The sequence below is a fragment of the Mesorhizobium sp. GW821-FHT04C10 genome, assembly GCF_059420305.1.
Map to the genome: position 1 here is coordinate 4,841,354 of NZ_JBWKTL010000001.1, position 110,972 is coordinate 4,952,325.

Genomic DNA, 110,972 nt, shown 5'->3' on the forward strand with positions numbered 1-110,972 from the left:
CCCGGCGGTAATAGGCAGCGAGGCTTTCGGCATCGCGCGCCTTCAGCCCGACGCGGGCAACGCTCACCGGCGTGGTGGCGGCAAATGGCAATTCACTCATCATTGTCTCCGTTTCGGCAACGCTTGATGAAGCTCCCAAAGCCAGAAGCCCGGCGCCGCCGATCATTGTACGTCGTGTCAGTGCCAAAATCCCGGTCCTCCACGGCTGTTTTTCTCCTCACCACAGATCGTCGATCGCCATCGTTCACACAAGACAGCGAAAAGCGAACATGGTGTTCACCATTTCAGCTCATGAGCTTGCCTGTCGACGGTTGCATGAGACAATCGCGCTCGCTATCTCAGCGCCATGAAAGTCAAAGACGCAGATATCCTGATCGTTCCGGGCTACACCAATTCCGGACCCGAGCATTGGCAGACCCGCTGGCAGTCGAAGCTGTCGACGGCGCGCCGCGTCGAGCAGGCGGAGTGGTCGAAGCCGGTGCGCGACGACTGGACCGCAAGTGTGGCCAAGGCGGTAAACGAGGCCGAGAGGCCTGTCGTCATCGTCGCGCATTCGCTGGGTGTGGCTGCGGCCGTGCAGGCCATACCGCAATTCGTCAAGCCGGTTGCCGGCGCCTTCTTCGTGGCGCCGCCCGATGTCGCCAACCCCATGATCAAGCCGAAGCACCTGATGACCTTCGGCCCCTATCCGCGCGAGCCGCTGCCTTTTCCTTCGATCCTGATTGCCAGCCGCAACGATCCGTTCTGCGCCTTCGATGTCGCAGAGGACATTGCCGGCGCCTGGGGTTCGCTGTTCATCGATGCCGGCGAGACCGGCCATCTCAACCAGGATTCAGGCTTCGGCCCCTGGCCCGAAGGCTCGATGACCTTTGCCAAGTTCCTGACGGATCTGTGATTCAGGCCCAAAGCCGGCGCAGAAAATACCCGAAGAAACCGTCGAGTCCCAATAAACAATAATTTAAGGCGGCTCGCGATACTTCTTACGCGGGGCGAACTCTGTTCGTCACGTGCAAATATGCAAGATTGCTAAATAAAACTCTTCACGCTCAAACGAAGGTAAGCGCTTGCGCAAGGACGCTTCACTCGAATTCTTGAGGGGTGCCGCAGCGCTTGTCGTCGTGAATGGGCATACTTTGCGCGCTTTTGCGCCGGTAGCGGAGGGCGAAGACAACGCCGCGCAATCCCTCAAGACAGGTCTGGCTTTCATCGCCTTCAATGGCGGCTCTGCCGTCTACTTGTTTTTCGTCCTCTCTTCTTATGTGCTTGTCAGGCGTTATTTCCAGTCCCGAAAGGCGCAAGACCTGTTGCTGGGTGCGATAAAGCGTTTGCCTCGTCTGGCCGGACCAGTGCTTGTTGCGGTTCTGTTATCCTGTGCCATCTTCAAGCTCGATCTGTATTTCTTCCAGGATGCGGCTGCGGTCACCCAATCCGAGTGGCTGGGCAGATTCGGCAATGCCTCGAAGGTGCTGTCGCCGGAGACAGCGAGCTTTTCGGACGCCTTCCTGCAGGGGGCCTGGCGGACATTTATCTACGGCGACAAATATTATGACACCAGCCTGTGGACCATGATGGTCGAGTTCTGGGGGAGCATGCTCACCTTCGCCCTCGCACCGATCGTCTTTTTCCTCCAAGGCCGCTGGACGCTGCTCTCCTTGTTCTGCATAGCGACAGGCGTCTTCCTGGCGCTGCAAGTCAGCTTCTTCTTCTGTGCCTTTCCGGCCAGCTTCATGCTCTATCCGCTTCTCGCCATGGGTTTGCGTCCGAATCGCTGGGTAAGAGGCGCCATGGTGATCGTTTCCCTTGCGCTGCTGGGCTATGCGGGGAGTGCTGTCGGCATATACCAGCCCTTCGTGCTGCTTGAGACCGCAGTTTCTGATGATGTCGGCCTACGGCAAGCCTGCGTGGCCATCCCGGCAAGCATCATGTTGGTCTACGCAGTGCTGAGTGTGGATGAGCCTCCATCATGGCTCTCGGGCAAGGGGGCACGTTTCCTGGGCGACCTGTCTTTCCCGCTCTACCTCGTGCATGTACCCGTTATCTGCTCGCTGGGTTCATGGGCCCTGCTGGTCAGCGGCTCCACCGCACTCGGTGCCGCCGCCGCCATACTGGGTTCCATCCTCGTGGCGTTGCCGCTGATGACCTTCAACAACTGGTGGGTCCAGGTGCTCGGCGCCCTGTTCAGGTTCAGGCGCGGCAGCCCTATCGCCGCGCCTGCTGCAGCGAGCGCCTGACCGCCCGACGCCGTGACGGCAGTTGGTCCGGCTTGGATTCAGGATCCGATCGAGTCCTGTATGCTCTTCAGCAGGGTCTTTGCCCCCAGCGAAATCAACGCATGCTCGGATCCCGTGGCGAGCAGACGATAGCCCATCGAGACGACACGGCCGGCAATTGCCGGTTCGACGACATAGATGGCGGCATGTTTTCCGGCCTTGCGGGTGCGCTCGGCAACCGACGCCACCGTCTCCATCATGCTCTCCAGCGTGGAATTGACCGTGGCGCCGTTGGTCCAGGCGATCGAGAAATCCGATGGTCCGAGGAAAATGCCGTCGATGCCCGGCGTGTCGAGAATGCCGTCGAGCGCGTCGAGTGCGGCGCGCGTCTCGACCATCGCAAACGCCATCGTGCGCTGGTTGGTATCGCGCAGCCATTCGGCATAGTCGCCCTTGCCGTGGCGTGGAAAGGCATAGGTCGGACCCCATGAGCGCTCGCCGAGCGGCGGATACTTCATCGCCGCGGCGAACAGCCTTGCATCGGCCACCGAATTCACCATCGGAGCGATGACCGCCTCGGCGCCGAAATCGAGCGCCCGGCTGGCCATGTCGAAACGGCCGACGGGAATACGCACCAGCCCGGGCTTGCCGGTGGCGAGCACCGGCGCCAGACCGCGCAGCACGCTGTCTTCATGATGGCCGCCATGCTGCATGTCGAGCGTGACGGCGTCGAAGCCCTGTTTGGCGAGGATCTCGACGGTCAGGGCATCCGGCACACCCGACCAGGCGGTGATCAGCGTTTCATCGGCGGCAAGGCGGGACTTAAGCGACATCTAATCTCTTTCCTCGTTAACGTCGCATCGGCCCGAAAATCGGTTCGATTTCGGAAAGCACGATGCGACAACGCTATCAGCGTCAGAGCGAACCTTGTTGGTCCAACAGGACGCACGTCGTTCTAATGCAGTTTCAGCCGGAAACCACGGCAAAGGCAAAGAAAAACCGCCCGGTTTGGCCGGGCGGTCGATTGGTCCAGTCATTCTTGTTTTGTCGCAGGTTCGGCCGCAAAACCGTGGGACACTTTTGCGGAACCTGCTTCCTTTTGCTTGTCGCAGGTTCGGCCGCAAAACCGTGGGACACTTTTGCGGAACCTGCTCAGCCCGGATCAGGTGTTTTTGATCTGCTCGATTGCCTGCGCCATCAGTTCGTCCATGGTGCGGCGGATCTGATGGTCCGACTGATCGATGCCGGCGGCATCGAAATCCTTGCGGATCTTGCGGAACACGTCGTGGTCGCCGGCTTCCTCGATATCGGAAACAACCACTTCCTTGGCGTAGGCGTCGGCGTCGGCACCCGACTTTCCGAGCTTTTCGGCGGCCCACAGGCCGAGCGCCTTGTTGCGGCGCGCCGAGGCCTTGAATCGAAGCTCCTCGTCGAATGCAAACTTGCGTTCGAAGCCCTCTTCGCGGTCTTTCATGCTGCTCATGGCGTCCCTCCGGGTTAAATCCGATTCGTTGGCAGGTGATATGTGTGTTGCCAAAGCACAAACCAAAAGGTCGCGAGCCGGTCAATACGCTTCGTCATATGCTGCGCTGCGGCATTTCAGTCCCGAAAGCGGTTGATTGGAAGGATTTGCCGATTGAGCAAACGATGTGATTGGGATAGACCCGGCATTGAACCCAACCGTCGCCGCACTAATTTAGGCAGACGGACAGGAACTGGTCGCTTGCCGCCTGCCCGCAAATCCAGAGAAAAATTCAGATGAAAAATCGCCGCCGCATTTATGAAGGCAAGGCCAAGATCCTCTATGAGGGACCCGAACCGGGCACGCTGATCCAGTTCTTCAAGGACGATGCAACCGCGTTCAACAAGAAGAAACACGAGGTTATCGACGGCAAGGGCGTGCTCAACAACCGCATTTCCGAGTATATCTTCAACCACTTGAACCGCATGGGCATTCCGACCCACTTCATCCGCCGGCTCAACATGCGCGAACAGCTGATCAAGGAAGTCGAGATCATTCCGCTCGAAGTGGTGGTGCGCAACGTCGCCGCCGGCTCGCTGTCGAAGCGCCTCGGCATCGAGGAAGGCACGGTCCTGCCGCGCTCGATCATCGAATTCTATTACAAGGCCGACGCGCTCGATGATCCGATGGTGTCGGAAGAGCATATCACCGCCTTCGGCTGGGCCAGCCCGCAGGAGATCGACGACGTCATGGCGCTCGCCATCCGCGTCAATGACTTCCTCTCTGGCCTGTTCATGGGCGTAGGGATCCAGCTCGTCGACTTCAAGATCGAGTGCGGCCGCCTGTTCGAAGGCGACATGATGCGCATTGTCGTCGCCGACGAGATTTCGCCGGATTCGTGCCGCCTGTGGGACGTGGCGACGCAGGACAAGCTCGACAAGGATCGTTTCCGCCGCGACATGGGCGGCCTTGTAGAGGCCTATCAGGAAGTCGCCCGCCGCCTCGGTATCATGAACGAGAACGAGCCACCCCGCCCCACCGGTCCGGTGCTTGTCGCCTCGACCGACGGCCTCAAGGGCAAGCCGCACTAAGAGCGGCTTGCGACCCAATACTCAGAACAGGAGCATGTCCAGCGTGATCAAGGCCCGCATTACCGTCACTCTCAAGAACGGCGTTCTCGACCCGCAAGGCAAGGCGATCGAACACGCGCTGTCGGGGCTTGGCTTTGATGGCGTCGGCGCGGTGCGGCAGGGCAAGGTGTTCGACGTCGAACTGGCGGAAAGCGACAAGGCCAAGGCCGAGGCCGATCTCAAGGCCATGTGCGACAAGCTGCTGGCGAACACGGTGATCGAGAACTATAGCGTAACGCTGAGCTGAAGCCGCCCTTCTCTAATGATTGGGAGTTGGCATCGCGGGGCTGGAAACACCGCCAGGCCCTGCCCATGAGCAATGATCTGCTTTAGACCGGGCGCGGGTTCTGTTGCCTGCGAACCCACAAAAAGTAGATCGCGGCGGCGCCAATGACGATCATGAGCAGCTTGTAGGCCATTCGTCTGATGTCACCGTTGTCGAATACCTTGTCGATCCCCTCCGGGCTGGCCGGATTGCGCAGCACCTCGATCTCGGTGCCGATTGATGTCGGGAAATTCACATAAAAATCTCCGACCACGTCGAACGAGTATTGGCCACCGTCCGGAGCACGATAGGCAAGCTTTGCGGTCGGGACTTTCGTGATGCGCCAGACACCCGTGCCCGGCGTCGGCGTTGAAGGGATCATTTCGGCGTAAGGAGAGCAATCGGCACGGGACCGCTCCACCCATTCGCGCCTGACTTTGACTTCGAGCACACATTGCATGCCGGTCTCGACCACATTCACTTTTTGCCGTTCCCAGGTGAATGTATGAATGAACCGGGCAATGGCGGGCTTCATGGACGACGCGCCGCCAAAAAACAGCGCCGCTGCCAGAATGGTCGCCGCGAGCTTGAACGTGATTCGTCCAACTGCCGTGCGGCGCTGAGACCATTTCAGCGTTCGCAGCTGGATTTCCCTCACTCGCGGATCGTCCGAAAGCTGGTTCGGATCGCGCCCGTCAATGATTGCGCGCCGCAGGCTGGTCAACACCATCATGTTGGCCCAACCCAGGATCACGACGATGAGAAGGTGCCAGTATAGCCTGTAGAAAGTGGTGTAGTGGCTGGCGACGCAGGCGTTCGCGAGATCGATCCGCGACATGCCGTGACGGCCGCCAGCGTACCACCCAGCGTCCTTCGAAAGAAGCGGCAGCAGCAACAATACCGTAAGGCCCGCCCCTGCCAGGAAAAGCCTGCGGTAAGGGCGAAAGTTTCTCTTGTAGCTGAAAACGTCAATCAGATCCGAGACGATCAGCCCTGCGGAAATGACACCCAGGCCGACTGAAATGATTGCGGTTGCCAGCAGTAAGCGTGTGAACGAGACGGCGCATGCTCCCAGGTCGGTATCGAGAGAAAGCCAGTTTGAAAAAAGCGTTCCGGTAGAAGGGTTGACGTCCCAGACCAGCATGAAGGTAAACGCACAGAGCGATGCTATGATCGTTGCCGATACCCACATGCAGCGTCGAACATTTTCGCGCTCTTTGATCTTGTCGCTGTCCACTCGAGCCTCAGTCCTTTGTATGCAACTTCATCTTGTGAGTAGAGGCGTTAACGACGGGATTCGTACTGTATAAAATCTTCGATATGGTCTCTCAAAGCCCACGGACGTGGGCGTAAACTTAATCAACAGTAACCGCCTGAAACCTTCGTGGGCGCTTTTCAGCAAGAAATCTTGGTATGAGCGGTTTGACCGGCGGGCTCCCACTCGTTAGACCGGCAAGCGATATCTCAAATGGACGGGCTGAAATAAAAGCCGCCCAATCACAGTGGCGCGACTGCTTCTTACAAATGCCAAACGACACGCAAATCTCGAAATTCATGAGCCTGGTCCTTAGGCACGCGCCGCACGAAGCGGGATTGTCGCTCGACGAAAACGGCTGGGCCGATCTTGGCGCGCTTTGCGCGGTCATCCAGACGAAATTCGGCGCATCAGGCGTCGATGTCTTGCGCATTGTCGAAGAGAATCCGAAAAAGCGCTTTGCTGTCGACGGCGATCGCATCCGTGCCGTGCAAGGCCACAGCGTCGATGTCGATCTCGGCCTGCCGCCGTCGGTTCCGCCGGATGTTCTCTACCACGGCACCAAGGAAGAGTTTCTCCCCGCCATTCTGCGCGAAGGCCTGACCAGCCAGTCACGCCAGCATGTTCACTTGTCAAAAGATGTCGAAACGGCTCTGATCGTCGTGCGTCGTCGCGCCGGAAAAAGTGTTATCCTGCGGGTCGACTCGGTAGCCATGACGACGGACGGAGCGTCATTCTTTCTCTCTGACAACGGTGTCTGGTTGACCAACCACGTTTCACCCCGGTATCTCACTCAGATGCTCGAACGGGAATTGTCATGAAATCTGCTGTCGTCCTTCTGCCTGGCCTCAATCGCGACCGCGACATGATCGCGGCGCTGACCAAGATTTCCGGCAAGGCGCCAGCCACCGTCTGGCAGACCGACACCGAGATCCCCGATGTCGACCTGATCGCCATTCCCGGCGGCTTTTCCTTCGGCGACTACCTGCGCTGTGGCGCCATTGCCGCACGCATGCCGGTCATGCGGGCAGTCGCTGAAAAGGCGGCCAAGGGCGTGATGGTCATCGGCGTCTGCAACGGTTTTCAGATCCTGGTCGAAGCTGGCCTGCTGCCGGGTGCCTTGATGCGCAACAGTTCGCTGAAATTCGTTTGCCGGCAGGTAAAACTGCAGATCACCAACGCCAACACCATGTTCACCCGCCGCTATCAGCCGGGCCAGATCATCCGCTCGCCGGTGGCGCACCATGACGGCAACTATTTTGCCGACACCGAGACGCTCGCCCGCGTCGAAGGCGAAGGCCAGGTAGTGTTCCGCTATGCGGAAGGCACCAATCCCAACGGTTCGATCAACGACATTGCCGGCATCATCAACGAGCAAGGCAATGTGCTCGGCCTGATGCCTCATCCCGAAAACCTGATCGAAGCCGCCCATGGCGGCAGCGACGGCCGTGCACTCTTCGAAGGTGCGCTCGGTATCGCCGCTTGACGCGTTCAGCCGCGAATGCGGTAAGAATTACAAGGACATCAAGTCCATTGCTCTGGGGAGAGAGACGGTCATGAAACTCTATTCGCGGCCGTTGTCGCCCTACTCATCTATCGTGCGCGCGCTGGCCTATATCAAGGACGTACCGCTCAAGATCATCGCGCCGCCGCCGGGTTTTCCGATCCCCGAAGAGTTTCGCGCCATCTCGCCGATGAATCGGATTCCGGTGCTGATCACCGGCTCGGGCGAAACCATCGTCGAATCGGTGGTCATCGCCGAATATCTGGAGGAACGGTTTCCGGAACCGGCGCTGCTGCCACCCGATTCCAAGGACCGCGCGCTGGTGCGCATGTTCGCCCGCATCACCGATCTCGACGTGCTGACGCCGACAATGAAGCTTTTCGAGCTGCATTCCGTGCCGAAGCGCAACAATGCCGAGATCGACGCCCAATTCGCACGCCTGCACCACGGGTTGGCGGCGATCGAGGCACGCATGGCGCAAGGCCCCTTCGCCCTCGGCAACGACATTAGCTTCGCCGATGCCTGGCTGACGCCGACCCGGTTCATCTTCAACAATTTCCGCGCCATGACGGGCCGCCACGACCTGCTCGACGCCTATCCCAAATTCGATGCCTATGAGCAGATCGCCTCGCAGCATCCGGCCTTGTCGCGCGTATGGGGCGAGATGACCGACGGCCTGAAAATCTTTCTGTCCGAACTCGAGATGGGTGCCGCTTGATCAAGAGCAAGACGATCGTCCTCGTCGCTGCCGCAGGCCTTGCCCTGGCATCTTGCCAATCGACCCCGAAAAGCACGCCTGTGCCCTCGGGCAAGAGTGCGTCGCTGTTGGCCATGGAACAGGTCGCAATCGCAGCCCACAAATGCTGGATCGCCAGCAAGGACCCGGCCTTCAAGCAATATCAGATGGCCAATGAGTTGAATTCCTTCAGCGGCACGCCGCGTTTCCTTTTGGTGCCGGCCAAGCACTATGGCGGAAAGCCATTGCTGGTCGTGCAGGCGCAAGGCAATTCGAGCCGCGTCGACGTGTTCGGACCGTTGATGAACGACCCGCTCGGCGCGCGCATCGGTTCGGATATAGCGCGCTGGCAAGCCGGTAATCCGGCCTGCGCCGCGACCGCCTGACGATGGGCCGCTTCCTGCAGGTAGCGGGTCTGGCCATCGGTCTGGCCGGCCTTGTCCTGCAATTCTGCATCACCATTCCGGCGTCGATGGAAGCCGGCCGCAGCCTGCTCGGCTCGATCGTGTTCTATTTCAGTTTCTTCACCATCCTGACCAATATCGGCGCCGTTCTGGTCTACACCTCGCTGCTGTCATCCAGCGGCTACGCGTGGCTGCCCGCTTTCGCCGGGCCCCGGATGCGCGCGGGAGTCGCCGTGTCGATCGCCCTGGTCTTCATCGTCTATGCCACCGTTTTGGCGCGTCTGTGGCAGCCGCAGGGCCTGTTCCTGATCTGCGATGTGCTGCTGCACTACGTGACGCCCGTTGTGTTCGTGCTGTGGTGGCTGATATCAGGCGCCGACGGCAGAACGAGATGGAGCGACATTTCCTGGTGGGTGCTCTATCCCATCGCCTACCTGGCCTATGCGCTGGCGAGGGCGCCGTTCGCCGGCGAGGTGCCCTACCCCTTCCTCGATGTCGCCAAGAACGGCGCAACCAGTGTCGCCATTGCGGCACTGGCCATCACCGCGCTGTTTCTGGTGATATGCTTCGTTGCCGTTCTGGCCGATCACGGCGTCGCGCGTCTCAGGACCAACAGCGTCCGGTAGGACCGGAGCTATTCCCAGAAACGCCTGATACCTTCACGGTGGGCGTCGCAGCGCGAGATGCCGATATCCTTGAGCTGATCATCGGTCATTTCCAGCAATGCCAGCCGGGTGCGCCGGCGTTCCAGCAAATGGTCTATCCATGTCGCCAGCGAGCCGACCACCCGCACCAGGCGGTTGACAAAGCCGCGACGACCCGACGGACGGAGCGCCTGGCCTGGAAATACGGCTCTTGAAGGACGGATTGTCGCGATTGTATCCATTTTCTTTCTGCCAAAATTATCAATTGCACCCCTTTTGGTGCGCGATTGATATGTATTGACTCACATTTCGGTGCAATATAGAAAATTGTCACCATGACAAATTGGCTTCCAGATCTCACCGCCAGCACCGGGCCGCTCTATCAACGCCTTGCGGACTCCATCGAAGCGGGCATCGACCAGGGCGTGATCGGTGCCGGAACAAAACTGCCGCCACAGCGCGACCTCGCCTACGACATCGGCGCCACCGTCGGCACGGTCGGCCGGGCCTACCAATTGCTGCGCGAGCGCGGGCTGGTGAGCGGCGAAGTGGGCCGTGGCACCTATGTGCTTGGCCAGCACGCCGACGGCGTGAAGCCGGATGCGCCCGACGTCAGCGTGGAAGGCACCCGCTACGTCGATGCGCCACAGGACAAGCTGCGTTTCGACAGCACGGCGGCACCCGATGTCGGCCAGGGCACCATCGTTGCCGATGTGCTGTCACGCACCGCGCAAGATCATCCTCACGAGATTTCAAGCTATACGCGCGATTTTCCAACCCGCTGGCACGAAGCCGGCGCCCGCTGGCTGTCGCGCAACTCCTTGCGCCCAGCCGTCGACAGCATCGTTCCGACGCTCGGCACTCACGCCGCGGTGATGGCGGCGATCGCCGCACTCACCACGCCCGGCGACTACGTCGCCTTCGAACACCTCACCTATTCGCAGATATCCCGCAGTGCCGGGTTGATCGGCCGGCGCACCGCGCTGGTGGCGTCGGACGACGAAGGTCTCGATCCCGAGGATTTCGAGCGCGTCTGCGCGCAAAAACATCCCAGGATGATCTTCCTGATGCCGACTGCCAAGAATCCGACGCTGGTGACGCTGTCGGCGGCGCGCCGCGAGGCAATTGCGGGGATAGCGCGCGAATACAATGTCGTCCTGGTCGAGGACGACCTCTACGGCAACCTCACCGACGACACGACACCGCTGCTTGCCGAATTCGCGCCCGAACGCACCATCGTCGCCAGCGGCCTGTCGAAATCGGTGGCGGCCGGCGTGCGCGGCGGCTGGCTCTCCTGCCCCCCCGCCTATCGTCACCGTATCCGTGTCGCCCACAAGATGATGACCGGCGGCATGCCCTTCCTGCTGGCGGAGGTGAATGCCCGTCTGGTGCTCTCAGGTCAGGCCAGCGAAATCCGCAAGCGCAGCATCGCCGAAATCGGCGCCCGCATCGCGATCGTGCGCGAGACGCTGGCCGGCTTCGCGTTCAAGTCACACGACAAGGTGCCCTTTGTCTGGCTGACTTTGCCCGATCCGTGGCTTTCCGGCACCTTCAAGAATGCCTGCCTCGAACATGGCGTGCTTATTGACGACGAGGACGAGTTCAAGGCAGGCCGCTCCGAACAGGTCTTTCACGGCGTCCGCTTCGGCGTTTCGCAGCCGAGACAGCGCGGTGATGTCGCCAACGGCGTTGCGGTCCTCCGTCGGCTTCTCGATGAGGGCCGTGCCGGCTACGACAGCTTCTCCTGAGAGCGCTGGGCCCGGATCAGCCTTCGGCCTTGAAGTTGCTGGCTTCCTTCCTGGCCTTGTCCTTGCCGTGCTTTTCGGCCAGTTCCTTGGCCTGCCCGGGCGAAACGTCAGTGGTCTCCGCGATATGCATGGCCTCCTTGTCCGAGAGGCGGTTGTCTTTCTTGCCTTGCTTGGTAGCCATGGTCCGATCTCCTGAATGGTTGGAGACGTAACGGCCGGGACATCATAGCGTTCCGCATTCGGCGGTCTCGCCACGACCGATGGTCCGAGGCGCCCGGAAAGACCTTGGGCGGTCCTGCCCTGGTCCTCACCTTGTTGCTTTCTGTCTTTTTCCTCGATCGACGGGTGTATCGGCCGCAAAGCTTGCGATAAGAGGAGACTCAAAATCCCCGCTTCCATGGACATTAATCGCCGCCCATGACCATTTCCAATTCCGTGCCGATCACCCCCGAGCTCATCGCCGCCCACGGGCTGAAGCCCGACGAGTATCAACGCATCCTCGATCTCGTCGGACGTGAACCCAGCTTCACCGAACTCGGCATCTTCTCGGCGATGTGGAATGAGCACTGCTCCTACAAATCCTCGAAGAAGTGGCTGCGCACGCTGCCGACCACCGGCCCGCAGGTCATCCAAGGGCCGGGCGAGAATGCCGGCGTCGTCGATATCGGCGATGGCGACTGCGTCGTCTTCAAGATGGAGAGCCACAACCACCCTTCCTTCATCGAACCCTACCAGGGCGCGGCGACCGGCGTCGGCGGCATTTTGCGCGATGTCTTCACCATGGGCGCGCGGCCGATCGCGGCGATGAACGCGCTGCGCTTTGGCGCCCCCGACCACCCCAAGACTAGGCATCTCGTCGCGGGCGTAGTGTCGGGCGTCGGCGGCTACGGCAATTCCTTCGGTGTGCCGACGGTCGGCGGCGAGGTCAATTTCGACGCCCGCTACAACGGCAACATCCTGGTCAACGCCTTTGCCGCCGGTCTCGCCAAGACCAACGCCATCTTCCTTTCGGAAGCCAAGGGCGTCGGCCTGCCGGTCGTCTATCTCGGCGCCAAGACCGGACGCGACGGCGTCGGCGGCGCCACCATGGCGTCAGCCGAATTCGACGACAAGATCGACGAGAAGCGCCCGACCGTACAGGTCGGCGATCCCTTCACCGAAAAATGCCTGCTGGAGGCCTGCCTCGAACTGATGGCCTCGGGTGCCGTCATCGCCATCCAGGACATGGGCGCGGCCGGCCTCACCTGCTCGGCGGTCGAGATGGGCGCCAAGGGCGACCTCGGCATCGAGCTCGACCTCGACAAGGTGCCGGTGCGCGAAGAACGCATGAGCGCCTATGAGATGATGCTGTCGGAAAGCCAGGAGCGCATGCTGATGGTGCTGCGCCCCGAGAAGGAAAAGGAAGCCGAGGCGATCTTCCACAAATGGGGCCTCGACTTCGCTATCGTCGGCAAGACCACCGACGACCTGCGCTTCCGCGTTCTGCATCAAGGCGACCAGGTCGCCGACCTGCCGATCAAGGATCTCGGCGACAAGGCGCCGGAATATGACCGGCCATGGATAGAGCCGAAGAAGCCGGCGCCGCTTGCCGCCAATGATGTTCCCCAGGCCGATGTCGCGGACGCGCTGCTGAAACTGCTCGGCGGGCCGGACCTGTCCTCGCGCCGCTGGGTGTGGGAGCAGTACGACACGCTGATCCAGGGCAATTCGCTGCAGCTTCCGGGCGGCGATGCCGGCGTGGTGCGGGTGGAAGGCCATGCAACCAAGGCGCTTGCCTTCTCGTCCGACGTGACGCCGCGCTATTGCGAAGCCGATCCCTATGAGGGCGGCAAGCAGGCGGTGGCCGAATGCTGGCGAAACCTGACCGCCACCGGCGCGCTACCGCTGGCGGCCACCGACAACCTCAATTTCGGCAACCCGGAGCGACCCGAGATCATGGGCCAGCTGGTCGGCGCGGTGAAGGGCATCGGCGATGCCTGCCGCGCGCTCGGCTTTCCGATCGTGTCCGGCAATGTCTCGCTCTACAACGAGACCAACGGCCAAGGCATCCTGCCGACACCGACCATTGGCGGCGTCGGGCTGATATCAGACTGGTCGAAGATGGTGCGGATCGGCTTTGCCGCGCAAGACCAGATGATCCTGCTGGTCGGCGCCCCCGCCGCCTGGGGAACGCATCTTGGCCAGTCGGCCTATCTCAGGGACATCCATGGCCGCACGGACGGTCCGCCGCCGCCGGTCGACCTCGCTCATGAGAAGCGTGTCGGCGACCATGTGCGTTCGTTGATCGCGTCCGGCATCGTCACAGCGGCGCATGACGTTTCCGATGGCGGCATCGCCGTGGCGCTAGCCGAAATGGCGATGGCGTCTGGCATCGGCGCGACCGTTCCCGGCCTTGTCGGAACCGATCCGATCCCGGTCTGGTTCGGCGAGGACCAGGGCCGCTATCTCCTGACGCTGTCGATCGACCCGCATGGCGAGGAATGGGACGCCATCCGCAAGCAGCAGGGCGAACTCGGCATCTTCGCGCCGTGGATCGGCTCGACCGGCGGCGATGCGCTGAAGCTTGGCGATGCCAGGGCAATCCCTGTCAGCGACCTGACCGCCGCCCACGAAGGCTGGTTCCCGCGCTTCATGGACCAAGCCACTTGAGCAGAGCATGATCCCGAAAAGTGGAACCCGGTTTTCGGAAAAAGATCATGCTCAATCAGAGGAAACTGGCTGGCCGGGCGCTGATCGCAGTCGTCTTCTGGCCGTCGCTGTTCTTCTTCTGGTTTCTCGGGCCGTTCGTCTTCTTCCTGCTGTCGACGACTTCGAGCGAAGTTTGCCCCAGGCTGGAAACGCGCGCCGAGTTCCTTGGCGCGGCCAACGGCACGCTTCCTATGCTGGCCCTGCAGACCCTCCTCTATGCGGTTCCGATCGCCTGCCTGATGCTCTGGAGCCGGCTTTTGCCGGATCCAGCCCGAACGAGGCACATTGTCACCTGCATCAAGCTTTTCGCCGTCGCGGCCGTCCTGGGAGCCCTGTGGGAGTATGGCTCTTCGCTGGTCTGCGATGGTTACGGCCAACCGTTCTTCTCGCCCGCCTGGCAAATGACCAGCTATCTGCCGATCGCCAATCTGGCGGTCAACCTCCCCCTCTACGTGCTGGTCTTCAGCCTCGGCCGCGCCTTCTCGATGCGCGAAGACGACCCTGCGGCCGACCCGAACCGTCCGGACGAGAATGCGACCTAGGCGACAATCGCGCCAGTGCCGGATGGAACGGCTTCAATCCCGGCCGGAAAGGCTTTAGGTTTACCCCGACTCTCATCGCACGGGCGCGTTGCCGCCCGCCCGAAACAGGAATTCTGCAATGGCAATGGACGCCCGCGACATCGAAAAACTGATCAAGGACGGCATACCGGATGCCCGCGTGACGATCCGCGACCTCGCCGGCGATGGCGACCACTACGCGGCGGAAGTCGTGGCCGAGAGCTTTCGGGGAAAAAGCCGCGTCCAGCAGCACCAGATGGTCTATGACGCGCTGAAGGGCAATATGGGCGGCGTGCTGCACGCGCTTGCCCTGCAGACCAGCGTCCCCGACTGAGGCAGTTCCAGCCCATACCCGCTTGGCCCAATACGGCCCATCCTTTGCGCCATTTCGGCCATGGCACGGCTAATGTCTTGTTTCGGGCAACCTATGGGTTTATTTGAAAGGCATGCTTCGAGCCTGACTCCCACAGGCGTGAAAGGATGTTCCATGAGCGGTATCAACGACTACATCGACAATGAAGTGAAGGGCAACGACGTCGTCCTTTTCATGAAGGGCACGCCCGGTTTTCCGCAATGCGGTTTCTCCGGCCAGGTTGTCCAGATCCTCGACTATATCGGCGCCGACTACAAAGGCGTGAATGTCCTGGACTCGGCTGAACTGCGCCAGGGCATCAAGGACTACTCCAACTGGCCGACGATCCCGCAGCTCTACGTCAAGGGCGAATTCGTCGGCGGCTGCGACATTATCCGCGAGATGTTCCAGGCCGGCGAGTTGCAGACCTTCCTGGTCGAAAAGGGCGTGAGCGTCAAAGGCGCCGCCTGATTTCGGTTTCAGGCCGGTCATAGCGACCGCGCTGAGTATCGGGGTAGCCCACCTCGGCAATTTTATGTCCCGATATCGGGACCAAGACGAGCCAATGCGCCGGCCCGCCGGCGCATTTTTGCTTTGGAGCGTTTCACCGTTTCATGGAAACGGCGAACCGCTCCAACTCTCTGTTTTGACGCAATTCCCAAGGGCAAGCGCTACGCGCTTGTCCCGGGGAAGACCGCCCATACTTTTCCTGGAATTGCTCTAGAAGATCGGACTTGCCGTGGATCAGCAATCATCAGCGCCGCAATCGGCAAGCAAACTGCCTATTCCGCGCTGGGAGTTCATTGCGCTGTGCGCAGCGCTGATGGCGCTGAATTCCCTGGCCATCGACATCATGCTGCCGGCGCTGCAGCAGATCGGCGCCTCGCTCGGCGTCGAGAATGAAAACCACCGGCAATATGTGGTCACCGCCTACATTCTTGGTTTTGGTGGCGGCCAGCTGTTCTTCGGACCGATATCGGATCGTTTCGGCCGCCGCTCACCGCTTGTCGCGGGCCTGATCATCTATGTGGCGGCGGCTGCGGCGGCAGCCATCGCGCCGAGCTTTGAAACCTTGCTGATATGTCGCGCCGTGCAAGGCATTGGCGCGGCCGCCACGCGCGTCATCGCGGTCTCGATCGTGCGCGATACATTCGACGGCCGGCGCATGGCCGAAGTCATGTCGCTGATCTTCATGGTGTTCATGGCGATACCGGTCATCGCGCCCGGCATCGGCCAGTTCATCATGCTGTTCGCGACCTGGCACTACATCTTCGTCACCATGGCCATCGGCGCGCTGATCGTGTCGGCGTGGTCGCTGCTGCGCCTGCCGGAAACGCTGCACCCCGAATATCGCCGGTCCCTGACGGTCTCCTCCGTCGTCGGAGGATTCCGCATCGTGCTCACCAATCGCATCGCGCTCTGCTACGCCTTTGCCAGCACCTTCGTCTTCGCCGCCATGTTCGGCTTCATCGCCTCGGCGCAGCAGATCTATGTCGACATCTTCCATGTCGGCGAGATGTTCCCCGTCATCTTCGCCGGGGTGGCGGGCGTGCTCGCCTTCTCGAATTTTCTGAACTCACGCCTTGTCGGCCGTATCGGCATGCGCCGGCTGTCGCAGAGCGCGCTGCTTTTGTTTCTGGTTATCAGCCTGGCCTGGCTGGTCGTTTCGCTGGAAATCAAGATGCCGCTCTGGCTGTTCGTCACCTTCTTTGCCAGCGCCATGCTTCCCTTCGGCGCGCTTGGCGCCAATTTCAACGCATTGGCCATGGAGCCGCTCGGCCAACTGGCAGGCACGGCGTCGTCCATCCTCGGCTTCATGCAAACGTTTCTCGGCGGCATTCTCGGCACGCTGATCGGCCAGGCGTTCAACGGCACGGTGACGCCGCTTGCCGCCGGCTTCTGCAGCGTCTCGGTCGCGGCGCTGCTGATGATCCTTATCGCCGAGCGCGGCAAGATGTTCCAGCCGCACAACCCACCCGTTTCAGGGCACATCACCGACCTGCACTAGATCTTGCCGTCTGCCGCAGGAATTAATCCTACTCGGCCCACAGCTCGCGGCGCAGCTCCAGCCAGCTCTCCTTGTCGGGAGCGACCAGCAGGCCGCCGCCGACATGTGACGGCAGGTAAGGGCTGCCGTCGAAGCGCGCGGCATGGCCGCCGGCTTCGGCATGGATCAGCGCACCGGCGAGATGATCCCAGGGCATCAGCTTGTTGTAGACGACGAAATGGCCATGGCCGCTGGCCAGCAAGCGGTATTCGTGGGCGGCGCAGCGGTAGTTGAACTGCGACAGCGTCTTGGTCTGGTTGCAGGCCAGCCGCGTGCGGTCCGGCTCGGCCATGTATTGCCACGAGACCGCGCCGGTCATCTCCGAGATCGGCACACTTGTGGCAACCCGCACCTGCTCCAGCGTGCCATGGGCATGGCGGATATGGCTGCCTGCTCCCTTGGCGCCGATCAGCCAATCCTTGCCGACCGGATCGTGGATGATGCCGGCGACCGTTTCACCCTTGACCACGACGGCAAGCATGACACCAAACAGCGGCACACCGGAGGCGAAATTGAAGGTGCCGTCGACCGGGTCGATGACGAAGGCCAGATCGGCATCACCGAGCCCATCAAGCAGTGTCGGGTCGTCGGAACATGCTTCCTCGCCGACAACCATGGCCGAGGGATAGCGCTGGCGCAGCCTGGCGGTGATCAGCCGCTCGGCGTTGACGTCCGCTTCCGTCACCAGATCGGCGGCGGAGGTCTTCTGTCTGATGTCGCCATCGCCCAGCCGGCGAAAGCGGGGCATGATTTCGGTGTCGGCCGCCTCGGCCAGCAGGCTGGCCAACCAGTCGATCGCGTTGTCGTCAAATGTCATCGGAAGCGTCTTGTCCTGTGATGAGGGTCTGGTTCAGGGCGGCGAAGTCGAACAGTTTTCTGTCGAGCAGATGTGACGGCCTGGTGTTGGACAGCGCACGGATCATCGTGTCCTTGCGGCCGGGCATGCGCTTTTCGATGTCTTCCAGCATCGCCTTCATGGCATTGCGCTGGAGGCCTTCCTGGCTGCCGCACAGGTCGCAAGGGATGATAGGGAAGCGCATCGCCGCGGCGAATTTTTCGAGATCGATCTCGGCGTTGTAGCTCAGCGGCCGCAGCACAATGACGTCGCCTTCGTCGTTGAGCAGTTTTGGCGGCATGGCGGCGAGACGGCCGCCATGGAACAGGTTCATGAAGAAGGTCTCGAGAATGTCCTCGCGATGATGGCCGAGAACCAGCGCCGAACAGCCCTCCTCCCGCGCGATGCGGTAGAGATGACCACGCCGCAGCCGCGAGCAGAGCGAGCAATAGGTGCTGCCCTGCGGCAGCTTGTCGGTGACGACCGAATAGGTGTCCTGGTACTCGATGCGGTGCGCAATGCCATTGGCGTTGAGGTAGTCCGGCAGGATGTGCTTGGGAAAATTCGGCTGGCCCTGGTCGAGATTACAGGCCAGCAACTCGACCGGCAGCAGCCCGCGCCATTTGAGATCGAGCAAGATGGCGAGCAGGCCGTAGGAATCCTTGCCGCCCGACAGCGCGACCAGCCAGCGCTGGCCCGGCTCCACCATCGAGAAATCCTCGATCGCCTGGCGGGTCAGACGCAGCAGGCGCTTGCGCAGTTTGTTGAACTCGACCGAGGACGGCACATCGGCGAACAGCGGATGGGAGCCGCCTTCGGCGACCGGTTCAAGCGCTTCGATGTCTGGCAGCATATTCATGGCGCAGCGGCCCCGGAGATGTGACGTCCGCCCGGATTAGCGCATCGGCCGGAAAATCGAAACGGCAAAGCGGGATGCCAGAAACAAAAAGGCCGCCTCGAGGGCGGCCTTTCCGATATCGCAGAAAAGCGTTCGCTTAGCGCGAATAGAATTCGACGACCAGGTTCGGCTCCATCTGGACGGCGAACGGAACGTCCGCCAAGCCGGGAATACGCGAGAAGGTCGCGACCATCTTGTTGTGATCGGCTTCGATGTAGTCCGGAACGTCGCGCTCGGCGAGGCCGACCGACTCCAGGACGATGACCAGCTGCTTCGACTTCTCGCGCACTTCGACGACGTCGCCCGGCTTGCAGCGGTACGAACCGATGTTGACGCGCTTGCCGTTGACGTTGATGTGGCCGTGGTTGACGAACTGACGGGCAGCAAAAATGGTCGGCACGAACTTGGCACGGTAAACGACCGCGTCGAGACGCGATTCGAGCAGGCCGATCAGGTTCTCCGAGGTGTCGCCCTTGCGGCGGTCGGCCTCTTCATAGACCTTGCGGAACTGCTTTTCCGAAACGTCGCCATAGTGACCCTTCAGCTTCTGCTTGGCGCGCAGCTGCAGGCCGAAGTCGGAAAGCTTGCCCTTGCGGCGCTGGCCATGCTGGCCGGGGCCGTATTCACGCTTGTTGACCGGGGACTTCGGGCGGCCCCAGATGTTTTCGCCAAGACGGCGGTCGATCTTGTATTTCGCGGATTCGCGCTTGCTCATCGCATTCCCTTTTCAAAACAACACACCCGGCACCTCATGGTCCGGGTGAAGGAAACGCGCCCTCCTCTGGCCTCCGTTTTCGAGACCTGACAGGGTTTTCCCACGCAACGCGGCGGAAAACCCACGGGACACGTCAGTTCAAACAAAACCAGAAACAACCAAGGCAACCGGTCTTGCGCATATAAAACAAACACCGGACATCGCTGCCCGGCGTTGGCGGGTGGTTAAACCGAGATTTAACCGGTGTCAAGCTTCCGCGTAGCTTGTCGTTGGCGCAACCATACAACGTTGACGACGTTGAGCAATGCCGGATGTGGCGGGAGGTTTTACGCCAACGGCACCAGGAAGGGACTGGACCTAGAGGAGTTCAATTAGCATGAAGAAGTTCTTCCTTACTCTGGCCGGTGCCGCGGTACTGGCCGGATCAATGGCGGTTGCGCCGGAGCCGGCGATGGCCCGTCATTGGCACGGCCACAAACAAGTCTGCCGCGTCATCGTCAAGAAGAGGGTGGTGTGGCGGCACGGCCATCGCAAGGTAATCGTGCAGAAGGTGCGGCGTTGCCACCGCTGGTAAGGCGAACAAAGCAGCAATCCGCGAGGGCCAGCGAACTGTCGCTGGCCCTTTTTATTCAATGATTGCCGGAGCCTGGCTTCAAGCCCTCAATCCTTGGATTTTTCAATCCTTGGATTTTTTCTCCGGCAGCCCTTTGCGCTTCGTCTCGGCGAATTCCTCGAGCTGTTGTTCGCTCATTGATTCGTACATTTCGCGAGAGGCGCCTTTGAGCTCGCTCTTCCTGGTCTCGCCGCGCTTGGCGGAGAGCGCGGCGCCGGCGGCTTTCTGCTGGGCTTTCGAGGTGGCAGGCATGACGCTTTCTCCTTTTCTGTCAGGACAAACGCCGTGCTTCGGCGGCAGTTCCAGCGCCGATGGCCCAGCTCCTCGTCCGGATCAGGCGACCGGCTTTGGCGATTTCGTTCGCAGTCTTCCCGTGTCCGGAACTCCAGTGTAGGACGGCTGAATGAAGTCTCTGACGGACCCCTCACAAGCTCTCTCCTCCGGCCTGACGAAAATCCGCACCGAATTCCACGTGCCGGCTGGATTTCCAGCTGACGTAATGGCCGCGGCGGACGCAGCGGCCAGACGTGTGCCGAACCAGCATGCCGATCGAACTGACATGCCCTTCGTCACGCTCGATCCAGCAGCCTCCACCGATCTTGACCAGGCGTTCTCGATCGAGGCGAGCGGCAGCGATCTTCTGCTGCATTATGCCATTGCCGACGTGGCCTGGTTCGTCGAGGACGGTGACGCGATCGATCTCGAAGCCTGGACGCGGGGCGAGACGTTTTACTTGCCGGACGGCAAGGCCGGGCTCTACCCGCCGGCCCTTGCCGAGGGTGCGGCGAGCCTGTTGCCGGATGGACCGCGTCCTGCTGTCATCTTCACCGTCCGGGTCGCCGAAGACGGCGCGACGAAATTGGACGGCGCGGAGCGGGCAATCATTCGAAGCCGCGCGAAGCTCGCCTATGACAGCGTGAAGGCTTCCGACGTTCCGGCCGGCTTCGCTGAAATGGCGCGGCGCATGGCGATGAGCGAAAAACGTCGTGGCGCGTCACGCGTCGACCCACCCGAGCAGGAGGTTGAAAGGCTCGCCGATGGCACATTCCGGCTGTCCTTCAGACCGCTCCTGCAATCCGAACAGGACAATGCCGCGCTTTCGCTGGCCGCCAACATAGCGATCGCCGACGCCATGCTTGCGCACAAGACCGGGCTGTTCCGCGTGATGTCCGGGCCGGACGCGTCCAAGGTGCAGAGACTTCGCAACGCGGCACAGGCGCTTGGCCTGTCCTGGCCGTCCTCAGCCAGCCTGCGCGACTACCAGCGCACGCTCGATCCGGCTGACCCGAAACAGGCGGCGTTGATGCTGGAAATCCGCCGCGCAGGCAACGGCGCGTCCTACCAGCCCTACCAGGAAGGTGTCGTTCCCTGGCATGAGGCGATGGCCGCGACCTATGCCCACGCCACCGCGCCGCTCAGGCGGCTGGCCGATCGCTATGTCGTGCGCTGCGCGCTGGCAATCGCCAACGGCCAGCCCGTGCCGCAGGTCGTCACCGATGCATTCACCAAATTGCCGAAGGTGATGGGACGCGCGGATGCCCGCGCTTCGCAGATCAACCATGCGGCCATCGACCTTGCCGAGGCGGTCATGCTCAGGGGACGCGAAGGGGAAACATTCAAAGCCGCAGTCACCGACTTCGTCGACCATGGCGTACGCGTTCAGCTTGCCGACATGCCAGTCGTTGCCACGGTAAAGGCGACCGGGTTCAGGCAGGGCGACAGCCTCACGCTAAGGCTGGCCTCGGCCGATCCGGATCAACGCAGCGTCGTCTTCGAACCTGTTTAAGCGGCGGACGTTTCCACCACCAGTCCAAAGCCCTGCATCAGCCGGCTGACGGCGAAATCCGCCTTGCCCGAGGTGAAGACCGCGATATCGGGTTCGCCTTGCGGCAGCGCTCCATCGACGAGCGGCAGCAGTGAAAGCGCTCGCCGGGCGATCGCTTCGGCCGGATCGATCCAGTCGACCGGCCAGGGCGCGGTCTTGCGCATGCGATTGACCAGGAACGGATAATGCGTGCAGGCGAGCACGACGATGTCGGTCCGCATACCGTCACGCTCGATGAAGCAGGGCGCGATCTCGGCTCGCACGGCCTCCTCGTCGACAAAGCCCTCGCGCATATAGACTTCGGCAAGACCCGCCAGCCTGTCGCTGCCAACCAGGCGGACATGGCATTTCTGCGCCCACTTGCTGATCAGGTCACGTGTGTATTGCCGCTTCACCGTGCCCGGCGTCGCCAGCACCGAGACCAGGCCCGAGCGGGTGCGCTCCGCCGCCGGCTTGACCGCCGGCACGGTGCCGACGAACGGATGGCCGGGAAAGGCATCGCGCAAGGCGTCGATCACCAGCGTCGAGGCGGTGTTGCAGGCGATGACGGAAATCGCCGGCGTGAACCTGTCGAGCAGTTTGGCGAAGAGATCGAGTATGTGGGTGCGCAACGCCGGTTCTTCCCAGGCGCCGAATGGAAAGGCGGCGTCGTCGGCGACATAGATGAAGCGCCGGTCCGGAATCAGCACGCGCGCCTCGCGCAGCACGGTCAGCCCGCCGACGCCGGAATCGAACATCAGGATCGGCAGATCAGTCATTGTCGGTTCCCTTGCCGCCCAGCGGCGGTGCGTCCTCATCGTCACCGGCAGGCCGGTGCGCCGGGCGATCGGCTTCCGCCTTGCCGGCGCGCGCGGCGGCCGGAAGCCGCCTGGGATCATCGCCCGGCGAACCATCGCCGCGCGGCATCGCCGGCGAGAACCTGTCGAGGGACGAGATGATGCCGCGCAGCACCTTGAGCTCCGGCTCGGCAAAGCCGGCACGCGTCAGCACGGCACGCAGATTGTCGACCATTTTCGGCTTCTTCGGCGCTGGCCGGAAATAGCCGCGCGCTTCCAATGCGCCTTCGAGATAGGCGAACAGGCCGTGCAATTCTTCCTTGCTTGCCGGTTTCATTTCCGGCCCGGTGAAATTGGTCCTGGTCTCGTCCTCCAGGCCCGACTTCATCCACTCATAGGACATCAGCAAGGCCGCCTGGGCGATGTTGAGCGAGGAGAAATCGGGATCGACGGGAAAGGTGACGATCTCGTCGGCAAGCCCGACTTCGTCATTGTAGAGGCCGAAGCGCTCGCGGCCGAACAGGATGCCTGTGCGCTGCCCCATGCTGTGACGGGCGCGGAGCACCCTGCCCGCTTCCACGGGGCCGCGCACGGCCTTGAAGCCGTCGCGCTGCCTGGCGGTGGTGGCGAAAACGAAATTCAAATCGGCAAGCGCCGAGGCCAGGTCGTCGAACACTTTCACGGCGTCTATGACATGGTCGGCGCGGCTGGCGGCGGCGCGCGCCTTCTCGCTCGGCCAGCCGTCGCGCGGATTGACCAGGCGCAGTTCGACCAGGCCGAAATTGGCCATGGCGCGTGCAACCATGCCGATGTTCTCGCCAAGCTGCGGCTCGACCAGGATGATCGCCGGGCCGGCGGGTGGGATGTTATCGGGATCTTGGGTGACGGGCATGATTGTCAAAGAACTGCTGTTTGCGGCATTTCAGCGTCCCCTGCCATATTCGGCCGCGAAAATGAAGCATTCGCAAATGACGGCGGCCATCGCCTCGCATTCGTGACCGATCGCCGTTTGCGCGGCCAAAAACCCTTTGATATACGGGCGGCATCTCCCGGCCGAACGCCACGCGGGCAAGGCCGTCCCATATCCCAGCAACGAGGCATTCTTTCCATGGCGAAGATCAAGGTGGCGAACCCGGTCGTCGAACTCGACGGCGACGAGATGACCCGCATCATCTGGCAGTTCATCAAGGACAAGCTGATCCACCCTTATCTCGACCTGAAGCTGGAATATTACGACCTCGGCATCGAGCACCGCGACGCCACCAACGACCAGGTGACGATCGATTCGGCCAACGCCATCAAGAAGTACGGCGTCGGCGTGAAATGCGCGACGATCACCCCCGACGAACAGCGCGTCGAGGAATTCAAGCTGAAGAAGATGTGGAAGTCGCCGAACGGCACGATCCGCAACATCCTCGGCGGCACCATCTTCCGCGAGCCGATCATCATGAAGAACGTGCCGCGCCTGGTGCCCGGCTGGACCAAGCCGATCATCGTCGGCCGTCACGCCTTCGGCGACCAGTACCGCGCCACCGATTTCCGCTTCCCCGGCAAGGGCAAGCTGACGATCAAGTTCGTCGGCGAAGACGGAAAGGTAATCGAGCACGACGTGTTCGATGCGCCCGGCGCCGGTGTCGCCATGGCCATGTACAATCTCGACGAGTCGATCCGCGAATTCGCCCGTGCCTCGCTGAATTACGGCCTGCTGCGCAACTATCCGGTCTACCTCTCGACCAAGAACACCATCCTCAAGGCCTATGACGGCCGCTTCAAGGACATCTTCCAGGAAGTCTACGAGGCTGAATTCGAGGCCGAGTTCAAGTCGAAGAAGCTGTGGTACGAGCACCGGCTGATCGACGACATGGTGGCCTCCAGCCTGAAATGGTCCGGCGGCTATGTCTGGGCCTGCAAGAACTATGACGGCGACGTGCAGTCCGACACGGTGGCGCAAGGTTTTGGCTCACTCGGCCTGATGACCTCGGTGCTGATGACGCCGGACGGCAAGACGGTGGAAGCGGAAGCCGCGCACGGCACCGTCACCCGCCACTATCGCCAGCACCAGAAGGGCGAGGAAACCTCGACCAATTCGATCGCCTCAATCTTCGCGTGGACGCGCGGCCTCGCGCACCGCGCCAAGCTCGACGACAATGCCGAGCTGAAGCGCTTTGCCGAGACGCTGGAAAAGGTCTGCATCCAGACCGTCGAGAGCGGCTTCATGACCAAAGACCTGTCGCTCTTGATCGGCCCGGACCAGCCCTGGCTCTCGACCACCGGCTTCCTCGACAAGATCGACGAGAATTTGCAGAAGGCGATGGCGTAAGTACTCGCAGCTCTACACCCCGAAGGCTCCGAAAGGAGCCTTCGTTTTTTGGGCCGATGAAAGCGACGAAGGGCCGGCAGCATGACCAAGCCAATCCTCTACGGCGCGGACTACAGTGTCTATGTGCGCATCGCGCGGATGACGCTGGAGGAAAAAGGCGTCGCCTACGAACTCGTCCCGCTCGACATCTTCGCCGCCGAAGGCATCCCGGCCTGGTATCTGGAGCATCACCCGTTCGGCCGCATCCCAGCCTTCGAGCATAACGGGTTTCGGCTCTTCGAGACGAATGCGATCGCGCGCTATGTCGACGAGGCTTTCGACGGCCCGGCGCTACAGCCCGCCGATCCGCGCGGCCGCGCCAGGATGGGCCAGATGACAGGCATGCTCGACGCCTATGGCTATCGCGCCATGGTCTGGGACGTCGCCGTCGAGCGGCTGGAAAAGGCGGAGCCGGATGAGAGCCTGATCGCGGGCGGCCTGAACCAAGCTGAGACTGTGCTGAAAGTGCTGAGCTCGCTCAAGCCACCGGGGCCGTGGCTGCTCGGCGATCAGGTGACGCTGGCCGATTTGCATGCGGCGCCGATCATCGCCTATTTCCTCAAGGTTGCCGACGGGCAAAAGCTGCTGGCCGAATTTCCCGAGATTCAGGCCTGGTGGGGTCGGATCGCTGACAGACAAGCCGTTGCCGTGACCGAAAAGGCCGATTGAGAACTCGATGTGACGCTAAAACCCTATCTCTGGCCTTGTGACCATCAGCCAGAGAATGGCAAGCACGGCGGCGAAGGCCGGGAAGCCGCAAGCAAACCAGATGCGAAACAGGCGCTTCTCCTCGGCGGGCAGCGCCACGTTTTCGATGGCCGCCTGTCGCGCGAGGTTGCGAATCCGGATCTGAATCCAGACCACCGGCAACCAGAACAGACCGGTGACGACATAAAGCAGCAAGGACAGCACAATCCAGCCTTCAGAGAGCGGCCAGCCGACCGCCTGCGCCAGCAGCACGCCCGTGATCGGCTGCACGATGACGGCGGTCGCCGTAAAAATGGTGTCGGCGATGACGACCGTACCCGCGACATGGGCGACGAAATCGGCGCGGCCGGTGCGTTGCGCCATCAGCATGAAGAAGGCGATGCCGGCACCCGTGCCGAACAGAACCGTGGCGCCGATGACATGCGCCCAGCGCAGTATGTCGGCCCAGAGGCTCATCGCTCGTCGAGCACCGCGAGCGCCACCAGCACCAGGCAAAGCGCGGGTATCGTCTTGACCAGCGGTCCCAGTGGATCAAGCCATAGACCTGGAACAAAAAGCGTTGCCCCCACCAGATAGGACAGCGTGATCGCAATCATCGCCAGCAGCGCCGGCTTGGCGAAAGGCCGGACCAGAACCGCCGCGCCAACGAGGATATCCGCGGCGCTGCCGACCAGAACGCAGATATGCGCGAAATCCGCGGACACGCCGCGTGAGGCGAGAATGTCCGCGGCCTGATCTTGCCGGATCATGCCAATGATGCCGGAAACGAGCCAGAACAGAGACAGGCAAGCGAAGATAACAGGCTTCGCCAGCCAAAGGCGCGCGAACCATCGCTCCTGAACATGTGCCGGCATATCGGCCAGCGTTGCCTCCAGCGACTGAAGCGGATGGTCGCAAACAGCATTCCAAGACCGGGCATTGCCTGTGATGCCGTCCGCCAGCGCGGCAAGTGCCGAACTGCGTAGAGGGGAGCGCCAACCAAGGGCGCCAACGGCGTCGGCAACGACGCTGGCGAACCGGCCAAGGATGGCCGGCATCGGCATGACCCGTGCTTGCGGCAGACCAAGCCATGCGCGAAAGGCCAGCAGAGCATCGGAAAGAGATCTGGCATTGCCCTCGACGAGATCGATGGCAAGTCGGGGCGGCAGCGATCCGGCGACCGCGCGCGATACCGCTTCGGCAACATCGGCGACCGATACGGTCTGGATCGGCTGGCGGGGCATGACGGCCGGAATAAAACCGGGGAATGCCGCAAGGGCGCGCAGAAGTGCCGTGCCGCCATAGGCGGCGGGCGCGATCACCAAGCCCGGCCGCAGAATGGTCCACTCCAGGGATGAGCTTGCGACGGCCTTGTCGCCTTGCGCCTTGGTGCTGAAGAAAGGATTTGCCGAAGCGAGATCGGCGCCGATCGCGGATATCTGCGCAAAGCGATGCACACCGGCCTGTTCGCAAGCCGCGACAAGTGCCACCACCGAACCCCGGTGAACGGCGTCGAGGCGATCGCGCGGGCCGTCCTGCAGGGCGCCCGCGGCGTTGACCACCGCGTCCATGCCGGCAACCACCGGCAGCCAGTCTTCAGCGGCAAGCAGTTTCGACATGTCCGCCGCTATCCAGCGAACCGCCGGCCGGCGCCGCCCGGCATCCCGGACATCGCGACCGAGACCGGTCACATGATGACCGTCGCGAAGCAAACGGCCAATGACGGCGTCCCCGATCAACCCATAGCCACCGAGGACGAGTATTTTCATGTCTCGGCTTTCAGGCGGCCTCGAGTGCCGCCCTGACCGCCGCAATCGCATCATTGGCCTTGGAGGCGTCAGGGCCACCGGCCTGGGCCATGTCGGGCCGCCCGCCACCGCCCTGCCCGCCCAAGGCGGCGGAGGCCACGCGCACCAGGTCCACGGCGCTGAAGCGACCGACAAGGTCATCGGTCACCGCGACCACGACGCTTGCCTTGTTGTCCTCGCCGGCGCCGACGAAGACGACGACGCCGGAGCCGAGCGAGGTCTTGCCAGCATCCGCCAGCGGCTTCAGGTCCTTCGGCGAGACGCCGGAGACGGCCTTGCCGAGGAAGCCGATGCCCGCGACCGTCTCGTTCTCCGAAGGCGCGCCGGCCGCGGCACCGCCGCCGAGCGCCAGCTTCTTGCGGGCTTCGGTAAGTTCCTTCTCGAGCTTCTTGCGCTCCTCAAGCAAAGCCTCGACGCGCGCCGGCACGTCGGCTGGCGAGATCTTCAGCGTCGCTGCCGCCGTCTTCAGCCGCCGATCCTGCTCATCGAGATATTTTCTGGCCGCCTCGCCAGTCAGCGCCTCGATGCGGCGCACGCCGGCGGCAACCGCGCTGTCGGAGACGACACGCACCAGGCCGATATCTCCGGTCGCCCTGACATGGGTGCCGCCACAGAGTTCGACCGAATAGGGCCGGTTGGCACCATGCAGCCCGATGCCCATCGACACGACGCGCACTTCATCGCCATACTTCTCGCCGAACAGCGCCATGGCGCCCTCGGCGATGGCGTCGTCGACCGACATCAGGCGCGTGGTCACCGGGCCGTTCTGCACGACGATTTCATTGGCCATGCGCTCGACTTCTTCGAGTTCCTCGGCCGAAATCGGCTTGTTGTGCGAGATGTCGAAGCGCAGGCGCTCTGGCGCGACCAGCGAGCCCTTCTGTGCGACATGAGTGCCCAGCACCTCGCGCAGCGCCTCATGGATCAGGTGGGTGGCGGAGTGGTTCGCACGCAGCCTGGAGCGCCTGTTATGGTCGACCTTGAGTTCAACGGCGGCGCCCGTCTTGACCGTGCCGCTCGCCACCTTGCCCAGATGCACGAACAGCCCATCCGCCTTCTTCTGCGTATCGGAGATTTCGATCGAGAAGCCTTCGCCTGAAATGACGCCGGTATCGCCCATCTGGCCGCCGGATTCGCCATAGAATGGCGTCTGGTTGACGACCACCGCAACCGCGTCACCCTTGCCGGCGCTGTCGACGGTCTTGCCGTCCCGCACCAACGCCTGGATGAGGCCTTCCGCAGCTTCAGTCTCGTAGCCGAGGAATTCGGTGGCGCCGGTCTGTTCGCGCACCGAGAACCACACCGTCTCGGTCGCGGCCTCGCCAGACCCCGTCCAGTGCTTGCGCGCCTCGGCCTTCTGCTGCTCCATCGCATTGGTGAAGCCGGCAAGATCGACCGAGATGCTGCGCTGGCGCAGCGCGTCCTGCGTCAGGTCGAGCGGGAAGCCGTAGGTGTCGTAGAGTTTGAAGGCCGTCTCGCCATCCAGCATGTCGCCGGCATGCAGCGTTTCCGTCGCCTCGGAGAGCAGGCCGAGGCCGCGCACCAGCGTCTTGCGGAAGCGCGTCTCCTCGAGCTTCAGCGTTTCCGTGATCAACTGTTCGCCGCGCAGCAATTCGGGATAGGCCTGGCCCATCTCGCGCACCAGAGCCGGCACCAGCTTCCACATCAGAGGCTCGCTCGCCCCGAGCAACTGCGCGTGGCGCATGGCGCGGCGCATGATGCGGCGCAGCACATAGCCACGGCCTTCGTTCGACGGCAGCACGCCGTCGGCGACCAGGAAGGAGGACGAGCGCAAATGATCGGCAATGACACGGTAAGACGCGACCGTTTCGGCATCCGGAGCGCGCCCAAGCGCGGAAGACGCCGCATCGATGAGGTGACGGAACAGGTCGGTCTCGAAAACGCTTTCCACGCCTTGCAGGATGGACGCCATGCGCTCCAGGCCCATGCCGGTGTCGATCGACGGACGCGGCAGGTCGATGCGCTCCTCCTTCGTCACCTGCTCATATTGCATGAACACCAGGTTCCAGAATTCGAGGAACCGGTCGCCATCCTCTTCCGGGCTGCCGGGAGGGCCACCCCAGATGTGCTCACCACGATCGATGAAGATTTCCGAGCACGGCCCGCAAGGACCGGTGTCGCCCATCGCCCAGAAATTATCCGAGGTCGGGATGCGGATGATGCGATCGTCCGAGAAACCGGCGATCTTCTTCCAGAAGCCCGCCGCCTCATCGTCCGTGTGGTAGACGGTGACCAGCAGCTTGTCCTTCTTCAGCCCGAACTCTTTGGTGATCAGGTTCCAGGCAAGCTCGATGGCGCGCTCCTTGAAATAGTCGCCAAAGGAGAAATTGCCGAGCATCTCGAAGAAGGTCAGGTGGCGCGCGGTGTAGCCGACATTGTCGAGGTCGTTGTGCTTGCCGCCGGCGCGAACGCTCTTCTGGGCGGTGGTGGCGCGCGAATAGGACCGCTTCTCCAAACCGGTGAAGACGTTCTTGAACTGCACCATGCCGGCATTGGTGAACATCAATGTCGGATCGTTGCGCGGCACGAGCGGGCTCGAGGCCACGACCTCGTGGCCCTCCTTGCGGAAATAGTCGAGAAATGTCGACCGAATCTCGTTCACGCCACTCATGACTGCTGCCTTTTCGCGAAAACCGCCGGCGCGGCCGGCGGAAACTGGTCTCTGCTTTTTAGAAGATTGACTTGGCCTTTTAGCGGGCACACCGCACCCTGTCCAGAAACACGGAATTAGGCCAATCCAATGCACGTCGCCCAAAACGACCTCGGTTTTGGCAGAGCGACATGCATGAGAATAAAGACCTGAAGCGCGTCGCGTGAATCCACTCAGGCGCGAAGCGCTTCAGGAGCTTATCAGGCCGGCTCCACACCGCCCAAAAACAAAAACCGCCGGCTCGAAGGCCAGCGGTTTTGAACGCGGTACTAAAGAACTCGATTACTTAAGCATCAGGTCATAAGCCGACTTTATGGCCGAACTCTGGCCGTTGCCTTACATCGCGCCGGCTTCGTCCTCAAAACCGTCGTCGCCGTTGCCTTCGGAGCCACCATTCTCGAGGAATTTCTCGGCGATCAGACCGGCATTCTGTCTCAGTGCCAGTTCGATCTCGCGCGCGGTATCGGGATTGTCGCGCAGGAACAGTTTTGCATTTTCGCGGCCCTGGCCGAGACGCTGCGAATTGTAGGAGAACCAGGCACCCGACTTCTCGACCACGCCGGCCTTGACGCCGAGATCGACCAGTTCGCCGGTCTTGGACACGCCCTCGCCATACATGATGTCGAACTCGACCACCTTGAAGGGCGGCGCCAACTTGTTCTTGACGACCTTGACGCGGGTCTGGTTGCCGACGACCTCGTCGCGATCCTTGACCGAGCCGATGCGGCGGATGTCGAGGCGCACCGATGCATAGAATTTCAGCGCGTTGCCGCCGGTCGTGGTCTCGGGCGAACCGAACATGACGCCGATCTTCATGCGGATCTGGTTGATGAAGATGACCATGGTGTTGGAGCGCGAGATCGAGGCGGTCAGTTTGCGCAACGCCTGGCTCATCAGGCGGGCCTGCAGGCCGGGCAGCGAATCGCCCATCTCGCCCTCGATTTCGGCGCGCGGCGTCAGCGCCGCGACCGAATCGACCACCAGCACGTCGATGGCACCGGAACGCACCAGCGTGTCGCAGATCTCCAGCGCCTGCTCGCCGGTGTCGGGCTGCGAGATCAGCAGGTTTTCCAGATCGACACCGAGCTTGCGGGCATAGACCGGATCGAGCGCATGCTCGGCATCGACGAAGGCGCAGATGCCGCCCTTCTTCTGGGCTTCGGCCACAGTATGCAGCGCCAGCGTCGTCTTGCCCGAGCTTTCGGGCCCGTAGATCTCGATGATGCGGCCGCGCGGCAGGCCACCAACGCCGAGCGCGATGTCGAGGCCGAGCGAACCGGTCGGCACCGTTTCGATCTCGACGACCTGCTCGTTGGCGCCGAGCCGCATGATCGAGCCCTTGCCGAAAGCCCGCTCGATTTGCGACAGCGCCGCATCCAGAGCCTTTGATTTGTCCACTGCCTTATCCTCTACAAGCCGCAAAGAATTCTGAGCCATGATACATCACCCCTTGGTCGTCAATGAAGGCCGGACAATCCGTAATCCCTGGCATTTTGTACCTTTTTTGTTCTCATTTGGCAAGAGGCAACAAGCATTTGAAAAACAAGCGATATCCGGATTTGTTCTTTTTTCGTCCCAGAAACGCGGGCAGCAACCCACCTCGCATTAGGCCAGCCGGCACCGCTGTCCCGGCCTGCCGAATCGCTGCCTTGCATGCGAAGCTCTGTCGCGCAGCCTAGCGCTTGTGCGGCTGCAACAACAAAGGTCATATCGCCGCCATGGTGAAATCCGCAGAGATACTTGCCGTGGGCGGGGCCCATATCGACCGGCGCGGCCAGGTGTCCGGCCTCTACGTGCCGGCCGCGTCCAACCCCGGCACGATGCGCGAGGATGTCGGCGGCGGCGTCTTCAACGCGCTGCGCAGCACAGTGCTGCGCGGCGTCTCCGCTTCGCTGCTGTCGATGCGGGGCGGCGATGCGGCGGGCGACACCGTTTCCCGCGCCATAGCCAAGGCAGGGATCGCCGATCTGTCGGCGGTGTTCCTCGACCGCACGACACCGAGCTATACCGCGTTGATCGATCGCGAAGGCGAGTTGATAGTCGGCTTTGCCGACATGGCGCTGTACGATCTGGCGTTTCCCAAGCAGATCCGCCGATCCAAGGTGCGGGAGGCGATCTTGGCCGCCGACGCCATCCTGTGTGACGCCAATCTGCCATCAGCGGCACTGGAGCGGCTGGTTTCGCTTGCCGCCGGCAAGCCCGTATTCGCCATTGCCATTTCGCCGGCCAAGATCGTGCGCCTGAAGCCGGTGCTCGGCAATCTGGCCGTCGTCTTCATGAACCAGCGCGAGGCCCTCGCGCTGGCAGGCCTGGACGGCGCGGCTTCCCAGCGGGGCATCGTTGACGGTTTGAAGCGCGCCGGCCTCACCAGCGCGGTGGTGACGGCGGGCAGCGGCCCGGTGCTGGGTTTTGATCGCGACGGCATGTTTGCCATCATGCCGCCCGCCCCGAGGAAAGTTGTGGACGTCACCGGCGCGGGAGATGCGCTGGCGGGGGCAACGGTCGCCGCCTTGCTGCGCGGCATGCCCTTGCGGGCGGCGTTGCGGGAAGGTGTCGCCGCGGCAACGCTGGCCATCGAGAGCGCCGACGCCGTTCCCGATTTCACCGCGGCCGCCTTCATGGAAGCGCTGGCCCTTGTGCCCGATGTGCAGGAAGTGGCATGAGACCGGCAAATTCATAGTACCGGAGTGCCGCCGCGCGCACCTTGATGGATGCATGCACACCGGATTGGAGACCTGAGATGACCCCGGAAACCGCCCGCCCCTTCATCGATATCCACGCGCCGGTGGCGCAAGCCCTGGCCGCCGGCCGGCCGGTGGTGGCGCTGGAAAGCACCATCATCACCCATGGCATGCCCTACCCCGACAATGGCGCCATGGCGGCGAACGTCGAGAAGATCATCAGCGACGGTGGTGCCGTGCCGGCAACGATCGCCGTGGTCGGCGGACGCATAAAGATCGGTCTTTCCGACGGCGAGCGCGAATCGCTGGCCATGACCGGCGACGCCATGAAGCTGTCGCGCGCCGACATCGGCTTCGCCGTCGCGCAAGGGCGCACCGGGGGCACCACGGTCGCCGCGACGATGATCGCCGCCCATATGGTCGGGATAAAAGTGTTCGCCACCGGCGGCATTGGCGGCGTGCACAAGGGCGCTGAAAAGAGCTTTGACATTTCCGCCGACCTCGACGAACTGGCGCGCACGCCGGTCATCGTCGTCTCGGCCGGCGCCAAAGCCATCCTCGACATCGAAAAAACTCTGGAAGTTCTGGAGACGCGCGGCGTGCCTGTCATCGGCCATGGCTGCGAGACCATGCCCGCCTTCTGGTCGCGGCAGTCGCCGTTCCGCGCGCCTCTCACCTTGTACAAGCCTGAAGACATCGCGCATTTCTACCAGACCCGGGCTGCGCTGGGGCTCGGCGGCGGCATGCTGATCGCCAACCCGGTGCCGCAGAACCACGAAATCCCGGCCGAGGAGATGGCGGGCTACATCGAAGCGGCGCAAAAGGCCGCCGAGGCTCTGCACGTGACCGGCAAGGCGGTGACGCCGTTCCTGCTGTCGAAGATCCTGGAGCTCACCGGCGGCCGCAGCCTGAAGACCAACATCGCGCTGGTCGAAAACAATGCGAGGCTGGCGGCCGAGATAGCAAAGGCGCTGTAGGTTCGCGCGGCTATTTGCCGGCGCGCCTTCCAGCCTCACAGGCGCGCCGTGCCCACACCGTCATCTCGTCCGGGTCGTCAAAGGCACTGTCGGGAATGCTCCAATAGGGCATGGCGACCAGCTTGCCGTGGCGCGAGCCGGTATAGGTCCATTGCTTGCAGCCCTCGGCTTCGAAGTCGGGCGCGCTTTGCTCGTCGGCCTTCAGCAGCAATTCTCCGCGCAGCACGATGGCGACGATGACGCCGTCGAAATAGATGCCCTTGCCGCCGAACAGCCTGCGGATGCTGACCGGGCCGAGGCCGGCGAACAGTTCGGCGATGCGTTCATTGTCCATGCCGCGATCATGTCACCGGCATTTGACATTGTCATCGCGCAACCAAGATCATGCTGACAGGTTGAGATCATTCCGTCGGAGTTTTTTGTCATGCCGCTTCTGCTCAAGGGATCCTGCCGCTGCAACGCCGTGCGTTTCGAGGTGGAAAGCCACACGCCGGTGCCGTTCATGCTTTGCTACTGCTCGATCTGCCGCAAGCAGCAGGGCGGCGGCGGTTTCGCCATCAATCTCGGCGCCGACTACGAAACGCTGAACATCAGGGGCAAGAGGAGCCTTGGCGTCTACCGTGCCGAGATCGAGGACGACGAACATCCCCATTGCGAGGTCTCGACCGGCGAACGCAATTTCTGCCGCAAATGCGGGTCGGCGCTCTGGCTCTACGATCCGACCTGGCCGGAACTGGTGCATCCCTTCGCCTCGGCGATCGACAGCGACCTGCCGACACCACCAGAAAAGGTGCACCTGATGCTAAAATACAAGGCGAACTGGGTCGAACCCGAGATCGGCAAGCGCGACAAGGTGTTCGACGTCTATCCGGAAGAATCGATCGCCGACTGGCACAAGCGGACGGGTATGTGGGTGGAGTAGTGTTCTTCGCCCCGTAAGCAGGGCGAAGGAAAGATCAGGCCGAGGCGCGTGCCTCTGCCAGCGCCTTGAGATCCGCCGGCTTCAGTTCGACGGATTCGCCGCAGCCGCAAGCAGAACTCTGGTTCGGATTGTGGAAGGTGAAGCCGGTGCGCAGCGTCGTCTGCTCGAAATCCATCTCGGTACCGAACAGGAAAAGGGCCGCCTCCGGCGCGACATAGACGTGGGCGCCGTCGCGCTCGATATGGTCGTCCTTGGTGTTGGGTTCGGTCACAAGGTCGACCGTGTATTCCATGCCGGCGCAGCCGCCCTTCTTGATGCCGAGGCGAATGCCATGCGCGTTGTCACGGGTGGCCACGATCTCGCGCACCCGGTCGGCGGCCTTTTCGGTCATCGTGATGACGGCGAAGCGTCCCATTCTCTTTCCTTCTCCATTCCATGCAGGTTCAAGGCCTGCCGAATGATTCCTCACCTAAAATGGTGAAGTTTTACCACTGGCGCAAGTGTACCAACCTCGACACTAGTACCAGCCCACCGCCACCTGTGCCTCTTCCGACATGCGGTCGGGCGACCAGGGCGGGTCGAAGGTCATGTTGACCTCGACGCCGGACACGCCTTCGACGGCGCCGACGGCGTTTTCCACCCAGCCAGGCATCTCGCCGGCCACCGGGCAGCCCGGTGCGGTCAGCGTCATGTCGATCTTGACCGAGCGGTCGTCCTCGATGTCGATCTTGTAGACGAGGCCAAGCTCGTAGATGTCGGCCGGGATTTCCGGGTCATAGACCGTCTTCAGCGCCGAGACGATATCGTCGGTCAGCCGCGCCAGTTCGTCGGCGGGGATGGCCGAGGCCGATACGATGCCATTTGCAGCCGTTTCCGGCGCGGTCTCTGCGGTTGTGCTCACATCGTCCATGGTCGTCATCACCCAAAGAACTTTCGCGCTTTTTCAAGCGCCTCGGCCAAAGCGTCGACTTCGGCCCTGGTATTATACATGCCGAACGATGCCCTGCATGTGGAGGTTACGCCAAAGCGTTTCAACAGCGGCTGGGCGCAATGGGTGCCCGCCCGCACTGCCACGCCCTGCCTGTCTATCACCATCGACACGTCATGGGCATGAATGCCTTGCAGTTCGAAGGAGATGATCGCGCCCTTGCCGGGCGCATCGCCGAAGATGCGCAGCGAGTTGATGGTGCGCAGCCGCTCATGGGCGTAAGTCTTGAGGTCTTCCTCATGCGCCGCGATGCGCTCGCGGCCGATCTTTTCCATGTAGTCGAGCGCGGCACCCAGCCCGATCGCCTGGACGATCGGCGGCGTGCCGGCCTCGAAGCGATGCGGCGGCTCGTTGTAGGTGACGATGTCTTCCGTCACCTCCTCGATCATCTCGCCGCCGCCCATGAAGGGGCGCATGCCCTGGAGAATGTCCTTCTTGCCGTAGAGCACGCCGATGCCCGAGGGGCCGTAGACCTTGTGGCCGGTGAAGACGAAGAAGTCGCAGCCGAGATCCTGCACGTCGATCGGCATGTGCACGGCGCTCTGGCTGCCGTCGACGAGTACGGGAATGCCGCGCGCATGCGCGATGCGCACGATCTCCTTGATCGGCGTCACCGTGCCCAGCGCATTCGACATCTGGGTGATGGCGACGAGCTTGGTGCGGTCGGTCAGCCGCTTCTCGAATTCCTCGATATGGAAGACGCCGAGATCGTCGACCGGCACCCAGACGAGTTTCGCGCCCTGCCGCTCGCGGATGAAATGCCAGGGCACGATGTTGGAGTGGTGCTCCATGATCGACAGCACGATCTCGTCGCCCTCGCCGATATTGGGCATGCCATAGCCATAGGCGACCGTGTTGATCGCCGAGGTCGTGTTCGAGGTGAAGACGATGTTGTCGGTGCTCGGCGCATTCAGGAAGCGGCGCACCGTTTCGCGCGCCTTTTCATAGGCGTCGGTCGCGGCATTCGACAGGAAATGCAGGCCGCGATGGACGTTGGCGTATTCCTGCGAATAGGCATGCTGGATCGTATCCAGCACCACCTGCGGCTTCTGCGCCGAGGCACCATTGTCGAGATAGACCAGCTTCTTGCCGTAGACTTCCCGCGACAGGATCGGGAAGTCGCGACGGATCGCCTCGACGTCGTAGAAATCTCCGATCTTGCCTGGAGCGTTCATCATTTCACCCGTGTGTCAAAAACCAATCGTCCAGCCGCGCTTCCAGCGCCTCGACGATTGTCTCGTCATCCAGTTCCTCGATCACCTCGGCGACGAACGCCTTGACCAGCAGGCCACGGGCCGACTTCTCGTCGACGCCGCGCGCCATCAGGTAGAACAAATGGTCGTGGTCGATCTCGGTGACGGTCGCGCCATGGCCGCAGACGACGTCGTCGGCGAAGATTTCAAGTTCAGGCTTGGTCGAGAACTCGCCATCGTCCGACAGGAGCAGCGTGTTGCAGGCCATCTTGGCGTTGGTTTTCTGCGCATATTGGTGGACGTTGATACGGCCCTGGAAGACGCCGCGCGCCTTGCCGGTCACCACGTTGCGGATGATCTCGGTCGAGGTCGTGTGCGGCACCGCGTGGTCAAGCACCATCGTCACGTCGCTATGGGTATCGCCGGCCAGCAGGTTGATGCCGCGCAGCTTGAAGTCGGCGCCTTCGCCCGTCGTCCTGACCATGACCTCCTGACGCACAAGCTTGCCGCCGGCGTTCATCACGAACAGGGTCAGTTTCGCATTCTTGCCGATATGGGCCTTGAACTGCGCCAGATGAGTCGCCGTCTCCGGCTGCTCCTGGACGATCAGCCACGTCACCTCGGCACCCTCACCCAGCACAAGCTGGCTGACCGAACTGACCAGGGCCGCCCCGTCTCCCGCCTGACGCTCGACGATGATCGCCTTGGCCCCGGCGCCCGCGCGAACGGCCAAGCGCACATGGCTCTGGCCGCCGGCCTGCACATTCTGCAATTCGATCGGCTTTTCGAGTTCCGTGCCATCGGCGATATCGACAAAGTAGCCATCGGCGACGAAAGCGGTGTTCAGCGCGCCGATCGCATCATCGGCGCCATAGGGATCGAGCCCGGGCGCGATGCTGCCGTCGATCAGCTTTTCCGACAGGCGCTGCACGGTGACGCCTTCAAGGACCGGCACCTTCGCGTCGGACTTGCCGTTCAGGACCGGCAGAACGGCGGAGCCTTCGACTATAGGTGCGACGGCCTTGGCCATGGCGGCCGGGTCGAAGTCCGGCACCACGTTCAACAGCCGGCGCAGATCCGTGTAGTGCCAGGATTCGACGCGCCGCGTCGGCAGGCCGTGCTTGATCGCCTCGATCGCGTCGTCGCGCTTCAGCATCACCGCGCCATCGCCCGGCAGCAGCGACAGCCGGTCGCCAAACGCGTCGATCAACGCGGTTTCGGCCGGTGTCCGCTGCGGTTGTGTGTGCATGTTCATCAGTTTGACCTTGCCTTCTGGCATCTCACGCGGCTTCGCCGATCACGCCGGCATAGCCATTGGCCTCGAGGTCGAGCGCCAGCGACTTGTCGCCGGACTTGATGACCTGGCCCTTGTACAGCACGTGCACGCTGTCGGGCACGATGTGTTCGAGCAGGCGCTGGTAGTGGGTGATGACCAGGAAAGCCCGGTCCGGCGCGCGCAGCGCGTTCACGCCGTCGGAGACGATCTTCAGCGCATCGATATCGAGGCCGGAATCGGTTTCGTCGAGCACGCAGAGTTTTGGCTCCAGCAGCTTCATCTGCAGGATCTCGGCGCGCTTCTTCTCGCCGCCGGAGAAGCCGACGTTGAGCGGCCGCTTCAGCATGGCCATATCCATGCTGAGCGAGGCGGCGGCTTCCTTCACGCGCTTCAGGAATTCCGGGATCTTCAGCAGCTCCTCGCCGCGCGCCTTGCGCTGCTCGTTCATGGCTACTTTCAAGAATTCCATGGTCGCCACGCCCGGTATCTCCATCGGATACTGGAAAGCGAGGAAGATGCCCGACGTCGCGCGCTCGGCCGGATCCATTTCGAGGATCGACTGGCCATTGTACAGGATGTCGCCTTCAGTCACCTCATAATCCTCGCGGCCAGCGAGGATGTAGGACAATGTCGATTTGCCCGAGCCGTTCGGGCCCATGATCGCGGCGACCTCGCCGGCTTTCACCGTCAGGTTCAGGCCGCGGATGATTTCGGTGCCGTCATCGACGATGCGGGCGTGCAGGTTCTTGATCTCAAGCATTCTTTTGTTTCCTGAATATCTGTCCGGTCAGCCGACCGAGCCCTCAAGCGAGATGCCGATCAGCTTCTGCGCTTCGACGGCGAACTCCATCGGCAACTGCTGGATAACGTCCTTGACGAAGCCGTTGACGATCAGCGCGATGGCTTCCTCCTCGGGAATGCCGCGCTGCATGACGTAAAACTTCTGGTCCTCGGAAATCTTGGACGTCGTCGCCTCGTGCTCGAACTGCGCCGTCGAATTCTTGGCTTCCATGTAGGGCACGGTGTGCGCGCCGCACTGGTCGCCGATCAGCAGGCTATCGCAATTGGTGAAGTTGCGGGCGTTGGTCGCCTTGCGGTGCGCGGAAACCTGGCCACGATAGGTGTTCTGCGAGAAGCCGGCGGCGATGCCCTTGGAGATGATGCGGCTCGATGTGTTCTTGCCGAGATGGATCATCTTGGTACCGCTGTCGACCTGCTGGTAGCCATTCGACACGGCGATCGAATAGAACTCGCCGGAGGAATCGTCGCCGCGCAGGATGCAGCTCGGGTACTTCCAGGTGATCGCCGAACCGGTCTCGACCTGCGTCCAGGAGATCTTCGAACGGTCGCCACGGCAATCGCCGCGCTTGGTGACGAAATTATAGATACCACCCTTGCCCTCGGCGTCGCCGGGGTACCAGTTCTGCACCGTCGAATATTTGATCTCAGCGTCGTCGAGCGCCACCAGTTCGACCACTGCGGCATGAAGCTGGTTCTCGTCGCGCTGCGGCGCCGTGCAGCCTTCGAGATAGGAGACGTAAGCCCCCTCCTCGGCGATGATCAGCGTGCGCTCGAACTGGCCGGTATTCTTCTCGTTCATGCGGAAATAGGTCGACAGTTCCATCGGGCAGCGCACGCCCTTGGGCACGAAGACGAACGAGCCATCGGTGAAGACCGCCGAATTCAGCGTGGCGTAGAAATTGTCCGATGTCGGCACGACCGATCCGAGATATTTCTGGACCAGTTCCGGATGCTCGCGGATGGCTTCCGAGATCGAGCAGAAGATCACGCCGGCCTGCGCCAGTTCCTTCTTGAAGGTGGTGACGACGGAGACGGAATCGAACACCGCGTCGACAGCGACACGGCCCGATTTGTAGACATTGTCGCTAGGCTCCTCGAGATCGGAGGCATCCGTCTTCTGAACGCCGGCAAGGATTTCCTGCTCGCGCAGCGGAATGCCGAGCTTTTCATAGACCTTCAAGAGTTCGGGATCGACGTCGCTGAGCGACGACGGGCCGGGCGTGCTCTTGGGCGCCGCGTAATAGTAGATGTCCTGGAAATCGATCTTCGGATAGTGGACGCGCGCCCAGGTCGGCTCCTCCAGCGTCAGCCAGCGCCGATAGGCTTCCAGGCGCCATTCCAGCATCCAGGACGGCTCGTCCTTCTTGGCCGAAATGAAACGGATGATGTCTTCGCTCAGGCCCTTGGGGGCCTTATCGACTGCGATTTCCGTCTGGAATCCGTATTTGTATTGGTCGACGTCGATCTTTCGGACCCGATCGATCGTGTCCTGCACAGCAGGCATATGCGTTCTCCATCCACGCCGGGGTCAAGGCCCGACAGTTTTCAAACTATGGCACCGCCGAAATGAGCGCCGAAGAAGCGCTCGCGGCAGCGTAAGTTCCATATAGTGCGCCTCGACCGGAAATTCACCCGGCCAGCATGAAACGCACGGCTCTACCAGGCCGAAAGGCCCAAAATCGTCCAACCGCTACGCGGCCTTTTCCTTATCCGCCCGACGGGCTGCGATACCCGCCAGCACGATGCGGAACAGTTCGATGTCCTCGGCACCCGTCGCCGGGCCAATCGACACACGCAAGGCGCCGAGACTGTCGCCGTAGCCCATGGCCTTCAGCACGTGGCTCGGCCCGACCTTGCCCGACGAACAGGCGGAGCCGGCCGACAGCGCAACACCGGCGAGATCAAAGGCGATCTGCGCGGTTTCGGCCTTGACGCCCGCAATAGCGAAGAATGTCGTGTTGGCAAGCCTTGGCGCACCGGTTCCAAAGATTTCCGCGTCCGGGACCAGCATTTTCACTATTGCCTCGATCTCGTCGCGACGCTCGCGCACCGCATCGATCGCCGGCAGTCCTGCCAGCGCTTCGCGCGCGGCGGCGCCAAAGCCTGATATGGCGGCGAGGTTTTCCGTGCCGCCGCGATGGCCCTTTTCCTGGCCGCCACCGTTTATCAGGGGCTTCGGCATCATCAGGTCGGCGGCAGCGACGATGGCACCGACGCCCTTGGGGCCACCGATCTTGTGCGAAGACAGAATCAGATAATCGGCGTAACCCGCTGACATATCGATCGAAACGCGGCCCGCGGCCTGAACTGCATCGACGACAAGAATGCCGCCGGCGGCCTTGACGATTTCGGTGATACGATCGATCGGCTGGATAACGCCGGTCTCGTTGTTGGCGGCATGGATCGCCACCAGCGGCAGGCCATCGGCCTTGTCATGACCGGCAAGGGCCGCCGCCAAGGCCGCAAGATCGGCAATGCCATTTGCGTCAACGCCGATGCGCGTCACTTGCGCCGCCGGAAAGCGGCCGCCATTCAACAGACAGGGATGATCGGCCTCGCAGACGTAGAGCCGGCTCATGCGCACGCTGCCGCGCCCCATCTGCCAATCGGGGGAGAGCAGCGTCGAGGCGGCTTCGGTCGCACCGGAGGTGAACACGACATGTTCGGGCCTGGCATTCACCAGTGCCGCGACCTCGCGCCTTGCCGTCTCGATCAGGCGCCGCGCGGCGCGGCCCTCGGCATGGACCGACGACGGGTTGGCCGCCACGTCAAGCGCCGCGACCATAGCCTCGCGCGCCGCTGCAAGCAGCGGCGCACTGGCATTGTAGTCGAGATAGGCACGTTTTGCGGCCATTTTCGTCCAGTTGATCCCGTCAGAAGCCATTCGGTCGTCGTATGGCGTTATTTCCTTGAAATTCCAAGGCGAGCCGTCCTATTTACGCGGCTTGCGGCGCGGGTGGCCGGGCTCGACGTCTGGCCACTCAGTTTTGAATAGTTCTAAACTAGCTTCTAAGAAGACGCTCGCCCTGCGTCAAGGCCAGAGGAAGACACGTTCCGGGCGCCGCGCATTCGTATACCAAGTGGAGTATTTCATGCCTGAGGTCATTTTCACCGGTCCGGCCGGTCGCCTGGAGGGACGCTACCAGCCCTCCAAGGAAAAGAGCGCGCCGATCGCCATCGTCTTGCATCCGCACCCGCAATTCGGCGGCACGATGAACAACAAGATCGTTTACGACCTCTTCTACATGTTCCAGAAGCGTGATTTCACCACGCTGCGCTTCAATTTCCGCGGCATCGGCCGCAGCCAGGGCGAGTTCGACCACGGCACCGGCGAATTGTCGGATGCGGCGGCCGCACTCGACTGGGTCCAGTCGCTGCACCCGGATTCCAAGAGCTGCTGGGTCGCCGGTTATTCCTTCGGCTCGTGGATCGGCATGCAGCTTCTGATGCGCCGGCCGGAGATCGAAGGCTTCATCTCGATCGCGCCGCAACCCAACACCTATGATTTCTCGTTCCTGGCGCCCTGCCCGTCATCGGGCCTGATCATCCATGGCGATGCCGACAAGGTGGCGCCGCCGAAGGACGTGCAAGGCCTGGTCGACAAGCTGCACACGCAGAAGGGCATCACCATCACGCAGAAGACGTTGCCCGGCGCCAACCACTTTTTTGCCAACGACGCCGACCTGCTGATCGAGGAATGCGCCGACTATCTCGATCGCCGGCTGGCGGGCGAGTTGTCCGATCCGCGGCCGAAGCGGCTGAGATAAACAGGGGAAGGCGCCAACGCCGATGTACGAGCCTCCCCATTTCCAGGAAACGCGCCCCGATGTCGTGCATGGACTGATCAGGGCGCATCCGCTCGGCATGTTGATCTCGAACGGGCCTGACGGCCCGGTCGCCAACGCCATTCCCTTCCTGCTCGACGCCGAAGCGGCGCCGAACGGCAGGCTGCGGGCTCACCTGGCCAAGGCCAACCCGCAATGGCGCCTCATTGCCGACAATCCGGCATCGCCCTTGCTGATCGTCTTCCAGGGCACCGACGCCTATGTGACGCCCTCCTGGTACGAGACCAAGCGCGAGACCGGCAAGGTGGTGCCGACCTGGAACTATGCCATCGTGCAGGTGCGCGGCACGGCCAAAGTGATCGACGATCAGGACTGGCTGGCCCAGCAGATCGCCGACCTGACCCTATCGCAGGAAGGCCCCCGCGAGGCGCCCTGGGCGGTGACTGATGCACCGCCGCCCTTCATCCAGTCGCAGATCAAGGGCATCATCGGACTGGAGATCGAGATCAGCGAGATCCACGGCAAGTGGAAGGTCAGCCAGAACCGTCCCGTCGCCGATCGCGCGGGCGTGGCGCAAGGGCTCGAAAGCGAAACCGCCAATTCGTCCGACATGGCTCGCCTGGTGAGATCTTACGGCGGACTGGACAGCAATTAGACCAATCCGCCCTGCGACCTATCTTTCCGGGGCAACCAGCCGGAACGAGGCTTTGCGGACCGGCAATCCCGACTGCATCGGCCGGAAGATGAAGCCGAGGCGGGCAAACATCACCCCGCAGGCGAGCGCGAAGGCGCAGCCAAGGCCGAAGCCGGCGACCGTGTCACTCGGATAGTGGGCGCCAACAAAGACCCGGGTCGAGGCGATGCAGGCCGTCACCGCCAGCGCGATATACCAGCGTCGCGGAAACAAGAGCAGAAGAACGCCGAACACAGCGCCCATCGTCGTGGCATGGCCGGACGGAAAGCCGGCGAAGCGTGCATCGAAAGCAAAGGGATGCAGGGCCAGCACACCAAAATCCTGGAAGTAGAGCGGGCGGGCCCGGCCGATCGCGTATTTCAGGACATTGACCGTCAGACCGGACAGGCCGACGGCGCTCAGCACCAGGAAAGCTAGGCAAGTCCAGTTGTAGGCGAGCATCAATGATCGTCTCGAGAGACTTCGCCAATCGATCAGATTGGCCGCGACGAGCAACAGCGCGGGCGGAATGAGATACCAGCCGCCTAGGCCGAACTGCGTGAAAAAGTCGGCCAAACGGACGAATCCCGGCGACCATTGATCTCGAAGCATCCCCGCCGGGGTGTCGAGACGCACAAACGCCGCAGCGGTCAGCAGAACCCAGCCCACGCCCCAGACCGACCATACTATATTCGGGTACCTGGCGGGACGGGCGGCAAAGCGCCCTCTCACGATCCGCATCGTGTCGAGAAAATTGTCGACCGACCGGCGCCCTGTCCCCAGGAGCCTGCCAGAAACGGGTGGGCGCGATTTCACGAGCATTGGGAAGTCGACCTCATCGCCGAAGTCATTGCGCGATACGATAAAGGCCGAGCGACAATTTGTCTCCCGACGAATAGTTGATGCCGTCGACTTCGGCGACACGGTTCACCGATTTGCCTCGCACCGACAGCATGCCATTCAGTTTCTGCTCATCCTCGATCGGCGCCAGCCCCAACGCGCAGGCCGGATCGGCAAGCAGATGTTCCGCCACCCCGCCGATATCGGTCAGCACCGTCTTGGTGCCGACCAGGAATACCAGGCTCGGTTCCTGATAGCGCGCCGAGGCCAGCACCGTCGTGTCGCAAGCCTTGTTGGCAAGCACCGCTTGCTTGATCGCCGGGCTCAGCCAGATCGGCGTCAGGGATGGGGCGATGACACCGAACAGCAAGGCATAGGTGATGCCGGCGCCGGCGGCGGTGGCTCCGATACGGGGCAGCGGCACCTGCAACTGCCGCGAAAAACCCAGGTAGCCAGTGCCGAGCGCGGCTGCGGCGGCCGGAATGCTCCACCAGGAAAATGTGTGGGTGAGGTAGATCGGCGCTCCGATACAGACCGCCGCCAGACCAAGGCTGACCACGACCAGACCGAATGCAGTCGCCCACCACAGCCATTGTTGCCAGCGCCTGAGCGGTGCGTTGGCATCCTGCGGCTGCAGGGTCAGCAGCCAGCCGATCAGCAGCGCCATGCCGGGATAGGCCGGCAGAACATAGTGCGGCAGCTTCGTCGGAATGAGCTCGAATACGAGCCAGAAAGGGATGTACCAGGCGAGGCAGAAGCGCAGCCTGACATCGTCGCGCAGACGGTTGAGGGCCTGGAGGCCGGCGCCGACGGCGATCAGGCCGAAAGGCCACATGAACAGCGAATAGGTCAGCATGTAGAAGCCGGGCGGCAGGCCATGCGATTCCTCGCCCGACGCGACCTTGCCAAGCATGTCCTTGCCGACAGCCTGCTGCAGGAAAGCACCATGGCTTTTCCAGGTGATCGCGGCGAGCCAGGGCAGTGTGATCAGCACGACGAGCAACAGGCCGCGCCCGACCTTGAGTTTCGACAGCCAGCGCCCGTCACGCTCGAAGGCAAACAGCGCGGCGATTGTCAGCGCCGACAGTAGCGGCGCAATCGGCCCCTTTATGAGGATCGCTGCCCCTTGCGCGATCCAGAATATCCACCAGAGATGGCCGGCGACAGGTTCGTTGCGGCGCGCTGCCAGGTAGATCTGCGCCATTGCGCCTTGCGCCGCCACGCAGCAGGCGAGCAGCATCGCATCGGTCTTGGCGTCGCGGCCCTCGAAGGCCGTGGCGAAGATCGCCGCCATCACCAAGCCGGCGGCGAGGCCGGCATTGGCGCCGAAAAGATTGGTCCCTGTCCAGGCGATCGCCAGCACCGCAATGGCAATGCCAAGCGCGGAGATCGTGCGGTAGACCCAGATCGGCGCTTCGGCCCCCTTACCGCTCAAGGTCACGGCGGCAGATTGTAGCCAATAGATACCGATCGGCTTCTGGTAGCGCGAGGCGTCCTGGAAGCGGATGTCGACATAGTCGCCGCTCTCCGCCATCTGCTTGGTGGCCTGGACGAAGCGCGACTCGTCCCGGTCGATCGGCGGCAAGGATGCCAACCCCGAAACCGTCATCACCAGACTGAACAGGAAGAGAAAGATGTAGTTCCTGTTCAACGCCATGCTCGAGCCTCTCTGGTCATTTCTTGATGTGACAGGCCGCTCAATCGACCTTGGTCATCGCCGCCTTGCGCTCATTGGCGATCAACCAGAGATTCCTGATGTAGATGAACATACCCATGGCCTGGCCGGCGATGAACACCGGGTCCTGGCGCTGTATGGCATAGATCAGAAGCAGGCCGCCGCCGAACAGGGAGAAGAACCAGAAGGCCACCGGGACCACGCTGCGCTTGGCCTTTTCGGAGGCGAGCCACTGCACGACGAAGCGCATGGTGAAGAAGAACTGGGCGATGAAGCCGAGCAGGACCCACGCATCGAATTGCTTGATGAAAACCTGGTGAAGCCACGTCGCCAGTTCCTGAAGCACGTTAAACACGCTTGATTTCCTCTACTTTTGGCATTCTGCGGCGCCTGCGGCGCAGCCACCAGACACCACCGAGATCGAGTGCGCCTTGCAGGCCGCGGTCGAAAATGCCGTAGTTCGACTTGCCGTGCCGGCGCGAGCGGTCGACCACATCGCAATGCACGACGCGATAGCCCTCCTGGATGACCAGAGCGGGGACGAAGCGGTGCGTGCCGTCGAAAAACGGCAGCTTGCGCAGGATATCGGTATGGACGGCCTTGAGGCCGCAGCCGGTATCGCGCGTCTCATCATGCAGGATGGCGTTTCTGAGCCAGTTGGCGAAGCGCGACGCCAGTTGCTTGACCTTGCTGTCGCGGCGCTTGAGGCGCTGCCCCTGGGCGGCGCCGAAATCGGGGCCGGCCTGCCGCAAGGCGTCCACCAGCATGGGGATGTATTGCGGATCGTTCTGGCCGTCACCGTCGATCGTGGCAACGATGCTGCCGCGCGCCGCCCAGGCGCCCGAACGCACCGAGAGGCTTTGGCCAGCGGATTTCTGGTGCCGCAATTCCCGTACCGGAAAGGAGCGAAGCGTCGCCTGCTCGGTCAGCACGGCAGCCGTCTCGTCGGTCGAGCCGTCGTTGACGATGATCAGTTCGAAGTCGCGCCCGGCCATCGCCGTCTCGATCTCGTCGATCAGCAGCGGCAGGTTTGCCGCCTCGTTCCTGCAAGGAATGACGATGGATATCAATGCGTCCGGCATGTCGCGTCGGGGCTCTGTCGTCGGATATGGCATTCTTGGATGCCGTGCGGTGCCGCTCGAGGTCGTGGGCTGCAAGAACCTTTGGCGCGGCGCCTCATTACGCCAGCCGAAACGATGAAGCAAGCATTGGTGCCGGGCGGTCCGTTGCGCCGTTTCAACAACCGGTGATCATCAGGACATCTTGTGCTCCTTCGCGCGCAGGCGATCGGACGCAAAACCGGATTCCACTTTTGCTGATCGCGAACTCCTGGTTGCCGCACGATCGGACGCAAAACTGGATTCCACTTTTGCTGATCGCGCTTGGATGCTAAACGCGCCCGTTCACATACGCCCGCGCCGGACCGGGCGGACGCTTTCGGGAAAGAAACCATGCCTGCCTTCAAATCCGATTTCCTGCGCACGATGAGCGAGCGCGGCTTCATCCACCAGATTTCGGATGAGACCGGCCTCGACCAACTTTTCGCCAAGGAAACGGTCACCGCCTATGTCGGCTACGACGCCACCGCCACCAGCCTGCATATCGGCAATTTGATCTCCGCGACCATGCTTTACTGGCTGCAGGAGACCGGGCACCGGCCGATCGCGCTGATGGGCGGCGGCACGTCGATGATCGGCGACCCGTCCTTCCGTGACGACCAGCGCAGCCTTCTGACACCCGAGGCGATCGCCACCAACATCGAGGGCATCAAGCGCATCTTCGGCCGCATCCTGCGTTTCGGCGACGGCCCGAACGACGCCATCATGGTCAACAACGCGGACTGGCTGATGAAACTCAACTATGTCGAGTTCCTGCGCGACGTCGGCCGGCATTTTTCCGTCAACCGCATGCTGACCTTCGACAGCGTCAAGCTGCGGCTCGACCGCGAGCAGTCGCTGTCGTTCCTCGAATTCAACTACATGATCCTGCAGGGCTATGATTTCGTCGAGCTCGCCCGGCGCCAGAACTGCCGCCTGCAGATGGGCGGATCGGACCAGTGGGGCAACATCATCAACGGCGTCGATCTCGGCCATCGCATGGGCACGCCGCAGCTTTACGCTTTGACCACGCCGCTGCTCACGACATCGTCGGGCGCCAAGATGGGCAAGTCGGCGAAGGGAGCGGTGTGGCTCAACGGCGACCTCTTCTCGCCTTATGATTTCTGGCAGTACTGGCGCAACACCGAGGACGCCGATGTCGAGCGCTTCCTGAAGATATTCACCCGCCTGCCCCTCGATGAGATCGCCCGCCTGGCGGCCCTCGGCGGCTCCGAGATCAACGAAGCCAAGAAGGTGCTGGCCACGGAGACGACGGCGATCGTCCATGGCCGCGAAGCGGCAAACCAGGCCGAGGAAACCGCGCGAAAAACCTTCGAGGAAGGCGCTCTAGCGGAGACATTGCCGACGGTCGAGGCCGACAAGGCATCGCTGGAGGCCGGCGTCGGCATCCTGTCGCTGCTGGTCACGGCCGGGCTGGCATCGTCCAATGGCGAGGCGCGGCGGCACATCCAGGGCGGTGCGGTTCGCATCAATGACCAGTCGGTCAGTGATGATCGCCGCATGGTCACGCTTCAGGATCTGAGTCCGGAAAACGTCGTAAAGCTTTCACTCGGCAAGAAAAAACACGTTCTGGTGCGGCCGGCCTGAGGCCGCTTAGAGCCGTTCACCATTTCACGGAAACGGTGAACGGCTCTAACTATTTGTTTTGACGCAATTCCGGACGGAAAACCGCTTCACACTTTTCCTGGAATTGCTCAGCGATACTCGAAGATCGACCTGAATATTCCCGGCGCGATCACCGACAGCGGATTGACGTCGAGCACCGGCTTGTTGGCATTGCCCCTGAGCCGGTAGGTGACGCCAATCAGGCCGCGGTCGCGGCCGTTGCCAAGCAGCGCGCCGACGATGGGCAACTCGCCGAAGATGCGGTTGAGGCCATAGACCGGCATGAAGGTGCCCGTCATGTCCATATTGTTGTTCTGGTCGTAGAGGATGCCCTGGAACGTCGTGCCGATGCGGGGGCCGCGCAGCACGCCATTGGCAAGCTTCAGATAGCCGCTGCCTTTCTCGATCTCGGCGTAGCCGCGCTCGAACTTGACCCGCGACGTGTCGAGATTGCCCTTGACCGCCTGATTGAGACTGCGGTTGTCGCCGGCCGGCGTGGTCGAGACGATGGAGGCCAGTTTCGGTTCATTGACGATGAAGAAGTTGCTGGTATCGACTTTGCCCTTCATCGGCCCGTCGCCTGCCCCCGTCAGCGCCAAGGTGATCGACCCGCCTTCCATATGCTCGTAGATGTTGAGGAATCTCAGGATAGCGCCTGCATCCGCCGACTGCACGTTGAGCGAGCGCCGGCCGTCGCCGGCAGTGTTGCTGACTGCTATGGCCGCGCCCGAACTGGCCGTGGCGCTGACCTTCAGGCCGTTCACCCTTGAACCGGCCGCGCTGTAGTCCAGCTTCAGGTTGGACAATTGTTCGTCGTGGAAACCAGTAAGCTGTTCGACGTCGGCGCTGACGGAGATGTTGTCTGTTCCGGTGGTCTTGGTTGCGGTGTCGACATCCGACATGAACTGCTTGATGAGCGATCGGGCGTCGAGCGCATTGCCATTGATGTCGACCGCGTAGCCCTTGCCCGACCGCTTCACCGAAATCGCGACATCGTCACCTCTGTTCAAGGTGACCTTGCTGAATTTTGCCGACGACAGGGCGCCGTTGACCAGCACGATGCTGCCGTCGATGGAGAATGTTTTGCCGTCGAGGTTGAAGTCGGACAGTGTCGTGGTGTCGCCGGACTTGGTCATGACGAAGGTGACACTGGCCGGGACCCCTGCCCCCTTGCTCCAGCCGGCCCAGGGAATGTCCAGCCTGGCATTGGTCAGGTCGGCCGAGACGTTCTGATTGCCGCCACCACTCTTGTCGATCGCGACCTTCACCGTTCCGCCGAGCAGCGGCGTCAGGCCGGGCATGGCGGCGGCGCGGATCTTGTCGTCAAGCACCAGGGCTACCTTGCGGCTGCGCGGCGGCCCGTTATCCACCAGCGGCTCGACGAGGTCGAGTTCGGCCGGAATGTTGTTCAACGACGCCTTGGCGGAAATCACCGCCTTTTCCGGGTCGACCGTGATCGAGCCGTCGGCATCGGTGACGGTCTGTCCCTCGAACGGCTTGGCCAGCGACAGGCCGGTGTAGTCGAGGGACACCAGCCAGTCCAGTTTCGAGGTGTCGACACCGGACTGCAACGGAATGTCGGCCCTGACATGGCCGGTAACGCTGCCGGACAGGTCCTCCGGCAGGAAGCCGACATGGCGCATGGCGTTGATCGGTTCGTAGGAGGCGAGTTCCGCGACAGCCGACGCCTCTCCCTCCACGTCAATGTCGAGTGCGCCGATGACCGGCGGGTGGTTCGCCGCCTTGACCGACAGTGTGCCGTTGCTGGCCGCCACGGTGCGGCCGCTGGGCATGAAGACGGTGCCCGAGGAGAGCGAAATGTCGACGTCGTTGCCGTGGAAGGCGACGACGCCGACCGCGTCGCGTATCGGCGGAATGCGCCCGGCCGTGTCGAAGCGCGACCCTTCGATCTGGAAGCGGCCGAACACTTCGTCTGCAGAAAGCGGAACACCATTGCCGAGGCGATCCGGCACGACCTGGAACTGAAGATTGGCATCGACGACGCGGCCGCCGAACAGATTATCGAGCACCCAGAGCCGCGCGTTGCGCGCCGAAAACCACGGCCACAGCTGCTTGACGTGCGAGACCAGCATGTCATGGACGTTGAGCGCCAGATTGATACCGGGAGCCTTGCCGTCAACGAATTCCACGGCCGCGGTGCCAAGCACCTCGCCGGAAGCGTCGGACCGAACCGCGATCTGCTCGGCCACCAGCTTATGGCTCTTGGTCTGATAGACGCCGGCGATACGGGCGATAAACGCCAGCGCGGGCTCGGGCGATTCCGATGGCGCCAGGGTCGAACCGTCGCTGGTCAGGTCATAACGATAGGAGGGTTCCTCGCCCGCCGCCCCTGTCGCCGGCTTCGGCCCTATCGAGCCGCCGAAATTGAAAGAAGACCGCCCGGTCTTCAGCAGGAGCCTGTCGACCTGGATCTTGTTGCTGCCATGGACAAGCGTGGCATCTACGTCGAAATCGGCCGGCAGCAGGCCGCGCGTGCCAAGATCAAGCACGGACCCGGCGGACGAGATCGCGGCTGTCAGCCGCGATGCATTCGCACCGGATCCTTCCGATCCTGTCAGCTTCAATGCGACCGCACCCAGCTTCCCGGCTCCGGCAGTGGTGTTGTCGGCAGGCGCCAGGTCGATGTTCGCTGTCAGCGCCGTCACGCGGTGCGCCGCGATATCGCGGGTGGCGGAAGCGGCAAGGGTAACCTTTCTGCCGTCGACATTCGCCTCGGAGGAAAACTCCATACCGCCCGGACCCGATTGTACGACGGTGGCGTCGGTGATCGTGATCAGCCTGACCGCCCCGGTTTCGGGCAATACGAATTCGACATTGCGGAGATCGATCCGGCGCAGCGAATCCTCCCGCACGGCGTCGAGCGCCTGATGGATATTGCCGAACACCGCGTCGGACAGTTTCTCCGGGTCGACAAGGCCATCCTCATTGCGCAAGCCGGCTGTCCAGTCACCGCCTGACGGCATCGCGGCCGTGACGATGCGCGCGTCGGATATCCTGGCGCTGGTCAGCCGCACCTCCCCCCACAGCAGCGGTATCAGGCGCATGCCGAAGCGAACACGGCCGGCATCTGCCATCGGCTTGCCATCCGATGTCTTCAGGCTGACGTCGCTGACCTGAAGCGCGACGAAGCTCGAACTGTCGAGCGTGATGCGCGCCGGCCCGACAGCGACATGGACATCGACGCCGGCAAGTCTCTCGATGGCGATCTCGGCTTCCGTCCGAAGCCGCTCGGAGCCGATGCCGGACGCTCCGACCAGATAGACGACGACTGCTGCCAGCAACACGAGGCTGACGACGCCGGCGAACACGCGCGAAAGGATGCGGAAGCCGCGGCCGATCGACGCCTGACCGAGCGGCGGGACGCGGCACGCGGACGGCAAAGCCCCCAGGTCGGTGATTTCATCCCGCCTGAACCTGATCTTCTCGTGCTGCGGTTGCTCCTGATCCACGCCATCTTCCGTTGTACGAATTCGCTCGTGGACGAATCCCCGCTCGACACTATATCGGTGTGGCTTCGCGCGTAACCTCAAACAAGGGCATCGATATGGCTGACCTCGACGTGGGCGATCTTGCGCCGCAATTCGACCTGCCGCGAGATGGCGGCGGTTCGCTCAGCCTGGCCGCGTCGGCCGGCAAACCCGTGGTGCTCTACTTCTATCCGCAGGACGACACCACAAGCTGCACGCAGGAGGCGATCAGCTTTTCACAGCTGAAGCCGGACTTCGAGAAGGCCGGTGCCGTCGTGATCGGCCTGTCGCCCGATCCCGTCAAGAAGCATGACAAGTTCAAGTCGAAATACAATCTCACCATCGATCTCGCCGCCGACGAGGAACGCAAGGTGATCGACGCCTACCATCTCTGGGTCGAGAAATCGATGTATGGCCGCAAATACATGGGCGTCGAGCGCGCGACATTCCTGATCGGCCGCGACGGGCGGATCGCCAGGATCTGGCGCAAGGTCCGGGTCAAGGGCCATGCCGAGGAAGTGCTGGAAGCCGTTCGCGCGCTTTGAGCGCGCGATGCCACGTTCACATGAGCCGGCCTTACTCGTCGGGTGTTTCCGCCTTCGGCTGCCGCCGCTCCCGCCAGGATTTCGCAACATGGTTCGCATGATCGGCCAGCGCGGCGAGATGGCCGCGCAGACCGCGCGCGCCCATCATCGACCACAGCGTTACTGATTCCGTGGCAAAGCGGCGCTTGAAGTCCTCGCCGCCGCAGAGAAAATCAACCTTGGCCAAGCCGCGGTCGAGCGACCACTGGATGTAGTCCATCATCAACACCATGCCCGGCGAGGCGCGCTCGTATTCGGGATCGTAGGTGGTGACGAAAGCCATCATCGTGCCGTGCTGCTCGAAATTGATGGAGACTGCGATAATCGTGCCGTCAAGCTCCAGCACGAAGATGCGCAACAGCCCGAGTTCGGCCAGCACGGAAACAAGCGCGGCGAGAACGGGCGAGCCCTCGTCGAACAGGTCCGAGACGCGGCCATGCCGGGCGAGCCAGAGGCGCTTCAGCGCCGCAACCCGCGCGAGCACAGGCTCGCGCGGCTCGTCCGCATCCAGCAGGCGGAAACGCAATTCCCCGCCTTCCTCCATGAACTTGCGGCCGCGACGGTAGTTCTGCCGGGCCTTCTTGGACAGCGTCTCGAACCATTTCGCCCCACCCTGCCAGGAACCGGCGACACGGTAGCTGATTTCACTGCGGTGGTTGGGCCGTAGTGCCTTGCCATGGCGCGAGGCCGGGTCCAGCAGAGCACCAACACCGGCATCCGGCAGCAGACGGTTGAGATAGATCAGGTCGAAGCCACCCTGATCAAGAACATACTGCCAGAGCCGGGAGAGCACCTGCGGATCACAGTCGGGGGCCAGCAGCGCGTCGCCATAGTCGCTGTGATCCTTCGCCGCCCATTCGAGCATACGGATGCCGGAGCGCTTGAAAGTGGCGAGCGCAATCACGCCATCGAGCCGGTCGCCGTTCCAGGCCAGTCCGATCCTGAGCGTGCGCAGTTCCTGCTGCGGCGTCGTGCGCCACCAGGCCGCGATCCATTCCGGGTGCTGGAAGACCAGCCCGCCGACGCGCCGCCAAAGTGCGCTCCAGGCCGGCGTGATCTCGGCCAGCCGCTCCGCCGATGTCACGACTTCGAAGGTGCGTGTCCGCGGGATGGCGAGCACGAAAGGAGCGTTCATGGCCGTGTCCCTTCAGATGATCGTGAGGTCCTTGGTTTTCCAGGTCGCATGCGCCTGGCGATGTGCCTCCACATCCGCTTCAGCGGCATGACATAGAGGCCGGCGAGCGACTGATAATCGCGCACATCGCGGTCAATCAGTCCGAACTTGAAGTCCTCGTCGGGCTTCGGCACGCACAATGTTCCGAACAGCCGGTCCCAGAACGAGAACAGCAGGCCGAAATTCTTATCGTAGTGGCGTGGATCGGTGCTGTGATGCAACTGGTGCCAATGAGGACACAGGATCACATTGTTGAGCGGGCCGAACGAGATCTTGAAATGCGTGTGCCTGACGAAATCCATCATCAGGATGTTGCGCATGACATAGACGTTCACGCCAAAGACGGTCAGTTCGACAAGGTTCAGCGAAATCAGCGACCAGATGCCGAAGCAGATGCCGACGATGAGGCCGTCCCAGGCCCGATTCATCAGTTCGTCGAGCGGGTGGACCCGATCCTTGGTGATCCCGACCATCACCTCGGCCGAGTGATGCACCTTGTGCAACTCCCAAAGCAGCGGATAGCGATGCTGGGCGACGTGATAGAGATAATAGGAAATGTCGTAGGCAAGCAGCATGGTGATGGTGAAGATCAGCACCGTCACCGGCCCCGCCGGCCCCTCGATCAGAGGCGGCTGGAACTGGAAGAGTGTCGAAAACAGCCAATTGGTCGCGTAGCCAACCGCGGTGACGAAGACAATGCCGGCGGGCAGCATCAGGAAGGGCATCAGGGCCTTCTTCGTCACCCAGAACAGCAGATCGGCCTTCGCCGAGGGATGGGTGATGACCTCGTGCGGGATGACGAATTCGAAAAACTCCTTCCAGCTCTTATTCTCGACCGTGCGCCAATAGGCCACGAGCGCGCTGACAAAGGCAGTCAGCAGCAAAAGCCCCATCGCCAGCAGACCAGTACCCGAAATCTTGTCGAGGATCTTGCCAACCAGATCGCTCAGCATTCCCATAGCCAAAATGAATCCCAAATCCCGGCACGCTTTTACTCGAAAACTGTCAACTAAAAGCAATCGAAGACAGTTAAGAAACTAACCTCTAACGCGCGAGCGACAATCGCTTCTCCTGCCAGCACATTGGTGACGATTGCCAGGGATTTCGCGACACCGGGGCCTCAACTTGGCGGTTTTCATGCAACCTCCCGCCCGCCCCGCGTGCATTCGTCGCCGCGCATTCAATCCCGCAAAGCTTTGTTAACCTTAATAATGTGTAGTCAGGGCGTCGTGATGTCGTAAACGAAAGCTTGGTCCCGTGAACGCAACCGGTCAGTCCGCAGTCTTCGGCAGGCGCAAGGAACCTCACACGATAATCATCGCGCGCGGCAACGAGATCAGGCATTTCACGATCCGGCCCTGGCTCGCGGCATTCATCGGTTCAGCATTCGCCGCCATTGCCATCGGCTACCTGCTGGCCACGTCCTATCTCGTGCTGCGCGACGACCTGATCGGCGCCACCACCGCGCGCCAGGCGCGCATGCAGCAGGCCTATGAAGACCGCATCTCGGCGCTTCGCGCCCAGGTCGACCGCATCACCAGCCGCCAGTTGCTCGACCAGCAGCTGATGGAAACCAAGGTCAGCGAACTGCTTGAACGCCAGACACAGCTCAGCCAGCGGCACGGCCGTCTCGGCCCGCTGCTCGAACGCGCTGAGAATGAGGTCGGAACGGAGCCCGCCGAGGATCCCGCAGCAGCTGCCAAGCCCGACAAGCACGCCGAAGTGACTGGCAGCATCAACCAGCCGGCGCCGAGCTACGCGGTCGCCAGCCTGGGCGTGGACCTGGGTGCCGCCGACACCAGGCCGTTCTCCCTGTGGTCGACCCGTACCGATCCACTGCCCAGCGATTCCGCAGCAGATCGCGCGGACAAGCTGTTCGTTTCGATCAACCAGTCGCTGAAATCCATCGAGAACGAACAACTCACGCGCATCAGCACGCTCTCCGACAATGCCTACAAGAGCGCGGATGCCATCCAGCAGGCGCTGGCGGCGGCCGGGCTGCCGGTCGACAGCGATTTCGGCAAGAACGAGAGTGATGTCGGCGGCCCGCTGATCCCGCTCGACAGTTCGATGATCTTCGACAGCAAGGTCAAGGAACTGGACGAAGCCCTGGATACGCTTGATCAATTAAAGAAGGAAGCGCGCCGGCTGCCGCTTGCCAACCCCGCCCCTGGCCACTCCGTCACCAGTCCGTTCGGCGTGCGCACCGATCCTATCCTCGGCACTGCCGCGCTGCATTCGGGAATGGACTTCCGGGCTCCCATCGGCATGGCGGCCAAGGTCACGGCGCCCGGCATTGTCACGAAGGCCGGCTGGAACGGAGGCTATGGCCGCATGGTGGAAGTCGACCACGGCAATGGCTTTGCCACCCGCTACGGACATCTGAGCGAAATCGACGTGACCGTGGGCGAGAAGCTGGACGCCGGCGCCATCGTCGGCAAGACCGGCAGCAGCGGCCGCTCGACCGGCCCGCATCTGCACTATGAGGTGCGCCACAATGGCGAAGCGATCGATCCCCTGCGCTTCCTCACCGTCGGCAAGAAGGTTGCCCAGTATCTCTGAGGCGCGCCAGCCCGGGTTGGATCAGCAATATTGAACATGCATTTCAAGGGGCCCTCATGCAAACCATGCATGAGCCGCTCTTGGATCGCCTGATCAGTCTGTGCATCCCGGCTGCGTCGACAGAAACCTGGTACACGCTGCAACCAACGTGGCCGCACCAATCTTCAAGGCGGCCTCATCCACCCGAAACCGGGGATGGTGCAGCGGAAAGACCGACCCGACCTGCTCGTTACGGATTCCGAGCCGGAAATAGACCGATGGGCGCTTCTCGCTGTAGTAGCCAAAATCGTCGGCAATGGTCCATCCGGGCGTGTTGAGGACATTGTCGGCGCCGATGCAAGCCCTGCCGCTGGCGGCAATCAGTTCGGCCATCTCGCCGTCGTTGACGACCCCCGGTTCGCCCTTGTGGATGGCAAGCTCTACACTGGCGCCGTGGCTGGCCGCCATGCCCTCCAGTATTTCGCGAACACGCCGCCAGGCCCGTTCGCGGGTTGCATCGCTGCCGCTGCGGATGGTCCCTTTCAAAGTGACCTTGCCGGCGATCACATTGTAGGCGCTGCCGCCATTGATACCGGTAACTGAAATGACCAGCGGATCGTAGGGATCAATCTCGCGCGAGACGATCCTCTGCAATTCGCTCACCATGGAGCAGGCAACGGCGACCGCATCGATGCCCTCATAGGGCTTTGCCGCATGGGCCGCCTCGCCGATCACGACGGCGTCGAACGTATCGCAGGCCAGCGTGTAGGGGCCCGAGCGGACCGCGATCTTGCCTGATGGCGTATACGGATCGACGTGAAGGCAGATCGCGGCGTCGATATCGTCGAGCAGCCCCTCCTCCACCACACGTTTGCCGCCCGAGGGCGAGTCCTCCTCGGCCGGCTGGAAGATGAGACGCACGGTGCCGCCAAAATCGGCCCTTGATTTATGGAGGTGCGCGGCAACCGTGAAACCCATCGATGCGTGGGCATCGTGGCCGCACGCATGCATCACGCCGGGATTGGTCGAGGCATAATCGACGCCGGACTCTTCTTCGATCGGCAAGGCATCGATATCGGCGCGAATGGCGATCTTTCGATTTGACGGCTTGCCGGTGCCGACAATATCGACGGCCAGGCCGAAGCCCGCGACATCGCGAATATCTGACATTCCCTCGCCGGCCAGCATCTGCCTGAGATAACGCTGCGTGTTGGCCTCGCGGTTCGACAGTTCGGGATTGCGGTGCAAATGGCGCCGTATCTCGATCATGCGGTCGAGAAGCCCGGCGTCGATATCGACCGCGCCGGGACCGGCAACATCGCCTGCCGTGGCCGAACCCTCAGGATTTGACATGGATCTCTCGCGGGAACTTCGTCAGCGTCTCGTGCCCGGTTTCGGTCACCAGGATGGTCTCGGAGACCTCGATGCCCCAGCCATCCATCCACATGCCGAGGATGGAATGAAGGACGTTGCCGGGTTGAAGTATCGTCTTGTCGCCGGGCCTGAGGCTGATCGTGTGCTCGCCCCAATCCGGCGGATAGGCAACGCCGATGGAATAGCCAATGCGCGATTCCTTCTTCAATCCGTAGCGCTGGATGACCTTGCGCCACGCACCCTCGACCGCTTCGGCCGACGTTCCCGGCCTGACCGCATCGAGAACCGCGTCCATGCCCTCGATCACCGCCTTCGCCGTGTCCGAGACACGCGTCGGCGTCTTGCCGAGCTGCATCGTTCTTGCCAGGCCGGCCGCATAGCGGCGGCAGACACCGGCCAGTTCCAGCGCAATCGTCTCGTTGTCTCCAAACCGCCGGTCGCTCCACATGATGTGCGGGGCCGAGGCATTCTCGCCGCCGAGGATGGTCGGCGGAAGAGCGGTGATGTCGCCCGCGAAATCCGGACTGCCGGCGATCTGCGCCGTCTGGATGGCAGCAATGGTATCGCATTCGCGCACACCAGGCGCGATCACCTCGAAGGCCCGCGCGACGGCCGCCTCGGCCAGAGTCGATGCCTTGCGCAGATAGGCGATCTCGGGTGCCGATTTGACCGCGCGGATCCAGTTCACCAGAAGGTCGGCATCGTGCCATTTGGCGTTGGGAAGGCCGGCGACGAGCCTGGCATGTGCCTTTGGCGAGAAATAATAGGCTTCGAGCTCGATGCCGATATGCCTGACACCCCATCCCTTGGCGGAGATCCAGTTCGCGATCCAGTCCATGGGATGGCGATCGGCCCGCTGAACATGATCTTCCGGGAAGCCAACCACGTTCTCGGGCTTCATCCATGCCGTCAGAAGACCACCGGCCGCATCCATGGCGCGCCCGATCCAGACCGGCTCGACCTCTTCCAAGGGAACCAGCACCACCTGCGGCGTGTAGAATGACCAGCCATCATAGCCGGTGATGTAATGCTGGTTGGCAACGTCGTTGACGACAAGAAGCTCGAGACCGCGCCTCGCCATCTCGGTGCGGATATTGCGAAGCCGCTGCTGGTATTCGTCGCGGGCAAACGGCAGTTCGATCATCTTTGCTCCATGCTCTCTTCAACGGTTGCGAGGCTCCACCATTGAAGCGTTTTGCCGTGACGGCAATCGGCCAAGGGCGACAGGTGAACAGGTCCTAGGCCGGATACGACCTACACCCACCGGGAGCTTGGAATGCCGCTTCAATTTATTTTTGAATTCCATTTGACTGAATAAATCTTTGGTGCGAACCTCGCGTCAACCGAGGGCGCAAGGCGTGGCATTGCGGGGGACCAATCAGGAGTTCGGGCGGCCGTACAACCGGCGCATCGTGCTTGAGTCCATCCGCCTTCATGGACCGATCGCCCGTGGCGAGATCGCCAACCGCGTCGGCCTTACCGTCCAAACGGTCTCGACCATCGTTCGTGAATTGGAAGAACAGGGCTACATCCTCTCGGTGCGCGAAGAGCCGAAGGGGCGCGGCCTGCCCCCTGCGACGCTGCGGATCAATCCCGAGGGCGGCTATGCCGTCGGCATCCACATCACCCCGCTCGGCATCAATGCCGCCTTGATCAATCTGAGCGGCGACGTGATCGAGAGCACCTATCGCGATGCCCCGAACGCGACACCGGACCATGCCTTCGACCTGATCGGCGCGATGGTGATTGAATTGACCAGGTTGCGGGCCGGAGGACGGGTGCTTGGGGTCGGCCTGGCCCTGCCCGGACCATTCGGCGTCGAATCCATGAGTTTTGTCGGCCCGACCACCATGACCGGCTGGAAGGATGTGGCGCTGCGCGAGCGGCTGGCGGCCTCGACCGGGCTGCCGGCCTTCTTCGAAACCGACATGGCGGCGGCAGCCATGGGCGAGCGGCTCTACGGCCTCGGCGCTCAATTCTCTGAATATTACTACCTCTATTTCGGCGTCGGCCTTGGCGGCGTCATGGTTCATGACGGCAGCCCGCTGCGTGGCGCCTGGGGAAATGCCGGCGAGGTCGGGCACATCCCTGTCGTTCCCGGCGGCGAGGCCTGTCCCTGCGGTAACCAGGGTTGTCTCGAAAGATACCTATCGCTCGAGGCGCTCCGGCGCTGGAATGGCAGCGAGGCCGATTGGGTCGCGGAAGTCGCACCGATCTTTCACAATGCCATTGCCGTCATCGAGAATCTCTTCGACCCCGAAACGGTCATCCTCGGCGGGCTGGCATCCACCGACCTGCTCGAACGGCTGGCTGGCTCGACCGACGGTCTCCACAACTCCGTTTCCGCGCGCAAGGACCGCACGACGCCCCGGGTCATGGTCGCACGCGGCGGTCAACATTCGGTATTGCGCGGTGCCGCCGCCCTCGCGGTTTCCGGAGTGTTGTCGCCCCGCTTCGGCCAGATGTTCACGGCCGAGCGCGAACGCGGCCGCGATCTCCTCGCGGCCAAGGAGATTGCCGCATGAGCGAACCGCTGCTGGTACTCGACAACGTCACCAAGAACTACGGCGCGATCGAAGCGCTCAAGGGGATCAGTTTCTCCATCGGCAAGGGTGAGGTCGTGGCGCTGCTCGGCGATAATGGCGCAGGCAAATCGACACTGGTCAAGATCATCGCCGGCGGGCTGGAGCCGACCTCCGGCCGCATGCTGTTCGAGGGCAAGGAGTTTCTTGCCAGATCGCCGGCCGAGGCGAAGGCGGCGGGCATTGAAACCGTCTACCAGGACCTGTCGCTGTGCACCAATGTCGACGTGGTGGCTAATTTCTTCATGGGCCGTGAGATCACCAGGAAGGTGCTCGGCATTCCCGTGCTCGACGAGCGCGCCATGGAGGCCGTCGTCGCAAAGGCGCTGGCAAGTGCGGGCACCCGCATCCCATCGCTGCGCACCAATGTCGAGCATCTCTCGGGCGGCCAGCGCCAGGCCATCGAGCTCAACCGCTTCGTGCATTGGGGCGGCAAGCTGGTACTCCTCGACGAGCCGTTCGCGGCGCTGGGCGTCGAACAGACGCGGCGCGGTCTCGACATGATCCGCCAGGTGGCGAGCCAGGGCATCGGCGTCGTCATCATCACCCATATCATGCAGCAGGCTTTTCAGGTCGCCGACCGGATCGTGGTGATCCGGCAAGGGGTCGTGGCCGGCGATGTAGCCAGAAACAGAACAAGTCCCGATGCGGTGATCAACATGATCACCGGCGCGACGCTTGCCGGTGCCGGACCGGCTGGCTGAGGGACAAAAAGAGGGGTCCGGCTCAACAGGAGCGAACGACATGAAGCGAATACTTCTTGCTGTCTTCGGTATCCTGGCACTGGCCTTTGCCACGCTCACGCCGGCATTCGCCCAGTCCAAGGGAACCGTCTACTATATGGTGCCGACATTGCTGGACGAGTTCCAGACCGGCTCGGTGACCGCGCTGGAGCTGTTCCTGAAACAGGTCGGCTACGAGATAAAGACGCTGAACGCCGACAACAAAACCGACGCCCAGCAATCGCAGATGAACGACGTCATCGCGCTGAAGCCAAAGGCGATCATCCTGGCGGCCGTCGATTTCAACGCGCTGAAGCCGTCCATCGAGGCCGCACGTGCCGCCGGCATCCCGGTGGTCGAGTTCGACCGCCAGATCACGTCGACGCCTTCCGACTTCACCTCGGTGGCGGGTACCGTCGAGATCGGCCATATCGCCGCCGACCAGGCGGAGAAGCTGCTGAAGGCGAAGAACGGATCGGTGAAGGGCAAGGTGCTGCAGGTGCTCGGCGATCCCGGCGATCCCTACACGCTCGACATCCAGAAGGGTTTCGAGGAGAAGATGAAGGCGTTCCCGGACGTCAAGATCATCTCGCTGCCTGCCATGCAGTGGGAAGCCAGCAACGCCGGCACCATCGTCGCCGACCAGATGCTGGCCAACCCCGACATCGACCTGATCTTCAGCCATGCCGCGCATCTCTCGGTCGCCGCCGTCGCCTCGCTCGAGGCCGCCGGCAAAAAGCCGGGCGACGTCATGCTGATGAGCTCGAATGGCGCGCCGGTCGGCCTCGACCTGATCCGCAAGGGTTGGCTCAACGTCGAAGTCGAGCAGCCGCTCTACGCGCAGGCCGCGGCCGTCGCCATGTTCATGGACAAGGTCGCCAACAAGCAGGAGATCAAGCCCGGTGAATATGACGTGCTGGGCCTGAAATCGACCGTGACCAAAGAGGCGTGGGGGCCGAACATCAAGATCCCGGGTGCCGCCATTACAAAGGAAAACGTCGACAATCCGGCCTTCTGGGGCAACCAGAAGGCGCCGACGGACACCGTCAAACCGGTCGAATAGGCCGGTCACTTAAGCGCTCCGGACCAAAGTGGTCCGGAGCCGCCTCCCCGCAACATCAATCCGCGCAAGATCGCCGCCGAAATCGAGTTTTCGGGGTTCATGCGCCAGCCGGATCAACTCATGAACCCCCGCACCCGCCAAGCCCTGGAGTTCGTCCTCGACAACCTTGTCTGGTTCATGCTGGTCTTCGTGCTGGTGGTCTTCTCCATCTTCATCCCGAACTATTTCCAGCTCGGCATCTTCGCCAACATCATCGAGGCCTCGAGCGTGCTCGGCGTCATGTCGATCGGCCTGGCGCTGGTCATCATCGCCGGCCACATGGATCTGTCGGTCGAATCCGTCGCGGCGCTCAGTGCCATGGCGGTGGGCATCCTGTTCTGCTCGTCCGGCATCGGCCTTGGCATCCAATTGCACCCGGAATGGCTGATGGTTCCGGTGTCGCTGCTGCTGGCTCTGGCCGTCGGCGGTCTCATCGGCGCCTTCAACGGGTTTCTGGTCGTCAAGGTCAAGATGAGCGCCTTCATCATAACGCTGGCGTCCTACATCTGGGTGCGCGGCCTGGTGCTGGTCATTTCGGGCGGCCGCTCGGCTCAGGATTTGGCCCCCGCCATCCGCTGGTTCGGCATCCAGCGGCTGATCGGCCTGCCGCTGACCGCCTGGATCGCCATCGCGTGTTTCGTCGTCTTCTCGCTGATCATGGCCAAGACGCCGTTCGGCCGGCACCTCGTGATGATCGGCGGCAACGAGACGGCGACCTTCCGCGCCGGCATCCGAGTCAACCGCAACCTCATCATCGCCTTCGTGCTTGCCGGCGCCATCGCCGGCCTTGCCGGCTGGCTGCTGGCGATCCGCACCTCGGGCGCCACGGCAAATCTCGGCGTCGGTCTGCTGTTCAACGCCTTTGCCGCGGTCGTCATCGGCGGCGTCAGCCTGAAAGGCGGCGTCGGCACCTTGCCCGGCGTTTATGCCGGCGTGCTCCTGCTGTCGGCCATCAACACGGCGATCAACCTGATGGGACTGCCGGCCAACTTCACCCAGGTCATCCATGGCCTGCTGGTGCTGGCCGCGGTGCTGCTGGACGCATTCAAGCAAACCATTCGCCAGAGACTCGCATGACAGGACGGCTCGCATGACCGGAAGATTGAAGGACAAGGTGGCGCTGATCGTCGGCAGCGCGCGCGGCATCGGCAAGGGAATCGCGCTACGCTTCGCCGAAGAAGGCGCAAGTCTGGTACTCGCCGACACCGAGGCCGAGGCCGGGCAAGCGACAGCCGACGAACTGGGCGTGCCCTTCATCCGCACCGACATCTCGCAAATGGCCGACGCGGAGGCCGCGGTGGCACTGGCACTGAAGCATCACGGCCGCCTCGATATCATCGTGCAGAATGCCGGCATCTATCCCTGGCAGCTGATCGAAAACACCAGCGCCGACGACTGGGACCGCGTGATGGCCGTCAATCTGCGCGGCACGTTCAACGCCAGCCGCGCGGCACTGGTGCCAATGAAAGCGCAGCGCTCCGGGCGCATGCTATACACCTCCTCCATCACCGGCCCGCACGTGACCAGTCCCGGCCATGGCCATTATTCGGCCAGCAAGGCCGGCATCAACGGCTTCATCCGGGCAGCGGCGCTGGAATTCTCCGGCTACGGCATCACCGTCAACGGCGTCGAGCCCGGCAATATCCTCACAGAGGCCATCCAGCAGCATCGCGGCGCCGCCTATATCAAGAACATGGAGGATTCCATCCCGCTCGGCCGCCTCGGCAGTCCGCGCGACGTCGCCAATGCCTTCCTGTTCCTGGCCTCGGACGATGCCAGCTACATCACCGGCACGACCATCGTCGTCGACGGCGGGCAGTTGCTGCCCGAGGGCAAGGATTTCCGGATGGCGCCGCCGTGATCCGTAAACCTTAGACGGAAAGTCGCCGCTCTTTCCGTCGCCGTTCCGCGGCTTCCTGCAAAGGCTTACCGAAACCAGTTGAACAGTTGTTCGAGCATTCCGGGCGGCTCCAGCGAGAACACGGCGCGAAATGTCGTCGGCCGATCACTGGAAAATGCCGATGCAAGCGGTCGAGAATAGGATGCCGTGCGTCCGTCATCCGATATCGTGCCGCTTGTCTCGATGATGCGCGGAGCCGTCACCGTCCATGCGATATGCCTGCCTGACATCTTCGCCAATATGAGGGTCTGCAGCCCTTGCGCCATCGGATCGTCGTCATACTTGTCGGTTGGCTTGAGACTGGGGAAATTGACGACGAATTCGTAATTGTCCCCTACTCGATTGAGCTGCACGCCTTGCTTCTTGTCTCCTCCGACATTGGCGTTCGAAAGAGCCGCAACGAGATCGTCTGTCTTGCCGGAGAAAAACAGCGAGCAGACCTCATCGCGGCCCTCGGTTTTCTGCTCGGCGGTTCCGGTTATGCCCGGCGACGACAACAGCTTGTCGGTACTGCACCATTTGCCGGTCTCGTTCTTGGCCATCGCCAGTAGTGAAGAATCCACCGCTATCCGGATATTGGCCGTCGCGGTCCCATCGCGCCGGAATGCCAGATCCTGCTTCACGTCGAAGCAGCCCGCCACCAACAGACATCCGACCAGCGACACCACGATGTTGCGACGAACGGGGAATATCCAAAAACGCATCACATCTACGTTCAAATCTTGGCTCGGTGTCTCTTTTCGCGGCACCCTTCGCAAAAAGCGGCCAGCCGACGATGCGAAATAACCTATCAAAACCATAAGGCTATTTGGTGGGCGATGACGGACTCGAACCGCCGACATCTTCGGTGTAAACGAAGCGCTCTACCAACTGAGCTAATCGCCCGCTCCGGCGGGACCTTTAAGCGGTCGGGACCGGGTTCGCAAGGCCAAATGAGCAGCCGACGCCCTGTTCGCAGGCCGGATTTGTCCACAGAATGGCGACTGTCAAAAAACCTTCTCCAGTTTGTGTTTATGATGGTTTGGTGCGCTTGACACCCGGAGGCGAACCCCTTATCCACCGCCCCAACGACGAACACGGCTGACACGTGCTCGTCAATGCGCGGGTGTAGCTCAGTTGGTTAGAGTGCCGGCCTGTCACGCCGGAGGTCGCGGGTTCGAGCCCCGTCACTCGCGCCAAGTCTTTTCAAGGACTTGGCCTTTGTCGCGCATAAGAAGTTTCAACTTTCCTGCCGCCGGGCGCCCTGCTTTAGAGCCGGGGCCGAAGGTTCTAGAGCGGAAGGTTAAAGCCTCGTCGAGAGGCTCAACCGCAAAGCGGACCGAGGCACCCGAAGTCGATTGTCATTCGCAGCGGTGCGGCTCAAACCGTCTCCCAATTCGAAAAACTCCCGTCGTGCCAGATAAGTATCGGGCTGATGGCCTGGACTCCAATTCACCCTTCCAAGACGCCCGGCGCCGTTCCCTAAATTGCAGAGATTTACATTAGCGATCTCTCAACTAAGTGGGACGACCATACTCCGCGTTGGGTCGACAGTTGGGTGTTGCGATGCAAAGTGACTTTGCAGCGGCGCGCGAGCTGCTCGAATGCGCGCAAAACCGCCTATCCGGAAACGACGAAACAAGCCGGAGCGTCCGCGCGAAGCTCGATGTCCTGATTGAAGAGATCGCAGCCGCGGAATTTCAGAAGGCGCCCTTGACGATCGTTCCATTTCCGCGAACGCGACCGCCACGGTAGTCGGCTGCCCAGCCCCTTCCCTTCAAGCGGCGGACTGGCGGAGCTTTTTCATCTGCTTCGGCCCTCGAGGCCGCGCGGACATTATCGGACCGCCACGACCTTCATACCCGCACCCTGACCTGCTCCAGGGACTGCACCTGGCGTCCATCGACAAAATTGTCGGGATGCAGCCAAATCAAGAAGGCGGCGTTGGCAGCCACCCATTCCCGCGCCAGGAGGGAATACATGCAGATGTCGCATGGGCGCCCTTTCAAGGTGAGACCTTCACGCAATATGCCCTCGAAGACGAAACCCAGCCGATCGGCTGCTCGCCTGGATTTCGCGTTGGCCGTCGTGCAGGTCCATTCCAGGCGGCGATAACCCAGATCCTCGAACACGTGTCGCATGATGAGGAACAGCGACTCGCTGGCCGCGACAGTCCTTTGTAGAGCCGGTGCGAAGAGGATATAGCCCAGTTCGATCACCCTGTGTGCCGGCCTTGCCTCCATCAGGCAAAGCCAGCCAACAGGCCCTGCGGCGGTTCGTAGTGTCAGAAATGTGCGCGATTGGTCGCCAAGCAGGTCGCCGACATGCGCCCGGAAAGATTCGACCCCGTCGAACGGTCCCACTTTCATATCGGCCCAGATCACGTCGCGTTCGCCGGCATGTGTTAGCCGGAAGATATCATCGGCATCTTCGCGACAGAGCGGAACCAGACTTATATGATCTCCGGTCAAGGTTACCGGCCGGGGAACGCTCGCACTGCCGGCTGCTTTCGACAGTTCCTTCCATCTCTCTTGCTCAGCCATGCTCCGTCACCGCTGATTGGCGCCCTTGGGGAGGGAATCTGGTTCGGACGGTACCCCAATGGGGCATTCGGCCTCAACCTTTTCGGAAAGGCCAGAATAAGAGGGGGCTTGTGGGATCAACAGCCGGCCGTGCCTCCGAGGTTTTCTCCGATCGCCTGGAAATCAGGCGAATGACCAGGCAGACGTAGCCGACCTGCAAGACGACCAACGTCAGTACCGCCCAACCAAGGGACGCCCAGATCGACCCGGACTCCAAGTAAACCCAGATCGAAATGCCGATTGTCGTTGCAAGCATTCCGACCAGAAATTGCGGAAAGTACATCTCGATTGCCCCGCCCACCCCCAACCTTTCGGTTCGAGATCGATATCCACGTGCCCCGCATCTGTTATTTAAGTTGCCACTAAATTAGCAATTACGCAATTTGTTAATCATGAACTTGCGGGCGGTTGTGGTTGGCATCATGAGCAGCGAGAACAGATGGTATTGGCCGGCGCTTCTCTCGCGCACGGCCGCTGGCGGCAACGACAACAGTCGATCGGCGACACCGATCCTAGTTCCGGGCCAGCAGCGCCTCGACCTCGCGCAGTGTCGGCATCGACGGCGCTGTGCCCGGTCGCGTCACCGAAATGCCGGCGACCGCGCAGGCGAAGCGCACCGCTTGCAGCGGCTCCACGCCTCGCGAAAGCGCGGCGGCGAAGCCGCCGTTGAAGGCATCTCCGGCTCCCGTGGTTTCGACCACCGGCCCGGCGCTGATGGCGGGAACATGCTCGGAGCGGTCCCTGGTGTGCAGCAGTGCGCCCTTGTCACCGAGCGTGACGATGACGGCGCCGACGCCCTTTTCCAGCAGCTTGCCGGCAGCGGCCCGGGCGTCATCGACCGAGGAGACTTTCAGCCCCGTCAATTCCTCAGTCTCGGTCTCGTTCGGCGTGAGATAGTCGCAGAGCGTAAAGATGCGGTCGGGGAGCCTGGCCGCGGGAGCGGGGTTGAGGATAGTCGTCACCCCTGCCCCGCGCGCGATCTCCAGTGCCCTCAGCGCCGCGTCGATCGGCTGTTCGAGCTGCGTGACAAAGACCCCGGCACCGCCGATCAGATCGGCATTAGCCTCGATATCGGCCGGCGAAATCAGCGTGGCCGCACCAGGGCTGACGATGATGGCGTTGTTGCCGCTTCCCTCCTCGACAAAGATGTAGGCGGCGCCCGTGTAGCTATCCGGCGTATCGATGACGGCGCTTTTCACGCCGGCATCCTTCCAGGTCCGCCTGGCCATGTCGGCGAAGGCATCGACGCCAAGCCGGGTCAGGAAGGTGATATCGGCACCGAGTTTGCCGGCGGCCACCGCCTGGTTCGAACCCTTGCCACCCGGCCCGAGCTTGAACGAATTGCCGAGGATCGTCTCGCCCATGCGCGGCTGGCGATCGGCGCGATAGGCGGTATCGGCGACGAAGACGCCCAGGACGACGACAGGTTTCATGACAACTGGCTTGCCGGAGGCCATGCTGCTACGCCGCGTCCGGCGGCACGACGCCCTTGCGGAAGGCGAAGCAGCCGTAAAAGCGGCGCTCGCCGGTCTGGATCACGCAATAGGCCCGTTTGGCGCGCTCATAGAAGGCGTAGCGCTCGACCGGGAGCATCGGCCAGGACTTGCCCTCGGCCGCGTCGATTTCCTTTTGCACTTCCTTCTGCACGGGCGGAATCTCGTCCGGCTTGCCGACGATCTCCATGCGCGCCGCGGAGTCGTCGACGAACGTATCCAGCGGGTAGAGCGACAGCACCGCCTTCACCACTTGCGCCGCCGGGGCATCGATGCGCAACAGGCGGCCGAGCGCCGTCTGGCGCGCCACCGAATCGGACGGGAAATTGGTGTCGGCTATGATCAGGTCGTCGCCATGTCCCATCGCCCGCAATGCCTGCAGCACGTCGGCATTGAGCAACGGATGGATCCCTTTGAGCATGATGGTCCTCGTGAAGTCCGTTTGAGATCAGAGACGCTTGCCGGTCTCGGCGTCGAACAGGTGGATATGGTCGAGCCTGGGCCGGAGCTTGAGCGTATCGCCCGGCTTGAAGTCGTGGCGCTCGCGAAACAAGGCCACCATCTCGCCGTCGCCGAAACGCAGGAATACCAGCGTTTCGGACCCGGTCGGCTCGACCACCGAAATCTTCGCCGGGACGCCATCAGGATGGATCTCGAGATGCTCCGGGCGCACGCCATAGACGACGGCCTGCCCGTCCTGCGCGGCATTGTCGCCAATCGGGAACAATGTACCTGATATGTCGACGCCGGGCTTGTCGCCCTTGCGCAGAACACCCTTGAGCAAGTTCATCGAAGGTGAGCCGATAAAACCGGCGACGAACAAATTGGCCGGCCGGTCGAACAGCTCCAGCGGCGCACCGACCTGCTCGATGCGGCCGTCGCGCATGACGACGATCTTGTCGGCCATCGTCATCGCCTCGATCTGGTCGTGGGTGACATAGATGGTGGTGGTTTTCAGCCGTTGGTGGAGTTCCTTGATCTCGGTTCGCATCTGCACGCGCAGCTTGGCATCGAGGTTCGAGAGCGGCTCATCGAAGAGGAACACTTGCGGATTGCGCACGATGGCACGCCCCATCGCCACGCGTTGACGCTGGCCGCCCGAAAGCTGCCGGGGATAGCGCTTGAGATAGGGATTGAGATCGAGAATGTCGGCGGCGCGCTTGACCCGCTCCGCGACCACGGCCGGATCGGTTTTCCGCAGCTTGAGGGCAAAGGCCATGTTCTGCTCCACCGTCTTGTGCGGATAGAGAGCGTAGTTCTGGAACACCATGGCGATGTCGCGTTTTGCCGGCGGCAGATGATTGACGACACGGTCGCCGATGGCGATCGTGCCGCCGGAAACGGTCTCCAGCCCGGCCACCATTCTGAGCAGCGTGGACTTGCCGCAACCTGAAGGACCGACCAGCACGACGAACTGTCCGTCAGCGATGTCGACGCTGACTTCGTGCAGAACCTTGACGGTTCCAAAAGCCTTGGCCACCTTGCTGATCGCGACTTGAGCCATATCTCCCCCATCGGCCCCACTGGCCGTAGGCGCAGAAGCTAACCAACGCGACCTGCCAGGGCAAGTCGGTCTCTTATAGATAAAAACCTGTTCTCGTTGACACGGCGTTTGGTTGTGAGAATAGTGGCGGGCGCTGGTCCAAATGTCGGTAACGATCCGCAGGGAACTTCAATCGACGCAGGGTGGGGTCCTGCCTAATTCAATGCCCAGCCTGGAGCACAATTGCGCTCCAACGTCCGACAGGTGGCCACATCCATTCACACTGATATTCTGGGAGGAATAGTCGATGAGAACAGGTCTTTACGATAAACTGGTCCGCGCCGGCGCCACAAGGCGCGACATCTTGAAGGGCGCGGCCAGCATGGCCGCGATCGCGGCGGCATCCGGCGCGGGGCTCGGTGCACTGACGCGTCCTGCCTCCGCGGCAAGCGAGCTTCGCTCGAAGATCCTGCAGATTCCCGGCGTTGGCAAAGGCCAGCCGACCGATGCCGATTTCCAGAAGGTCGGCGAACTCTGCCTCGACGCGACCAAGGCCAATGTCAAGGAAGGCGAATTCGCCGGCGTTGAGCTGACCTTCATGGGCCTCAACAACCAGAACCTGCACAATGTGCTGTTCCGCGGCTTCCTGAAGCCATGGGAGGCCTATACCGGCGCCAAGATCAGCTGGATCGACCTGGCGCAGGCCGACTACAACGCCCGCCTGCAGCAGTCGATCGCCACCGGCACCGTCGACTTCGACATTATCGAGATGGGCGCCCCCTTCGAGGGCGATGTCTGCGGCAAGGGCCTGACCTCGGAAATGCCCGACTGGGTCAAGAAGCAGATCGATTTCGACGATCTGGTCAATTATCTGAAGCCGCCGGTCGGCACCTGGGATGGCAAGCAGTACCGCGTGACCATCGACGGCGACACGCACAATTTCAACTACCGCACCGACGTGTTCGCCGATGCCGACCTCGCCAAGCAGTGGAAGGACGGCGGCGGTGAAGGCGAATGGGGCGTGCCGAAGACCTGGCAGCAGGTGCAGGCCGTGACCAAGTTCCTCAAGGGCAAGAAATTCAAGGGCCAGGACGTCTACGGCTATCTCGATGCGCCCAAGCCCTGGGGTGGTTTCGGCTTCTACTTCCTCGGCAGCCGCGCCACCGCCTATGCCAAGCATCCCGACGACAAGGCCTGGCTGTTCGACGCCGACACGATGAAGCCGCGCGTCAACAATCCGGCCTGGGTGCGCGCCATCCAGGACGTGATCGACGCGCTACCGTCCGAACCCGCCGACCAGATCAACGCCGATCCGAACACCACCGCCTTCCAGCAGTTCCTGGCCGGCACCGGCTCGATGATCCCCTGGTGGGGTGACGTCGGCTCGAACGTCAAGACCAATGATTCCTCTGTCATCGGCGACGTCACCGGCTTCTCGATCCTGCCGGGTTCGGACGACGTCTACAACTCCAAGACCGGCGCCTGGGAAAAGCTCGCCAGCGGCCCGAACTACTCGCCGAACTGCGCCTATCTCGGCTGGGGCGTTTACGTGATGGCCCGCGTCGACAGCGACGAGAAGAAGAAGAAAGCGGCATGGTCCGCCGCCGCCCATCTCGGCGGCAAGGACCTGTCGATCTGGACGGCGATGTATCCGTCCGGCTTCCAGCCCTACCGCAATTCCCATTTCGACATTCCGGAATGGGTGGCGGCCGGCTACGACGAGGCCTTCATCACCTCGTACCTCAAGTCGGAAGGCGACAGCTACAACCATCCGAATGCGGCGATCGAGCCACGCATCCCCGGCATCTTCCAGTATTATTCCGCCGCCGAGGACATTCTGGCCAATACCTTCGCCGGCAAGATGAAGGCGCAGGAAGGCGCCGACGCCATTGCCGCGGCCTGGGAGAAGCTGACCGACCAAATCGGCCGCGAAAAGCAGATCAAGCTCTACAAGGCCTCGCTCGGCCTGGCCTGATCAGAGCCTGAACCTGGGTCCGGCGACGAGAGCCGCCGGACCCTGTCTTGACCGGTACGCCGGTCGCGAAGTGCCTTCTGCAACCGGACGAGACGCGTGGCTGACCAGATTTTGCCCACCAATGATTGGCCGGCAAACGCCGTCCCATCCGACCTGATCCCGCCAGGCCGCAAACGCCTTGGCTGGGCGCTGATGGCGCTGGCCACGTTCGGCCTCCTGGCAACGATCCTGGTACAGATCCTCTACAAGAGCGAAGTCGACACGATCGGCTTCGAGACATGGCGTCCCGTCGTCTACGCCTATGTGCTATGGGGCGTGGCGCTCGGCATCGGCCAGGTGCTGACGCGCGGCGAGGACGGGCAGCGCGCGCTATTCCTGTTGCCGGCGCTGCTGTTCACCATCGCCATGGTGATCTTCCCGACGCTGTTCGGCTTCTACATCGCGCTCACCGACTGGAACCTCTCCTCCTTCAGTGGCCGCAGGTTCAACGGGCTCGACAATTTCTGGCAGATGCTTGGTGACCCCTACTACCGCAATGCGCTGTTCAACATGGTGCTCTATGTGCTGGCGGTGCTGGTCGAATACGTCATCGCCTTCGGCCTGGCGCTGTTGCTCAACGCACAGATCAGGGCGCGAAAATTCTTCCGCGTCGTCTTCCTGATGCCGCTGATGCTGTCGCCGGTCGCGGTATCCTGGATGATCGGCAAATCGCTGATGGAATACCGGTTCGGGCCGGCGGCGACGCTGGCGCGCCATCTCGGCTGGGATAATCCCGCCTTCTTCTCCGATCCGATCACAGCGCGCATCTCGATCATGCTGCTCGATGCCTGGACCTTCATTCCCTTCATGATGATCATGCTGCTGGCCGGCCTGCAGGCCATGTCGCGCGAGGTGCTGGAGGCGGCGCGCGTTGACGGCGCGACCGCATGGCAGACCTTCTGGCAGGTCACCTTCCCGCTGATGCTGCCGGTTTCGGTGACGGCGGTGATCCTGCGCATCATCTTCAAGCTGAAGCTTGCCGACATCATCATCACGGTGACATCGGGCGGCCCGGGCGGCGCGACCGATTCCGTGTCGAGCTTCATCTACCGCGAATACCGCGACCGTTCGAATGTCGGCTACGGCACCATGCTGGCAATGGCTTATCTCGTCATCATCGTCGTGTTCGTGACCTGGCTGCTGAAGCTCGCCAACCGCTTCGTGCGCAACGTCAACTGAGTGGCCGGATCATGAGCGTTCAGACCACCGACTATACCGTCTCCGAAATCCGCTCTCCGGCGAGCTTCATCACCAGCCGCGTCTTCATCTATGGGGCGCTCGTCTTCTGGGCCTTCATCTGCCTGTTCCCGATCTACTGGACGATAACGACCTCGTTCAAATCGGCGGTCGACGTCACGCAAGGCCATCTCATCCCCTTCGTCGACTTCTGGCCGGACTGGAAGGGCTGGCGTTCGCTCGGCCTGTCGCCGGATTCGATCTTCCAGACCTCCACGGTGCGCGATGAGTTCTTCAAGCGCTTCATGAACTCGGTCATCACCTCGGTCGGCGCATCGAGCCTCGCCATCGTCATCGGCAGCCTCGCCGCCTACGGCCTGACGCGCTACCGCTACAAATTCGCCTGGTTCAAGAACGAGGACATCTCCTTCTTCTTCCTGTCGCAGTTGATCCTGCCGCCTGTGGTGCTCGCCCTGCCCTTCCTGGTGCTCTACCGGGAAGTCGGCCTGCTCGACACGCGCGTCGGGCTGATCCTGCTCTACACGCTGATGGTGCTGCCGATCGTCATCTGGATCATGCGCGACCAGTTCAACTCCATCCCCGTCGAGCTGGAGGAAGCGGCCCTCGTCGATGGCCTGTCGATCTGGGGCGCGTTTTTCCGCATCGTCATGCCGATCGCGCTGCCAGGCATGGTCGCCGCCTTCATCCTGGCGATGGTGCTATGCTGGAACGAGTATTTCTTCGCCGCGCTGCTGACCTCGACCGACGCCAAGACCATTCCGGTCATGGTGGCGAGCCAGACCGGCTCGCAAGGCATCAACTGGTGGTCGATGGCGGCGCTCGCCACCGCGGCGATTGCGCCGCTGGCGGTCATCGGCATCGCGCTGGAGCGCTATCTGATCATGGGCATGACTGCGGGAGCGGTGAAATAGGCTCGAGGCGCAATATCCGCGTTGGCCACAAAGGCCATGACCGCTAGGCAAGGGTGTCATGCCGATCGCCTGGCAGGGTCGGACCTACCGGGCGGAACGGCTGAAAACCCGTGATTAGGCCTTCAGGATGGACCGCAGGTGATCCATGATCATGGCGACGCCCTTTTGGCCGAGTTCCGCCGATGCGTCCTTGGCACCAGCCGTATACCAGCCGGTATTGTCGGCGAAGCGGGCGGCATCGACAGCTTCAGGGCATAGCGCCAGCATCAGCGATGTCTCGCCGATGCCCGCATGGTCGAACGGATACTTGCCGTTCATGGCGGCCGGCATCAACGGATGCACCTGCACCCAGTTGAAGAAGTTTTCCCCCTCGGCATGTCCGGCATAATAGTCGGCCATCGTCTCGGAACCCCACCAGCCCTCGCCGCGCTGCTTCTCCAGAAAACGGAAGATCGCCTGACGGCCGGCGGTCTTGAAGGCGAGATCGGTCGGCATGCCGGCGGCAAAGTTCTCGGTCTGGTGATGGACGATGGCGTGGATGTTGCGGAAGCCGATGCGCAGCAGGCTGTAGAACAGCTCCTCGCCGAATGGGGCCAATTGATTGCCGCCGACCTGCACCGAACCAGTGCCTTCCGGCGGCGCCACCGCGTAACTCGCCGCGCCGTAGTAGAAGGGCGGCAGGATGACGACGTCCCTCTCCTTCTCGAACAGCTCCAGCGTCTTGATGACGGCCAGCGTGTCCATGCCGACAGCCATGTGCTCGCCATGGTATTCGAGCACGCCAAGCGGCAGCGCGACCGGCCAATTCTGCGCGATCGCCTTGCGGATCTGGTGTGGCAGCATCAGTTCATAACGCATGGTCTATTCCATGTTGGTGTGGCGCGCGCGCATGGCTTGCGGCGACGCACCGGTCAGGGATTTGAGTTTCAGCACCATCACCTCGAACAGCAGGAACAGGGCGCCTTCGAACACCGAGCCCATCGGCAGGACCGAAGTCTTTTGCGGACCCTGGTCATCGGCCATGGTCTGGGCCGGGATGAGCAGCGTGGTGTCGGCCAGTCCCGCGGCACTGCCGCCGGCCTGGGCAGTCAGCAGCAGATTGGTCGCGCCGGCGTTGCGCGCAACCTGCATCAAGGTCAGCACTGTCGAGGTTTCTCCCGGCCCGGAACTGGACAGGAAAACATCGCCTGGACCCAGCGGCGGCGTGGTCATGTCGCCGACCACCGAGACAGGCAGGCCGAGATGGTAGAGCCGCATGGCGAAACCCTTGACCTGCAAGGCCTCGCGGCCGCAGCCATAGACGACGATTTGCCCTGCATCGGCCAGCAGCTTGCAGGCGGCGTCGATGCTGCCTTCATCCACACGTGCCAGCACGCCGCCGAGCTCATCGAGCGCGGTCTTGAACAGGTTTTCGTTCCGGCCGCTCACGGCAAATCCACCCTCGAAATCGTCCGGGAATTTTTTCACGAACAGCTTGATCTGGTTCATGCTAGCAACCGCGAAAATGCGTGTCCAACGCCGCGCAACGCTTTTGCCTGATCACAGGCGTGATAGTGTCATGTCAGACAAATCAACCCGGGAAACTGCAGGACATGAAGACACGGCATTTCGACCGCACCGGCAATGGCGGCATCACCTTCACCGAGCTCGGCTTCGGCACGGCACCGCTCGGCAATCTCTACCGCACCGTTTCGGACGAGGATGCCAATGCCACGCTGGATGCCGCCTGGGCGACCGGCTGCCGCTACTACGACACCGCGCCGCTCTATGGGCTCGGCCTGTCTGAAACGCGCCTCAATCCCTTCCTGCGCGGCAAGAAGCGCGACGACTATGTGCTGTCGAGCAAGGTCGGCCGGCTGATGCGCGCCTGCCCGCCCGAGCAGCGCACGGGCATCGGCAAGTTTTTCGACACGCCGTCGCGCCGCGAGGTGTACGATTACAGCTATGACGGCGTGATGCGCTCATTCGAGGCCTCGCTCGAGCGGCTTGGCGTCGACCGGATAGACATACTGTTCGTGCACGATGTCGACATCTTCACCCATGGCAGCAAGGAGGCGTCCGACCAGCGCATCGAGGAATTCATGCAATCGGGCTATTACGGGCTGCTGTCGCTGCGCGACCAGGGCGTCATCAAGGCGTTCGGCGGCGGCATCAACGAATGGCAGGTTGCCCAGACGCTGGCCGAGCGCGGCGATTTCGACCTGTTCCTGCTTGCCGGGCGCTACACGCTGCTCGAACAGGAAGCGCTGACATCCTTCCTGCCGCTCTGCCAGAAACGCGGCATCGGCATCGTTCTCGGCGGACCCTACAATTCCGGCATCCTGGCGACGGGACCGAAACTCGGCGCCTACTACAATTACTCCGAAGCGCCGAAGGACATTCTCGAGCGGGTCGCCGGCATCGAGGCTGTCTGCAAACGCCATGGCATCAGGCTGATCGAGGCGGCGCTGCAGTTTCCGTTGCTGCATCCCTCGGTCGTCTCGGTGATCCCCGGCGGCCAGCGACCGAGCGAAGTCGAAAGCAACCGGACGCTGCTCGACGCGAAACTGCCAGCAGCCCTTTGGGCCGACCTCAAGAAGGAAGGCCTGATGAGCGCCGGTGCGCCGACCGCATAAGCGGGGGCCATTCGCGTCGGCGTCGGGCACAAAAAAGAAAAGCCGAGGCAAGCCCGGCTTTTCTGGTCTCTGAAAAAGAAAAACGCGTTTAGTTGACGGCGTCCTTGAGGCCTTTGCCGGCCGAAAACTTCGGCACGGTGCGTGCCGGGATCTTCACTTCAGCGCCGGTCTGGGGGTTGCGGCCAGTCGAGGCCGCACGCTTTGACACGGTGAAATTGCCAAAGCCGACAAGCCGGACATCGCCGCCCTTCTTCAGTTCGCCGGTGATGACGGAAAACACCGCATCGACCGCCGACTGCGCGTCACCCTTCGAAATGCTCGCGGCGTCGGCGACAGCGGACACCAGTTCGTTCTTGTTCATAAAAATTCCCTTCCATGAGAACACCGGAACTAACGACTCATCCGGCAGGAAACGGACTTTAGAAAGAAGCGTTCCCGCAACCAAGTCGAAAAGGCAGGAAAAAGTGGGAAAAAGCCCGGAAATCCGGGGTTTTTCACATGAAAAAGCCGGGCGCGAGGCCCGGCTTTCTGTTTGTGCGCTGCAACCTTAGAAATTTCTAACGCATGGCCCCGAAAACCGTAGCCGGTTTTCGGAAAGACCATGCGCAAGTCTGCAGTGTTAGAGCGTCCTTTACGCGTCCAATCGGACGCGCGGCGCTCTAATGTGCAAGCGACTTTCCAGCATCATCGGCACTGTCCGTCGAGGCCGGAGGATTGACCGGTTCGACCCATTCGATCGGCTCCGGCATACGCACCAGCGCGTGGCGCAACACCTCACCGACGCGTGAGACCGGAATGATCTCCATGCCGTTCTTCACGTTGTCCGGAATCTCCGCCAGATCCTTGGCGTTGTCTTCCGGGATCAGCACCTTCTTGATGCCGCCGCGCAGAGCGGCGAGCAGCTTCTCCTTGAGGCCGCCGATCGGCAAGATGCGGCCGCGAAGCGTTATCTCGCCAGTCATCGCCACATCGGCCCGGACCGGAATGCCCGTCAGTACCGACACGATGGCTGTCGCCATGGCAGCACCGGCGGACGGACCGTCCTTGGGCGTGGCGCCTTCCGGCAAGTGCACGTGGATGTCGCGCTTGTCGAACAGCGGCGGCTCGATGCCGAAATCGATGGCCCGCGAGCGGACATAGGAGGCCGCCGCCGAAATCGATTCCTTCATCACGTCGCGCAGGTTGCCGGTCACCGTCATGCGACCCTTGCCGGGCATCATGACGCCTTCGATCGTCAGCAGTTCGCCGCCGACTTCCGTCCAGGCAAGCCCGGTAACGACGCCGACCTGATCGTCAGCCTCGACCTGGCCGAAGCGGAAGCGCTGGACACCAAGGTAGTCGGCGAGGTTCGCCGCCGTGATGTTCACCGTCTTCTTCTTCGTCTTCAGGATCTCGGTCACCGCCTTGCGTCCGAGCTTCATCAGCTCGCGCTCCAGGCTCCGGACGCCCGCTTCGCGGGTGTAGGTCTGGATGATGGCGCGGATCGCATCCTCACCGACGGAGAACTCCTTCGGCTGCAGCGCGTGATCGCGGATCACCTTCGGCATCAGGTGCCGCTTGGCGATCTCGATCTTCTCGTCCTCGGTGTAGCCGGCGATACGAATGATCTCCATGCGGTCCATCAAGGGCGCAGGGATGTTCAGCGTGTTCGCCGTCGTCACGAACATCACGCTCGACAGGTCGTATTCGACCTCGAGGTAATGGTCCATGAACGTCGAGTTCTGTTCGGGGTCGAGCACCTCGAGCAGCGCCGACGACGGATCGCCACGGAAGTCCTGGCCCATCTTGTCGATCTCATCGAGCAGGAAGAGCGGGTTGGACTTCTTCGCCTTCTTCATCGACTGGATGACCTTACCGGGCATCGAGCCGATATAGGTGCGCCGGTGGCCACGGATCTCGGCTTCGTCACGCACGCCGCCGAGCGCCATGCGGATGAATTCGCGACCGGTCGCCTTGGCGATCGACTTGCCGAGCGAGGTCTTGCCGACGCCGGGAGGGCCGACGAGGCACAGGATCGGCCCCTTCAGCTTCTTCTGACGACTCTGCACGGCCAGGTACTCGACGATGCGGTCCTTGACCTTGTCGAGGCCGAAGTGATCGGTATCGAGCACGTTCTGGGCATAGGCCAGATCCTGCTTGACCTTGGAGTTCTTGCCCCACGGGATCGACAGCAGCCAATCGAGGTAGTTGCGCACGACGGTCGATTCCGCCGACATAGGCGACATCGTCCTCAGCTTCTTCAACTCGGCTTCCGCCTTTTCGCGGGCTTCCTTGGAGAGCTTGGTCTTCTTGATGCGCGCCTCGATCTCGGCGGCCTCGTCGCGGCCGTCCTCGCCTTCGCCGAGTTCCTTCTGGATCGCCTTCATCTGCTCGTTGAGGTAGTACTCGCGCTGCGTCTTCTCCATCTGGCGCTTGACACGCGAGCGGATGCGCTTCTCCACCTGCAAGACGGAGATTTCGGCTTCCATGAAGCCCATCGCCTTTTCCAGCCGCTCCTTGACCGAGAGCGTGGCCAGCATTTCCTGCTTTTCAGGGATCTTGATGGCGAGATGCGAGGCAACCGTATCGGCGAGCTTGGAATAGTCGTCGATCTGGCTGGCGGCACCCACCACTTCAGGCGAGATCTTCTTGTTCAGCTTGACGTAGTTCTCGAAGTCGGTGACGACCGAGCGGGCCAGCGCCTCGACCTCGACCTCTTCCTCCTCCGGCTCGACCAGCGCAGCGGCGCGGGCCTCGTGGAAGTCGGGACGGTCGGTGAAGGAGACGATTTTCGCACGCGAGGCGCCCTCGACCAGAACCTTGACGGTGCCGTCGGGCAGCTTCAGCAATTGCAGCACATTGGCGAGCGTGCCGATGTCGAAGATCGCATCGGGCTCGGGATCGTCATCGGCGGCATTCATCTGGGTGGCAAGCAGGATCTGCTTCTCCTGACCCATCACCTCTTCCAGCGCCTTGATCGACTTTTCGCGTCCGACAAAGAGCGGAACGATCATGTGCGGGAACACCACGATGTCGCGCAGCGGGAGGACTGCGTAGACGCCGTCGCTGGGAGCCTTGGATATTTTGGCCATTGTCCAACCTTTCATGTCGCGGTCGCCATCAGGCCAACCGCGAATCTTATATTAACGACCGGGGATCGTTCCGCCTACCACCGTTTGTGACGGGAGTTTTACAGCACGGAAATCGGGCACCTCGGCCTTCTGGTGTTAGGTGGATGCAGGCGGGGCAAAGATCAAGAGTTAACATCGTCCGCAATCCACTACATCGCCGAAGTCGCGTGCCCTTCACAGCAAAACGGCGCCGCAACGGCGCCGTTCCATAAAAATATAGGGTGAAGTGCCACGTCAGGCACTGACGTTGCCCTTCTTTTCCTTCTGTTCGGAATAGATATAGAGCGGCCGGGCGCTGCCGGTCACCACTTCCTCCGAAATCACCACTTCGCGCACGCCCTCAAGGGCGGGCAGTTCGAACATGGTGTCGAGCAGGATCGCTTCCATGATCGAACGCAGGCCGCGCGCGCCGGTCTTGCGCTCGATGGCGCGCTTGGCGATCGCCGACAGGGCGTTCTCGTGGAAGGTCAGGTCGACATTTTCCATCTCGAATAGCCGCTGATACTGCTTGACCAGCGCGTTCTTCGGCTCGGTCAGGATCTGGATCAGCGCCGGCTCGTCGAGGTCCTCCAGCGTCGCCAGAACCGGCAGACGGCCGACGAACTCCGGAATGAGGCCGAACTTCAGCAGATCCTCGGGCTCGACCAGGCGGAAGACATCACCGGTACGGCGATCCTCGGGCGAGGCGACGATGGCGCCGAAGCCGATCGAGGTCTTGCGGCCGCGATCCGAGATGATCTTGTCCAGCCCAGCGAAGGCGCCGCCGCAGATGAACAGGATGTTGGCGGTGTCGACCTGCAGGAATTCCTGCTGCGGATGCTTCCTGCCGCCCTGCGGCGGCACGGAGGCGACCGTGCCTTCCATGATCTTCAACAGTGCCTGCTGCACGCCCTCGCCCGACACGTCGCGGGTGATCGAGGGATTATCGGACTTGCGCGAAATCTTGTCGATCTCGTCGATGTAGACGATACCGCGCTGGGCGCGCTCGACATTGTAGTCGGCCGACTGCAACAGCTTCAGGATGATGTTCTCGACGTCCTCGCCGACATAACCGGCTTCGGTCAGCGTCGTGGCATCCGCCATGGTGAAGGGCACGTCGATGATGCGGGCCAGCGTCTGCGCAAGCAGCGTCTTGCCGCAACCGGTCGGACCGATCAGCAGGATGTTGGACTTGGCCAGCTCGACATCGTTGTTCTTGCCGGCATGGGCGAGGCGCTTGTAGTGGTTGTGGACCGCCACCGACAGCACGCGCTTGGCGTAGGGCTGGCCGATGACATAGTCGTCGAGAACCTTGAGGATCTCCTGCGGTGTCGGCACGCCCTCGCGCGACTTCACCATCGAGGTCTTGTTCTCCTCACGGATGATGTCCATGCAGAGCTCGACGCATTCGTCGCAGATGAAGACCGTCGGACCGGCGATCAGCTTGCGCACCTCATGCTGGCTTTTGCCGCAAAACGAGCAATAAAGCGTGTTCTTCGAGTCACCGCTGTTGTTGCCGACCTTGCTCATTTTCCTGTCCTTTCATGGCCGCCCGCCGATGGTCTGGCTGAAAGGGCGCATACTCTATTTATCGCGGGAATCCGCCGCCGCCAGTATCCCGGCTCCCGCAACGTATTCCGTACGAAACACAAATCAGAAAACGTGGCAATGATTCGCAGCAACCCCACACAAAGCTAAGCCGTCGAAAATCAACATAGCCTTAACGTAGGCAATCCCGACCGTCGAGGGAACAGCCAATTGTGGCCGAAATGCCGCAAGAGGCACCAAAAGCGCGTGATGGTGCCATCCAACTGCCACCAAGCCCTTATGCCACGGCGCCTTCGGCCGGTTCGCGCGACGAAATGACCTTGTCGATGAGGCCGAAATCCTTGGCTTCGTCGGCGGTCATGAAATGATCGCGGTCTAGCGTGCGTTCAATCTCTTCGTAGCTCTTGCCGGTGTGCTTGACGTAGACCTCGTTGAGACGGCGCTTCAGCTTGACGATATCCATGGCATGGCGCTCGATGTCGGAGGCCTGACCCTGGAAGCCGCCGGACGGCTGGTGAACCATGATGCGGGCATTCGGCGTGGCGAAGCGCATGTCCTTGTGGCCGGCGGTCAAAAGCAGCGAGCCCATCGAGGCCGCCTGGCCGATGCAGAGCGTCGACACGGCCGGCTTGATGAACTGCATGGTGTCGTAGATCGCCATGCCAGAGGTGACGACGCCGCCTGGCGAATTGATGTAAAGGTTGATTTCCTTCTTCGGATTCTCGGCTTCGAGGAACAGGAGCTGCGCGCAAACCAGCGTCGCCATGCCGTCCTCGACCGGACCGGTGATGAAAATAATGCGCTCCTTGAGGAGGCGCGAGAAGATGTCGTAGGCCCGCTCGCCGCGATTGGTCTGTTCGACCACCATCGGAACGAGGTTCATGTAGGTTTCGACGGGGTTCTTCATCTGATATCTCTTATCTCGCGGTGGGATTCCGGCGCCGGGAATGCCGGCAGATCGGGCAGAATCGGTTCTGGATCGTTGTTCCGTAGATAGGATGCCGGCTCATCCTTGTGCAAGGCCGACCCGTCCTAGCCATCTGGGTAAGTCGAATCAAGCTTTACGGCCAAGGATTCGTCACAGTGACGGCTTCCAACGCGCCGAGCCGCACAACCAAGCCGCCGGCGCGTAGCAATTTCTTAACCGCGTCACTTAACGAAATGCGGCGAAACCGCTTTTCTCCTGGACCGCTTACCCTACAATTCAACGTTGAACTTGTGGCTGCGGTTCAAACAGGGGGAGTGTCATGTTCAGGAGAAGCGCATCCTTCGCCATTGCCGGGCTGGCCATGCTCGGCACGACTTCGCAGACGGCGGCCGGCGGCCGCGCCGTGGAATGCTACGAACCGGTCCGCACGCCTGATCTCTATGACACTGTCTATGAAGACGTCATGGTCAGCCCACCCGGCCAGCAGGTCGACTACACCCCACCCATCTACGGCACGCGCGAACGCGTGGTGATGACCGCTCCGGCACAGGTGACCTACGAGGTCGTGCCCGCAGTCACCCGCACCGTCTATCACACGGTGAGGGTCGATGGCGGCGGCTATTCCTGGGAATGGCGCGTTATCCACGGCCGCAAGGTGCTGTGCAAGATCTGGCACAAGGCACGCTACGAACGCGTCGCCGAGACGGTGGTGATCCAGCCTGAACGCACGCGGCGGGTCGTCATTCCGGCGCAATACGACCAGATCGCCGAGGAAGTGCTGGTGCGGCCGGAGCAAAGGCGCATCATCGACGTCCCCGCTTCCTACCAGACCGTGGCGCGGCGCGTGCTGGTCCGCGAAGGATCGTCAGGCTGGCGGCGCGTGCATATTCCCAGGCATTGCCAGGATTAGCGGGGATAGCATAGCCTGCGCCACAGCGGATCTCCGTTGGGCCGAGGACATGCGCGACCTGGAAATTTCCAATCAAGAACTATCTGATCTTGCGGAAGAAGCCCTGGATCTGGCCAAAAGCTATTGGGCGTCCGTCGAGGAACGTCGGGCGTATCCCTCGACCAGCGGCAAGAATACGACTGAACTCTTCTCGCGGCCTTGGGCGGAGAATGCGCGTGGCCGGGACGTCCTCCAGGACTTCAAGTCGATTACTGAGCATGCGCGGCCTGCAACCGGCAGATTCTTTGGTTACGTCCTCGGCTCAGGCGAACCAATCGGCGCCCTCGGCGAATTGCTGGCCGCGGTGCTCAATCAGAATGTGACGTCGTGGCGGTCGGCGCCGGCGGCGACGTCGATCGAACGCACCGTTGTTGAATGGCTGGCGGAAGCCGTCGGCTGCGCGGGATTTACCGGCAGCCTGTGCGGTGGCGGCTCGATGGCCAACCTCATGGCGTTGGCGATGGCGCGGGAAGCGAAGCTGCCCGCCAACGAAACAGGCGCGCGACCCTGCGTAGTCTATGCTTCCGAACAAGTGCACATGTCGATTCCAAAGGCCGTCGCGCTGTTGGGCATAGGCAGAAGAAATCTTCGACTGATCCCTGTCGACGATAAATTCAGGATGCGCCCGGATGCCCTCCGGGCGGCAATAGCTGCCGACCGCGAGGCCGGCAACACGCCAATCGCCATCGTGGCCACGGTCGGCACCATCGTCTCCGGCGCGATCGATCCCCTCCCCGAAATTGCCGACATCGCCCGAAGAGAGGCCCTGTGGATGCACGTCGATGGTGCCTATGGGGGACTGGCGGCCCTGGCGGTTCCGGAGAAATTCCAGGGATTGTCTTTGGCAGATTCGCTGTCGCTCGACGCACACAAATGGCTCTATCAACCACTCGATTGCGGCTGCCTGCTCAATCGCCATCCAGACATTGCGCGCACGACGTTCTCGCATAGCGACGATTACGTCAGGATACTGAGCGAAGACCCCACGGAAGCATTTGCCTTCTTTGAGGAATCGATCGAGCTCTCGCGACGCTTCCGCGCGCTGAAGCTCTGGATGTCGCTGCAATATCACGGACGCAGTGCCTATCGCGAAGCCATTGCGCGCGATCTCCACCATGCGCAAATGCTGGCTCAGGCAATCGCAACGAGGCCTGAACTGGAACAGCTTGCGCCGGTATCGCTGAGCGCGGTCTGCTTTCGCCACCGCTCGAAGGACAATGAAGCGATCCTGCGCCGCGTGATTGCGCGCGGCCGGGTATATCTGTCAAATGCCTCGATCAACGGCCAGTTCGTGCTGCGGGCGTGTTTCGTCAATCACCGAACGACGCCAGATGACGTACGGGCGATTGTTTCCGAAGTCATTGCCGCCGCTGACGAGCTCAATCACTGAGCCGTCGCACGTCCTCGGCCTGGCTTGCACTCAAGCCACCTCCGCCCGCAACCATTGCTTCAGCCCCGCGATGTCGCCATTGCCGACCGCAGCCGCAACGCGCCGACCGACCGCCGCCCCGAACTTGTAGCCATGACCAGAGCAGGCCGAGACGACAAGGCACCTGCCCTTCTCATGGGCCAGAAATTTCTCGTCCTCGGTGAAAGTGTAGGCGCAGGTGACGACCTCGGTCACCTCATACTCCTCGATGCGGGCGATCGGCGGTGAAAACAGGTTGCGGATCGCCTCGCCCTCGCCCGGCACCGGCTCACGGTTCCAGTCGGCATCGCTGGTCGGCACCTTGTGCAGGCCCGAGCCGAACTTCATGCCAGTGCCGCGCGAAAGCGGGACAATGTAGCCGTCGGTCTTACCACCGACATCGAGAATGACGGGAGCGGCCTGCCAGGCCGCCTTCAAATCGGCCGGCGGTTCGACATAGGCAAGGGCTGTTCGATAGGTCTTCAACTCACCGTCCAGTTCCGGAAACAGCTTCAGCACCCAGGCGCCGGCGGCGACGACGATGCGGTCGGCCCGCATGGTTTCGCCGCTTTCGAGCACGACATGACCAGCCTCGGAGTCGATCGCGGTGACCTTGCTGTGCTCGTAGACATTGGCGCCGTTGGCACGCAACCAGCTTGCCAATCCCGCCGCGATCTTGCGGCAGTGGAGCGCGCCGCCTTCCGGCGAATAATAGGCATAGCGGAACGAGCCTGGCTCAAGGAAAGGCCAACGCTTGACCGCGGCGTCGGGCTCGAACAGATCGAAGGGAAAATTCCCTTCTTCCAGGCCCTCGCGGTATTCCTCGGCCTCGTCGCCCGGTTCGCGTGAAATGCAGACGAAACCGCGCGCATCGAGATGGTTTTCGCCGAGATCGGCCCACATCTCGTCCCAGGCTTCATAGGCTTCGGTGATCAGCCGGCCGTAACCGGTTCCGGCCCGATAGGCGCGACGGATGATGCGGTGATGGTCGCCCGACGCGGCCAGCGGATTGGGGATCGGTCCCTGCTCGACGATCGACACGCTGTGGCCGGCCTTGACCAACGACCACGCAGTGGAGAGACCGGCAATACCCGCACCGACGACAATCACATTCATCCGCTCAGACCTTCCGCAGCCGCTTCGGCTGGCTCAATTCATGGGTTGTCGCGCGCCAACATACGGTCTGGAATGAGGCTGGCAAGCCGCGCTATGGGTCTGGCATGACCAAATTGACGCTCCCCTACATCGCCTTTGATCCAGCCACACGACAGCTGAGGCTCGACCCGCACGAGCCGGCTTTCTTCCTGAATCCGTATGAAGCGTATGCCTTCCTGCACGGCGCATCGAATGCGTTCTACTGGGAAGAGTTCGGCTTCTGGTGCTTCGGCGGCTTCGACGATGTCAACCGGCTGCTGCGCGATCGCCGTTTCGGCCGCCAGAACCCGGCCGGCATTCCCGACAGCCGCGGCGTCGGCCGGGACCGAAGCCATCTCACGGCATTCGACGGCATCGAAGCCAATTCGATGCTGGAGCTGGAGCCGCCGGTGCACACGCGGCTGAGGACGCTGGTCAACCGGGCCTTTGTCTCGCGCCAGGTCGAACGGCTGCGACCGCGGGTCGAGGCACTCGCCAATGAGCTGATCGACCGTTTTGATCCGGCTGGTCCAGTCGACCTTTTGCCCGCCTTCGCTTCGCCCCTTCCGATCACCATCATCGCCGAAATGCTCGGCGTGCCGGTCGAGATGGGACCGCAACTGCTCGACTGGTCCCATCAAATGGTCGCCATGTACATCCATGGCCGCACTCGCGAAACCGAGGAGACGGCCAACCGCGCGGCGGGCGAATTCGCCGATTTCCTGCGCGGCTACGTCACTGAACGACGCAAGAATCCTGGCGACGACCTGCTTTCGCTGCTGATTTCGGCGCAGGAAGACGGCCAGAGGCTGTCAGAAGACGAGATGGTGTCCTCGGCGATCCTGCTGCTCAATGCCGGCCATGAGGCGACCGTGCACCAGACCGGCAATGCGGTGCGCTCGATCCTGGCGCAAGGCGGTGACCCCGGCCGCTTCTTCACCTCGCCCGAAGCGACCGCCGCCACTGTCGAGGAATGCCTCCGCTTCGATGCGCCGCTGCACATGTTCACGCGCTATGCCTATCAGGAGATCGAAGTGGCGCCCGGCATCGTCGTACAGCCGGGCCAGACTATCGGGCTCTTGCTGGGTATGGCCAATCATGATCCGCGCGCCTTTGCCGAACCGCAGGCCTTCCGGCCGGCTCGTGCGGACCAGAAGAACGTGTCCTTCGGCGCCGGCATTCATTTCTGCATCGGTGCGCCGCTGGCCCGGCTTGAACTGCAGGTGTCGCTGAAGACTTTGTTCGAACGGCACCCTCGACTGCATCTTGCCGAACAGCCCCGCTTCCGCGACACTTACCACTTCCATGGGCTGGAAACGCTCGCCGTCGGCTTCTGACGATCGCGGGCCTGGGGCTGCGCGATGAGACTGTTTTGGAGACCAGCGACGGCGTTCGCATTGGCGTTTCTATGCGCCTGCATGGGAGCGGCACGCGCCCAGCAACAGCCGGAAAACATCCCCTGGGAGAACAGCATGGCCATCGCCCAGAAGATGGCGATGAGCCTGCTGGAGCGGCAGACCGGGTCGAAGGGCCTGCCGCTGGCGTCCTTCGCCATCGAGGTCGATCTCAACCTCGACGGCTTGCCCGAAATCTTCGCCTACCGCTACGCACCGAACTGCGACGGCGTCAATTGCGGCAACTTCCTGTTCGTCCTGGAAGGCGACAGCTATCAGGAAGTTCTCGGCGGCATTCCCGGCGCGCGGCTGGTGCCGCAAGACAAGATCGCGCTCAGCCCCTTCAAACGAAGCGGGTTTTTCGACATCCAGTCCGACAAGATGACGATCGGCTGGGATGGAACGCACTATGTCGATGCAGCCACCTTTCCTACTTCATCGTTGAATGGCGCCGCCTTTGTCTCGGCTTGCCAAGAAAACAAGCTGAGCCAACAGTCGTTAAAGGGTGAAACAGAGCAAGTGAGTGCCGCTTGCCAGTGCCAAATCAACCGATTTCAGACGCTCGGTTTCACACAGGCCGACCTTGATGCCTATACGGCCTCGATGGTTGGCCAGGATTTCAAGTACCCCACAGGCGACAAGGAGAATGCCTGGCTCACCCTCACGAGAAATGCCCAGGACATCGCCACGGGCTGCGATGTCGCGAGCGGCAAGCGCCAATGGCCGCCGGCCTATTTCAACCATGGTGACCAGCCGCAGCAAAAGCTGGACTTCAACGGCTTTCTCGACGCCTGCCCGGCGCAGGATTTCATCCTCACCAACCACAAGACCGGCTCGCCCGATCGTGCGCTCGGCCTCTGCGGCTGCCTTGCCCGTGAGATCCCGACCTATGGCGTCAGCCAGGAAGGGCTCGACCTCCTGGCGCAATATTATCGCGATGAGATATCGGATTCCGATCTCGAAGCGCAGGACGCCGATCTGCTGACGGCGCACGACAAGGCGTCGGAAGCCTGCCTCAGCCAGTTTCCGGCGAAGTGATCACAGCTTGATCACATACTCCTTGCGGGTCGTTTCAAGCACTTCCCAGCTGCCCTTGAAGCCCGGCCTCAGCACGAAACTGTCGCCGGACTTGACGGTGCGCGCTTCGCCACCGTCTTCCGCGATCACCGAAACGCCGGACAGGATGTGGCAGAACTCCCATTCGTCATAGGCGATGCGCCATTTGCCTGGAGTCGACTCCCATATGCCGGCATAGAGGCCGTCGTCACGCTCCTCGGCATTCCAGGTGCGGAATTTCGGGTCGCCCGAGATCAGACGATCCGGCGCCGGCGCGCCAGATTCGGGTTCGACGCCGTCGATTGATATTGTCAGGTAATGCGCGGACAGAATTTGCCTCCATGAAAGAGCCGGCGTCACGCCGGCTCACCCCCACCCCGGCGCTATGCGCCGACCCTCCCCGCAAGGGGGAGGTAAAAGAATCAGACCTTTGCGAGCGCCTGTTCGAGGTCGGCGACGATGTCGGTGACGTCCTCGATGCCGATGGAAAGCCGCACCGTGTCCGGGCCGGCGCCGGCCTTGACCTTCTGCTCGTCGGAAAGCTGGCGGTGCGTGGTCGACGCCGGATGGATGACCAGCGACTTGGTGTCGCCGACGTTGGCCAGATGCGAGAACAGTTCGAGCGCCTCGACGAATTTGACGCCGGCCTCATAACCGCCCTTGAGGCCGAAGGTGAACACGGCGCCGGCGCCAAGGGGCGAGTATTTCTTCTGCAGCGCATTGTTCTTGTCGCTGGGCAAGCCGGGGTAATTCACCCAGGCGACCTTGGGGTGGTTGGACAGCCAGCCCGCGACCGTGACGGCATTGTCGCAGTGGCGCTGCATGCGCAGCGGCAAGGTTTCGAGGCCGGTCAGGATGAGGAAGGCGTTGAAAGGCGAGATCGCCGGGCCGAGGTCGCGCAGGCCGAGCACGCGCGCGGCTATGGCGAAAGCGAAATTGCCGAAGGTCTCATGCAGGACGAGGCCGCCATATTCGGGGCGCGGTTCCGAAAGCATCGGGTACTTGCCCGACTTCGACCAGTCGAAGGTGCCGCCGTCGACAATGACGCCGCCGATCGAATTGCCATGGCCGCCGATGAACTTGGTCAGCGAGTGGACGACGATGTCGGCGCCGTGCTCGATCGGCCGGATCAAATAGGGCGAGGCCAGCGTGTTGTCGACGATCAGCGGCAGGCCGTGCTTGCGCGCGATGTCGCCGATCTTTTCGATATCGACGAAAGTGCCGCCCGGATTGGCAAGGCTCTCGATGAAGATCGCCTTGGTCCTGCCGTCGATCTGGCTTTCGAAGGTCGAGATGTCGTTGGTGTCGGCCCAGCGCACTTCCCAGCCGTAATTCTTGAAGGCGTGGCCAAACTGGTTGATCGAGCCGCCATAGAGTTTGTTGGCGGCGACGAAATTGTCGCCCGGCTGCATCAGATTGTGGAACACGATGACCTGCGCGGCGTGACCGGACGCGACCGCAAGGGCAGCTGTGCCGCCTTCGAGTGCCGCGACGCGCTCTTCCAGCACCGCCTGCGTCGGGTTCATGATGCGGGTGTAGATGTTGCCGAACGCCTTCAGGCCGAACAGCGAGGCGGCGTGGTCGGCGTCATCGAAGACGAAGGAGGTCGTCTGGTATATCGGCGTGGCGCGCGCGCCGGTGGCCGGATCGGGCTTGGCGCCGGCATGGACGGCGAGCGTGTTGAAACCGGGCGTACGGGTCACTTAAACCTCCCTTTGAACTTCTCGAATTGGCCGCGCATTCTTGGCGAAGGCCGCGCATGAATGCAAAGAAGAAAATACCTTTTGGCAAACGATCTGCGATGAACGCGCCAGAAAATACCTTTCTTCCCGGAATAATTTTGCGCCTAAGGCACGTCGCGTTTGAAGGAATCCATGCGACGCGCCTTAGGCATCCTTTTTGTGCATGTCGTTATCCCAAAACCGCTGCGCACTTTTGGGCGACATGCATCATTTCTGGCGCACGCCAAAGCTCTGGAAGCCCTGGCGCATCAGCGGCTTCTTTGATGACAACACCCCGGAATTGACACCGGTCCAGCCGATCTCGCCGGACAGCTTGCCGTACTCGATCTTGGGGCAACGGTTCATCACAACCTTGATGCCGGCGGCTTCGGCGCGGGCGGCCGCCTCGTCATGGCGCACGCCAAGCTGCATCCAGACGACCTTCGGCAAGGGGTCGAGGCGCAAGGCCTCGTCGACGATGCCGGGCACAGCCGCCGGGGCGCGAAAGATATCGACCATATCGATTGGCCCGGGAACATCGGCGAGGCTGGCATAGGTCATGCGGCCGAGGATTTCCTTGCCGGCCTGGCCAGGATTGATCGGGAACACCGAAAAGCCCTTGGCCAGCAAGTACTTGAGGACGAAATAGCTTGGCCTCACGTCGTTGGCGGACGCGCCGACCATGGCGATGGTCTTCACCGAATTGAGGATGCCGGCAATGTAGGTGTTGTCGTAGCTATCGTGGTTCATACGGCTTCCTGCGGTAGTGATATCGATAGAGTTCGCGATTGAACCCCAGCGAGGCATAGAGCGCGCGGCCCGGCACATTGTCGGCCACAACCTGGAGGCATGCCGCCGAGGCACCCGCCTGTCGCGCCCAGTCGATCAGGCCGCCAACGGTCTTGCGCCCCAGGCCTTGCTGCCTGAAGCGGCCATCCGTTTCAACCGATTCCACCACAAGCAGCCCATTGCGAATGACGCCATAGGCCAAGGCGGCAATTTCGCTGTCGTGTTCGCAGGATACGAACGCCCGGTCACCAACGATCAGCCCAGTCATCTCGCGAAAGACGCGGCTGTCGGTGTCGTCATAGGCGCCCATGCGGAACCGCGCGGCAAACCAGTCCTCACATGGCATTGGCGAAACCGTGACGTGTTCGTCGCGAACCTCCGCCAAATCGTCGATCCCCGCATGGAGATGGATGGTTCCGCCTTCCAACTCGTAGCCGCGACCGTTGAGCGCCGCTACCAGTTCGTTGGCGATATCAGGCACGCGGAAGAGAGGCGTCTGGCCATGGCCGACATAAAACGCCTCGGCAGCGTCGAGCACTGCTTCAGGCGCTCCCCGCCTGCCTCGCAAAGGATTGGCTGAGTTCGCGCGCCGGGTCCTGCCACCCGAGCGCCTCAGGACCCAGCCATCGACGACCGTCTCGGTCGCCGCCGGCCAGGCCTCCCGGCACGCCTCTTCCATCCGCCATTGAGATCGTCGTCAGTCATGCGCCCGTCACGCGTCGTCTTCCCGCAGCGCTTCCTCCATAAACATGTCGGGGTCGCTACAGAAGTCGCGCATCATGCGAAAATGATCGGTGTCGGTGAAATCTGCCGGGTCGAGGCCGAACCGGCTGATGCGGAACAATTGCGCTCCGGGACAGGCCATCAACAGTGGTGAGTGTGTTGCCATGATCACCTGCGCGGTGCCGGACTGGTCCATGCGCCGCAGCATCTTGAGCAGTTCGATCTGGCGCGATGGCGAAAGCGCGCTCTCCGGCTCGTCGAGGATGTAGATGCCTTGCCTGCGGCAGCGCTCCTCGAAAAAGCGGATGAATCCCTCGCCGTGCGACCAGGACAGGAAATCCGGCGGTGGTGGCTTGAACGGGTCTTCCAGTGCCGCCTGGTCGAGGTAGCGGGCCACCGAATAGAAGGATTCGGCGCGAAAGAACCAGCCGGCGGTGACCTTTGGCAGCCAGGGGCCACGGAATGTGTTTGCCAATGCAGCGCCGCTCTTGTCGATGGCGCTGGAGTGGTCGACCGGTCGATAGCCCTTGCCGCCGCCAGCCTCGTCGTAGCCGGCCAGAGCGCCGATCGCTTCGAGAAGCGTGGATTTGCCGGTGCCGTTCTCGCCGACGATGATGGTGATCGGGGTGGTGAATTCGAGTTCGAATTCGCGGCCGCGAAACAGCGGCAGGTTCCAGGGATATTTTTCCCAGTCGGACACCCGCTCTGGATCGAGCAGGATACGCTTGAGATAGGGCGCCTTGAGCCGTGTCAGCTGGTTGCGGTAGGCCATCAATCAGGCAGCGAAATCGTGCCGTCTTCGGCGATTGGAAAGGCCGGATTGTGCGCCACTTCCCAGACATGCCCGTCGGCATCGGCGAAATAACCGTACCAGCCGCCCCAAAAGGCGCGGCCGGCCGGCTTGACGATGCGGCCGCCGGCTTTCTCAGCCATCGCCAGCACCTCGTCGACTTCAGCGTCGGAGCGGGTGTTGTAGGCAAGATAGACGGCGGAGGTTGCCTTTGCGAAGGTGATGCCCGAATCCGCCTCGGCGCTGGCGCGCGGGAACAGGCCGAGGATGACGCCGCCCATCTGGAAGAAGGCGACGCCATCGGTGATGCCGGCATGCCGTCTCAGGCCCATCGCCTCATAAAACCGCACCGCACGGTCGAGATCGTCCGTGGCGATGGTGACGATGGAGATGCGCGGTTCCACGGTTACTCGTCAGTCCATTCCGGCTTGCGCTTGCCGATGAAGGCGCCGATGCCCTCCTCCGCGTCGCGCGCCAGCATGTTTTCGACCATGACGCGGCCGGTGTAGGAATAGGCATCCGCCAGACCCATCTCGGCCTGCGCGTAAAAGGCCTCCTTGCCGGTCTTCACCACCAAAGATGATTTGGAAGCAATGGTTTGCGCGTATTTGGTGACGATCTGATTCAGGTATTCGCGCGGCACGACGCGGTTGACCAGGCCGAATTCCTTGGCGGTCGCCGCGTCGATCGTCTCGCCGGTCAGGAGCATCTCCATCGCCTGTTTGCGCGAGACGTTGCGCGACAGCGCCACCATCGGCGTGGAACAGAACAGCCCGATGTTGACGCCCGGCGTGCAGAAGGTCGCCTCATGGGAGGCGATCGCCAGGTCGCAACTGGCGACAAGCTGCAGGCCGGCGGCGGTCGCCAGGCCATGGACTTCGGCGATGACAGGCAGGGGATGGCGCACGATCGCCTGCATCAGTTGAGCGCAAGCGGCAAACGTCTCTTCGAAGAAGGCCTTGCCGCGATCGGCGTCGGCGCGGCGCGCCGTCATTTCCTTGAGATCATGGCCGGCGCAGAACACTTTTCCGGCCGCCGACAGCACGATGACGCGAACGGCCTTGTCATCCTTGGCGCGGTCGAGTTCGGCGGTCAGTGCCGCCATCACCCCAAGCGACAGGGCGTTGGCGGGAGGATTGGCGAGCGTCAGGCGCAGCACGCCCTTGTCCAGTCTGGTCGTCACCGGCCCCTCGACAGCGACAGGCTTGATGGCAAGGATTTCGGCCATGGCTAAGGTCTCCGCGATTCCGAACGGGCTGGCAGACTATCTAATATCGGATCGGGTTTCATCCAACACCCATCGCTTGCGCCAGAAGACCGAAGGTGTTGCCAGCAACGCCCGGCTGCGCCCATACAGGCCTGCGCAGAACGAGAGACCGACATGCCCGCCCAGACCAATCTCAAACCGGTGCTGACCGCAGCGCAGATCAATACGCTGATGGAGACCGTCTTTCCGCAACTCAACGAGAATTCCGCCGCCTACGAGGCGGTCGAGGTGTTTCCCGGCGGCTGCATCGTGCGGCTCAACGCCGGCGAGCGGCATCTGCGTCCCGGCGGCACGGTGTCCGGCCCTGCCCTTTTCACACTGGCCGACATTGGCGGTTATGTGTGCGTGCTCAGCCATGCCGGGCCGGATGCGCTCTCGGTCACGACCAACCTCAATATCAACTTCGTGCGCAAGGCCGAGGCCGGACCGATCGACGGCCATTGCCGCATCCTGAAGCTGGGAAAGAGCTTGATGGTGTTCGACATCGACATCGTCGCCGGCCCGGAAGGACACACGATCGCGCATGCCACGGGAACCTATTCGATCCCGCCGAAGCGCATCAGCGATGTGGTAAAATAATACCTTTTTCCTAGACTATTGTTTTTGCTATCATTTCTCCGCTTGAGAGCCTTTTGATCGGCTTGACGCGCAATTCCCCCTCGCCTATAAGCCCTCACGAAGCAGCGGCCCGCAAAGGCCGCCGTTTTGTTATTGGCAGCGGGCAAGCGCCCATCGCCAATCCAAGCAACAAGAAACGCCTTCCTCGTGAAGGTCAGAACCGAGAGCAGAAAACATGACAACCTTTTCGCAGAAGCCTGCGGATGTGGTGAAGAAGTGGATCCTGATCGACGCCGAAGGTCTCGTCGTTGGTCGTCTTGCCACTGTCATCGCCAATCATCTTCGCGGCAAGCACAAGCCGACCTTCACCCCGCATGTCGACGACGGCGACAATGTCATCGTCATCAATGCCGACAAGGTGGTGTTCACCGGCAAGAAGTTCACCGACAAGGTCTATTACTGGCACACCGGCCACCCCGGCGGCATCAAGGAGCGCACCGCGCGCCAGCTGCTCGAGGGCCGTTTCCCCGAGCGTGTCGTCGAGAAGGCCGTTGAGCGCATGGTGCCGCGTGGCCCGCTCGGCCGTCGCCAGATGAAGAACCTGCGCGTCTATGCAGGCGCAGAGCATCCGCATGTCGCCCAGCAGCCAGAAGTCCTCGACGTGGCCAAGCTGAATTCCAAGAACAAGAAGGTCGCATAAGATGGCTGAGCTTTCCTCGCTCGCAGAACTGGGCGCCGCCACCGGCAACACCAACACCCAGGCCGCGGCTCCGGTCCACGTCCAGAAGCTCGACAAGTCGGGCCGCGCTTATGCCACCGGCAAACGCAAGAACGCCATTGCGCGCGTCTGGGTGAAGCCGGGTTCCGGCAAGATCGTCGTCAACGACAAGGAATTCGCGACCTATTTCGCGCGTCCGGTCCTGCAGATGATCCTCAATCAGCCGATCATCGCCTCCAACCGCGCGGGCCAGTACGACATCGTCGCCACCGTCGTCGGCGGCGGTCTCTCCGGCCAGGCCGGTGCGGTTCGTCACGGCATCTCCAAGGCGCTGACCTACTACGAGCCGGCGCTGCGCGCCGTGCTCAAGAAGGGCGGCTTCCTGACCCGCGACAGCCGCGTCGTCGAGCGCAAGAAGTACGGCAAGGCGAAGGCCCGTCGTTCCTTCCAGTTCTCGAAGCGCTAGGCGTCTCGAACGTTCCGAATACCGAAAGGCCGCCTCCGGGCGGCCTTTTTGCATTGTGCGCTCTCAGCCGGCGGAATGATCGGCGTCGCGGATGAACAGGAACGCGCAGAGCGCCGCACCGGCCACGGCGAGCGCAGAGCGAGGAACGCCAGTTGCTTGCCATGGGCAAATTCGCCGCGGTCCGTCGCGCGCGGCGCGGCACCATGCTACGAAACAGGGACCGGCCTTTTCGGTCCAAAGGATATCTGGATAGGTAATTCTTAGGGGAGATCTCAGATGTCGTCACCCGAACCGATCAAATTCACCGACGGCGCGGCTTACGAGCGCTTCATGGCTCCATGGAGCCGATCCGCCGGGGCTTTGTTCCTCGACTGGCTGGCGCCGGACTCCGGACGGACCTGGGTTGATGTCGGTGCCGGCAACGGCGCGTTCACAGAGCTCATTCTAGCGAAGTCCGCCCCTTCGTCCGTTTGCGCGATCGATCCCTCCGACGCGCAGATTGCGACTGCTCGGCAAAAAATCTCGGCAAAGCAGGTCGAGCTGTCGATTGGCGATGCGATGGCCCTTCCCTACGACGCCAACCGCTTCGACGTCGCGGTGATGGCGCTGGTGCTGTTCTTCGTCCCCGACCCGCGCAAGGGCGCCTCGGAAATGCTCCGCGTGACGAAGCCCGGCGGCATCGTCGCGTCCTACACCTGGGACGTTATGCGCGGCGGCACCCCTACGCAGCATTTGTGGGAGGAGATGGACGCGATGGGCAAACCGGCCGCACGTCCGCCGAGCGCGGAGGTCTCGCGTTTCGCGGCGCTGAAGGCGCTTTGGGCGGAGCTCGGCATCCGCGATGTCGAAACGCGCGAGCTTGTCGTCGAACGCACCTTCGCTGACTTCGACGATTATTGGCTATCCATGGTCGTGAGCAGCCCGAGCGGAATCGTCGGGAAGCTGTCGGATGCGGAGAGCGCGGAGCTGAAACGCCGACTAAAGGACAGACTGCCGGCAAGCGCCACGGGAGCGATCACGGTTCACGCCTGGTCGACGGCGATCAAGGGGCGAAAGGCCGCTTAATGCGTGCGGCGCCTTAAGTCGCCGCTTTCTTCTTCGCCTTCGGCTTGGCCGGCTTCCGCGCAAGTGCGGCCGGATCGTTACCGTTGAACAGCAGCACCATGCGCTCGTGGCTCTGGCTCAATTGATGCTGGCGGTCGCGGCGGGTTCGAGGCGTTCGCCCATCCCGGCATAAGGCACGCGAAAACCGTTCGCCGCCAGCCAGTCGATGGCCGCCTTCGGCTCGTCGGTCTGGATGATGGTGGCGCCGCGATCGACCCAGAAACCCCAGGCTTCGCGCGGCAGGCTGGCCTGCACAGCCAGTTCGTCGCCCCGGCCGCCGGCCAGGAAACCGCCGGGCTTGTTGACGATGGCGTAGGTGTCGGCCCAGATGTGCCAGTTGCCGCGTACCGCAGCGGCGCGCATGCGCGTGCTGAACAGCGGTCCGCCGGTTTGCGTCAGCGTTTCGGCGCCCGCCCGCCAGTTGATCAGCTCGATCGCGCGCGGCGCAAAAGCGTGGTCGACCGTCTCGGCGAAACCGGCATCATGCACCGCGTCATCGGCGATGATCGGCATGAACTGGACGCCGCCGCCGATGGCAGCCATGGCCGCTTTGACCGTGGTGATCCGGTTCTGGTTCCAGAGGTTCTCCTTGACGATGACCTGGTCGGCCATGCCGAGATCACGCGCCACCGCGATCATGCCCGGGAGGTCGCCGACTTCGAGCTTGTTGTCGAGATTGATGAGGATCCTGTCCCTGGTCGCCAGCAGCATCTCGCGCAGCGTCGAGACCGTCTCATTGGTGACGGTGTGGGTGCCCTCGATCACCAGCCGGCAATCCTTCAGTTCGGCCAGCGTGTACTTCACCACCTCGCCCTTGCAGGTCGTGGTGCGGTCGAGCCAGCTGTCATGCATGACGACGAATTCGTTGTCCTTCGAGCGCCTGATGTCGACCTCGACGATTTCGGCGCCCATGGCGATCGAGCCTTCGACGGCGGAAAGCGAGTTTTCCGCATAGAGTGTCTTGCCGGCCTGCATGCTGCCGGCTCGGTGCGCGGCGACCATGACATGGTCGCGCCACTGGTTGGCATGTTCGAAGCGGTCGAGGATCTGCCTGGCGCGGCTTTCGCCGGCCAGGGCCTGGCCGGATGCGACCGCAAAGGCCGTGGAAAGCAGAAGGCTCAGCCAGATTGTCCGCATCGAGAATCGCTCCTTGCCGGATCGCGACCGGGATAGGCGATGCCCGTGACAGGGAGGTGAACGAAGCCGGCTAGCGGATGGTGCGTCAGATGCGCCTGGACAGCCGGCGGAACCATGCCATGGCCGGCATCTCGACCAGGCGCCAGGTCATCCAGGAGGCGGCGATGGTGGCGACGAGCATGATGACGATTGCCGCGGTCCCGGCCCAGCCGGTGCCGAAGCCGGTGGCGGGTTGGCCGCGCAGCACGAAGTCGCCGATCAGGCCGAGGCCGAGCTTGTGCTCGACGAGCCCGGCAAGATTGATCAGACGCGCCTGGACGAAGATGTGGACCATGTAGATCGAGTAGGACAGCGCGCCGAGCGTCAGCATGAACGGCGCCCTCAGCAAGGCGGAGATCCAGCCGCCTTCATGGGCGAAGAGAAACAGCGCCAGTACGAACACCACAGGTGCGGCGATGCCGAAATCATTGCTGCCCGCCAGCGAGACGAAAAGGACGATGACCGCCACCATGACGATTTCGGCAAGGGTCCAGTCCATCCGCGGGCCGCGCCTGGCGAGAAGCTGTCGCGCCCCTGCAATGGAATCATGCTGAAACCAGGCCAGCAGGGCGCCGAGCGAGAAGCCGTAAAGACAGCGGATGAAGCCGAAATCGTAGGACACGTCCATATGATGCGTGGAGAAGCCGAGCAGGAACAGCGGCGCGGTGACGGCGGCGGCGACAAACCATATCCAGGCACGCGCGCCGGCGACGAAGACCACGCCCGCGAACAAGAGGTAGGCGAAGAACTCGGCCGAAATGCTCCAGCTTGGCGCATTCCAGGTCAGCCGGTCCTCGAAGCCCATCCCTTGCAGCAGGAACAGATTGGCAAGCAGGCTCTTCAAATCGAAACCGCCGGTGAAAGGGGCTGCGCCGGTGCCATGCAGTTGCGGCAGCATCAGCCGCAGCAACTCGAACCCCGCAAAGGCCGCAAGCATCAGCAGATGCAGCGGGTAGATGCGGCCGAAACGCACCAGCGTGAAGCGGGCGACCTCTTCCGGCCGGCTCAGCCGATTGGCATAGCTGCTGGCGATGACGAAACCGGAAAGAACGAAGAAGAAGTCGACGAAAAGGTAGGACGAACCCACAAAGGCGCTTTGCGAGATCGACGAGGCGGTTGGGAAATGAAACAGCGCCACCAGAAGCGCGCAGATGCCGCGCCACGAATCGAGAACCTGGAAGCGTTCTCCCGCTACCGTACCGGCATGGGTCGACACCACGGCATGGGACGGATTAAGAAACGCGGTCTGCGTCATGATGATACAAATCCTGTCTTGCCGTGGTACCCGGGCGGCACCGTTTCGTCTCCCCAAGCTGTGACTGGCATCTTCCGTGCCGGTTCTGTAGTTGTTGCACCCCGATGAAAACGAGGACCAGTAATGGCGACCAAGAACATCGACTATGCCTTCACCGCCCGCTCCAAAACCGGCGGCGCCCTTGAGCCGACCTATTCCGGCGCGCTGTCGTTCATGCGGCGCAAATACACCAAGGACGTGAAGGGCGCGGACGCGGTGGTGTGGGGCATTCCCTTCGACGCAGCCGTTACCAACCGGCCTGGCGCCCGCTTCGGGCCGCAGGCGATTCGCCGTGCCTCTGCGATCCTCGATAATGACCCGCAATACCCGTTCTCGCGCGATCTGTTCGAGCATCTGGCTGTGGTGGACTATGGCGACTGCCTGCTCGACTCCGGCAACCACCAGAAGACGCCCGGCACGATCGAGCGCGAAGCGACGAAAATCCTGAAGTCGGGCGCCTTTCTGCTGACGCTTGGCGGTGACCATTTCGTCACCTGGCCGCTGCTCAAGGCACACGCCGCGATCCACGGGCCGCTCGCCCTGGTGCAGTTCGACGCGCACCAGGATACGTGGGAAGATGACGGCAAGCGCATCGACCACGGATCCTTCGTCGGCCGTGCGGTCAAGGAAGGCATCATCGACCCCGACCGGTCGATCCAGATCGGCATCCGGACGCACGCGCCCGACACGTTCGGCATCAAGATCCTCTACGGCCATGAGATCGAGGAGATGCGTGCATCCGACATCGCCTATGCCATCGTCGACCGCACGGGCGGCAAGAAGACTTATCTGACCTTCGACATCGACTGCCTCGACCCGGCCTATGCGCCCGGCACAGGCACGCCAGTGGCCGGCGGGCCTTCGTCGGCGAAGATCCTGTCGACGCTGCGTCAGCTCAACCAAATCGATATTGTCGGAGCCGACGTCGTGGAGGTTGCGCCGGCCTACGATCACGCCGATATAACGGCGATCGCCGGCTCGATGGTCGCCATGCAATATCTCGGCCTGCTGGCTGAACGAAAGGCACGACAGGTAGAGATGAACAACGGCAATCATAATGGTGCCGCGGTGAATCAAGGTCACGGCATATAGTGTTGAAATATCAGGGAATTTGATCAGGTCATGAAACCGAAAATCTTCATCGACGGCGAGCACGGCACCACCGGCCTGCAGATCCGGGCGCTGCTTGCCGAGCGTGGCGACCTGGAGATCATTTCCATTCCCGCCGAGCGCCGCAAGGAGACGGCGGCGCGCGCTGAATTCCTCAATGCCGCCGATATCGCGATCCTGTGCCTGCCGGACGATGCGGCGAAGGAGAGCGTCTCGCTGATCGCCAACGACACCACCAAAGTCATCGATGCGTCGACCGCGCATCGCGTCGCCGAAGGCTGGGCATATGGCTTCGCCGAGATGGACAAGGATCAGGCCAAGGTGATCGCCACGGCCAAGCGCGTCGCCAATCCCGGCTGCTGGCCGCAGGGACCGATCGCGACACTGCGGCCACTGGTTGCCGCAGGCCTGCTACCAACCGATTTCCCCATCACCGTCAACGGCATTTCGGGCTATTCGGGCGGCGGTCGGCCAATGATCGAGGACTATGTCGCCAAGGGCGAGGACGCCTCGGAGTTCCTGCCCTATGGCCTGACCCTGCACCACAAGCACGTGCCGGAACTGAGGGCCTATGCGAAGCTGTCGCATGATCCGATCATGCAGCCGGCGGTCGGCAATTTCGCGCAAGGGATGATCACCGTGGTGCCGTTGCAGCTTGGCGGCCTGGACCATGTGCCGACAGGCGCGGAGCTCCATGCGGCCATTGCCGACCATTTCGCCGCGATCAAGGGCGGCGTGGTGGAAGTGGCGCCGTACGCCCATCTGGAGCGTGTGCCGGAGATCGATCCCGAGATCTACAACGGCACCAACCGTATGAAGGTCTATGTCTTTGCCAACGACAACAGAGCGCAAGCGCTGCTGCTGGCGGTCTACGACAATCTCGGCAAGGGTGCCTCGGGCGCGGCCGTCCAGAACATGGACCTGATGCTCGGCCTTTGATGGACGCACCGGGCTTCCCGGCGCGCTGGAAGGTCAGCGCGCCCGAACTCATTGCCGAGACCTTTTCGAGCCGCATCTGGAAGGTTGTTCGCGAGGACGGCTCGCCGGCCGTCGTCAAGGCGCTCAAGCCTTTCGACGATGTCGCCGACGAATTGCGCGGCGAGCATTTCCTTGCCTGGCGGCGCGGCGAAGGCGCGGTGCGCCTGCTTGGCCGCGACGGCCACTCGATGCTGCTCGAATATGCCGGCGATACCCTGCTTACGGAAGTCCTTGACCTGCAGGGCGACAATGCCGCGACAGCGATCGCGGCAGAGGTGATGGCAAAACTGTTTTCGCCTGGGAAAGATCCCTACCCGCCCGAGCTTCAGCCGCTGAGGGAGCGGTACGCCAGCCTTTTCAGGAAAGCCACGACCGATCGCGATGCGGGTCATGACAGCCTCTATGTCGAGGCCGCGGCAATTGCCGAACGGCTGCTGTCCAACCCGCATGACATCAAGCCGCTGCATGGCGATCTCCATCACGACAACATCCTGCATGGGCCGCGCGGCTGGCTGGTGATCGACCCCAAGGGCGTGCTTGGCGATCCCGGCTTCGACGCCGCCAACATGTTCTACAACCCGCTCGACCGCGACGCGCTCTGCCTCGATCCCCTGCGGATCGCGTATGTGGCCGAAGTCTTTGCCGCGACGCTTGGGCAGTCACCGGCGGCGATCCTGGACCATGCCATCTCCTATGGCTGCCTGTCCGCGGCCTGGCACCACGAGGACGACAATGCCGTCGAGGAGAACCGCGAATTGTCCATCGCTGCGGCGATCCGCGCGGTGCGGCCGAGTTTCTGATCAAGCGGGGCTATTGGTAAACACTTATTTACCATGATCGGCTACCGATGAGCCTTGGCTCCCACCCAAGGATTTCTCATGGTCAGCGCGATCTCGGGCTCCTCCTCCGCAGCCCAGTATTCCTCGTCCAGTTCCGCGAGCAATGCCGCCCAGGAGGCCGCGCTCGAAAAGCAGATTCAGGACCTGGAAGACCAAGCCAAGGCGATCACCGATGAGGTCAAGGCCGCGCAGGTGCGGCAGGACATCGCCGTAGCCCAGGCCAAGCTCGACGCGCTTAGGGCCGCCGACGCAGACAAGGCGGCCAAGGCCGCGCAGAGTCAGTCGACGCCGTCCGCCGCCGCGGTGCGTCAGGCGGAATTCGATGGCCAGAAGACAACGACGCAGTCGAACGAATTCTGGATGTGACGGGCCAACCGGAATTCAGTTTAGGGCAGCTACTTGCTCGCCATATGTACGGTGCCGGCTACAAAGTAGCCCGCCAGCAAAACCAGAACAGGTATGGCAATATACCTGCGCCTCATCGGAGGCCTTGTGGGCAAGGGGTAAGCGCCCTTGGTGCCGCGCCAGTGAGCGGCGGCAAAGCCCAGCACGATCAGCGCGAAACCCTGATGGGTGAGCGCCATGTGCAGCGGCACATGCATCAGCAGCGTGCCGATGCCGATCGACGCCTGCACCAGCACCAGCACGAACAACAGCGTCGCGCGCCGCGCATGGGTTGAGCCGGGTAGCCGCCGACGCGTGGCGATCATATGCCAGAGTGCGACGGCGAAGACCGTATAGGCGCCGAGCCGGTGAACGAACTGCACCGTCTTCGGGCTCTCGAAGAAATTGCGCCATGCCGGCTCGAGGATCAGCAGATCGCCGGGGATGATCTTGCCGTCCATCAGCGGCCAGGTGTTGTAGCTCAGGCCGGCATCGAGCCCGGCGACCAGGCCGCCGAGATAGATCTGGATCAGCGCCAGAAGCACGATGAAGCCGGCCAGCCTCTGCGTCGAGCGATCAGCGGCCGGTTCGGAATGCGGCGCCAGGCCACGCGCCACGACCATCGTGGCGGTGAAGATCAGCGCAGCCAGCGTCAGATGCGTCGCCAGCCGGTACTGGCTTACCGAGACACGGTCGACCAGGCCGGAGGCCACCATCCACCAGCCAATGGCGCCCTGCAGACCGCCAAGGAGAAGGATGCCGACGAGTTTCGGCCCCAGGCCGCGCTCGATGCGGCGTGTCGCCCAGAAGACCAGCAGAGGCAAGGCAAAGACCAGGCCGACGCTGCGCGCCAAAAGACGGTGCGCCCATTCCCACCAGAAGATCGACTTGAAGGCCTCGATGCTCATGCCCTTGTTGAGCTCGGTGTATTGCGGAATCTGCTGGTAGCGCTGGAATTCCTCTTGCCACTCGGCGTCGTTAAGCGGCGGGATGACGCCATGGATCGGCTGCCATTCGGTGATCGACAGGCCGGACTCGGTCAACCGCGTGGCGCCGCCGACCAGCACCAGCGCAAACAGCACCAGAAGCACGACGTAGAGCCAGCCGCGCACCAGTGCGCGGTTGTGCAGGTCGCGGTCGCGGGCGACGTATGGCGCGGCGGCTGATATGGCAGCCATGATCTTGTCCCGTCCGGTTGAAGTCGCGGATAGGTGAACCATCGCACCCCTGCTGGCAAGGCCATCCGGCGCGGCACGCCGTCGCGCCGCCCGCAGCGGGTTGCACGCATCTTGCGTTCGGCTTAAGCGATAGCGATCAACGAGGCCAAGCCATGCCTATTCGCCTGAAGAAGCTGATCGGAATGTTCCTGCTGGTGGCGCTGGTGATCATCTATGCGCTCGTCGCATCGATCTTCGCGGTCGCCCGTTTGTCGGAATCGAGCGCGTTGGTGCAATTCCTGTTCTTCCTGCTCAGCGGACTGCTGTGGGTGCTGCCGGCGATGGGCATCATCAAGTGGCTGATGCTGGATCCGCGCTCGAAAGGCTGAAACAGGCCCGCGTCGGTTTACAGGGTCACGCGTCAAGAACGCGAATGTGATTCATCGACCCACGAACAAGGGACTATCCTGACCGCTCTCACCTGGGGAGGCCGGCATGCTGAAAGCGATGTTCGCAGGGCTGGCCTTGCTGTTCACCTCACTGGCCGTGTCGGCCGCGGCAGCCGAAACCATCAACGTCTCGGACGACCATGGCGGCAGCGTCGCCGCCTACAGCCAGCGGTGGAAAGCGTTGGCGGCGCGCGGCGTCAATGTGCGCATTGTCGGCAAATGCCAGTCCGCCTGCACGGTGCTGCTCGGCTATGTCCCCCGCAGCCGCATATGCGTGATGCCGGCGGCGAGCTTTGGCTTCCACCTCGCGCACCGCACCGACATGACCGGCGTGTTGTGGAACGCTTATGCCTCCGACATCCGCGGCTGGATCAACGCGCATGGCGGATTGACAGCCGACTTCAAATGGATGAGCGCACCGGACACCTACCGCTATTTCCACAAATGCTGACACGTTGCGGATGTTCGCCGGCTCGATCGCCTTGCCCGACAAGGCAGCCCGTCAGACGGTGACAACCATCTTGCCGGCATTGGCGAGCGGCGTGGTCACGCCCGACAGCATGGTGCGGATGTGGGCGAGGCTCTGGTAGCGGCCATTGATCGAAATGCGCGGCAAGGCATGCAGGAAGCCGGCATGTTCGGCGCGCAGCACGCCATGGCGGGTCGTCACGGCGGAGACATAGCCGGCGTCACGGGCAAAGCCCACTTCGCGGCAGCCGACGGCGCTCGCGTAGCCATAAGGATAGGCGAAATGGCGAGGCTCCCTGCCGAGCTCGGCGCGCAACTTGTCCTTTACCGCGCCGATCTCATGCCGCGCATCGGCTTCGGACAGCCGCTTCAGATTGCTGTGGTTGATCGTATGGGCGCCAATCGTCACCAATGGATGCGCCGCGACAGTGCGAATCTCATCCCAGTTCATCAGTGTCCGCAGGCGCGGAGCGTCCGCGTCGACGCCATTTGAACTGGCCAGATCGCGCAGCACGGTCCGCAAATCCTCCTCGCGAACCTCGGTGGCGAGATAGGCATGCAGCCGGGCTACCGCCTGGGTTTTCCTGGCAGGGGTCGCGCAATCGATCACCGCCGGACCGTTCGGGGTCGCGAGCGTCAGGCGCTCGCACGCATTGACGATGTCCTCGGCTACGTCCCACCACAGATCGGCGGTGCCGTCGATCAGGCCGGGCGCGACATAGATGGTTATCGGCGCGCCGTGCTTTTCCAGCACCGGCAGGGCCTCGGTCATGTTGTCACGATAGGCATCGTCTGCGGTGATGGTGGCGAACCGACCGCCCTTGCCGCCTGCCTTGATGCGCTCCACGGCTTCGTCCATCGAGACGAAGGCATAGCCGTCCGCCTTCATGTCGGCGATCACGGCGTCGAGGAAGCTGGGCGCTATGTTGAGATGCCGGTTGACGCTGTCGGGCTTTTCCGGTGTCGCCGTCACGCGGTGCAGCATCAGGATGGCGCCGATGCCGCCGACAAATGGCCTGGCCAGCGGTGCAAGGCCGGTATAACGGGCGACGTTGAGCGCCAGTTTCCGGATTGCCTCCCCACCGTCGATCATTCATTCACCTTTTGCGCCTAGGCTGATCCAAGCACGGAATACGCCTGAGCGCCCCCCAAATCGGGATCAATACGCCTTAAGGATTGAGGTATGGTTGACGCAATGGCGTCATTTGACGGCAATCGGCTCGCGGCGACCGAGGCGTCGCCACGCGCCCTGCCGAAGGATGCCGAGGGGCTGTCGGTTTCCGTCGTGGGTACGGACGGGCTAGCGGCCTATGCGGAGTTCTGCCGGTCGGCGCTTAGCGCGCCGGCACAGGGCGCGACATGGATCCTGAACTGGGCCGCCAAGGTCAAGCCGGATCTGCTCGTGGCGACGCTCACTCTCGAAGGCAAGCCGGTCTTCGCGCTGGCGCTGGAGATTGTCAGCCGCGGCCCGTTCCGGGTCGCCCGTTTCATGGGCGACCGCCACGCCAATGGAAATTTCGCGGCAGCCGACACCCAATGGCTGACCAGGGCGGATCGCGCGACCGTCCGCGCGATGTTCGCAGCCATCGCCAAGGCTCGTCCCGACATCGATCTCATCGCGCTGGAACGGTTGCTGCCCGATCTCGACGGCATCGCCAATCCGCTTGCGTCGCTCGACCATTTTGCCAGCCCCAATCTTTCACTGGCCGTGAACCTTGCCGGTGGGTTCGATGCATTGCTGCTGCGCGCCAGCGGCAAGCGCAAACGCAAGAAGCATCGTTCGCAGACGCGCAAATTCGAGGCCGTCGGCAGCCACCGGCGCATCGAGGCGCGAACTTCGGACGACGTGGACAGGCTGCTCGACGCCTTCTTCGAGATGAAGGAACATCGCTTCCGCAAGATGGGCATTGCCAATGTCTTCGGCGACGCTCGGACACGCGCCTTCTTCCGGGGGCTGTTCACGCAAGCCCTATCCGAGGACAAGCCGTCCTTCGTGCTGCATGGCTTGGAGGTCGCCGGCAAGCTGCGCGCCGTCACCGGGTCGAGCCGTTCGGGCAAGCGCCTGATCTGCGAATTCGGCGCTATCGCGGAGGACGATCTCGCGAACAGCAGTCCCGGCGACTTCCTGTTCTTCGACAACATACAGGAAGCCTGCGACACAGGTTTTGCCGTCTATGATTTCTCCGTCGGCGACGAGGCCTACAAACGGCAGTGGTGCGATATCGAAACGCGGCATTTCGAGGTGCTGGCCCCGCTGACACTGAAGGGCCGCGCCCTGGCGCAGACGCTTCGCCAGGGCGCGCGGCTGAAGGCCTTCATCAAGAACAGCCCGACGATCTGGAAACTGACAAAGATGCTGCGCCGCAAGGCAGCCGGACAGCCTGCGCCCGCTTCTGTCGAGGACGACAGTTAAGCTCGCTTCGAAATGAGCGCCATGAAGCCGACCATCCGCACGCTAACCCTCCGGGAACTGACTGACCTGATCGACTGGGCAGCCGCCGAGGGCTGGAACCCGGGCCTTGAAGACGCGGCGATGTTCCAGGCCGCGGATCCGGAGGGATTCATCGGGGCTTTTGTCGGCGACGAGATGGTCGCCGCGATCTCGGCGGTGGCCTATGGGCGCGATTTTGGTTTCATCGGCCTCTACATCAGCCGTCCGGACATGCGCGGCAAGGGCTATGGCAAGGCGGTGTGGAGCGCCGGCATGGCCAGGTTGGCCGGGCGCACCGTCGGACTGGATGGCGTCGAAGAGCAGCGGGCCAACTACCAGAGCAAAGGGTTCAGGCCGGTCTACGAGACCATCCGCTACAGCGGGCGCCTTGCGGGCTCGCCCGTCGGCGCCGGGCGGCCTCGCATGGTGAGTGCGCAACCGGTGCCCGACATCGTCGGCTATGACGCGCTTTGCTTTCCCGCGCCCCGGCGCTCTTTCCTGCAGCAATGGCTGCAGCCGCCTCACCGTGCCTTGGCGGCGATCCAATCGTGCGGGGTGGCCGGCTACGCGGTGGCCCGTTCCTGCCGCAGCGGCTTCAAGGTCGGCCCGCTCTTCGCCGACGACACGCAGACGGCGCTCGAATTGCTCGCAGAGTTGGCAAGTGCGTGCGAAGGCGGCGAACTGAACATCGACGTCCCGGCCACCCAAGTCGATTTCATCGCAGCGCTCGATGCGGCGGGCCTCTCACCGACCTTCACCACCACCCGCATGTATCAAGGCCCACCCCCGAAGCTTGATGCCAACAGGGTATTCGGCGTGACGACGCTGGAACTGGGATAGGCCAGGCGGTCTGCGAACAGCGGCTGTTCAGGCCGCCGAACGCCGGCCCGGGGTGCCGGGCGGTTCGTGGCCAAGCGGCGTCACCAGCGTCAGGTCGGGGTAACCGCCCTCGATCAGCTTGACCGCGGCCCGCGTCACCTCGTCGTCCGGCTCGAGCATGGACAAGAACACTTCGGTCGCGTCGCCACCCAGGCGGCTGATGCCTTGCGCATCGGCCGGCCCGCACTCGACCACCACCAGATCATAGGCCGTGGTCAGCGACTGCATGATGATCGGCAACCTGTCGGCGGCGCGCATGGCGCGGACGGGATCGGCGGTGCCGACCGGAATGACGTGGCAGTCGGAATAGAGATCGGCATGGATCACGTCGCTGAACTGCGCCTGCGAAGCGAGCAGATCGGTGATGCCCGGGAAAAGCTCGCTGTCCAGCATCGGTCGCGAAGCAGCACCCGAGGCGGTAAGATCGAGCAGCAGGACGCGCAGGCCGGCGTCGGACACCTCGCGCGCCACCAGGACCGCCGATGCGGCTGCCTCATCGCCTTCGGGCGAAACGAATATCGCGCGTGCGGCCCCGCTGGCGATCAGCTTTTCCGCGGCCTTCTCGATGTCGATTTCACCGAGCACGGAGCGCGGCCGCTGGACCTCCACGACGGGTTCCGGCTCGGCAGCTGATACGGCCTCGGCGACAGGCTCCGCCTGCGCGGCAGGCTCAGGGTCGGCTGCAGGCGCAGGCTCGGTGATGGGCTGGGGTCGCACCGTCATCTCGGAATCCGCGACGGTTTCGGGCCATGGCGCCTCAGCACCACGATTGGCGAACTCGCTGGCGACAACTGGCTCAAGGCGGGCAGCTGGTTCCAGGGGAGCGGCCGGCTCCTGGCGGGCAGTTGTCGGCATCGCCACTTCATCGATCGGCTCAAAACGGGCGCCCGTGGCCGGGCGCATGGCACGGCCCGAGAAGAGTTCCCGCAGCAGCGTGAAGACCGCCGCCAGCAGAAGCGAAGCCGCGGCGGCGGCGCCGACGATCGGCCCGACCTTGGGAAAGTATGGCTCGGAGGGAACCGAAGCCGGCGAGGAGACACGAGCGTCGACCGGCACATAGTTGCGGTCCTGGCGCGAAGCTGCCTCGCGGTAGTTGGTCAGATAGAGTTCGAGCTGTTGGCGCTTGGCCGCCGCATCGCGCTGCAGCGCGTCGAGACCGACCTGCTGTTCGCCAGCCTGTGCCGAGGCCGCCTTCAGCGTGTTGACGTCGGCGACGAGCTGGTTTTCACGCGCCTTGGCGGCATCGGCCTGCATAACCAGGCCCTTCATGACCTTCTGCGCTTCGCTGCGGATCTGCGCATCGAGATCGGCCAGCTGTGATTTCGCAGCGCGAACGCGCGGATGATTGTCGAGCATCGTCGTCGACAGATCGGCGATGTTGGCGCGCAGCTCGACCTGGCGCTCCCGCAAACGCTGGATCAGGTCGGACGACAGCACTTCCGGCAGCGAATCCAGCGAGCCGCCATTCTGCAGCGCCTTGCGTACGCTGTCGGCGGTGCCTTCGGCCGCGGCGCGGTTGGCCCGCACCCGCGACAATTCGGTCGACAGCTCGGCCAGTTGCTGTGTGGCCAGGGTGGAATTGTTGCCGCCCATCAGGAGGTCCGACTGGCCGCGGTACGCCGCGACCTTGGCCTCGGCGTCCCTGACCTGCTTAGACAGGTCGGCGATCTCAGGCGCCAGGAAATCCGCGGCGGCGGTGTTCGATTCGCTCTTGGCCGCGCCCTGCCCCGCAATATAAGCAGCGGCAATGGCGTCGGGGATGGCTGCGGCGAGCTTGGGATCCTCGGAGGAGAACTCGATGGCAATGATGCGCGTCTTCTCAACGCCAAAGACGTTGAGCTTCTCGCGCATCTTCTTCAACACGCGTTCGTCGGCCGGAATATCCATCGGATCGTTCTTCAGCCCAAGCAGGATCAGCACGCGGCTGAGCGACGACATGTTGATCGTTTCGTCGAACTCGGGCAGCCGCGCCAAGCCGAGTTTCTGCGCCACCTGCTTGAGGATTTCGTTGGACGAAATGATCTGAACCTGGGTGGCGACGCCTTGCTCGTCGAGGATCGGCTTGTCGCCGTCATTGTTGCTGCCGGCCGGGCGGGTATAAACGGATTCGCGCGGGGCGATTTCCACCTGCGTCTGCGCCTTGTAGTGCCGCGTTGCGAGCGAAGCGAACGCAAACGCCAAGCCTGTCACCACGAGAACAAAGAGCAATATGCGCAGCCAGTTCCTCGCCAGGCTGGCGAAAAGCTGCCTGAGGTCGACATCGACATCTGCGGCCGCGGACTGAACGGACATGCATCCCTACTCCGAAACTGGGTCAGGATGCACCGTAAACAACTATGGTAACTCAGCAGTTAAGATCGCGGTAATACTCCATTAGGGATTACTGGCGAGCGGCTAGAAAAAACGACAAAATGGCAAAATCCCTGCCGGCGCGAGATCTAACGGCCGGCGCCTTTACCGGCCATTAACCCTAACAGGATGATAACGAACCCGATCCCAGATGTTTGCTGCGACGCCGCAGCGGCCAGTCGAAGGTACGTATCCGGTCATGAAAAGCACTGCTTCCCTTGTTCGCGCGCTGCTTGCCGTATCGATGCTCGCCGGCTGCTCCAGCTACCGCCCGCCGCCGGCGGCCTTCCACGAGGTCCTCGACCAGCCTTATCGTCTCGGCGCCGGCGACCGCGTCCGCGTCACCGTGTTCGAACAGGACGGCCTGACCAACACCTACAGTGTCGACCAGTCCGGCTATCTCTCCTTCCCGCTTGTCGGCGCCGTGCCCGCGCGTGGTCACACCGCGCAGCAGATGGAAAAGGAGATCGCCGACAAATTGCGGCAAGGCTATCTGCGCGATCCGGACGTTTCGGTCGAGATCGACCGCTACCGGCCGATCTTTGTCATGGGCGAAGTGGGTGCTGCCGGCCAGTATTCCTACGTGCCCGGCCTGACGGTGCAGAAGGCCATCGCCATTGCCGGAGGCTTCACGCCACGCGCCAACCAGGAAAGCGTCGACATCACCCGCGACATCAACGGCAAGGTGATGACCGGGCGCGTGGTCACCTCCGACCCGCTGCTGCCCGGAGATACCGTCTTCGTCCGCGAACGCCTGTTCTGACAGATACCACGTGGCGGACAAGCTCAGGATCGTCCACTGCTTTCGTTCACCCGTCGGAGGAATTTTCCGGCATGTGCGCGACCTGACGGAAGCTCAGGTCGCGGCCGGTCATGTGGTCGGGATCGTCTGCGATTCGACCACCGGCGGCGAATTCGAGGAACGCCTGTTCGAGCAGATGAAGGACACGCTGGCGCTCGGTATCCATCGCACGCCAATGCAGCGCCATGTCGGCCCGGGCGATCTCGCCTCGGCCCGGCGCACCTACAGGATCATCAAGGAATTGCAGCCGGACGTCCTGCACGGGCACGGCGCCAAGGGTGGCGCCTATGCCCGTCTGTTCGGCTCATTGTTGCGGGTATCAAGGTCTCGCGTAGCCCGCCTTTATTCGCCGCATGGCGGCTCCCTCCACTATGACGAAACAACAGCCACGGGGAGGCTGTTCTTCGCTCTGGAGCGCTCCATGGCGCGCTTCACCGATTGCCTGCTCTTCGTCTCGGATTATGAGCGGCGAACCTATCGCCGGAAGGTGGGCGAGCCGCCGATCCCGAACACGCTGGTCTACAACGGACTGCGCGCCACGGAATTC

General features: G+C 62.5%; 112 protein-coding genes and 2 tRNA genes (2 of these 114 running past the window's edge). 55 read left to right on the forward strand and 59 right to left on the reverse strand.

All coding sequences use genetic code 11. From position 1 onward, the window contains the following. On the reverse strand, positions 1-100 hold the 5' portion of the coding sequence (locus AC07UC_RS23610) for a VOC family protein (RefSeq protein ID WP_494907577.1). It extends 713 nt beyond the left edge of the window; only the first 100 of its 813 coding nucleotides appear in the window; the start codon lies at positions 98-100; the stop codon falls past the left edge of the window. 246 nt (positions 101-346) lie between these two features. Between AC07UC_RS23610 and AC07UC_RS23615 the strand changes: the two genes are divergently transcribed. Further along, positions 347-895: an RBBP9/YdeN family alpha/beta hydrolase gene (locus AC07UC_RS23615; protein WP_140767817.1), complete on the forward strand. Its 549-nt coding sequence runs from the start codon at positions 347-349 to the stop codon at positions 893-895. Positions 896-1,064: 169 nt separating this feature from the next. Further along, positions 1,065-2,231, forward strand: a complete 1,167-nt coding sequence (locus tag AC07UC_RS23620; RefSeq protein ID WP_494907578.1) for an acyltransferase family protein — start codon at positions 1,065-1,067, stop codon at positions 2,229-2,231. Between the two features lie 38 nt (positions 2,232-2,269). On the opposite strand, the gene AC07UC_RS23625 is transcribed toward AC07UC_RS23620, so the two are convergent. After that, positions 2,270-3,043 (reverse strand): HpcH/HpaI aldolase family protein, encoded by a 774-nt coding sequence (locus AC07UC_RS23625; RefSeq protein ID WP_202322888.1) that lies wholly within the window; start codon positions 3,041-3,043, stop codon positions 2,270-2,272. A gap of 329 nt (positions 3,044-3,372) precedes the next feature. Next, positions 3,373-3,693, reverse strand: coding sequence for a DUF1476 domain-containing protein (locus AC07UC_RS23630; RefSeq protein WP_064991667.1), 321 nt, complete (start codon positions 3,691-3,693; stop codon positions 3,373-3,375). A gap of 275 nt (positions 3,694-3,968) precedes the next feature. On the opposite strand from AC07UC_RS23630, the gene purC reads away from it, so the two are divergent. Both purC and purS read left to right on the forward strand, forming a co-directional pair. Then, complete coding sequence (purC, locus tag AC07UC_RS23635) at positions 3,969-4,763, forward strand: phosphoribosylaminoimidazolesuccinocarboxamide synthase (protein WP_013532127.1); 795 nt, start codon at positions 3,969-3,971, stop codon at positions 4,761-4,763. 43 nt (positions 4,764-4,806) lie between these two features. Further along, positions 4,807-5,049 carry a phosphoribosylformylglycinamidine synthase subunit PurS gene (purS, locus tag AC07UC_RS23640; RefSeq protein WP_494908977.1) on the forward strand — a complete coding sequence of 81 codons (243 nt, stop codon included), beginning with the start codon at positions 4,807-4,809 and terminating at the stop codon, positions 5,047-5,049. A gap of 82 nt (positions 5,050-5,131) precedes the next feature. On the opposite strand, the gene AC07UC_RS23645 is transcribed toward purS, so the two are convergent. Then, positions 5,132-6,304 (reverse strand): hypothetical protein, encoded by a 1,173-nt coding sequence (locus AC07UC_RS23645; RefSeq protein ID WP_494907579.1) that lies wholly within the window; start codon positions 6,302-6,304, stop codon positions 5,132-5,134. Between the two features lie 287 nt (positions 6,305-6,591). Here AC07UC_RS23645 and AC07UC_RS23650 point away from each other — a divergent pair, with 287 nt between their 5' ends. The 5 genes from AC07UC_RS23650 (at position 6,592) to AC07UC_RS23670 (ending at position 9,592) form a co-directional block, all read left to right on the forward strand. Beyond that, positions 6,592-7,143 carry an RNA 2'-phosphotransferase gene (locus AC07UC_RS23650; RefSeq protein ID WP_494908978.1) on the forward strand — a complete coding sequence of 184 codons (552 nt, stop codon included), beginning with the start codon at positions 6,592-6,594 and terminating at the stop codon, positions 7,141-7,143. Continuing rightward, positions 7,140-7,808 (forward strand): phosphoribosylformylglycinamidine synthase subunit PurQ, encoded by a 669-nt coding sequence (gene purQ / locus AC07UC_RS23655; protein WP_140767820.1) that lies wholly within the window; start codon positions 7,140-7,142, stop codon positions 7,806-7,808. The genes AC07UC_RS23650 and purQ overlap by 4 nt, the downstream gene beginning before the upstream one ends. Positions 7,809-7,878: 70 nt before the next feature. Then, positions 7,879-8,544 carry a glutathione S-transferase family protein gene (locus AC07UC_RS23660; RefSeq protein ID WP_140767821.1) on the forward strand — a complete coding sequence of 222 codons (666 nt, stop codon included), beginning with the start codon at positions 7,879-7,881 and terminating at the stop codon, positions 8,542-8,544. Continuing rightward, positions 8,541-8,948, forward strand: a complete 408-nt coding sequence (locus AC07UC_RS23665) for a hypothetical protein (protein ID WP_140767822.1) — start codon at positions 8,541-8,543, stop codon at positions 8,946-8,948. Before AC07UC_RS23660 ends, AC07UC_RS23665 begins: the two co-directional genes overlap by 4 nt. 2 nt (positions 8,949-8,950) lie before the next feature. Beyond that, positions 8,951-9,592: a Pr6Pr family membrane protein gene (locus AC07UC_RS23670; RefSeq protein WP_494907580.1), complete on the forward strand. Its 642-nt coding sequence runs from the start codon at positions 8,951-8,953 to the stop codon at positions 9,590-9,592. An 8-nt stretch (positions 9,593-9,600) separates the two neighbouring features. Here AC07UC_RS23670 and AC07UC_RS23675 read toward each other — a convergent pair whose 3' ends face one another. Next, a complete protein-coding gene (locus tag AC07UC_RS23675; protein WP_140767824.1) occupies positions 9,601-9,852 on the reverse strand; it encodes a DUF1127 domain-containing protein in 252 nt (83 codons plus the stop codon). Between the two features lie 93 nt (positions 9,853-9,945). Here AC07UC_RS23675 and AC07UC_RS23680 point away from each other — a divergent pair, with 93 nt between their 5' ends. Continuing rightward, the gene (locus AC07UC_RS23680; RefSeq protein ID WP_494907581.1) at positions 9,946-11,358 is read left to right on the forward strand and encodes an aminotransferase-like domain-containing protein; all 1,413 of its coding nucleotides are present in this window, start codon (positions 9,946-9,948) and stop codon (positions 11,356-11,358) included. A gap of 16 nt (positions 11,359-11,374) precedes the next feature. Here AC07UC_RS23680 and AC07UC_RS23685 read toward each other — a convergent pair whose 3' ends face one another. Then, positions 11,375-11,539, reverse strand: a complete 165-nt coding sequence (locus AC07UC_RS23685) for a hypothetical protein (protein WP_181179463.1) — start codon at positions 11,537-11,539, stop codon at positions 11,375-11,377. A 236-nt stretch (positions 11,540-11,775) separates the two neighbouring features. On the opposite strand from AC07UC_RS23685, the gene purL reads away from it, so the two are divergent. The 5 genes from purL (at position 11,776) to AC07UC_RS23710 (ending at position 16,966) form a co-directional block, all read left to right on the forward strand. Then, a complete protein-coding gene (purL, locus tag AC07UC_RS23690; protein ID WP_494907582.1) occupies positions 11,776-14,007 on the forward strand; it encodes a phosphoribosylformylglycinamidine synthase subunit PurL in 2,232 nt (743 codons plus the stop codon). A 47-nt stretch (positions 14,008-14,054) separates the two neighbouring features. Further along, positions 14,055-14,588 carry a hypothetical protein gene (locus tag AC07UC_RS23695; RefSeq protein WP_494907583.1) on the forward strand — a complete coding sequence of 178 codons (534 nt, stop codon included), beginning with the start codon at positions 14,055-14,057 and terminating at the stop codon, positions 14,586-14,588. Between the two features lie 118 nt (positions 14,589-14,706). Next, positions 14,707-14,940 carry a BolA/IbaG family iron-sulfur metabolism protein gene (locus AC07UC_RS23700; protein WP_056562227.1) on the forward strand — a complete coding sequence of 78 codons (234 nt, stop codon included), beginning with the start codon at positions 14,707-14,709 and terminating at the stop codon, positions 14,938-14,940. Positions 14,941-15,093: 153 nt separating this feature from the next. Beyond that, positions 15,094-15,429 carry a Grx4 family monothiol glutaredoxin gene (gene grxD, locus AC07UC_RS23705; RefSeq protein WP_013895877.1) on the forward strand — a complete coding sequence of 112 codons (336 nt, stop codon included), beginning with the start codon at positions 15,094-15,096 and terminating at the stop codon, positions 15,427-15,429. Between the two features lie 268 nt (positions 15,430-15,697). Next, positions 15,698-16,966, forward strand: a complete 1,269-nt coding sequence (locus AC07UC_RS23710) for a multidrug effflux MFS transporter (protein WP_494907584.1) — start codon at positions 15,698-15,700, stop codon at positions 16,964-16,966. Between the two features lie 28 nt (positions 16,967-16,994). Here AC07UC_RS23710 and AC07UC_RS23715 read toward each other — a convergent pair whose 3' ends face one another. The 3 genes from AC07UC_RS23715 to rpsD all read right to left on the reverse strand — a co-directional run bounded on the left by AC07UC_RS23715 (position 16,995) and on the right by rpsD (position 19,453). Then, a complete protein-coding gene (locus tag AC07UC_RS23715) occupies positions 16,995-17,822 on the reverse strand; it encodes an inositol monophosphatase family protein (RefSeq protein ID WP_494907585.1) in 828 nt (275 codons plus the stop codon). Then, a complete protein-coding gene (ttcA, locus tag AC07UC_RS23720) occupies positions 17,812-18,699 on the reverse strand; it encodes a tRNA 2-thiocytidine(32) synthetase TtcA (protein ID WP_494907586.1) in 888 nt (295 codons plus the stop codon). The genes AC07UC_RS23715 and ttcA overlap by 11 nt, the downstream gene beginning before the upstream one ends. A 136-nt stretch (positions 18,700-18,835) precedes the next feature. Further along, complete coding sequence (rpsD, locus tag AC07UC_RS23725) at positions 18,836-19,453, reverse strand: 30S ribosomal protein S4 (protein ID WP_056562236.1); 618 nt, start codon at positions 19,451-19,453, stop codon at positions 18,836-18,838. A gap of 376 nt (positions 19,454-19,829) precedes the next feature. On the opposite strand from rpsD, the gene AC07UC_RS23730 reads away from it, so the two are divergent. After that, positions 19,830-20,027, forward strand: coding sequence for a hypothetical protein (locus AC07UC_RS23730; protein WP_140767832.1), 198 nt, complete (start codon positions 19,830-19,832; stop codon positions 20,025-20,027). 102 nt (positions 20,028-20,129) lie between these two features. Here the strand turns inward: AC07UC_RS23730 and AC07UC_RS23735 are convergent, their stop codons facing one another. Then, complete coding sequence (locus AC07UC_RS23735; protein WP_140767833.1) at positions 20,130-20,318, reverse strand: DUF3008 family protein; 189 nt, start codon at positions 20,316-20,318, stop codon at positions 20,130-20,132. Between the two features lie 151 nt (positions 20,319-20,469). On the opposite strand from AC07UC_RS23735, the gene AC07UC_RS23740 reads away from it, so the two are divergent. Further along, positions 20,470-21,852: an RNB domain-containing ribonuclease gene (locus tag AC07UC_RS23740; RefSeq protein ID WP_494907587.1), complete on the forward strand. Its 1,383-nt coding sequence runs from the start codon at positions 20,470-20,472 to the stop codon at positions 21,850-21,852. Here AC07UC_RS23740 and murI read toward each other — a convergent pair. Both murI and AC07UC_RS23750 read right to left on the reverse strand, forming a co-directional pair. Next, positions 21,849-22,649 (reverse strand): glutamate racemase, encoded by an 801-nt coding sequence (murI, locus tag AC07UC_RS23745; RefSeq protein WP_494907588.1) that lies wholly within the window; start codon positions 22,647-22,649, stop codon positions 21,849-21,851. The genes AC07UC_RS23740 and murI overlap by 4 nt on opposite strands. Then, entirely contained in the window at positions 22,642-23,559 is a 918-nt protein-coding gene (locus AC07UC_RS23750; RefSeq protein ID WP_494907589.1) for an RNA methyltransferase, read from the reverse strand. Before AC07UC_RS23750 ends, murI begins: the two co-directional genes overlap by 8 nt. A 216-nt stretch (positions 23,560-23,775) precedes the next feature. Here AC07UC_RS23750 and AC07UC_RS23755 point away from each other — a divergent pair, with 216 nt between their 5' ends. Next, positions 23,776-24,987, forward strand: a complete 1,212-nt coding sequence (locus AC07UC_RS23755; RefSeq protein WP_032930036.1) for an NADP-dependent isocitrate dehydrogenase — start codon at positions 23,776-23,778, stop codon at positions 24,985-24,987. 81 nt (positions 24,988-25,068) lie between these two features. After that, positions 25,069-25,695: a glutathione S-transferase family protein gene (locus AC07UC_RS23760; protein ID WP_494907590.1), complete on the forward strand. Its 627-nt coding sequence runs from the start codon at positions 25,069-25,071 to the stop codon at positions 25,693-25,695. Between the two features lie 15 nt (positions 25,696-25,710). On the opposite strand, the gene AC07UC_RS23765 is transcribed toward AC07UC_RS23760, so the two are convergent. The 4 genes from AC07UC_RS23765 to recA form a co-directional block, all read right to left on the reverse strand. Continuing rightward, positions 25,711-26,190, reverse strand: a complete 480-nt coding sequence (locus AC07UC_RS23765) for a DUF2269 family protein (RefSeq protein WP_494907591.1) — start codon at positions 26,188-26,190, stop codon at positions 25,711-25,713. Further along, positions 26,187-27,482: an SDR family oxidoreductase gene (locus AC07UC_RS23770; protein WP_494907592.1), complete on the reverse strand. Its 1,296-nt coding sequence runs from the start codon at positions 27,480-27,482 to the stop codon at positions 26,187-26,189. The genes AC07UC_RS23765 and AC07UC_RS23770 overlap by 4 nt, the downstream gene beginning before the upstream one ends. 10 nt (positions 27,483-27,492) lie before the next feature. Beyond that, on the reverse strand, positions 27,493-30,153 hold the full coding sequence (alaS, locus tag AC07UC_RS23775) for an alanine--tRNA ligase (RefSeq protein ID WP_494907594.1): 2,661 nt from the start codon (positions 30,151-30,153) through the stop codon (positions 27,493-27,495). Between the two features lie 375 nt (positions 30,154-30,528). Beyond that, complete coding sequence (gene recA, locus AC07UC_RS23780; RefSeq protein ID WP_013895892.1) at positions 30,529-31,629, reverse strand: recombinase RecA; 1,101 nt, start codon at positions 31,627-31,629, stop codon at positions 30,529-30,531. Positions 31,630-31,910: 281 nt separating this feature from the next. On the opposite strand from recA, the gene AC07UC_RS23785 reads away from it, so the two are divergent. Next, a complete protein-coding gene (locus AC07UC_RS23785; protein ID WP_494907595.1) occupies positions 31,911-32,855 on the forward strand; it encodes a carbohydrate kinase family protein in 945 nt (314 codons plus the stop codon). A 77-nt stretch (positions 32,856-32,932) separates the two neighbouring features. After that, positions 32,933-33,850 carry a pseudouridine-5'-phosphate glycosidase gene (locus AC07UC_RS23790; protein ID WP_494907596.1) on the forward strand — a complete coding sequence of 306 codons (918 nt, stop codon included), beginning with the start codon at positions 32,933-32,935 and terminating at the stop codon, positions 33,848-33,850. Between the two features lie 10 nt (positions 33,851-33,860). Here AC07UC_RS23790 and AC07UC_RS23795 read toward each other — a convergent pair whose 3' ends face one another. Continuing rightward, positions 33,861-34,184: a TfoX/Sxy family protein gene (locus AC07UC_RS23795; protein ID WP_494907597.1), complete on the reverse strand. Its 324-nt coding sequence runs from the start codon at positions 34,182-34,184 to the stop codon at positions 33,861-33,863. A gap of 90 nt (positions 34,185-34,274) precedes the next feature. On the opposite strand from AC07UC_RS23795, the gene AC07UC_RS23800 reads away from it, so the two are divergent. Then, positions 34,275-34,772, forward strand: a complete 498-nt coding sequence (locus AC07UC_RS23800) for a GFA family protein (protein WP_494907598.1) — start codon at positions 34,275-34,277, stop codon at positions 34,770-34,772. Between the two features lie 34 nt (positions 34,773-34,806). Here AC07UC_RS23800 and sufA read toward each other — a convergent pair whose 3' ends face one another. From sufA to AC07UC_RS23835, 7 genes are all read right to left on the reverse strand, one after another. Beyond that, positions 34,807-35,187 (reverse strand): Fe-S cluster assembly scaffold SufA, encoded by a 381-nt coding sequence (gene sufA / locus AC07UC_RS23805; RefSeq protein WP_013532156.1) that lies wholly within the window; start codon positions 35,185-35,187, stop codon positions 34,807-34,809. A 102-nt stretch (positions 35,188-35,289) separates the two neighbouring features. Next, positions 35,290-35,682, reverse strand: coding sequence for an SUF system Fe-S cluster assembly protein (locus AC07UC_RS23810; protein WP_080680448.1), 393 nt, complete (start codon positions 35,680-35,682; stop codon positions 35,290-35,292). An 8-nt stretch (positions 35,683-35,690) separates the two neighbouring features. Further along, the gene (locus tag AC07UC_RS23815; protein WP_494907599.1) at positions 35,691-36,935 is read right to left on the reverse strand and encodes a cysteine desulfurase; all 1,245 of its coding nucleotides are present in this window, start codon (positions 36,933-36,935) and stop codon (positions 35,691-35,693) included. 4 nt (positions 36,936-36,939) lie between these two features. Continuing rightward, the gene (gene sufD / locus AC07UC_RS23820; RefSeq protein ID WP_494907601.1) at positions 36,940-38,208 is read right to left on the reverse strand and encodes a Fe-S cluster assembly protein SufD; all 1,269 of its coding nucleotides are present in this window, start codon (positions 38,206-38,208) and stop codon (positions 36,940-36,942) included. Between the two features lie 25 nt (positions 38,209-38,233). Beyond that, the gene (gene sufC, locus AC07UC_RS23825; RefSeq protein ID WP_494907602.1) at positions 38,234-38,989 is read right to left on the reverse strand and encodes a Fe-S cluster assembly ATPase SufC; all 756 of its coding nucleotides are present in this window, start codon (positions 38,987-38,989) and stop codon (positions 38,234-38,236) included. A 27-nt stretch (positions 38,990-39,016) separates the two neighbouring features. Continuing rightward, complete coding sequence (sufB, locus tag AC07UC_RS23830; protein WP_096445255.1) at positions 39,017-40,534, reverse strand: Fe-S cluster assembly protein SufB; 1,518 nt, start codon at positions 40,532-40,534, stop codon at positions 39,017-39,019. Between the two features lie 186 nt (positions 40,535-40,720). Further along, positions 40,721-41,884 (reverse strand): cysteine desulfurase family protein, encoded by a 1,164-nt coding sequence (locus AC07UC_RS23835; protein WP_494907603.1) that lies wholly within the window; start codon positions 41,882-41,884, stop codon positions 40,721-40,723. Positions 41,885-42,122: 238 nt separating this feature from the next. On the opposite strand from AC07UC_RS23835, the gene AC07UC_RS23840 reads away from it, so the two are divergent. Both AC07UC_RS23840 and AC07UC_RS23845 read left to right on the forward strand, forming a co-directional pair. After that, positions 42,123-42,797 carry an alpha/beta hydrolase gene (locus AC07UC_RS23840; RefSeq protein WP_027042409.1) on the forward strand — a complete coding sequence of 225 codons (675 nt, stop codon included), beginning with the start codon at positions 42,123-42,125 and terminating at the stop codon, positions 42,795-42,797. Positions 42,798-42,819: 22 nt separating this feature from the next. Further along, entirely contained in the window at positions 42,820-43,470 is a 651-nt protein-coding gene (locus AC07UC_RS23845; RefSeq protein ID WP_494907604.1) for an FMN-binding negative transcriptional regulator, read from the forward strand. A gap of 18 nt (positions 43,471-43,488) precedes the next feature. On the opposite strand, the gene AC07UC_RS23850 is transcribed toward AC07UC_RS23845, so the two are convergent. Genes AC07UC_RS23850 through AC07UC_RS23865 form a run of 4 tightly spaced genes read right to left on the reverse strand, consistent with a single transcriptional unit; the run spans position 43,489 to position 47,085 of the window. Next, on the reverse strand, positions 43,489-44,412 hold the full coding sequence (locus AC07UC_RS23850; RefSeq protein ID WP_494907605.1) for a phosphatase PAP2 family protein: 924 nt from the start codon (positions 44,410-44,412) through the stop codon (positions 43,489-43,491). Continuing rightward, positions 44,336-45,985 (reverse strand): ArnT family glycosyltransferase, encoded by a 1,650-nt coding sequence (locus AC07UC_RS23855; RefSeq protein ID WP_494907606.1) that lies wholly within the window; start codon positions 45,983-45,985, stop codon positions 44,336-44,338. The genes AC07UC_RS23850 and AC07UC_RS23855 overlap by 77 nt, the downstream gene beginning before the upstream one ends. A gap of 40 nt (positions 45,986-46,025) precedes the next feature. Further along, on the reverse strand, positions 46,026-46,358 hold the full coding sequence (locus AC07UC_RS23860; protein ID WP_056562293.1) for a lipid-A-disaccharide synthase N-terminal domain-containing protein: 333 nt from the start codon (positions 46,356-46,358) through the stop codon (positions 46,026-46,028). After that, positions 46,351-47,085, reverse strand: a complete 735-nt coding sequence (locus AC07UC_RS23865) for a glycosyltransferase family 2 protein (protein WP_494907607.1) — start codon at positions 47,083-47,085, stop codon at positions 46,351-46,353. Before AC07UC_RS23865 ends, AC07UC_RS23860 begins: the two co-directional genes overlap by 8 nt. Positions 47,086-47,454: 369 nt before the next feature. On the opposite strand from AC07UC_RS23865, the gene tyrS reads away from it, so the two are divergent. Further along, positions 47,455-48,708 carry a tyrosine--tRNA ligase gene (tyrS, locus tag AC07UC_RS23870; RefSeq protein ID WP_494907608.1) on the forward strand — a complete coding sequence of 418 codons (1,254 nt, stop codon included), beginning with the start codon at positions 47,455-47,457 and terminating at the stop codon, positions 48,706-48,708. Between the two features lie 107 nt (positions 48,709-48,815). On the opposite strand, the gene AC07UC_RS23875 is transcribed toward tyrS, so the two are convergent. Further along, on the reverse strand, positions 48,816-52,196 hold the full coding sequence (locus AC07UC_RS23875) for a hypothetical protein (RefSeq protein ID WP_494907609.1): 3,381 nt from the start codon (positions 52,194-52,196) through the stop codon (positions 48,816-48,818). Between the two features lie 95 nt (positions 52,197-52,291). Here AC07UC_RS23875 and AC07UC_RS23880 point away from each other — a divergent pair, with 95 nt between their 5' ends. Then, positions 52,292-52,759, forward strand: coding sequence for a peroxiredoxin (locus AC07UC_RS23880; RefSeq protein ID WP_494907610.1), 468 nt, complete (start codon positions 52,292-52,294; stop codon positions 52,757-52,759). A 31-nt stretch (positions 52,760-52,790) separates the two neighbouring features. Here AC07UC_RS23880 and AC07UC_RS23885 read toward each other — a convergent pair whose 3' ends face one another. Both AC07UC_RS23885 and AC07UC_RS23890 read right to left on the reverse strand, forming a co-directional pair. Next, on the reverse strand, positions 52,791-53,933 hold the full coding sequence (locus AC07UC_RS23885) for a GNAT family N-acetyltransferase (RefSeq protein ID WP_140767856.1): 1,143 nt from the start codon (positions 53,931-53,933) through the stop codon (positions 52,791-52,793). Next, the gene (locus AC07UC_RS23890) at positions 53,930-54,925 is read right to left on the reverse strand and encodes a sterol desaturase family protein (RefSeq protein ID WP_494907611.1); all 996 of its coding nucleotides are present in this window, start codon (positions 54,923-54,925) and stop codon (positions 53,930-53,932) included. The genes AC07UC_RS23885 and AC07UC_RS23890 overlap by 4 nt, the downstream gene beginning before the upstream one ends. A 304-nt stretch (positions 54,926-55,229) precedes the next feature. Between AC07UC_RS23890 and AC07UC_RS23895 the strand changes: the two genes are divergently transcribed. Then, positions 55,230-56,534, forward strand: a complete 1,305-nt coding sequence (locus tag AC07UC_RS23895) for a M23 family metallopeptidase (RefSeq protein WP_494907612.1) — start codon at positions 55,230-55,232, stop codon at positions 56,532-56,534. A gap of 93 nt (positions 56,535-56,627) precedes the next feature. Here the strand turns inward: AC07UC_RS23895 and AC07UC_RS23900 are convergent, their stop codons facing one another. Further along, positions 56,628-57,866, reverse strand: a complete 1,239-nt coding sequence (locus tag AC07UC_RS23900) for a M20 metallopeptidase family protein (RefSeq protein WP_494907613.1) — start codon at positions 57,864-57,866, stop codon at positions 56,628-56,630. Continuing rightward, complete coding sequence (locus AC07UC_RS23905) at positions 57,853-59,031, reverse strand: M24 family metallopeptidase (RefSeq protein WP_494907614.1); 1,179 nt, start codon at positions 59,029-59,031, stop codon at positions 57,853-57,855. The genes AC07UC_RS23900 and AC07UC_RS23905 overlap by 14 nt, the downstream gene beginning before the upstream one ends. 214 nt (positions 59,032-59,245) lie before the next feature. On the opposite strand from AC07UC_RS23905, the gene AC07UC_RS23910 reads away from it, so the two are divergent. From AC07UC_RS23910 to AC07UC_RS23930, 5 genes are all read left to right on the forward strand, one after another. After that, a complete protein-coding gene (locus AC07UC_RS23910) occupies positions 59,246-60,412 on the forward strand; it encodes an ROK family transcriptional regulator (RefSeq protein ID WP_494907615.1) in 1,167 nt (388 codons plus the stop codon). Beyond that, positions 60,409-61,173, forward strand: a complete 765-nt coding sequence (locus AC07UC_RS23915; protein ID WP_494907616.1) for an ATP-binding cassette domain-containing protein — start codon at positions 60,409-60,411, stop codon at positions 61,171-61,173. Before AC07UC_RS23910 ends, AC07UC_RS23915 begins: the two co-directional genes overlap by 4 nt. A 40-nt stretch (positions 61,174-61,213) precedes the next feature. After that, complete coding sequence (locus tag AC07UC_RS23920) at positions 61,214-62,254, forward strand: sugar ABC transporter substrate-binding protein (protein ID WP_140767861.1); 1,041 nt, start codon at positions 61,214-61,216, stop codon at positions 62,252-62,254. 120 nt (positions 62,255-62,374) lie between these two features. Next, complete coding sequence (locus AC07UC_RS23925) at positions 62,375-63,370, forward strand: ABC transporter permease (RefSeq protein ID WP_065005129.1); 996 nt, start codon at positions 62,375-62,377, stop codon at positions 63,368-63,370. Between the two features lie 13 nt (positions 63,371-63,383). Beyond that, positions 63,384-64,154 (forward strand): SDR family oxidoreductase, encoded by a 771-nt coding sequence (locus tag AC07UC_RS23930; RefSeq protein WP_494907617.1) that lies wholly within the window; start codon positions 63,384-63,386, stop codon positions 64,152-64,154. A 65-nt stretch (positions 64,155-64,219) separates the two neighbouring features. Here the strand turns inward: AC07UC_RS23930 and AC07UC_RS23935 are convergent, their stop codons facing one another. Together AC07UC_RS23935 and AC07UC_RS23940 are read right to left on the reverse strand one after the other, a co-directional pair. Then, positions 64,220-64,993: a hypothetical protein gene (locus tag AC07UC_RS23935; protein ID WP_494907618.1), complete on the reverse strand. Its 774-nt coding sequence runs from the start codon at positions 64,991-64,993 to the stop codon at positions 64,220-64,222. Between the two features lie 9 nt (positions 64,994-65,002). Continuing rightward, positions 65,003-65,078 (reverse strand) — tRNA-Val (locus AC07UC_RS23940). A gap of 216 nt (positions 65,079-65,294) precedes the next feature. On the opposite strand from AC07UC_RS23940, the gene AC07UC_RS23945 reads away from it, so the two are divergent. Next, positions 65,295-65,371, forward strand: a tRNA-Asp gene (locus AC07UC_RS23945). A 657-nt stretch (positions 65,372-66,028) separates the two neighbouring features. On the opposite strand, the gene AC07UC_RS23950 is transcribed toward AC07UC_RS23945, so the two are convergent. The 5 genes from AC07UC_RS23950 to AC07UC_RS23970 all read right to left on the reverse strand — a co-directional run bounded on the left by AC07UC_RS23950 (position 66,029) and on the right by AC07UC_RS23970 (position 69,751). Beyond that, complete coding sequence (locus tag AC07UC_RS23950) at positions 66,029-66,715, reverse strand: GNAT family N-acetyltransferase (RefSeq protein WP_140767864.1); 687 nt, start codon at positions 66,713-66,715, stop codon at positions 66,029-66,031. 73 nt (positions 66,716-66,788) lie between these two features. Beyond that, complete coding sequence (locus AC07UC_RS23955; RefSeq protein WP_140767865.1) at positions 66,789-67,037, reverse strand: exopolysaccharide production repressor protein; 249 nt, start codon at positions 67,035-67,037, stop codon at positions 66,789-66,791. Positions 67,038-67,266: 229 nt separating this feature from the next. Next, positions 67,267-68,187, reverse strand: coding sequence for a ribokinase (gene rbsK / locus AC07UC_RS23960; RefSeq protein WP_494907619.1), 921 nt, complete (start codon positions 68,185-68,187; stop codon positions 67,267-67,269). A 28-nt stretch (positions 68,188-68,215) separates the two neighbouring features. Then, the gene (locus AC07UC_RS23965; protein WP_140767867.1) at positions 68,216-68,668 is read right to left on the reverse strand and encodes an RbsD/FucU family protein; all 453 of its coding nucleotides are present in this window, start codon (positions 68,666-68,668) and stop codon (positions 68,216-68,218) included. A 27-nt stretch (positions 68,669-68,695) separates the two neighbouring features. Next, entirely contained in the window at positions 68,696-69,751 is a 1,056-nt protein-coding gene (locus AC07UC_RS23970; RefSeq protein ID WP_140767868.1) for an ABC transporter ATP-binding protein, read from the reverse strand. Between the two features lie 286 nt (positions 69,752-70,037). On the opposite strand from AC07UC_RS23970, the gene AC07UC_RS23975 reads away from it, so the two are divergent. From AC07UC_RS23975 to AC07UC_RS23985, 3 genes are all read left to right on the forward strand, one after another. Continuing rightward, entirely contained in the window at positions 70,038-71,705 is a 1,668-nt protein-coding gene (locus AC07UC_RS23975; RefSeq protein WP_140767869.1) for an ABC transporter substrate-binding protein, read from the forward strand. Between the two features lie 96 nt (positions 71,706-71,801). Beyond that, positions 71,802-72,923, forward strand: a complete 1,122-nt coding sequence (locus tag AC07UC_RS23980; protein WP_140767870.1) for a carbohydrate ABC transporter permease — start codon at positions 71,802-71,804, stop codon at positions 72,921-72,923. 11 nt (positions 72,924-72,934) lie between these two features. Continuing rightward, positions 72,935-73,852, forward strand: coding sequence for a carbohydrate ABC transporter permease (locus AC07UC_RS23985; protein WP_494907620.1), 918 nt, complete (start codon positions 72,935-72,937; stop codon positions 73,850-73,852). Positions 73,853-73,966: 114 nt separating this feature from the next. On the opposite strand, the gene AC07UC_RS23990 is transcribed toward AC07UC_RS23985, so the two are convergent. Together AC07UC_RS23990 and AC07UC_RS23995 are read right to left on the reverse strand one after the other, a co-directional pair. Next, positions 73,967-74,710 carry a creatininase family protein gene (locus tag AC07UC_RS23990; protein ID WP_140767871.1) on the reverse strand — a complete coding sequence of 248 codons (744 nt, stop codon included), beginning with the start codon at positions 74,708-74,710 and terminating at the stop codon, positions 73,967-73,969. 3 nt (positions 74,711-74,713) lie between these two features. Further along, complete coding sequence (locus tag AC07UC_RS23995; protein WP_202322925.1) at positions 74,714-75,340, reverse strand: SIS domain-containing protein; 627 nt, start codon at positions 75,338-75,340, stop codon at positions 74,714-74,716. 104 nt (positions 75,341-75,444) lie between these two features. On the opposite strand from AC07UC_RS23995, the gene AC07UC_RS24000 reads away from it, so the two are divergent. Continuing rightward, positions 75,445-76,467, forward strand: coding sequence for an aldo/keto reductase (locus AC07UC_RS24000; protein ID WP_494907621.1), 1,023 nt, complete (start codon positions 75,445-75,447; stop codon positions 76,465-76,467). Between the two features lie 88 nt (positions 76,468-76,555). Here the strand turns inward: AC07UC_RS24000 and AC07UC_RS24005 are convergent, their stop codons facing one another. The 4 genes from AC07UC_RS24005 to clpP form a co-directional block, all read right to left on the reverse strand. Beyond that, entirely contained in the window at positions 76,556-76,828 is a 273-nt protein-coding gene (locus AC07UC_RS24005; protein ID WP_006201846.1) for an HU family DNA-binding protein, read from the reverse strand. A 298-nt stretch (positions 76,829-77,126) separates the two neighbouring features. After that, complete coding sequence (gene lon, locus AC07UC_RS24010) at positions 77,127-79,538, reverse strand: endopeptidase La (protein ID WP_140767873.1); 2,412 nt, start codon at positions 79,536-79,538, stop codon at positions 77,127-77,129. 273 nt (positions 79,539-79,811) lie between these two features. Continuing rightward, complete coding sequence (clpX, locus tag AC07UC_RS24015) at positions 79,812-81,086, reverse strand: ATP-dependent Clp protease ATP-binding subunit ClpX (protein ID WP_023759839.1); 1,275 nt, start codon at positions 81,084-81,086, stop codon at positions 79,812-79,814. 295 nt (positions 81,087-81,381) lie between these two features. Then, the gene (gene clpP, locus AC07UC_RS24020; protein ID WP_056562366.1) at positions 81,382-82,011 is read right to left on the reverse strand and encodes an ATP-dependent Clp endopeptidase proteolytic subunit ClpP; all 630 of its coding nucleotides are present in this window, start codon (positions 82,009-82,011) and stop codon (positions 81,382-81,384) included. A 340-nt stretch (positions 82,012-82,351) separates the two neighbouring features. Here clpP and AC07UC_RS24025 point away from each other — a divergent pair, with 340 nt between their 5' ends. Together AC07UC_RS24025 and AC07UC_RS24030 are read left to right on the forward strand one after the other, a co-directional pair. Beyond that, a complete protein-coding gene (locus tag AC07UC_RS24025) occupies positions 82,352-82,942 on the forward strand; it encodes a hypothetical protein (RefSeq protein ID WP_140767874.1) in 591 nt (196 codons plus the stop codon). 49 nt (positions 82,943-82,991) lie between these two features. Beyond that, positions 82,992-84,371: a pyridoxal phosphate-dependent decarboxylase family protein gene (locus tag AC07UC_RS24030; RefSeq protein WP_494907622.1), complete on the forward strand. Its 1,380-nt coding sequence runs from the start codon at positions 82,992-82,994 to the stop codon at positions 84,369-84,371. Between the two features lie 30 nt (positions 84,372-84,401). On the opposite strand, the gene AC07UC_RS24035 is transcribed toward AC07UC_RS24030, so the two are convergent. Beyond that, positions 84,402-85,505, reverse strand: coding sequence for an NAD(P)/FAD-dependent oxidoreductase (locus AC07UC_RS24035; protein WP_494907623.1), 1,104 nt, complete (start codon positions 85,503-85,505; stop codon positions 84,402-84,404). 104 nt (positions 85,506-85,609) lie between these two features. Here AC07UC_RS24035 and AC07UC_RS24040 point away from each other — a divergent pair, with 104 nt between their 5' ends. Together AC07UC_RS24040 and AC07UC_RS24045 are read left to right on the forward strand one after the other, a co-directional pair. After that, positions 85,610-86,860 (forward strand): cytochrome P450, encoded by a 1,251-nt coding sequence (locus tag AC07UC_RS24040; protein WP_494907624.1) that lies wholly within the window; start codon positions 85,610-85,612, stop codon positions 86,858-86,860. A 135-nt stretch (positions 86,861-86,995) separates the two neighbouring features. Next, a complete protein-coding gene (locus AC07UC_RS24045) occupies positions 86,996-87,955 on the forward strand; it encodes a hypothetical protein (RefSeq protein WP_494907625.1) in 960 nt (319 codons plus the stop codon). Here the strand turns inward: AC07UC_RS24045 and AC07UC_RS24050 are convergent, their stop codons facing one another. From AC07UC_RS24050 to AC07UC_RS24080, 7 genes are all read right to left on the reverse strand, one after another. Beyond that, positions 87,956-88,303, reverse strand: coding sequence for a cupin domain-containing protein (locus tag AC07UC_RS24050; RefSeq protein WP_446720339.1), 348 nt, complete (start codon positions 88,301-88,303; stop codon positions 87,956-87,958). Positions 88,304-88,395: 92 nt separating this feature from the next. Beyond that, complete coding sequence (locus AC07UC_RS24055; RefSeq protein WP_140767879.1) at positions 88,396-89,676, reverse strand: O-acetylhomoserine aminocarboxypropyltransferase; 1,281 nt, start codon at positions 89,674-89,676, stop codon at positions 88,396-88,398. 246 nt (positions 89,677-89,922) lie between these two features. Beyond that, on the reverse strand, positions 89,923-90,444 hold the full coding sequence (locus AC07UC_RS24060) for a CoA-binding protein (RefSeq protein WP_140767880.1): 522 nt from the start codon (positions 90,442-90,444) through the stop codon (positions 89,923-89,925). Then, positions 90,431-91,162 (reverse strand): GNAT family N-acetyltransferase, encoded by a 732-nt coding sequence (locus AC07UC_RS24065; RefSeq protein WP_494907626.1) that lies wholly within the window; start codon positions 91,160-91,162, stop codon positions 90,431-90,433. Before AC07UC_RS24065 ends, AC07UC_RS24060 begins: the two co-directional genes overlap by 14 nt. Positions 91,163-91,195: 33 nt before the next feature. After that, entirely contained in the window at positions 91,196-91,978 is a 783-nt protein-coding gene (locus AC07UC_RS24070; protein ID WP_494907627.1) for an AAA family ATPase, read from the reverse strand. Continuing rightward, positions 91,978-92,400: a VOC family protein gene (locus AC07UC_RS24075; RefSeq protein WP_494907628.1), complete on the reverse strand. Its 423-nt coding sequence runs from the start codon at positions 92,398-92,400 to the stop codon at positions 91,978-91,980. Before AC07UC_RS24075 ends, AC07UC_RS24070 begins: the two co-directional genes overlap by 1 nt. A 2-nt stretch (positions 92,401-92,402) precedes the next feature. Next, positions 92,403-93,224, reverse strand: a complete 822-nt coding sequence (locus AC07UC_RS24080; RefSeq protein ID WP_494907629.1) for an enoyl-CoA hydratase — start codon at positions 93,222-93,224, stop codon at positions 92,403-92,405. Between the two features lie 153 nt (positions 93,225-93,377). Here AC07UC_RS24080 and AC07UC_RS24085 point away from each other — a divergent pair, with 153 nt between their 5' ends. From AC07UC_RS24085 to AC07UC_RS24100, 4 genes are all read left to right on the forward strand, one after another. After that, positions 93,378-93,842: a PaaI family thioesterase gene (locus AC07UC_RS24085; RefSeq protein ID WP_202322937.1), complete on the forward strand. Its 465-nt coding sequence runs from the start codon at positions 93,378-93,380 to the stop codon at positions 93,840-93,842. A 214-nt stretch (positions 93,843-94,056) separates the two neighbouring features. Next, complete coding sequence (gene rplM, locus AC07UC_RS24090) at positions 94,057-94,521, forward strand: 50S ribosomal protein L13 (RefSeq protein WP_010915638.1); 465 nt, start codon at positions 94,057-94,059, stop codon at positions 94,519-94,521. Between the two features lies 1 nt (position 94,522). Beyond that, complete coding sequence (gene rpsI / locus AC07UC_RS24095) at positions 94,523-95,005, forward strand: 30S ribosomal protein S9 (RefSeq protein WP_013895952.1); 483 nt, start codon at positions 94,523-94,525, stop codon at positions 95,003-95,005. 276 nt (positions 95,006-95,281) lie between these two features. Next, complete coding sequence (locus AC07UC_RS24100; RefSeq protein ID WP_494907630.1) at positions 95,282-96,070, forward strand: class I SAM-dependent methyltransferase; 789 nt, start codon at positions 95,282-95,284, stop codon at positions 96,068-96,070. A gap of 117 nt (positions 96,071-96,187) precedes the next feature. On the opposite strand, the gene AC07UC_RS24105 is transcribed toward AC07UC_RS24100, so the two are convergent. Next, positions 96,188-97,246, reverse strand: coding sequence for a glycerophosphodiester phosphodiesterase family protein (locus AC07UC_RS24105; RefSeq protein WP_494907631.1), 1,059 nt, complete (start codon positions 97,244-97,246; stop codon positions 96,188-96,190). An 85-nt stretch (positions 97,247-97,331) separates the two neighbouring features. After that, the gene (locus AC07UC_RS24110) at positions 97,332-98,540 is read right to left on the reverse strand and encodes an acyltransferase family protein (RefSeq protein ID WP_494907632.1); all 1,209 of its coding nucleotides are present in this window, start codon (positions 98,538-98,540) and stop codon (positions 97,332-97,334) included. 123 nt (positions 98,541-98,663) lie between these two features. Here AC07UC_RS24110 and speB point away from each other — a divergent pair, with 123 nt between their 5' ends. The 4 genes from speB to AC07UC_RS24130 all read left to right on the forward strand — a co-directional run bounded on the left by speB (position 98,664) and on the right by AC07UC_RS24130 (position 101,872). Beyond that, a complete protein-coding gene (speB, locus tag AC07UC_RS24115) occupies positions 98,664-99,671 on the forward strand; it encodes an agmatinase (protein ID WP_494907633.1) in 1,008 nt (335 codons plus the stop codon). A 30-nt stretch (positions 99,672-99,701) separates the two neighbouring features. Beyond that, positions 99,702-100,628, forward strand: coding sequence for an N-acetyl-gamma-glutamyl-phosphate reductase (argC, locus tag AC07UC_RS24120; protein ID WP_494907634.1), 927 nt, complete (start codon positions 99,702-99,704; stop codon positions 100,626-100,628). Next, complete coding sequence (locus tag AC07UC_RS24125) at positions 100,628-101,467, forward strand: aminoglycoside phosphotransferase family protein (RefSeq protein WP_494907635.1); 840 nt, start codon at positions 100,628-100,630, stop codon at positions 101,465-101,467. The genes argC and AC07UC_RS24125 overlap by 1 nt, the downstream gene beginning before the upstream one ends. Positions 101,468-101,545: 78 nt before the next feature. Further along, positions 101,546-101,872, forward strand: a complete 327-nt coding sequence (locus tag AC07UC_RS24130) for a hypothetical protein (RefSeq protein WP_494907636.1) — start codon at positions 101,546-101,548, stop codon at positions 101,870-101,872. A gap of 29 nt (positions 101,873-101,901) precedes the next feature. Here the strand turns inward: AC07UC_RS24130 and AC07UC_RS24135 are convergent, their stop codons facing one another. Then, complete coding sequence (locus AC07UC_RS24135; RefSeq protein ID WP_494907637.1) at positions 101,902-103,068, reverse strand: COX15/CtaA family protein; 1,167 nt, start codon at positions 103,066-103,068, stop codon at positions 101,902-101,904. 152 nt (positions 103,069-103,220) lie between these two features. Here AC07UC_RS24135 and AC07UC_RS24140 point away from each other — a divergent pair, with 152 nt between their 5' ends. Then, positions 103,221-103,436 (forward strand): DUF2842 domain-containing protein, encoded by a 216-nt coding sequence (locus tag AC07UC_RS24140; protein ID WP_140767893.1) that lies wholly within the window; start codon positions 103,221-103,223, stop codon positions 103,434-103,436. A gap of 106 nt (positions 103,437-103,542) precedes the next feature. Next, entirely contained in the window at positions 103,543-103,947 is a 405-nt protein-coding gene (locus tag AC07UC_RS24145) for a hypothetical protein (protein WP_202322945.1), read from the forward strand. Positions 103,948-103,998: 51 nt separating this feature from the next. On the opposite strand, the gene AC07UC_RS24150 is transcribed toward AC07UC_RS24145, so the two are convergent. Beyond that, on the reverse strand, positions 103,999-105,057 hold the full coding sequence (locus tag AC07UC_RS24150; protein WP_494907638.1) for a polysaccharide deacetylase family protein: 1,059 nt from the start codon (positions 105,055-105,057) through the stop codon (positions 103,999-104,001). Between the two features lie 90 nt (positions 105,058-105,147). Between AC07UC_RS24150 and AC07UC_RS24155 the strand changes: the two genes are divergently transcribed. Then, a complete protein-coding gene (locus AC07UC_RS24155; RefSeq protein WP_494907639.1) occupies positions 105,148-106,377 on the forward strand; it encodes a GNAT family N-acetyltransferase in 1,230 nt (409 codons plus the stop codon). A gap of 21 nt (positions 106,378-106,398) precedes the next feature. Next, positions 106,399-107,235 carry a GNAT family N-acetyltransferase gene (locus AC07UC_RS24160; protein WP_494907640.1) on the forward strand — a complete coding sequence of 279 codons (837 nt, stop codon included), beginning with the start codon at positions 106,399-106,401 and terminating at the stop codon, positions 107,233-107,235. Between the two features lie 27 nt (positions 107,236-107,262). Here AC07UC_RS24160 and AC07UC_RS24165 read toward each other — a convergent pair whose 3' ends face one another. Next, positions 107,263-109,566 carry a GumC family protein gene (locus AC07UC_RS24165; RefSeq protein ID WP_494907641.1) on the reverse strand — a complete coding sequence of 768 codons (2,304 nt, stop codon included), beginning with the start codon at positions 109,564-109,566 and terminating at the stop codon, positions 107,263-107,265. Between the two features lie 256 nt (positions 109,567-109,822). On the opposite strand from AC07UC_RS24165, the gene AC07UC_RS24170 reads away from it, so the two are divergent. Then, positions 109,823-110,386 carry a polysaccharide biosynthesis/export family protein gene (locus AC07UC_RS24170; RefSeq protein WP_056565427.1) on the forward strand — a complete coding sequence of 188 codons (564 nt, stop codon included), beginning with the start codon at positions 109,823-109,825 and terminating at the stop codon, positions 110,384-110,386. Between the two features lie 10 nt (positions 110,387-110,396). Then, positions 110,397-110,972: the 5' portion of a glycosyltransferase gene (locus AC07UC_RS24175; RefSeq protein ID WP_494907642.1), read on the forward strand. The gene runs 555 nt beyond the window's last position; 576 of the gene's 1,131 nt are visible here — the first part of the coding sequence; it begins with the start codon at positions 110,397-110,399; its stop codon lies beyond the right edge, outside the window.

Excerpts from the sequence above, each read along its gene's own strand:
- AC07UC_RS23615 (WP_140767817.1), top strand. The coding sequence starts at position 347 with ATGAAAGTCAAAGACGCAGATATCCTGATCGTTCCGGGCTACACCAAT.
- AC07UC_RS23625 (WP_202322888.1), bottom strand. The coding sequence starts at position 3,043 with ATGTCGCTTAAGTCCCGCCTTGCCGCCGATGAAACGCTGATCACCGCC.
- AC07UC_RS23630 (WP_064991667.1), bottom strand. The coding sequence starts at position 3,693 with ATGAGCAGCATGAAAGACCGCGAAGAGGGCTTCGAACGCAAGTTTGCA.
- purC (WP_013532127.1), top strand. The coding sequence starts at position 3,969 with ATGAAAAATCGCCGCCGCATTTATGAAGGCAAGGCCAAGATCCTCTAT.
- AC07UC_RS23650 (WP_494908978.1), top strand. The coding sequence starts at position 6,592 with ATGCCAAACGACACGCAAATCTCGAAATTCATGAGCCTGGTCCTTAGG.
- purQ (WP_140767820.1), top strand. The coding sequence starts at position 7,140 with ATGAAATCTGCTGTCGTCCTTCTGCCTGGCCTCAATCGCGACCGCGAC.
- AC07UC_RS23660 (WP_140767821.1), top strand. The coding sequence starts at position 7,879 with ATGAAACTCTATTCGCGGCCGTTGTCGCCCTACTCATCTATCGTGCGC.
- AC07UC_RS23670 (WP_494907580.1), top strand. The coding sequence starts at position 8,951 with ATGGGCCGCTTCCTGCAGGTAGCGGGTCTGGCCATCGGTCTGGCCGGC.
- AC07UC_RS23675 (WP_140767824.1), bottom strand. The coding sequence starts at position 9,852 with ATGGATACAATCGCGACAATCCGTCCTTCAAGAGCCGTATTTCCAGGC.
- AC07UC_RS23680 (WP_494907581.1), top strand. The coding sequence starts at position 9,946 with ATGACAAATTGGCTTCCAGATCTCACCGCCAGCACCGGGCCGCTCTAT.
- AC07UC_RS23685 (WP_181179463.1), bottom strand. The coding sequence starts at position 11,539 with ATGGCTACCAAGCAAGGCAAGAAAGACAACCGCCTCTCGGACAAGGAG.
- purL (WP_494907582.1), top strand. The coding sequence starts at position 11,776 with ATGACCATTTCCAATTCCGTGCCGATCACCCCCGAGCTCATCGCCGCC.
- AC07UC_RS23695 (WP_494907583.1), top strand. The coding sequence starts at position 14,055 with ATGCTCAATCAGAGGAAACTGGCTGGCCGGGCGCTGATCGCAGTCGTC.
- AC07UC_RS23700 (WP_056562227.1), top strand. The coding sequence starts at position 14,707 with ATGGCAATGGACGCCCGCGACATCGAAAAACTGATCAAGGACGGCATA.
- grxD (WP_013895877.1), top strand. The coding sequence starts at position 15,094 with ATGAGCGGTATCAACGACTACATCGACAATGAAGTGAAGGGCAACGAC.
- AC07UC_RS23715 (WP_494907585.1), bottom strand. The coding sequence starts at position 17,822 with ATGACATTTGACGACAACGCGATCGACTGGTTGGCCAGCCTGCTGGCC.
- ttcA (WP_494907586.1), bottom strand. The coding sequence starts at position 18,699 with ATGAATATGCTGCCAGACATCGAAGCGCTTGAACCGGTCGCCGAAGGC.
- rpsD (WP_056562236.1), bottom strand. The coding sequence starts at position 19,453 with ATGAGCAAGCGCGAATCCGCGAAATACAAGATCGACCGCCGTCTTGGC.
- AC07UC_RS23730 (WP_140767832.1), top strand. The coding sequence starts at position 19,830 with ATGAAGAAGTTCTTCCTTACTCTGGCCGGTGCCGCGGTACTGGCCGGA.
- AC07UC_RS23735 (WP_140767833.1), bottom strand. The coding sequence starts at position 20,318 with ATGCCTGCCACCTCGAAAGCCCAGCAGAAAGCCGCCGGCGCCGCGCTC.
- AC07UC_RS23740 (WP_494907587.1), top strand. The coding sequence starts at position 20,470 with ATGAAGTCTCTGACGGACCCCTCACAAGCTCTCTCCTCCGGCCTGACG.
- murI (WP_494907588.1), bottom strand. The coding sequence starts at position 22,649 with ATGACTGATCTGCCGATCCTGATGTTCGATTCCGGCGTCGGCGGGCTG.
- AC07UC_RS23750 (WP_494907589.1), bottom strand. The coding sequence starts at position 23,559 with ATGCCCGTCACCCAAGATCCCGATAACATCCCACCCGCCGGCCCGGCG.
- AC07UC_RS23755 (WP_032930036.1), top strand. The coding sequence starts at position 23,776 with ATGGCGAAGATCAAGGTGGCGAACCCGGTCGTCGAACTCGACGGCGAC.
- AC07UC_RS23760 (WP_494907590.1), top strand. The coding sequence starts at position 25,069 with ATGACCAAGCCAATCCTCTACGGCGCGGACTACAGTGTCTATGTGCGC.
- AC07UC_RS23765 (WP_494907591.1), bottom strand. The coding sequence starts at position 26,190 with ATGAGCCTCTGGGCCGACATACTGCGCTGGGCGCATGTCATCGGCGCC.
- AC07UC_RS23770 (WP_494907592.1), bottom strand. The coding sequence starts at position 27,482 with ATGAAAATACTCGTCCTCGGTGGCTATGGGTTGATCGGGGACGCCGTC.
- alaS (WP_494907594.1), bottom strand. The coding sequence starts at position 30,153 with ATGAGTGGCGTGAACGAGATTCGGTCGACATTTCTCGACTATTTCCGC.
- recA (WP_013895892.1), bottom strand. The coding sequence starts at position 31,629 with ATGGCTCAGAATTCTTTGCGGCTTGTAGAGGATAAGGCAGTGGACAAA.
- AC07UC_RS23785 (WP_494907595.1), top strand. The coding sequence starts at position 31,911 with ATGGTGAAATCCGCAGAGATACTTGCCGTGGGCGGGGCCCATATCGAC.
- AC07UC_RS23790 (WP_494907596.1), top strand. The coding sequence starts at position 32,933 with ATGACCCCGGAAACCGCCCGCCCCTTCATCGATATCCACGCGCCGGTG.
- AC07UC_RS23795 (WP_494907597.1), bottom strand. The coding sequence starts at position 34,184 with ATGGACAATGAACGCATCGCCGAACTGTTCGCCGGCCTCGGCCCGGTC.
- AC07UC_RS23800 (WP_494907598.1), top strand. The coding sequence starts at position 34,275 with ATGCCGCTTCTGCTCAAGGGATCCTGCCGCTGCAACGCCGTGCGTTTC.
- sufA (WP_013532156.1), bottom strand. The coding sequence starts at position 35,187 with ATGGGACGCTTCGCCGTCATCACGATGACCGAAAAGGCCGCCGACCGG.
- AC07UC_RS23810 (WP_080680448.1), bottom strand. The coding sequence starts at position 35,682 with ATGGACGATGTGAGCACAACCGCAGAGACCGCGCCGGAAACGGCTGCA.
- AC07UC_RS23815 (WP_494907599.1), bottom strand. The coding sequence starts at position 36,935 with ATGAACGCTCCAGGCAAGATCGGAGATTTCTACGACGTCGAGGCGATC.
- sufD (WP_494907601.1), bottom strand. The coding sequence starts at position 38,208 with ATGAACATGCACACACAACCGCAGCGGACACCGGCCGAAACCGCGTTG.
- sufC (WP_494907602.1), bottom strand. The coding sequence starts at position 38,989 with ATGCTTGAGATCAAGAACCTGCACGCCCGCATCGTCGATGACGGCACC.
- sufB (WP_096445255.1), bottom strand. The coding sequence starts at position 40,534 with ATGCCTGCTGTGCAGGACACGATCGATCGGGTCCGAAAGATCGACGTC.
- AC07UC_RS23835 (WP_494907603.1), bottom strand. The coding sequence starts at position 41,884 with ATGGCCGCAAAACGTGCCTATCTCGACTACAATGCCAGTGCGCCGCTG.
- AC07UC_RS23840 (WP_027042409.1), top strand. The coding sequence starts at position 42,123 with ATGCCTGAGGTCATTTTCACCGGTCCGGCCGGTCGCCTGGAGGGACGC.
- AC07UC_RS23845 (WP_494907604.1), top strand. The coding sequence starts at position 42,820 with ATGTACGAGCCTCCCCATTTCCAGGAAACGCGCCCCGATGTCGTGCAT.
- AC07UC_RS23855 (WP_494907606.1), bottom strand. The coding sequence starts at position 45,985 with ATGGCGTTGAACAGGAACTACATCTTTCTCTTCCTGTTCAGTCTGGTG.
- AC07UC_RS23865 (WP_494907607.1), bottom strand. The coding sequence starts at position 47,085 with ATGCCGGACGCATTGATATCCATCGTCATTCCTTGCAGGAACGAGGCG.
- tyrS (WP_494907608.1), top strand. The coding sequence starts at position 47,455 with ATGCCTGCCTTCAAATCCGATTTCCTGCGCACGATGAGCGAGCGCGGC.
- AC07UC_RS23880 (WP_494907610.1), top strand. The coding sequence starts at position 52,292 with ATGGCTGACCTCGACGTGGGCGATCTTGCGCCGCAATTCGACCTGCCG.
- AC07UC_RS23885 (WP_140767856.1), bottom strand. The coding sequence starts at position 53,933 with ATGAACGCTCCTTTCGTGCTCGCCATCCCGCGGACACGCACCTTCGAA.
- AC07UC_RS23890 (WP_494907611.1), bottom strand. The coding sequence starts at position 54,925 with ATGCTGAGCGATCTGGTTGGCAAGATCCTCGACAAGATTTCGGGTACT.
- AC07UC_RS23900 (WP_494907613.1), bottom strand. The coding sequence starts at position 57,866 with ATGTCAAATCCTGAGGGTTCGGCCACGGCAGGCGATGTTGCCGGTCCC.
- AC07UC_RS23905 (WP_494907614.1), bottom strand. The coding sequence starts at position 59,031 with ATGATCGAACTGCCGTTTGCCCGCGACGAATACCAGCAGCGGCTTCGC.
- AC07UC_RS23915 (WP_494907616.1), top strand. The coding sequence starts at position 60,409 with ATGAGCGAACCGCTGCTGGTACTCGACAACGTCACCAAGAACTACGGC.
- AC07UC_RS23920 (WP_140767861.1), top strand. The coding sequence starts at position 61,214 with ATGAAGCGAATACTTCTTGCTGTCTTCGGTATCCTGGCACTGGCCTTT.
- AC07UC_RS23925 (WP_065005129.1), top strand. The coding sequence starts at position 62,375 with ATGAACCCCCGCACCCGCCAAGCCCTGGAGTTCGTCCTCGACAACCTT.
- AC07UC_RS23930 (WP_494907617.1), top strand. The coding sequence starts at position 63,384 with ATGACCGGAAGATTGAAGGACAAGGTGGCGCTGATCGTCGGCAGCGCG.
- AC07UC_RS23935 (WP_494907618.1), bottom strand. The coding sequence starts at position 64,993 with ATGGTTTTGATAGGTTATTTCGCATCGTCGGCTGGCCGCTTTTTGCGA.
- AC07UC_RS23950 (WP_140767864.1), bottom strand. The coding sequence starts at position 66,715 with ATGGCTGAGCAAGAGAGATGGAAGGAACTGTCGAAAGCAGCCGGCAGT.
- AC07UC_RS23955 (WP_140767865.1), bottom strand. The coding sequence starts at position 67,037 with ATGTACTTTCCGCAATTTCTGGTCGGAATGCTTGCAACGACAATCGGC.
- rbsK (WP_494907619.1), bottom strand. The coding sequence starts at position 68,187 with ATGAAACCTGTCGTCGTCCTGGGCGTCTTCGTCGCCGATACCGCCTAT.
- AC07UC_RS23965 (WP_140767867.1), bottom strand. The coding sequence starts at position 68,668 with ATGCTCAAAGGGATCCATCCGTTGCTCAATGCCGACGTGCTGCAGGCA.
- AC07UC_RS23970 (WP_140767868.1), bottom strand. The coding sequence starts at position 69,751 with ATGGCTCAAGTCGCGATCAGCAAGGTGGCCAAGGCTTTTGGAACCGTC.
- AC07UC_RS23975 (WP_140767869.1), top strand. The coding sequence starts at position 70,038 with ATGAGAACAGGTCTTTACGATAAACTGGTCCGCGCCGGCGCCACAAGG.
- AC07UC_RS23985 (WP_494907620.1), top strand. The coding sequence starts at position 72,935 with ATGAGCGTTCAGACCACCGACTATACCGTCTCCGAAATCCGCTCTCCG.
- AC07UC_RS23990 (WP_140767871.1), bottom strand. The coding sequence starts at position 74,710 with ATGCGTTATGAACTGATGCTGCCACACCAGATCCGCAAGGCGATCGCG.
- AC07UC_RS23995 (WP_202322925.1), bottom strand. The coding sequence starts at position 75,340 with ATGAACCAGATCAAGCTGTTCGTGAAAAAATTCCCGGACGATTTCGAG.
- AC07UC_RS24000 (WP_494907621.1), top strand. The coding sequence starts at position 75,445 with ATGAAGACACGGCATTTCGACCGCACCGGCAATGGCGGCATCACCTTC.
- AC07UC_RS24005 (WP_006201846.1), bottom strand. The coding sequence starts at position 76,828 with ATGAACAAGAACGAACTGGTGTCCGCTGTCGCCGACGCCGCGAGCATT.
- lon (WP_140767873.1), bottom strand. The coding sequence starts at position 79,538 with ATGGCCAAAATATCCAAGGCTCCCAGCGACGGCGTCTACGCAGTCCTC.
- clpX (WP_023759839.1), bottom strand. The coding sequence starts at position 81,086 with ATGAGCAAGGTCGGCAACAACAGCGGTGACTCGAAGAACACGCTTTAT.
- clpP (WP_056562366.1), bottom strand. The coding sequence starts at position 82,011 with ATGAAGAACCCCGTCGAAACCTACATGAACCTCGTTCCGATGGTGGTC.
- AC07UC_RS24025 (WP_140767874.1), top strand. The coding sequence starts at position 82,352 with ATGTTCAGGAGAAGCGCATCCTTCGCCATTGCCGGGCTGGCCATGCTC.
- AC07UC_RS24030 (WP_494907622.1), top strand. The coding sequence starts at position 82,992 with ATGCGCGACCTGGAAATTTCCAATCAAGAACTATCTGATCTTGCGGAA.
- AC07UC_RS24035 (WP_494907623.1), bottom strand. The coding sequence starts at position 85,505 with ATGAATGTGATTGTCGTCGGTGCGGGTATTGCCGGTCTCTCCACTGCG.
- AC07UC_RS24040 (WP_494907624.1), top strand. The coding sequence starts at position 85,610 with ATGACCAAATTGACGCTCCCCTACATCGCCTTTGATCCAGCCACACGA.
- AC07UC_RS24045 (WP_494907625.1), top strand. The coding sequence starts at position 86,996 with ATGGCCATCGCCCAGAAGATGGCGATGAGCCTGCTGGAGCGGCAGACC.
- AC07UC_RS24060 (WP_140767880.1), bottom strand. The coding sequence starts at position 90,444 with ATGAACCACGATAGCTACGACAACACCTACATTGCCGGCATCCTCAAT.
- AC07UC_RS24065 (WP_494907626.1), bottom strand. The coding sequence starts at position 91,162 with ATGGAAGAGGCGTGCCGGGAGGCCTGGCCGGCGGCGACCGAGACGGTC.
- AC07UC_RS24070 (WP_494907627.1), bottom strand. The coding sequence starts at position 91,978 with ATGGCCTACCGCAACCAGCTGACACGGCTCAAGGCGCCCTATCTCAAG.
- AC07UC_RS24080 (WP_494907629.1), bottom strand. The coding sequence starts at position 93,224 with ATGGCCGAAATCCTTGCCATCAAGCCTGTCGCTGTCGAGGGGCCGGTG.
- AC07UC_RS24085 (WP_202322937.1), top strand. The coding sequence starts at position 93,378 with ATGCCCGCCCAGACCAATCTCAAACCGGTGCTGACCGCAGCGCAGATC.
- rplM (WP_010915638.1), top strand. The coding sequence starts at position 94,057 with ATGACAACCTTTTCGCAGAAGCCTGCGGATGTGGTGAAGAAGTGGATC.
- rpsI (WP_013895952.1), top strand. The coding sequence starts at position 94,523 with ATGGCTGAGCTTTCCTCGCTCGCAGAACTGGGCGCCGCCACCGGCAAC.
- AC07UC_RS24100 (WP_494907630.1), top strand. The coding sequence starts at position 95,282 with ATGTCGTCACCCGAACCGATCAAATTCACCGACGGCGCGGCTTACGAG.
- AC07UC_RS24105 (WP_494907631.1), bottom strand. The coding sequence starts at position 97,246 with ATGCGGACAATCTGGCTGAGCCTTCTGCTTTCCACGGCCTTTGCGGTC.
- AC07UC_RS24110 (WP_494907632.1), bottom strand. The coding sequence starts at position 98,540 with ATGACGCAGACCGCGTTTCTTAATCCGTCCCATGCCGTGGTGTCGACC.
- speB (WP_494907633.1), top strand. The coding sequence starts at position 98,664 with ATGGCGACCAAGAACATCGACTATGCCTTCACCGCCCGCTCCAAAACC.
- argC (WP_494907634.1), top strand. The coding sequence starts at position 99,702 with ATGAAACCGAAAATCTTCATCGACGGCGAGCACGGCACCACCGGCCTG.
- AC07UC_RS24125 (WP_494907635.1), top strand. The coding sequence starts at position 100,628 with ATGGACGCACCGGGCTTCCCGGCGCGCTGGAAGGTCAGCGCGCCCGAA.
- AC07UC_RS24130 (WP_494907636.1), top strand. The coding sequence starts at position 101,546 with ATGGTCAGCGCGATCTCGGGCTCCTCCTCCGCAGCCCAGTATTCCTCG.
- AC07UC_RS24135 (WP_494907637.1), bottom strand. The coding sequence starts at position 103,068 with ATGGCTGCCATATCAGCCGCCGCGCCATACGTCGCCCGCGACCGCGAC.
- AC07UC_RS24140 (WP_140767893.1), top strand. The coding sequence starts at position 103,221 with ATGCCTATTCGCCTGAAGAAGCTGATCGGAATGTTCCTGCTGGTGGCG.
- AC07UC_RS24145 (WP_202322945.1), top strand. The coding sequence starts at position 103,543 with ATGCTGAAAGCGATGTTCGCAGGGCTGGCCTTGCTGTTCACCTCACTG.
- AC07UC_RS24150 (WP_494907638.1), bottom strand. The coding sequence starts at position 105,057 with ATGATCGACGGTGGGGAGGCAATCCGGAAACTGGCGCTCAACGTCGCC.
- AC07UC_RS24155 (WP_494907639.1), top strand. The coding sequence starts at position 105,148 with ATGGTTGACGCAATGGCGTCATTTGACGGCAATCGGCTCGCGGCGACC.
- AC07UC_RS24160 (WP_494907640.1), top strand. The coding sequence starts at position 106,399 with ATGAAGCCGACCATCCGCACGCTAACCCTCCGGGAACTGACTGACCTG.
- AC07UC_RS24165 (WP_494907641.1), bottom strand. The coding sequence starts at position 109,566 with ATGTCCGTTCAGTCCGCGGCCGCAGATGTCGATGTCGACCTCAGGCAG.
- AC07UC_RS24170 (WP_056565427.1), top strand. The coding sequence starts at position 109,823 with ATGAAAAGCACTGCTTCCCTTGTTCGCGCGCTGCTTGCCGTATCGATG.